At 65.3% G+C, this 111420-nt stretch carries 112 protein-coding genes, 1 tRNA gene and 6 pseudogenes (2 of these 119 only partly in view); 65 read left to right on the plus strand and 54 right to left on the minus strand.

From position 1 onward, the window contains the following. The 3 genes in view from CIHUM_RS02500 to CIHUM_RS02510 are tightly spaced (at most 10 nt apart) and all read right to left on the minus strand, a layout consistent with a single transcriptional unit that may run on beyond the window. A protein-coding gene (locus CIHUM_RS02500) for a hypothetical protein (RefSeq protein WP_034997414.1) crosses the window boundary here: on the minus strand, positions 1-629 show its 5' portion. Its footprint begins 610 nt before the window's first position; only the first 629 of its 1239 coding nucleotides appear in the window; its start codon is at positions 627-629; the stop codon falls past the left edge of the window. A 10-nt stretch (positions 630-639) separates the two neighbouring features. Further along, complete coding sequence (locus CIHUM_RS02505) at positions 640-1734, minus strand: C40 family peptidase (protein ID WP_243427118.1); 1095 nt, start codon at positions 1732-1734, stop codon at positions 640-642. Beyond that, positions 1731-2012, minus strand: a complete 282-nt coding sequence (locus CIHUM_RS02510; RefSeq protein ID WP_148363825.1) for a hypothetical protein — start codon at positions 2010-2012, stop codon at positions 1731-1733. Before CIHUM_RS02510 ends, CIHUM_RS02505 begins: the two co-directional genes overlap by 4 nt. 86 nt (positions 2013-2098) lie before the next feature. Here CIHUM_RS02510 and upp point away from each other — a divergent pair, with 86 nt between their 5' ends. The 4 genes from upp (at position 2099) to CIHUM_RS02530 (ending at position 6000) form a co-directional block, all read left to right on the plus strand. Beyond that, the gene (upp, locus tag CIHUM_RS02515; protein ID WP_034997922.1) at positions 2099-2734 is read left to right on the plus strand and encodes a uracil phosphoribosyltransferase; all 636 of its coding nucleotides are present in this window, start codon (positions 2099-2101) and stop codon (positions 2732-2734) included. Positions 2735-2839: 105 nt separating this feature from the next. Next, the gene (locus CIHUM_RS02520; RefSeq protein WP_034997417.1) at positions 2840-3241 is read left to right on the plus strand and encodes a helix-turn-helix domain-containing protein; all 402 of its coding nucleotides are present in this window, start codon (positions 2840-2842) and stop codon (positions 3239-3241) included. Positions 3242-3302: 61 nt separating this feature from the next. After that, positions 3303-4529 (plus strand): amidohydrolase, encoded by a 1227-nt coding sequence (locus tag CIHUM_RS02525; RefSeq protein ID WP_051106272.1) that lies wholly within the window; start codon positions 3303-3305, stop codon positions 4527-4529. 64 nt (positions 4530-4593) lie between these two features. Further along, on the plus strand, positions 4594-6000 hold the full coding sequence (locus CIHUM_RS02530; protein ID WP_034997419.1) for an NAD(P)H-quinone dehydrogenase: 1407 nt from the start codon (positions 4594-4596) through the stop codon (positions 5998-6000). A gap of 7 nt (positions 6001-6007) precedes the next feature. Here CIHUM_RS02530 and CIHUM_RS02535 read toward each other — a convergent pair whose 3' ends face one another. Then, entirely contained in the window at positions 6008-6088 is an 81-nt protein-coding gene (locus CIHUM_RS02535; RefSeq protein WP_262360358.1) for a DUF2083 domain-containing protein, read from the minus strand. A gap of 20 nt (positions 6089-6108) precedes the next feature. Between CIHUM_RS02535 and CIHUM_RS02540 the strand changes: the two are divergent. Then, positions 6109-6279 (plus strand): annotated as a pseudogene (locus tag CIHUM_RS02540) (citrate/2-methylcitrate synthase); the annotation flags it as partial. Between the two features lie 155 nt (positions 6280-6434). Further along, positions 6435-9863, plus strand: a complete 3429-nt coding sequence (locus tag CIHUM_RS02545; RefSeq protein WP_034997421.1) for a pyruvate carboxylase — start codon at positions 6435-6437, stop codon at positions 9861-9863. Positions 9864-10108: 245 nt separating this feature from the next. Here the strand turns inward: CIHUM_RS02545 and CIHUM_RS02550 are convergent, their stop codons facing one another. After that, positions 10109-10612 (minus strand): GNAT family N-acetyltransferase, encoded by a 504-nt coding sequence (locus CIHUM_RS02550; protein WP_034997423.1) that lies wholly within the window; start codon positions 10610-10612, stop codon positions 10109-10111. 23 nt (positions 10613-10635) lie between these two features. Here CIHUM_RS02550 and CIHUM_RS02555 point away from each other — a divergent pair, with 23 nt between their 5' ends. Continuing rightward, on the plus strand, positions 10636-11565 hold the full coding sequence (locus tag CIHUM_RS02555; protein ID WP_148363826.1) for a chymotrypsin family serine protease: 930 nt from the start codon (positions 10636-10638) through the stop codon (positions 11563-11565). Positions 11566-11573: 8 nt separating this feature from the next. On the opposite strand, the gene CIHUM_RS02560 is transcribed toward CIHUM_RS02555, so the two are convergent. Both CIHUM_RS02560 and CIHUM_RS02565 read right to left on the minus strand, forming a co-directional pair. Further along, positions 11574-13358 (minus strand): acetyl-CoA carboxylase biotin carboxylase subunit, encoded by a 1785-nt coding sequence (locus CIHUM_RS02560; protein WP_273680232.1) that lies wholly within the window; start codon positions 13356-13358, stop codon positions 11574-11576. A 92-nt stretch (positions 13359-13450) separates the two neighbouring features. Beyond that, positions 13451-14335 carry a sulfurtransferase gene (locus tag CIHUM_RS02565; RefSeq protein ID WP_034997426.1) on the minus strand — a complete coding sequence of 295 codons (885 nt, stop codon included), beginning with the start codon at positions 14333-14335 and terminating at the stop codon, positions 13451-13453. A gap of 295 nt (positions 14336-14630) precedes the next feature. Here CIHUM_RS02565 and CIHUM_RS02570 point away from each other — a divergent pair, with 295 nt between their 5' ends. After that, positions 14631-15692, plus strand: a complete 1062-nt coding sequence (locus tag CIHUM_RS02570; RefSeq protein ID WP_034997428.1) for a Cj0069 family protein — start codon at positions 14631-14633, stop codon at positions 15690-15692. Between the two features lie 345 nt (positions 15693-16037). On the opposite strand, the gene CIHUM_RS02575 is transcribed toward CIHUM_RS02570, so the two are convergent. The 3 genes and pseudogenes from CIHUM_RS02575 to CIHUM_RS02585 form a co-directional block, all read right to left on the minus strand. After that, entirely contained in the window at positions 16038-16781 is a 744-nt protein-coding gene (locus tag CIHUM_RS02575; protein WP_034997430.1) for a hypothetical protein, read from the minus strand. A 6-nt stretch (positions 16782-16787) separates the two neighbouring features. After that, positions 16788-17186 carry a DUF3151 domain-containing protein gene (locus CIHUM_RS02580; protein WP_034997431.1) on the minus strand — a complete coding sequence of 133 codons (399 nt, stop codon included), beginning with the start codon at positions 17184-17186 and terminating at the stop codon, positions 16788-16790. 172 nt (positions 17187-17358) lie between these two features. Then, positions 17359-17502, minus strand: a pseudogene (locus CIHUM_RS02585) (transposase); the annotation flags it as partial. A gap of 325 nt (positions 17503-17827) precedes the next feature. Between CIHUM_RS02585 and CIHUM_RS02590 the strand changes: the two are divergent. The 4 genes from CIHUM_RS02590 to CIHUM_RS02605 all read left to right on the plus strand — a co-directional run bounded on the left by CIHUM_RS02590 (position 17828) and on the right by CIHUM_RS02605 (position 20373). Continuing rightward, complete coding sequence (locus CIHUM_RS02590; protein WP_143313180.1) at positions 17828-18487, plus strand: hypothetical protein; 660 nt, start codon at positions 17828-17830, stop codon at positions 18485-18487. A 365-nt stretch (positions 18488-18852) separates the two neighbouring features. Further along, positions 18853-19524: a chymotrypsin family serine protease gene (locus CIHUM_RS02595; protein WP_126857686.1), complete on the plus strand. Its 672-nt coding sequence runs from the start codon at positions 18853-18855 to the stop codon at positions 19522-19524. Positions 19525-19594: 70 nt separating this feature from the next. Next, the gene (locus CIHUM_RS02600) at positions 19595-19837 is read left to right on the plus strand and encodes a hypothetical protein (RefSeq protein ID WP_034997434.1); all 243 of its coding nucleotides are present in this window, start codon (positions 19595-19597) and stop codon (positions 19835-19837) included. An 11-nt stretch (positions 19838-19848) separates the two neighbouring features. Continuing rightward, positions 19849-20373, plus strand: a complete 525-nt coding sequence (locus CIHUM_RS02605; protein WP_034997436.1) for an ankyrin repeat domain-containing protein — start codon at positions 19849-19851, stop codon at positions 20371-20373. On the opposite strand, the gene CIHUM_RS02610 is transcribed toward CIHUM_RS02605, so the two are convergent. The 5 genes from CIHUM_RS02610 to CIHUM_RS02630 form a co-directional block, all read right to left on the minus strand. Continuing rightward, positions 20370-20960 carry a Maf family protein gene (locus tag CIHUM_RS02610; protein ID WP_034997438.1) on the minus strand — a complete coding sequence of 197 codons (591 nt, stop codon included), beginning with the start codon at positions 20958-20960 and terminating at the stop codon, positions 20370-20372. The two genes, CIHUM_RS02605 and CIHUM_RS02610, sit on opposite strands and share 4 nt — an antisense overlap. Continuing rightward, positions 20960-21145, minus strand: coding sequence for an acyl-CoA carboxylase subunit epsilon (locus CIHUM_RS02615; protein WP_034997440.1), 186 nt, complete (start codon positions 21143-21145; stop codon positions 20960-20962). Before CIHUM_RS02615 ends, CIHUM_RS02610 begins: the two co-directional genes overlap by 1 nt. A gap of 19 nt (positions 21146-21164) precedes the next feature. Then, on the minus strand, positions 21165-22679 hold the full coding sequence (locus tag CIHUM_RS02620) for an acyl-CoA carboxylase subunit beta (RefSeq protein ID WP_034997443.1): 1515 nt from the start codon (positions 22677-22679) through the stop codon (positions 21165-21167). Positions 22680-22773: 94 nt separating this feature from the next. Then, entirely contained in the window at positions 22774-24021 is a 1248-nt protein-coding gene (locus CIHUM_RS02625) for an ATP-binding protein (protein ID WP_034997446.1), read from the minus strand. Positions 24022-24173: 152 nt separating this feature from the next. Beyond that, complete coding sequence (locus CIHUM_RS02630) at positions 24174-26354, minus strand: catalase (RefSeq protein ID WP_034997449.1); 2181 nt, start codon at positions 26352-26354, stop codon at positions 24174-24176. A 95-nt stretch (positions 26355-26449) separates the two neighbouring features. On the opposite strand from CIHUM_RS02630, the gene CIHUM_RS02635 reads away from it, so the two are divergent. After that, complete coding sequence (locus CIHUM_RS02635; protein ID WP_034997452.1) at positions 26450-27181, plus strand: biotin--[acetyl-CoA-carboxylase] ligase; 732 nt, start codon at positions 26450-26452, stop codon at positions 27179-27181. 22 nt (positions 27182-27203) lie between these two features. Continuing rightward, positions 27204-27665, plus strand: coding sequence for a hypothetical protein (locus CIHUM_RS02640; protein WP_034997453.1), 462 nt, complete (start codon positions 27204-27206; stop codon positions 27663-27665). Between the two features lie 9 nt (positions 27666-27674). Here CIHUM_RS02640 and budA read toward each other — a convergent pair whose 3' ends face one another. Next, entirely contained in the window at positions 27675-28409 is a 735-nt protein-coding gene (gene budA / locus CIHUM_RS02645) for an acetolactate decarboxylase (RefSeq protein ID WP_034997456.1), read from the minus strand. Between the two features lie 58 nt (positions 28410-28467). Between budA and CIHUM_RS02650 the strand changes: the two genes are divergently transcribed. The 4 genes from CIHUM_RS02650 to CIHUM_RS11025 all read left to right on the plus strand — a co-directional run bounded on the left by CIHUM_RS02650 (position 28468) and on the right by CIHUM_RS11025 (position 30859). After that, positions 28468-29631 carry a 5-(carboxyamino)imidazole ribonucleotide synthase gene (locus tag CIHUM_RS02650; RefSeq protein WP_243427127.1) on the plus strand — a complete coding sequence of 388 codons (1164 nt, stop codon included), beginning with the start codon at positions 28468-28470 and terminating at the stop codon, positions 29629-29631. 4 nt (positions 29632-29635) lie between these two features. Next, on the plus strand, positions 29636-30139 hold the full coding sequence (gene purE, locus CIHUM_RS02655; protein WP_034997460.1) for a 5-(carboxyamino)imidazole ribonucleotide mutase: 504 nt from the start codon (positions 29636-29638) through the stop codon (positions 30137-30139). After that, positions 30132-30599 (plus strand): YdcF family protein, encoded by a 468-nt coding sequence (locus tag CIHUM_RS02660; RefSeq protein WP_034997462.1) that lies wholly within the window; start codon positions 30132-30134, stop codon positions 30597-30599. Before purE ends, CIHUM_RS02660 begins: the two co-directional genes overlap by 8 nt. A gap of 134 nt (positions 30600-30733) precedes the next feature. After that, positions 30734-30859 carry a ribbon-helix-helix domain-containing protein gene (locus CIHUM_RS11025; RefSeq protein ID WP_392389855.1) on the plus strand — a complete coding sequence of 42 codons (126 nt, stop codon included), beginning with the start codon at positions 30734-30736 and terminating at the stop codon, positions 30857-30859. Positions 30860-30955: 96 nt separating this feature from the next. Here CIHUM_RS11025 and CIHUM_RS02670 read toward each other — a convergent pair whose 3' ends face one another. From CIHUM_RS02670 to CIHUM_RS02685, 4 genes are all read right to left on the minus strand, one after another. Beyond that, on the minus strand, positions 30956-31276 hold the full coding sequence (locus CIHUM_RS02670) for a hypothetical protein (RefSeq protein WP_034997465.1): 321 nt from the start codon (positions 31274-31276) through the stop codon (positions 30956-30958). A 106-nt stretch (positions 31277-31382) separates the two neighbouring features. Next, positions 31383-32042: a TIGR03089 family protein gene (locus CIHUM_RS02675; protein ID WP_034997467.1), complete on the minus strand. Its 660-nt coding sequence runs from the start codon at positions 32040-32042 to the stop codon at positions 31383-31385. Positions 32043-32069: 27 nt separating this feature from the next. Then, on the minus strand, positions 32070-32201 hold the full coding sequence (locus tag CIHUM_RS02680; RefSeq protein WP_286361204.1) for an AbgT family transporter: 132 nt from the start codon (positions 32199-32201) through the stop codon (positions 32070-32072). Between the two features lie 24 nt (positions 32202-32225). Continuing rightward, complete coding sequence (locus CIHUM_RS02685) at positions 32226-33833, minus strand: LCP family protein (RefSeq protein ID WP_034997470.1); 1608 nt, start codon at positions 33831-33833, stop codon at positions 32226-32228. A 96-nt stretch (positions 33834-33929) separates the two neighbouring features. Here CIHUM_RS02685 and CIHUM_RS02690 point away from each other — a divergent pair, with 96 nt between their 5' ends. From CIHUM_RS02690 to CIHUM_RS02700, 3 genes are all read left to right on the plus strand, one after another. Then, on the plus strand, positions 33930-34862 hold the full coding sequence (locus CIHUM_RS02690) for a glycosyltransferase family 2 protein (RefSeq protein ID WP_051106300.1): 933 nt from the start codon (positions 33930-33932) through the stop codon (positions 34860-34862). A gap of 36 nt (positions 34863-34898) precedes the next feature. After that, positions 34899-36017, plus strand: coding sequence for a mannose-1-phosphate guanylyltransferase (gene manB / locus CIHUM_RS02695; protein ID WP_034997472.1), 1119 nt, complete (start codon positions 34899-34901; stop codon positions 36015-36017). Positions 36018-36345: 328 nt separating this feature from the next. Continuing rightward, complete coding sequence (locus CIHUM_RS02700; RefSeq protein WP_172796738.1) at positions 36346-36594, plus strand: WhiB family transcriptional regulator; 249 nt, start codon at positions 36346-36348, stop codon at positions 36592-36594. A gap of 4 nt (positions 36595-36598) precedes the next feature. Here the strand turns inward: CIHUM_RS02700 and CIHUM_RS02705 are convergent, their stop codons facing one another. Continuing rightward, entirely contained in the window at positions 36599-37072 is a 474-nt protein-coding gene (locus tag CIHUM_RS02705) for a metallopeptidase family protein (protein ID WP_034997476.1), read from the minus strand. Positions 37073-37165: 93 nt separating this feature from the next. On the opposite strand from CIHUM_RS02705, the gene CIHUM_RS02710 reads away from it, so the two are divergent. The 4 genes from CIHUM_RS02710 to manA are packed head-to-tail and all read left to right on the plus strand — an operon-like array spanning position 37166 to position 41277. Next, complete coding sequence (locus CIHUM_RS02710) at positions 37166-37630, plus strand: DUF3499 domain-containing protein (RefSeq protein ID WP_074431968.1); 465 nt, start codon at positions 37166-37168, stop codon at positions 37628-37630. 60 nt (positions 37631-37690) lie between these two features. Further along, a complete protein-coding gene (locus CIHUM_RS02715) occupies positions 37691-39061 on the plus strand; it encodes a phosphomannomutase/phosphoglucomutase (protein ID WP_034997480.1) in 1371 nt (456 codons plus the stop codon). Between the two features lie 25 nt (positions 39062-39086). Further along, positions 39087-40085, plus strand: a complete 999-nt coding sequence (locus CIHUM_RS02720) for a hypothetical protein (protein WP_034997482.1) — start codon at positions 39087-39089, stop codon at positions 40083-40085. 10 nt (positions 40086-40095) lie between these two features. Continuing rightward, positions 40096-41277 carry a mannose-6-phosphate isomerase, class I gene (gene manA, locus CIHUM_RS02725; protein ID WP_034997487.1) on the plus strand — a complete coding sequence of 394 codons (1182 nt, stop codon included), beginning with the start codon at positions 40096-40098 and terminating at the stop codon, positions 41275-41277. A 29-nt stretch (positions 41278-41306) separates the two neighbouring features. On the opposite strand, the gene CIHUM_RS02730 is transcribed toward manA, so the two are convergent. Next, positions 41307-42419 carry a hypothetical protein gene (locus tag CIHUM_RS02730; protein WP_148363827.1) on the minus strand — a complete coding sequence of 371 codons (1113 nt, stop codon included), beginning with the start codon at positions 42417-42419 and terminating at the stop codon, positions 41307-41309. A gap of 224 nt (positions 42420-42643) precedes the next feature. Here CIHUM_RS02730 and CIHUM_RS02735 point away from each other — a divergent pair, with 224 nt between their 5' ends. The 8 genes from CIHUM_RS02735 (at position 42644) to secA (ending at position 51951) form a co-directional block, all read left to right on the plus strand. Continuing rightward, positions 42644-42994: a hypothetical protein gene (locus CIHUM_RS02735; protein ID WP_034997493.1), complete on the plus strand. Its 351-nt coding sequence runs from the start codon at positions 42644-42646 to the stop codon at positions 42992-42994. Between the two features lie 4 nt (positions 42995-42998). Further along, on the plus strand, positions 42999-43607 hold the full coding sequence (locus CIHUM_RS02740) for a dTMP kinase (protein WP_034997494.1): 609 nt from the start codon (positions 42999-43001) through the stop codon (positions 43605-43607). A 51-nt stretch (positions 43608-43658) separates the two neighbouring features. Then, on the plus strand, positions 43659-44342 hold the full coding sequence (gene mtrA / locus CIHUM_RS02745) for an MtrAB system response regulator MtrA (RefSeq protein WP_034997497.1): 684 nt from the start codon (positions 43659-43661) through the stop codon (positions 44340-44342). Between the two features lie 33 nt (positions 44343-44375). Beyond that, positions 44376-46013 carry an MtrAB system histidine kinase MtrB gene (mtrB, locus tag CIHUM_RS02750; RefSeq protein WP_207875242.1) on the plus strand — a complete coding sequence of 546 codons (1638 nt, stop codon included), beginning with the start codon at positions 44376-44378 and terminating at the stop codon, positions 46011-46013. Beyond that, the gene (gene lpqB, locus CIHUM_RS02755; RefSeq protein ID WP_034997500.1) at positions 46006-47709 is read left to right on the plus strand and encodes an MtrAB system accessory lipoprotein LpqB; all 1704 of its coding nucleotides are present in this window, start codon (positions 46006-46008) and stop codon (positions 47707-47709) included. The genes mtrB and lpqB overlap by 8 nt, the downstream gene beginning before the upstream one ends. Before the next feature lie 10 nt (positions 47710-47719). After that, a complete protein-coding gene (locus tag CIHUM_RS02760; protein ID WP_034997502.1) occupies positions 47720-48346 on the plus strand; it encodes a ComF family protein in 627 nt (208 codons plus the stop codon). Between the two features lie 142 nt (positions 48347-48488). Then, positions 48489-49181 carry a ribosome hibernation-promoting factor, HPF/YfiA family gene (gene hpf / locus CIHUM_RS02765; RefSeq protein ID WP_034997504.1) on the plus strand — a complete coding sequence of 231 codons (693 nt, stop codon included), beginning with the start codon at positions 48489-48491 and terminating at the stop codon, positions 49179-49181. A 202-nt stretch (positions 49182-49383) separates the two neighbouring features. Further along, positions 49384-51951 carry a preprotein translocase subunit SecA gene (gene secA / locus CIHUM_RS02770; protein WP_034997505.1) on the plus strand — a complete coding sequence of 856 codons (2568 nt, stop codon included), beginning with the start codon at positions 49384-49386 and terminating at the stop codon, positions 51949-51951. A 26-nt stretch (positions 51952-51977) separates the two neighbouring features. Here the strand turns inward: secA and CIHUM_RS02775 are convergent, their stop codons facing one another. Next, the gene (locus CIHUM_RS02775) at positions 51978-52265 is read right to left on the minus strand and encodes a hypothetical protein (RefSeq protein WP_273680233.1); all 288 of its coding nucleotides are present in this window, start codon (positions 52263-52265) and stop codon (positions 51978-51980) included. Positions 52266-52567: 302 nt separating this feature from the next. On the opposite strand from CIHUM_RS02775, the gene CIHUM_RS02780 reads away from it, so the two are divergent. Then, positions 52568-52981, plus strand: coding sequence for an HAD family hydrolase (locus CIHUM_RS02780; protein WP_034997508.1), 414 nt, complete (start codon positions 52568-52570; stop codon positions 52979-52981). After that, on the plus strand, positions 52981-53484 hold the full coding sequence (locus CIHUM_RS02785; protein WP_034997510.1) for a DUF6912 family protein: 504 nt from the start codon (positions 52981-52983) through the stop codon (positions 53482-53484). Before CIHUM_RS02780 ends, CIHUM_RS02785 begins: the two co-directional genes overlap by 1 nt. Here CIHUM_RS02785 and rsgA read toward each other — a convergent pair. Then, entirely contained in the window at positions 53458-54483 is a 1026-nt protein-coding gene (gene rsgA / locus CIHUM_RS02790) for a ribosome small subunit-dependent GTPase A (protein ID WP_034997519.1), read from the minus strand. The genes CIHUM_RS02785 and rsgA overlap by 27 nt on opposite strands. Continuing rightward, a complete protein-coding gene (gene aroA / locus CIHUM_RS02795; RefSeq protein ID WP_187370369.1) occupies positions 54483-55754 on the minus strand; it encodes a 3-phosphoshikimate 1-carboxyvinyltransferase in 1272 nt (423 codons plus the stop codon). Before aroA ends, rsgA begins: the two co-directional genes overlap by 1 nt. Before the next feature lie 22 nt (positions 55755-55776). Between aroA and CIHUM_RS02800 the strand changes: the two genes are divergently transcribed. After that, complete coding sequence (locus CIHUM_RS02800) at positions 55777-56439, plus strand: SOS response-associated peptidase (protein WP_034997935.1); 663 nt, start codon at positions 55777-55779, stop codon at positions 56437-56439. A gap of 15 nt (positions 56440-56454) precedes the next feature. On the opposite strand, the gene ybaK is transcribed toward CIHUM_RS02800, so the two are convergent. Beyond that, a complete protein-coding gene (gene ybaK / locus CIHUM_RS02805) occupies positions 56455-56919 on the minus strand; it encodes a Cys-tRNA(Pro) deacylase (RefSeq protein ID WP_034997521.1) in 465 nt (154 codons plus the stop codon). 45 nt (positions 56920-56964) lie between these two features. Between ybaK and CIHUM_RS02810 the strand changes: the two genes are divergently transcribed. The 3 genes from CIHUM_RS02810 to CIHUM_RS02820 all read left to right on the plus strand — a co-directional run bounded on the left by CIHUM_RS02810 (position 56965) and on the right by CIHUM_RS02820 (position 59750). Continuing rightward, the gene (locus tag CIHUM_RS02810; RefSeq protein ID WP_034997525.1) at positions 56965-57603 is read left to right on the plus strand and encodes a sigma-70 family RNA polymerase sigma factor; all 639 of its coding nucleotides are present in this window, start codon (positions 56965-56967) and stop codon (positions 57601-57603) included. After that, positions 57603-57881, plus strand: coding sequence for a hypothetical protein (locus tag CIHUM_RS02815; protein WP_034997528.1), 279 nt, complete (start codon positions 57603-57605; stop codon positions 57879-57881). Before CIHUM_RS02810 ends, CIHUM_RS02815 begins: the two co-directional genes overlap by 1 nt. A gap of 552 nt (positions 57882-58433) precedes the next feature. Then, on the plus strand, positions 58434-59750 hold the full coding sequence (locus CIHUM_RS02820) for a hypothetical protein (protein ID WP_034997531.1): 1317 nt from the start codon (positions 58434-58436) through the stop codon (positions 59748-59750). 94 nt (positions 59751-59844) lie between these two features. On the opposite strand, the gene CIHUM_RS11030 is transcribed toward CIHUM_RS02820, so the two are convergent. Both CIHUM_RS11030 and CIHUM_RS02825 read right to left on the minus strand, forming a co-directional pair. Continuing rightward, a complete protein-coding gene (locus CIHUM_RS11030) occupies positions 59845-59919 on the minus strand; it encodes a 50S ribosomal protein bL37 (protein ID WP_095066802.1) in 75 nt (24 codons plus the stop codon). Positions 59920-60012: 93 nt separating this feature from the next. Beyond that, entirely contained in the window at positions 60013-60276 is a 264-nt protein-coding gene (locus CIHUM_RS02825; RefSeq protein ID WP_034997533.1) for a WhiB family transcriptional regulator, read from the minus strand. 464 nt (positions 60277-60740) lie between these two features. Between CIHUM_RS02825 and CIHUM_RS02830 the strand changes: the two genes are divergently transcribed. Further along, a complete protein-coding gene (locus CIHUM_RS02830; RefSeq protein WP_081634387.1) occupies positions 60741-61217 on the plus strand; it encodes a hypothetical protein in 477 nt (158 codons plus the stop codon). Between the two features lie 33 nt (positions 61218-61250). Here the strand turns inward: CIHUM_RS02830 and CIHUM_RS02835 are convergent, their stop codons facing one another. Further along, positions 61251-62462 (minus strand): Rv3212 family protein, encoded by a 1212-nt coding sequence (locus CIHUM_RS02835; protein WP_034997534.1) that lies wholly within the window; start codon positions 62460-62462, stop codon positions 61251-61253. After that, a complete protein-coding gene (locus CIHUM_RS02840) occupies positions 62459-63784 on the minus strand; it encodes a DEAD/DEAH box helicase (RefSeq protein WP_081634367.1) in 1326 nt (441 codons plus the stop codon). The genes CIHUM_RS02835 and CIHUM_RS02840 overlap by 4 nt, the downstream gene beginning before the upstream one ends. A 36-nt stretch (positions 63785-63820) precedes the next feature. On the opposite strand from CIHUM_RS02840, the gene CIHUM_RS02845 reads away from it, so the two are divergent. The 8 genes from CIHUM_RS02845 to CIHUM_RS02880 are packed head-to-tail and all read left to right on the plus strand — an operon-like array spanning position 63821 to position 76314. Beyond that, entirely contained in the window at positions 63821-64045 is a 225-nt protein-coding gene (locus tag CIHUM_RS02845) for a DUF3107 domain-containing protein (RefSeq protein ID WP_034997535.1), read from the plus strand. Positions 64046-64056: 11 nt separating this feature from the next. After that, the gene (locus CIHUM_RS02850; RefSeq protein WP_081634368.1) at positions 64057-65235 is read left to right on the plus strand and encodes a DUF3152 domain-containing protein; all 1179 of its coding nucleotides are present in this window, start codon (positions 64057-64059) and stop codon (positions 65233-65235) included. 10 nt (positions 65236-65245) lie between these two features. Then, positions 65246-65977, plus strand: coding sequence for a hypothetical protein (locus tag CIHUM_RS02855; RefSeq protein WP_148363828.1), 732 nt, complete (start codon positions 65246-65248; stop codon positions 65975-65977). Positions 65978-65994: 17 nt separating this feature from the next. After that, the gene (locus CIHUM_RS02860; protein ID WP_034997942.1) at positions 65995-69117 is read left to right on the plus strand and encodes an ATP-dependent DNA helicase; all 3123 of its coding nucleotides are present in this window, start codon (positions 65995-65997) and stop codon (positions 69115-69117) included. Then, positions 69110-72421 carry an ATP-dependent helicase gene (locus tag CIHUM_RS02865; RefSeq protein WP_051106274.1) on the plus strand — a complete coding sequence of 1104 codons (3312 nt, stop codon included), beginning with the start codon at positions 69110-69112 and terminating at the stop codon, positions 72419-72421. The genes CIHUM_RS02860 and CIHUM_RS02865 overlap by 8 nt, the downstream gene beginning before the upstream one ends. Next, positions 72418-73494 carry a potassium channel family protein gene (locus tag CIHUM_RS02870; RefSeq protein WP_034997537.1) on the plus strand — a complete coding sequence of 359 codons (1077 nt, stop codon included), beginning with the start codon at positions 72418-72420 and terminating at the stop codon, positions 73492-73494. Before CIHUM_RS02865 ends, CIHUM_RS02870 begins: the two co-directional genes overlap by 4 nt. Positions 73495-73498: 4 nt before the next feature. Further along, positions 73499-74275 (plus strand): NAD(+) diphosphatase, encoded by a 777-nt coding sequence (locus tag CIHUM_RS02875; RefSeq protein ID WP_051106275.1) that lies wholly within the window; start codon positions 73499-73501, stop codon positions 74273-74275. Next, positions 74266-76314: an ATP-dependent DNA helicase UvrD2 gene (locus CIHUM_RS02880; protein ID WP_034997538.1), complete on the plus strand. Its 2049-nt coding sequence runs from the start codon at positions 74266-74268 to the stop codon at positions 76312-76314. The genes CIHUM_RS02875 and CIHUM_RS02880 overlap by 10 nt, the downstream gene beginning before the upstream one ends. A gap of 26 nt (positions 76315-76340) precedes the next feature. On the opposite strand, the gene CIHUM_RS02885 is transcribed toward CIHUM_RS02880, so the two are convergent. Next, on the minus strand, positions 76341-77171 hold the full coding sequence (locus CIHUM_RS02885) for a hypothetical protein (RefSeq protein WP_034997540.1): 831 nt from the start codon (positions 77169-77171) through the stop codon (positions 76341-76343). A gap of 42 nt (positions 77172-77213) precedes the next feature. On the opposite strand from CIHUM_RS02885, the gene CIHUM_RS02890 reads away from it, so the two are divergent. Further along, entirely contained in the window at positions 77214-77729 is a 516-nt protein-coding gene (locus CIHUM_RS02890; protein WP_034997542.1) for a M48 family metallopeptidase, read from the plus strand. Positions 77730-77738: 9 nt separating this feature from the next. Here the strand turns inward: CIHUM_RS02890 and CIHUM_RS02895 are convergent, their stop codons facing one another. After that, positions 77739-79190 (minus strand): zinc-dependent metalloprotease, encoded by a 1452-nt coding sequence (locus CIHUM_RS02895; RefSeq protein WP_034997544.1) that lies wholly within the window; start codon positions 79188-79190, stop codon positions 77739-77741. Between the two features lie 90 nt (positions 79191-79280). Between CIHUM_RS02895 and CIHUM_RS02900 the strand changes: the two genes are divergently transcribed. Then, entirely contained in the window at positions 79281-80354 is a 1074-nt protein-coding gene (locus CIHUM_RS02900; protein WP_034997546.1) for a YlbL family protein, read from the plus strand. Here CIHUM_RS02900 and CIHUM_RS02905 read toward each other — a convergent pair whose 3' ends face one another. Beyond that, complete coding sequence (locus tag CIHUM_RS02905) at positions 80355-81071, minus strand: hypothetical protein (protein ID WP_187370371.1); 717 nt, start codon at positions 81069-81071, stop codon at positions 80355-80357. A 10-nt stretch (positions 81072-81081) separates the two neighbouring features. Then, positions 81082-81570: a PPA1309 family protein gene (locus tag CIHUM_RS02910; protein ID WP_051106304.1), complete on the minus strand. Its 489-nt coding sequence runs from the start codon at positions 81568-81570 to the stop codon at positions 81082-81084. Between the two features lie 115 nt (positions 81571-81685). Here CIHUM_RS02910 and CIHUM_RS02915 point away from each other — a divergent pair, with 115 nt between their 5' ends. The 5 genes from CIHUM_RS02915 (at position 81686) to CIHUM_RS02935 (ending at position 87187) form a co-directional block, all read left to right on the plus strand. Continuing rightward, positions 81686-84649 carry a UPF0182 family protein gene (locus CIHUM_RS02915; RefSeq protein ID WP_074431970.1) on the plus strand — a complete coding sequence of 988 codons (2964 nt, stop codon included), beginning with the start codon at positions 81686-81688 and terminating at the stop codon, positions 84647-84649. 148 nt (positions 84650-84797) lie between these two features. Further along, positions 84798-84871 (plus strand) — tRNA-Met (locus CIHUM_RS02920). Positions 84872-85336: 465 nt separating this feature from the next. Next, a complete protein-coding gene (locus CIHUM_RS02925) occupies positions 85337-86359 on the plus strand; it encodes a DUF4192 domain-containing protein (protein ID WP_034997552.1) in 1023 nt (340 codons plus the stop codon). 162 nt (positions 86360-86521) lie between these two features. Next, positions 86522-86665 (plus strand): hypothetical protein, encoded by a 144-nt coding sequence (locus tag CIHUM_RS02930; RefSeq protein WP_016456431.1) that lies wholly within the window; start codon positions 86522-86524, stop codon positions 86663-86665. 90 nt (positions 86666-86755) lie between these two features. After that, entirely contained in the window at positions 86756-87187 is a 432-nt protein-coding gene (locus CIHUM_RS02935; RefSeq protein WP_034997554.1) for a single-stranded DNA-binding protein, read from the plus strand. Here CIHUM_RS02935 and CIHUM_RS02940 read toward each other — a convergent pair. Then, positions 87184-87612, minus strand: coding sequence for a recombinase family protein (locus tag CIHUM_RS02940; RefSeq protein WP_256008564.1), 429 nt, complete (start codon positions 87610-87612; stop codon positions 87184-87186). The two genes, CIHUM_RS02935 and CIHUM_RS02940, sit on opposite strands and share 4 nt — an antisense overlap. A 196-nt stretch (positions 87613-87808) precedes the next feature. Between CIHUM_RS02940 and CIHUM_RS02945 the strand changes: the two genes are divergently transcribed. The 4 genes from CIHUM_RS02945 to CIHUM_RS02960 all read left to right on the plus strand — a co-directional run bounded on the left by CIHUM_RS02945 (position 87809) and on the right by CIHUM_RS02960 (position 89456). Further along, positions 87809-88354, plus strand: coding sequence for a TetR/AcrR family transcriptional regulator (locus tag CIHUM_RS02945; RefSeq protein WP_034997557.1), 546 nt, complete (start codon positions 87809-87811; stop codon positions 88352-88354). After that, complete coding sequence (locus CIHUM_RS02950) at positions 88351-88710, plus strand: DMT family transporter (RefSeq protein WP_034997566.1); 360 nt, start codon at positions 88351-88353, stop codon at positions 88708-88710. Before CIHUM_RS02945 ends, CIHUM_RS02950 begins: the two co-directional genes overlap by 4 nt. Continuing rightward, entirely contained in the window at positions 88707-89036 is a 330-nt protein-coding gene (locus CIHUM_RS02955; protein ID WP_034997569.1) for a DMT family transporter, read from the plus strand. The genes CIHUM_RS02950 and CIHUM_RS02955 overlap by 4 nt, the downstream gene beginning before the upstream one ends. Positions 89037-89141: 105 nt before the next feature. Next, positions 89142-89456, plus strand: coding sequence for an NIPSNAP family protein (locus CIHUM_RS02960; RefSeq protein WP_230208643.1), 315 nt, complete (start codon positions 89142-89144; stop codon positions 89454-89456). 263 nt (positions 89457-89719) lie between these two features. Here CIHUM_RS02960 and CIHUM_RS02965 read toward each other — a convergent pair. The 4 genes and pseudogenes from CIHUM_RS02965 to merA all read right to left on the minus strand — a co-directional run. Beyond that, positions 89720-89870 (minus strand): annotated as a pseudogene (locus tag CIHUM_RS02965) (IS481 family transposase); the annotation flags it as partial. Positions 89871-90245: 375 nt separating this feature from the next. Beyond that, positions 90246-91202: a cytochrome c biogenesis CcdA family protein gene (locus CIHUM_RS02970; protein WP_034997572.1), complete on the minus strand. Its 957-nt coding sequence runs from the start codon at positions 91200-91202 to the stop codon at positions 90246-90248. Next, a complete protein-coding gene (locus CIHUM_RS02975; RefSeq protein ID WP_051106276.1) occupies positions 91199-91762 on the minus strand; it encodes a TlpA family protein disulfide reductase in 564 nt (187 codons plus the stop codon). Before CIHUM_RS02975 ends, CIHUM_RS02970 begins: the two co-directional genes overlap by 4 nt. Positions 91763-91909: 147 nt before the next feature. Next, positions 91910-93334: a mercury(II) reductase gene (gene merA / locus CIHUM_RS02980; RefSeq protein ID WP_034997576.1), complete on the minus strand. Its 1425-nt coding sequence runs from the start codon at positions 93332-93334 to the stop codon at positions 91910-91912. Positions 93335-93442: 108 nt separating this feature from the next. On the opposite strand from merA, the gene CIHUM_RS02985 reads away from it, so the two are divergent. Then, the gene (locus CIHUM_RS02985; protein ID WP_004601215.1) at positions 93443-93832 is read left to right on the plus strand and encodes a heavy metal-responsive transcriptional regulator; all 390 of its coding nucleotides are present in this window, start codon (positions 93443-93445) and stop codon (positions 93830-93832) included. Between the two features lie 289 nt (positions 93833-94121). Next, positions 94122-94783 (plus strand): annotated as a pseudogene (locus tag CIHUM_RS02990) (IS6 family transposase). A gap of 315 nt (positions 94784-95098) precedes the next feature. Here the strand turns inward: CIHUM_RS02990 and CIHUM_RS02995 are convergent. The 3 genes from CIHUM_RS02995 to CIHUM_RS03005 form a co-directional block, all read right to left on the minus strand. Beyond that, on the minus strand, positions 95099-95440 hold the full coding sequence (locus CIHUM_RS02995) for a metal-sensitive transcriptional regulator (RefSeq protein WP_034997578.1): 342 nt from the start codon (positions 95438-95440) through the stop codon (positions 95099-95101). Positions 95441-95731: 291 nt separating this feature from the next. Beyond that, positions 95732-98068 carry a heavy metal translocating P-type ATPase gene (locus tag CIHUM_RS03000; protein ID WP_034997581.1) on the minus strand — a complete coding sequence of 779 codons (2337 nt, stop codon included), beginning with the start codon at positions 98066-98068 and terminating at the stop codon, positions 95732-95734. Positions 98069-98238: 170 nt separating this feature from the next. Continuing rightward, a complete protein-coding gene (locus tag CIHUM_RS03005; protein WP_034997583.1) occupies positions 98239-98448 on the minus strand; it encodes a heavy-metal-associated domain-containing protein in 210 nt (69 codons plus the stop codon). A 163-nt stretch (positions 98449-98611) separates the two neighbouring features. On the opposite strand from CIHUM_RS03005, the pseudogene CIHUM_RS03010 reads away from it, so the two are divergent. Continuing rightward, positions 98612-98818: pseudogene (locus CIHUM_RS03010) on the plus strand (M23 family metallopeptidase); the annotation flags it as partial. A 229-nt stretch (positions 98819-99047) separates the two neighbouring features. Here CIHUM_RS03010 and lnt read toward each other — a convergent pair. The 4 genes and pseudogenes from lnt to CIHUM_RS03030 form a co-directional block, all read right to left on the minus strand. Beyond that, positions 99048-100517, minus strand: coding sequence for an apolipoprotein N-acyltransferase (gene lnt / locus CIHUM_RS03015; RefSeq protein ID WP_034997585.1), 1470 nt, complete (start codon positions 100515-100517; stop codon positions 99048-99050). Between the two features lie 230 nt (positions 100518-100747). Further along, positions 100748-100978, minus strand: a pseudogene (gene ccsA / locus CIHUM_RS03020) (cytochrome c biogenesis protein CcsA); the annotation flags it as partial. 165 nt (positions 100979-101143) lie between these two features. Then, positions 101144-102571 (minus strand): multicopper oxidase family protein, encoded by a 1428-nt coding sequence (locus CIHUM_RS03025; RefSeq protein WP_051106278.1) that lies wholly within the window; start codon positions 102569-102571, stop codon positions 101144-101146. A gap of 71 nt (positions 102572-102642) precedes the next feature. Beyond that, entirely contained in the window at positions 102643-103218 is a 576-nt protein-coding gene (locus CIHUM_RS03030) for a CueP family metal-binding protein (protein WP_034997953.1), read from the minus strand. A gap of 403 nt (positions 103219-103621) precedes the next feature. Between CIHUM_RS03030 and CIHUM_RS03035 the strand changes: the two genes are divergently transcribed. The 3 genes from CIHUM_RS03035 to CIHUM_RS03045 all read left to right on the plus strand — a co-directional run bounded on the left by CIHUM_RS03035 (position 103622) and on the right by CIHUM_RS03045 (position 105907). After that, positions 103622-104344 (plus strand): response regulator transcription factor, encoded by a 723-nt coding sequence (locus CIHUM_RS03035; protein WP_034997587.1) that lies wholly within the window; start codon positions 103622-103624, stop codon positions 104342-104344. Next, positions 104341-105468 carry a sensor histidine kinase gene (locus tag CIHUM_RS03040; protein ID WP_034997588.1) on the plus strand — a complete coding sequence of 376 codons (1128 nt, stop codon included), beginning with the start codon at positions 104341-104343 and terminating at the stop codon, positions 105466-105468. The genes CIHUM_RS03035 and CIHUM_RS03040 overlap by 4 nt, the downstream gene beginning before the upstream one ends. Before the next feature lie 142 nt (positions 105469-105610). Beyond that, positions 105611-105907, plus strand: a complete 297-nt coding sequence (locus CIHUM_RS03045) for a heavy-metal-associated domain-containing protein (RefSeq protein ID WP_034997590.1) — start codon at positions 105611-105613, stop codon at positions 105905-105907. Between the two features lie 6 nt (positions 105908-105913). Here the strand turns inward: CIHUM_RS03045 and CIHUM_RS03050 are convergent, their stop codons facing one another. From CIHUM_RS03050 to CIHUM_RS03085, 8 genes are all read right to left on the minus strand, one after another. Next, a complete protein-coding gene (locus CIHUM_RS03050; RefSeq protein WP_187370373.1) occupies positions 105914-106594 on the minus strand; it encodes a type 1 glutamine amidotransferase domain-containing protein in 681 nt (226 codons plus the stop codon). Between the two features lie 41 nt (positions 106595-106635). Then, positions 106636-106971 carry a hypothetical protein gene (locus CIHUM_RS03055; protein ID WP_034997593.1) on the minus strand — a complete coding sequence of 112 codons (336 nt, stop codon included), beginning with the start codon at positions 106969-106971 and terminating at the stop codon, positions 106636-106638. A gap of 222 nt (positions 106972-107193) precedes the next feature. Continuing rightward, positions 107194-107628 carry a hypothetical protein gene (locus tag CIHUM_RS03060; RefSeq protein ID WP_051106279.1) on the minus strand — a complete coding sequence of 145 codons (435 nt, stop codon included), beginning with the start codon at positions 107626-107628 and terminating at the stop codon, positions 107194-107196. Positions 107629-107645: 17 nt separating this feature from the next. Beyond that, complete coding sequence (locus tag CIHUM_RS03065) at positions 107646-108746, minus strand: ThiF family adenylyltransferase (protein WP_034997600.1); 1101 nt, start codon at positions 108744-108746, stop codon at positions 107646-107648. Further along, positions 108747-109529 carry a thiazole synthase gene (locus CIHUM_RS03070; protein WP_034997602.1) on the minus strand — a complete coding sequence of 261 codons (783 nt, stop codon included), beginning with the start codon at positions 109527-109529 and terminating at the stop codon, positions 108747-108749. 2 nt (positions 109530-109531) lie between these two features. Beyond that, positions 109532-109726, minus strand: a complete 195-nt coding sequence (gene thiS, locus CIHUM_RS03075; RefSeq protein ID WP_034997604.1) for a sulfur carrier protein ThiS — start codon at positions 109724-109726, stop codon at positions 109532-109534. Continuing rightward, positions 109723-110790: a glycine oxidase ThiO gene (thiO, locus tag CIHUM_RS03080; protein WP_034997607.1), complete on the minus strand. Its 1068-nt coding sequence runs from the start codon at positions 110788-110790 to the stop codon at positions 109723-109725. Before thiO ends, thiS begins: the two co-directional genes overlap by 4 nt. 119 nt (positions 110791-110909) lie before the next feature. Next, positions 110910-111420, minus strand: partial view of a thiamine phosphate synthase gene (locus tag CIHUM_RS03085; RefSeq protein ID WP_034997956.1) — the 3' portion only. Its footprint extends 182 nt past the window's final position; only the last 511 of its 693 coding nucleotides appear in the window; its start codon lies off the right edge, out of view; the stop codon is at positions 110910-110912.

Consider the following 111420-nt stretch of genomic DNA (forward strand, 5'->3'; position numbering starts at 1 on the left):
GCCGCGGCGCGGGCTTCGGTGGCGGCGGCGATGGCGGTGCCGGCGGCTGCGACGCGCTCGGCGTCGAGCTGATGCGTATCGACGACACGCACAGACTCATCCAACGACTTGACCACATTCTCCCAGTTCGCCAGTACAACACGTCCGACGCCGGACCACTCGGACAGGCCGTTTTCGCCCGCGTAGTGGTCGGAGCCGCGGTTGACGTTGCCCAGGATGGAGTGGGAGGCGAAGAAGATCTGCGCCTGCTCGGCGGAGGCAACGTCCGCCAGCGAGCGGGAGATCTGGAACACCCGCGACAGGCGCGAGACGTTTTCGTGGCTCGGGCGGCCGGCCAAAAACTCGGGCGCACCGATGATGTCGAAATACTGCTTGTCGTTCGGCACCACGCGGTCGTCGCCCTGGGCCTGGAACTGCTGCCACTTCGGGTGGTCCGCCAGGTCGTGGGCGTTGGTCGCTTCCAAGTAGGCCAAGAGTTCCTCGGGGGAGTGGAAGGCCAGCACGGCTTGGTCGTCGCCGAGGAAGGCCTGCCACTCGGCGCCCTTTTCCTTCCAGGTGGGTGCCCACAGGGTGTAGAAGTCGCCCTCGGTCAGGGAGATCTTGACGGGGAGAATCGCGCGCGTAGTCATGCGGGAAACTTTAGCCGGTCGGCCTCCAGAATCCGCGGAAGGTCATGCCCAGGTTCTCTGTGCGCACAGGGTTCATCTGCACGGGGCTGCCCGCCTCGATCATCATCCCGTCTCCCGCGTACATGGCGGCGTGGCCGGACCACAACACCAGATCCCCCGGCTGCAGCTCCTGGTACGACACCTGCCTGCCCACGGTCTGGTCCGCGGCGACGCGCGGGATTTCCAGCCCTGCCTGCCCGTACGCCCAGGAGGTCAGCCCGGAGCAGTCGAAGCCGCCCGGTGCGGCCCCGCCCCACACGTAGGGTGTGCCGATCTGGCTTTTCGCGGCTTCGACGGCGGCGGCGCCGACAGCGGATCCCTCCTCGTGCGCCGGAGCAGGCTCCGGCAGCGGGGCAGCCGCCGCGGCAGGTTCCGGTGGCGGTGGCGGGGCGACGGCGGAGGCTGGTTTCACTGCCGGTGGCGCGGGCTCAGGTGTCGATGGCGCAGCAGGTGCAACCAGGGAGGCCAGGCGTTGCAACTCCCCGTGGGCCTTCTCGGTCGCCGGGCCGGAGCCGGGCATGACGCGGTCCAACGCTGCAGAGGTGGCGGAGGTCAGCGTGTCCGCGATGGCCCGCAGATCCTCCTCCAAAGCACTGAGTACCTGCGTGGCCTCGTTGATTGCGTCGGCGATGATTCCGGCCACGTAGGCGGCGGCACCGAACAGGCCTGCCGGCGAGATGGCGATCGCCGGCGCCGCCATCGCCTTGTTGATGAGCCCTCCGGCGATGGTGACCAGATCAAATGCCGCGGTGCCGATCAACACACCGCCGCGCAGCACCCCGTCGCTGATTGTTGCGCGGTAGTCCGCAAGATCCGCTGCGGCGCCAACGCGTGATTCCCCGGACGTGTTGGCCACTGCGGCCAGAGGGTCGAAGTCTTTGAAGTCCGGCATGCCGAAGCCCGGCAGGGTGGGCAGATCGAAGGGTAACAGTCGCGCCAGCATGCTGGCGGTGCCGTGCACGTCCAGGCTGCCGCTAAGCATGCGGTTACCGCTTTCGCCTTGTCTGTCCGCAATGCGGTTTAACAGGTCGAATGCGTTGTCAAAACCTGTCTTCAGGGAGCTCATAGCGCGGCACCCAGCTTCCGGCAGGTGCAGGTGTCTACGGCTGCGGCGGCATCCACCGCAAGGTCCATCACGTCTGCGATGCGGTGGGCCTCGGCGCGCAGTGCTTCAGCGTCCGTGTTCGCTTTGGCGATGGACTCGGTCACCGCGGCACTGAATTCGCCGAGGGGCCAGGTACCGGGCACGGAGACGTCGTTAAGCAATTGCAATCGTGCTGCGTCGTCGCGCAGCGAATCGGTCATGGCGGATACGGCAGCGGAGTCAATGTGAAATACAGTCATGGCCATTGGACGCTGAAAACACCGTCCCGGTTCCCTCGAGGGGGAAAATATTTTCGCGGCCCGCCGAGTGAACTAGCATGGCCGGCATGGATATCACGGTTGTCAACCACCCCCTCGCCGCGTCCCGCCTGACCATCATGCGCGACAAACGCTCCAACAACGCAGCGTTCCGCGCGGCGCTGGCGGACCTGGGCGCGATGCTCATCTACGAAGCGGCGCGTGACCTTGAGGTGGAGGAGTTTGACACCGAAACCCCCGTCGCCACCGCCCGTGGCGCGCGCCTGGCCACCCCGCCGATTATCGTGCCGATCATCCGCGCGGGCCTGGGCATGGTGGACCCGTCGCTGTCCATGATCCCGGACGCGCAGGTGGGCTTCATCGGGCTTGCCCGCGACGAAAAGACGCACGAGCCGGTGCCCTACCTGGAGGCTCTGCCGCAGGACCTGTCCGGCCAGCCCGTGTTCCTGGTGGATCCGATGTTGGCCACCGGCGGTTCGCTGATTCACGCCATCGACCTGCTGGTGGAGCGCGGCGCGGACGACATCACCTGCATCTGCATGGTCTCGGCCCAGCCGGGCGTGGACAAGCTCGAGGCTCACGGCGGCCCGGTGCGCCTGGTCACCGCCACCATCGACCCGGCGCTCAACGAAGACGCCTACATCGTCCCCGGCCTGGGCGATGCCGGAGACCGCCTCTACGGCCCGCGCAACATCGAGCTTTAAGCTTGTCGACGTCCCACCGGTAGCGCGCCCGCACATTGCGCGCTACATTGCGTGGCATAGACAGTGGACCGCTTTAGGGGAGCGCCGACACACGGGGGAAAGACTATGGGGGAAGTACTGCCGCAATCGCACTGGGCGAGCTACGCACTCGGGCTGGGGGAGCGCGTGCGCGCCATCCGGCTCATGCGGGGGCTGAGCCAAACGCGCCTCGCGGAGCTGGCGGGCGTGTCGCGCTCGCTGATTTCGAACTTGGAGCGCAACGACTACAACTCCAAGGTGGCCGACCCCACCTTGAGCACCTGCTACCGGCTGGCTTCAGCGCTGCAGGTGCCGCCGGCGGCGCTTCTGCCCGGCGCGGCCGAAAACGTCGAGGGCCGTTTCCCAATGAGGGATTCGCAAGCACCTGCACCTATCAGGTTCCAGTGGCCGCGCAGCGCGCAGGACACCGCAAGGTTCCACGACACGTACCTGCGCCGCGGTGCTCCGCAGGGCACACCCGCGTTCTAGCGGTCCGCGTCAACCTCCACCGCACCGCTTTGTCTACTTTGTGGGAGGTGCGCGTACACTCATGTCAGCAAAAACTGATAACCGAAGCTGGATAAAGGGAGCGCACGTGGAAAACGCCGGAATCGCCGCCGCGGTGGACCGCTGGTTCACTGACAATCAGGAGCGCGTGATTGGCTGGCGCCGCCACATCCACTCCCACCCGGAGCTGTCCAACGAGGAAGTAGCCACCACCGACTTCCTCGTGGAAACACTGGAAAGTTACGGCCTGCATCCGGTGCGTTTCCCGGGCACTGGCTTGTACGTGGACTTGGGGCCCGCGGAAGGCAAGCGCCTGGCGTTTCGCGCGGACATCGATGCGCTTCGCGTGGCGGAGCAGACGGGCTTGAGCTTCGCGTCCTCCAATCCGGGCGTGTCCCACTCCTGCGGCCACGACATCCACACCACCGTCGCCCTGGCGCTCGCCTGTGCGCTGTCAACGGTGGAGTTGGAAAACCCGGTGCGGATCATCTTCCAGCCCGCTGAGGAAGTCATGGGCGGCGGCGCGCTGGACGTGATTAGGTGGGGCGCGCTCGAGGGCGTCGGGGCTATTTACGCCGTGCACGCCGAGCCGCACATCAAGGTCGGCGAGATCGGCGTGCGTGCGGGCGCGATCACCTCGGCGTCCGATGTGATCCGCATCGAGGTCCACGGCCCCGGCGGGCACACTTCGCGCCCGCAGCTGACCGCGGACGTGGTCTATGCCATGGGCGCGCTGATCACCCAGCTGCCCGGTCTGTTGTCGCGCCGGGTGGACCCGCGCACCGGAACTGTGCTGGTATTCGGCCACGCGGAGGCGGGGGATGCCGCCAACGCGATTCCGAAGCGCGGGTTGCTCGAAGGCACGCTGCGCACCGCCGACATCACTACCTGGCGCCAGAACGAGGACCTGCTAACTGACCTCATCGACCTCATCGTCGCGCCCACGGGCTGCACCTATCACCTGGACTACATCCGCGGGGTGCCGCCGGTACTTAACGACGACGCCGCGACCGCCCTCGCCGTCGAAGCCGCCCGTGCGGTGGACCCGCAGTCGGTGGTGGCCGCCCCGCAGTCCAGCGGCGGCGAGGATTTCTCCTGGTATCTCGAGCATGTGCCGGGTGCGATGATGCGCCTCGGCGCCTGGGGCGGGGAGGGTGAGTACCAGGACCTGCACCAGGGCAACCTGAACGTGGACGAGCGCGCGATCGGGGTTGGCGTGCGGCTGTTCGGCTCTATCGTGGAGGAGTACTTCCGCCCGGGCGAAGAATAGGAGTTATCTGGGTAGACTGTCTCCCAGTTTGGTTCCCGTCACCCGACCCATGAGGAGTGCTGTTTTGTCCAAGAAGATTGTCATCATCGGTGGAGGCCCGGGCGGCTACGAGGCTGCGCTGATGGCGTCCAAGTACGGTGCGGACATCACCATTGTCGAGGACAGCGGCGCGGGCGGCTCGGCGATCCGGAAGGACGTCGTGCCGTCGAAAAGCTTTATTGCTGGCGCGAACATCAAAAACGACCTGCGCCGCGCGGACGATATGGGCTTGAGCCACGCGCTGGGAGATTCGAAGCTGTCGCTGCTGGCGCTCAACGATCGTGTGAAGGTGCTTGCCGGCAAGCAGTCGGACGACATCCGTGCGCAGTTGGAGCAGGGCGGCGTGCGCTTCATCGAGGGCCGCGCACGGTTTGCGGACGAGCAGAAGGGCCACACCACCCACAACATCGAGGTCGAAACTTCCGACGGCTCGACGGAGACGCTCACCTGCAACATGGTGCTCGTGTCCGTCGGCGCGAGCCCGCGCCTGCTCAAGGGGGCTGAGCCGGACGGCGAGCGCATCCTGAACTGGCGCCAGATGTACGACCTGAAGGACCTGCCGACGCACCTGATCGTGGTCGGCTCCGGTGTTACCGGCGCGGAGTTCGTCTCCGCCTTTGCCGAGCTGGGGGTGAAGGTGACCATGGTGGCCTCGCGCGACCGCATCCTGCCTCACGACGACGCCGACGCCGCCGACGTGCTCGAGGACGTGCTGGCGGACCGCGGCGTGCAGCTGGAAAAGCACGCCCGCGTGGAGCGCGTGGAAAACACCGGCGAAGGCGTGGTCGTGCACACTACCGACGGCCGCGCCATCGAGGGCTCGCACGTGATGATGTCCATTGGCTCCATCCCGAACACCGTCGACCTCAACCTGGAGGCCGCCGGCGTGGAGGTCACCCCGTCCGGCCACATCCACGTGGACCGGGTTTCGCGCACCAACGTCGCCGGCATCTACGCCGCCGGCGACTGCACGGACCTGATGCCGCTGGCGTCCGTGGCCGCCCAGCAGGGCCGCATCGCGGTAGATCACGCACTTGGCGAGGGCGTCACCCCGATCCGTTTGAAGACGGTGGGTAACGCCGTGTTCACCCGCCCCGAGATCGCCGCGGTGGGCGTGACGGAGCAGCAGATCCGCGACGGCGAGGTCGACGCCGACATCTACAAGCTGCCGCTGGCAACCAACCCGCGCGCGAAGATGCGTTCGCTGCAGTACGGCTTTGTCAAGATCTTCGCCCGCAAGGGCTCGGGCCAGGTGCTCGGTGGCGTGATCGTCGCGCCGACCGCCTCCGAGCTGATTCTGTCGGTGACCATCGCGGTGGCCAACAACCTCACCGTGCGCCAGCTCGCCGGCTCCATGGCGGTGTACCCGTCGCTGTCGGGCTCCATCACGGAGGCCGCGCGCCGCCTGGTCACCAACACCGATCTGGACTAGTCCTGAACTAGTACTCCGGAAACGCCCGCTGCGGACACTTCGTGCGCGGGCAGGCGACGCACCCGGGCCCGATCGGGGTGGCGGACACCTGCCTGGACTTCCCGTTGGGGCCCGGCGTACCACATCCTCGGCTTTGGCATCGAGTTCTTCACCCCGTTGTTCGTGATGTCGCGCATCACCGGCTGGACTGCGCACATCATCGAGCAGTTCGAGAACAACTCGCTGATCCGTCCGCTGTCCGCCTACAACGGGCCGGAGGAGCGCCACATCGAGCGTTAAGTCGCACTACCCCCGAAACGCGGGCTGTCGCTTGTCGACGGCCCGCGTTTTTCCACCCCCACATTGTCCCTCAAAGTGCCCCGAAATTGATGTGATCTGTATTAAACTTGTCCTAGCCCTATGACCGCAAAAACTTCCACTGTGAAAGGCAACCGATGAACCCGGATAATCTCCCGCTTCACGACCTGCCCACCTTCAACAAGATCCTGGTGGCCAACCGTGGCGAAATTGCCGTGCGTGCCTTCCGTGCAGCGTTTGAGACCGGCGCGAAGACCGTCGCCGTCTACCCCCGCGAGGACCGCAACTCCTTCCACCGCCCGTTCGCGGACGAGGCCGTCCAGATTGGCGAGCCGGGCCAGCCGGTGAAGGCATACCTGGACATCGATGAAATCATCCGTGCCGCGAAGCAAACCGGCGCGGACGCGATTTACCCGGGCTACGGGTTCCTTTCCGAGCGCGCCGACCTGGCACGCGCCTGCCGCGAAAACGGCATTAAGTTCATCGGCCCCAGCCCCGAAACCCTGGACCTGACCGGCGATAAGTCCGCCGCCGTCCAGGCCGCGGAGCGCGCCGGCCTGCCGGTGCTGAAGGACTCCGAGCCGTCCGACGACCCGAAGCAGCTGGCTGAGTACGCCAAGGACTTCGAGTTCCCCGTCTTCGTCAAGGCGGTTGCGGGCGGTGGCGGTCGCGGTATGCGCTTTATTGAGCGACCGGAGGACGTCGAGAAGCTTGCTGCTGAAGCCTCCCGCGAAGCGGAGGCCGCGTTCGGCGACCCGAACGTCTACATCGAGCGCGCAGTGATCCGCCCGCAGCACATCGAGGTGCAGGTCATGGCCGACTCGCACGGCAACGTCGTGCACCTGTTTGAGCGCGACTGCTCCGTGCAGCGCCGCCACCAGAAGGTCGTGGAGATCGCGCCGGCGCAGCACATCACCGAAGAGCAGCGCCAGCGCATCTGCCAGGACGCGGTGAACTTCTGCAAGGAGATCAACTACGAAGGCGCCGGCACCGTCGAGTTCCTCGTGGACGAGGCGGGCAACCACGTGTTCATTGAGATGAACCCGCGTGTGCAGGTCGAGCACACCGTGACCGAAGAGGTCACCGGCATCGACATTGTGAAAAACCAGATGTACATCGCCGCTGGCGCGAAGCTGGAGCAGATCCACCTCACCCAGGACCTCATCGAGGTCAACGGCGCCGCCCTGCAGTGCCGCATCACCACCGAGGACCCGGCCAACGGCTTCCGCCCGGACTCCGGCGTGGTCACCGGCTACGCGTCCCCAGGCGGTGCGGGTGTGCGTCTCGACGGCAACGTGGCCGTCGGCACCACCATCACCCCGAACTTTGACTCGCTGCTGGTGAAGATGACCTGCCGCGGCCGCAACTTCCAGGTGGCGGTGGACCGCGCGCTGCGCGCCCTGAACGAGTTCACCATCAACGGCCTGTCCACCAACATCGGCTTCCTGCGCGCCCTGCTGTCCGAGCCGGAGTTCCGCAACGAGCGCATCAACACCGGCTTCATCGCGGACCACCCGAAACTGCTCGAGGCTCCGGCCGCCGCCGACGATGCCGGCAAGATCCTCAACTACCTGGCGTCGGTGACGGTGAACCAGCCCAACGGCCCGCGCCCGACCAATATCCGCCCGTCGAAGAAGCTGCCGGAGGCGAACTACGGCGACCTGCCGCGCGGCTCCCGCGACGAGCTGCTCGAGCTCGGCCCGAAAAAGTGGGCGGAGAAGCTGCGCAACCAGGCCGAGCTGGGTGTCACCGAGACCACCTTCCGCGACGCACACCAGTCGCTTCTGGCCACCCGCATCCGCACCAACACCCTGGTCGCTGCGGCGAAGCACGTCGGCCACCTCACCCCGCAGCTGACCTCCGTGGAGGCATGGGGCGGCGCCACCTACGACGTGGGCATGCGCTTTTTGCACGAGTCGCCCTGGATGCGCCTGGACGAGCTGCGCGAGGCAATGCCGAACGTGAACATCCAGATGCTGCTGCGCGGCCGCAACACCGTGGGCTACACCCCGTACCCGGACTCTGTGACCAAGGCATTCGTGCGTGAGGCAGCCACTTCCGGCATCGACATCTTCCGCATCTTCGACGCGCTCAACGATGTCTCACAGATGCGCCCGGCCATCGAGGCGGTGCTGGAGACCAACACCACCGTCGCTGAGGTGGCCATGGCCTACTCCGGCAACCTGATGGACCCGGCGGAAGACCTGTACACGCTGGACTACTACCTCAACCTCGCCGAGAAGATCGTCGAGGCGGGCGCCCACGTCCTGGCCATCAAGGACATGGCGGGCCTGATGCGCCCGGCAGCCGCCGCCAAGCTGGTCACCGCGCTGCGCGAGCGCTTCGACCTGCCGGTGCACGTGCACACCCACGACACCGCCGGCGGCCAGCTGGCCACCTACCTGGCGGCCGCAAACGCCGGCGCCGACGTGGTCGACGTGGCGTCTGCGCCGCTGGCGGGCACCACCTCCCAGCCGTCCATGTCCGCGCTCGTCGCCGCATTCGCCGAGACGGAGCGCGACACCGGCATTGACCTGCAGGCCGTCTTTGACATGGAGCCTTATTGGGAGGCCGTGCGCCAGGTCTACGCCCCGTTCGAGTCCGGCATCCCGGGCCCGACCGGCCGCGTGTACAAGCACGAGATCCCGGGCGGTCAGCTGTCCAACCTGCGCACGCAGGCTAAGGCGCTGGGCCTGGAGGACCGCTTCGAGCTCATCGAGGACTACTACGCCGGCGTCAACGAGATCCTCGGCCGCCCGACCAAGGTCACCCCGTCCTCCAAGGTCGTCGGCGACCTGGCACTGCAGCTGGTGGGCCAGGGTGTCAGCCCGCAGGAGTTCGCCGAGAACCCGCGCAAGTACGACATCCCGGAATCCGTCATCGGCTTCCTGCAGGGCGAGCTGGGCACGCCTCCGGGCGGCTGGCCGCTGCTGCGCGACCAGGCGCTTGAGAACCGCTCCGAGGTCGACCACACCGTCAAGGTGCCGGAGGAACTGGCCGTGGACCTTGCCTCCGAGGACCACGACACCCGCCGCGCCGCCCTGGACAAGCTGCTCTTCCCGAAGCAGTACGCGGAGTACCAGGAGCACCTGCGCACCTACGGCATCACTGACCAGCTCGGCGACAAGACGTTCTTCTACGGCCTCGAAGAGGGCGAGGAGACCATGATCTGGTACGGCGAGATCGACGAGAACCGCCCGCCGCTGGTGGTCAGCCTCGACGCCGTGGGCGAGCCCGACGAGAAGGGCATGCGCCAGGTCATCCTCACCGTCAACGGCCAGGTCCGCCCGATCACTGTGCGCGACGAGTCCGCCGAGTCCACCGTCGCCGAGGTGGAAAAGGCAGATTCCTCGAACCCGGGCCACGTGGCAGCCCCGTTCGCCGGTGCCGTCACCGTCACCGTCAAGGAGGGCGATGAGGTCAAGGCCGGCGATCCAGTGGCGTCCATCGAGGCGATGAAGATGGAGGCTGCGATCTCGGCCACCAAGGACGGCACGATCGAGCGCGTCGCGTTCACCCAGCCGACCAAGGTGGAAGGTGGCGACCTGGTGGTGGTTATCGCCTAGGCGGGCGTGCGTTGTCAGCACCGCGCGGACCGTTGAGCGGCCGCGCGGTGTTTGCTTTGCGGTCCGGGGTTTTGCGGATCTGCTAGTTCGCCCAAAAATGCAACTAGCAGATCAAGTGTCCAACTTTGTATTCTCGCAGGTGATATTGGAAACGAGTGGCAATACCAGCGTGATCTGCTAGTTCCGCGCCGACAAACCGCGGGGGAACTAGCCGATCAGGCGTCGCGCACGGTGGTGCCGACGCGTTACACCGTGAAGTCGTCCACGTCGACGACCATGACGTCGTCTTCGCCGTCGACGTTTGCGAAGCCGAACTTCTCGTAGCGGTGGCGCGCCCGGTCGTTGTCCGGGTCCACCCACAGCGCAACCTTGGGTGCGCCCTGGCGCTTGGCCAGTTCCACTGCGGCCTGCAAAAGCCGTACCGCGAGCCGATTTCCGGCGTAGCGGTTTTCCACCGCGATGGCGATTTCGGGGATGGTGGGGGCGAGGTTCGCGTGGCCGTCGTCAGGCGATTGCCAGTACCGCAACCACACGCCACCTGCAGGCACGTCGAATTGGTCGAATGCGACGATGCCGCTTTCGCGCTCCGGGTCCCACTGGCCCACATACGCCTCGGCGCCTTCGCGCTCGCTGTAGCCAACGTCGCCTTCCTCGTCGCCAAAGACGTCGGCGAGGTAATTTAGCCGCCGCAGATAGGTGCGGTCGGACTCCGTGGCCTCGCGCAGTTGGAACTCAGGTGTGTAATCCATGCGCTCCACGTTAATCTTTTGCCATGCTTCGACGCATTTGCCTATCGACGTCCACCGCCCTGGCCCTCGCCGCAACACCGGCATACGCCGTGGCAGTGCCCGTGGTGAACGATGCCGCGCCAACCACCGGGGCTGCATCGGGTGCCACCCCCGTAGTGGCCCAGGGCGACTTGGTTGACGTGGTGGGCAAAGGCCGCTGCACCATCGCGTTCAACGACCGGGGCCAAAACGTCAGCTACACCGCCGGGCACTGCGGAGAAGAGGGCGACCGCGCCATTGTGATGGGGAAGGGGTTCCGCGCCTCCGGCACGTTCCACCCATCGTCGGCGATGAACGCGGACGAGGGCACCGCCAACGACTGGGGTGTGATCCGCTGGGCCGACGGCGTGGAGCTGGGCGAAAACGGCATCACCGGCGACGAGGTGGTGGCGCCGTCGCTGATGCGCTCGGGCGACCCGGTGTGCGTGTACGGCGGCACCAGTAAAAAGGCCACGTGCGGCAGCTTCGCAGGCGCCATCGGCAACAACCTCTACTGGGACGGCCCGTCCGGCAAACCCGGCGATTCCGGCGGACCGGTGTGGGTGGAAGGCAAAGGTTTTCTGTCCATCTACACCGGCGTGAGCATGGCGGTGGGTAGCAAAGGGGAGGAAGGCCGGCTCAACCGCAGCTCTGTGCCCGACAACGGCCCGCAGGTGAGCCCTGAAGAGGAAATGGAGCTGCTGGCCCAGGCGAAGCGCATCACCACCCCGGTGGTGCACGAAACGGCGGTGCCCGGGGGCAAGTCAGAGCAGGTCAATAACGGCGGCAGCTCGGATATGAGCGCGGTGGGAATCACCGCGATCGTGCTCGTCGCTCTCGCCGGGGTGCTGTTCGCGTTGCCGCAAATTGTCGGCGCACTGCCGCCGCAGTACCGCGAGCCCGCGCTGCGGATCATGCAGGGTTGGGGTTCCTAACGGAAGGGCTACTTCAGCTCCATCAGCACGGCGCCCTTGTTCACCTGGCCGCCAACCTCGACGGCTAAGCCGGTCACGGCGCCGGCCTTGTGGGCCTTCACCGGGTTTTCCATCTTCATCGCTTCCAGCACGAGTAGCACGTCGCCCTCGGCGACCTCCTGGCCTTCCTCCACGTTGACCTTGATCACGCTGGCCTGCATGGGGGAGGCGACGGCGTCGCCGGAAACGGCTGCCTTGTTCGCGCGGCGCTTCTTCGGCTTGCGCTTGGCTGGGCCCGCCGCGACGAGTTCCTCGGGCAGGGCGACTTCGATGCGGCGGCCGTCGATCTCCACGGCGAAGGTGCGGCGGGCGGGGGCCCCGGTGTCCGCGTCTTCGTCCTCGTCGGTTGCCGGGGTGGACGGCAGCTCGCCGTCCCACTCCTCCTCGATCCAGCGGGTGTAGACGCTGAAGCCGTCCTCGTCGCCGACAAACGCCGGGTTGTTCAGCATGGCCTGGTGGAACGGGATCACGGTGGGGAAGCCGGCCACGACGTACTCGCCGAGGGCGCGGCGGGCGCGCTCGATCGCCTCCTGGCGGGTGCGGCCTGTGACGATCAGCTTGGCCAGCATCGAGTCGAACTGGCCGCCCACCACGGAGCCAGCGCGCACGCCGGAATCCACGCGCACGCCAGGGCCCGCCGGTTCAGCGTAGGCGGTGACCGTGCCCGGCGCCGGCATGAAGTTCGCGGCCGCGTCCTCGCCGTTGATGCGGAACTCGATGGCGTGGCCGTGGGCGGCGGGATCGCCGTCGAAAAGTAAAGGCTCCCCGCGGGCGATGCGGAACTGCTCACGCACCAGGTCGATGCCGGTGGTGGCCTCGGTGACGGGGTGCTCCACCTGCAGGCGGGTGTTGACCTCCAAAAAGGAGATCAGGCCGTCGGAGCCGACCAGGTACTCCACAGTGCCGGCGCCGAAGTACCCGGCCTCGCGGCAAATGGCTTTGGCGCTGGCGTGGATGCGCTCGCGCTGCTCGTCGGTGAGGAACGGCGCCGGGGCCTCCTCCACAAGTTTTTGAAAACGGCGCTGCAGGGAGCAATCGCGGGTGCCCACGACCACGACGTTGCCGTGCTGATCCGCCAGCACCTGGGCCTCCACGTGGCGGGCCTTATCCAGGTAGCGCTCCACGAAGCACTCGCCACGGCCGAACGCCGCGGTGGCCTCGCGGGTGGCGGACTCGTACAGCTCCGGGATCTCTTCGAGCGTGTAGGCGACTTTCATGCCGCGACCGCCGCCGCCGAACGCGGCCTTAATCGCCACCGGCAAGCCGTGCTCTTCGGCGAAGGAGACAACCTCGTCCGCGCCGGCGACCGGGTCCTTCGTGCCCGGCGCCATCGGGGCCTGCGCGGCCTCGGCGATGTGGCGGGCGGTGACCTTGTCGCCCAGCGCGGCGATCGCTTCGGGGGAGGGGCCGATCCAGGTCAGGCCAGCGTCGATAACCTTCTGCGCGAACTCCGCGTTTTCCGACAGGAAGCCGTAGCCCGGGTGGATCGCGTCCGCACCGGACTTCTCCGCCGCAGCGAGGACTTTGTCCATGTCCAGGTAGCTCTCAGCCGCGCTCGAACCGCCGAGCGCGAAGGCTTCGTCGGCAAGCTGCACAAACGGCGCGTCCGCGTCCGGCTCGGCGTACACGGCGACAGACGCGATGCCCTCGTCCACACACGCGCGGATGACACGCACGGCGATCTCGCCGCGGTTGGCCACCAGCACCTTGGTCACGCTGTTCGGCAGGTCTTTAGTCGCTGCAGTGGTAGGCACGAAGCAATCCCGTCCTTACAATCGGAAAAACAAACCGTTAGAAACGTCGGACAAACGTCGAACCATGTTACAGCGCCACCGCGCCGACGCGCTTATTCAGCAGCGTTTTCGGGCGCGTCGCCCTTGACAACCGGCATGCGCACCATGTTGCCCCATTCGGCCCAGGAGCCGTCGTAGAGCGCGACGTTGGTGAAGCCCAGGATGTGCTTGAGCACGTACCACGTGTGCGAGGAGCTCTCGCCGAGCTGGCAGTACACCACCGTCTCGGCGTCCTTGTCGAAGTCGGCGTAGATCGCCTGGATGTCCTCCAGAGAGCGGAAGCGCGCGTTGGGGAACACTGAGCGGCCCCACGGCGCGTTCACCGCGCCCGGGATGTGGCCCTGGCGCAGCGACGGCGCGGAGCAGGACTCAGGATCCGGGTCTTCGCCCAGGTAGAGGGGGGCGGGGCGGGCGTCGATAAGCTGTGTCGGCGTGTGCTCCAGCAACTCGGACGCGAACGCGCGGAAGGGCGCATCCTCGCGCTGAACCACCGGGTAGTCCGAGCGCGGGTACTCCGGCACCACGAAAGACGTGTCGCGCTCTTCACCCATCCAGGCGTCGCGTCCGCCGTCGAGAAGCCGCACGTCCGGGTGGCCGAACAGCTCGAACACCCACGCGGTGTAGGCGGCCCACCAGTTGGAGGAGTCGCCGTAGACCACCACAGTGTCGTCGCGGTTGATGCCGCGCGAGCGCATCAGTTCCGCAAACGCCTCGCCGTCGATGAAGTCGCGCACCAGCGGGTCGTTCAAATCCTGCTTCCAGTCGATGCGGACTGCGCCGGGGATGTGGCCGATGTCGTAGAGGAACGCGTCCTCGTCGCTTTCCACGACCTTCAACCCCGGCACGCCCAGGCGGGCGGACAGCCACGCCGCGGAAACGAACTTTTCGGGGTGCGCGTACTGCTGGAACTGCGGGGTGTCGTCGAGCTCGATGCCCATGGCGGCAACCTTTCTTCTCGCTCGTGTGCGGTGTGCAACATCTGCAACAACGGTGTGTAAAACCACCGTCAACGATACAGAAACGAATGCAGGGAGCTTGATGTGTTTGGCCGAGAAATACGGCGGTGTGAACTTGCACACTATCAAATCGCTCGTCCGGTGGAACTCACTGCCGCAGGTTAAAGTCGGAGGTAGGAACACACAGGTTACGGCCCGTTTGTTCTGGGTATCTGACCAGCCCCGGCGGCACCGGTATGTGTGTGGCGCGGGGCGTGAACCATGAAAGGGACCAACCGTGCACAAGGCGATTGTTGTCTTCGAGGTCGAAGGCGGCTCCGACAAGTCCTTCGACGGACACCGCAAGGACACCATGCCCATCGTTAACGCCATCAAGGAAAAGGGCTGGCACTCCGAGGTTGTCTACTTCCGCCCGGAGTGGGCAGACGACCTGTTCACCTACGTTTCCGAGAACTTCGACGCCTACATCTCCCGCGTGAACCCGGGCAACATCCCGGGCGGCGAGCAGGGCTACTTCGACCTTCTGACCCGCCTGTCCGAGGCCGGCCTGGTGGGCATGTCCACCCCGCAGGAGATGATCTCCTACGGCGCCAAGGACGCCCTGGTCAAGCTGAACAAGACCGACCTTGTGCCGGAAGATACCGCCGCGTACTACGACGTGGAGGAGTTCCACAACACCTTCCCGAAGTCCCTGTCCTACGGCGAGCGCGTGCTCAAGCAGAACCGCGGCTCCACCGGTTCCGGCATCTGGCGCGTGCGTCTTGCCGACGAGTCACTGGCCGAGTCCGTCGAGCCGGGCACCGCCCTGCCGCTGGACACCAAGCTCAAGTGCACCGAGGCCGTGGACAACCACACCGAGGACCGCGAGCTCGGCGAGTTCATGGACTTCTGCGACCAGTACATCGTCGGCGACAACGGCATGCTCGTGGACATGCGCTTCATGCCGCGCATTGTCGAGGGCGAGATCCGCATCCTGCTGGTCGGCCCGCACCCGGTCTTCGTCGTGCACAAGAAGCCGGCCGAGGGCGGCGACGCGTTCTCTGCAACCCTGTTCTCCGGCGCGAAGTACACCTACCAGAAGCCGGAGGAGTGGCAGGAGCTCGTGGACATGTTCGCTGAGGCCCGCCCGGTCATCGCCGAGAACCTCGGCGGCGACAACATCCCGTTGATCTGGACCGCAGACTTCATGCTCGCCGACGACGACGAGACCGGCGAGGACACCTACGTCCTCGGCGAGATCAACTGCTCCTGCGTCGGCTTCACCTCCGAGCTGGACATGGGCATCCAGGAGATGGTGGCCGACGAGGCCATCAAGCGCGTCGAGGAGAAGCACGCCTAAGGGCGTTTTGCTTATCGACGTCTCAAGCGCCCCACCGCCCCGGCCCGCAGCACGCGGGACCGGGGCGGTTTGTGCGTTGCGGGGCTATCCCCGGGTTTTGCGCCCCGGGTTTTGTGGTCGTTGGCGCGGCTGCCATGTGCGGCTGCCTTGTGCGGATGGTCCTTGTGTGGCTGCCTTGTGTGGATCGTCTAGCAGCCGGCGGCTCCCGCTAGACCATCTGTGTTTTATCGGCAACGGGTGTCATTACCACCTGGGGAAACGCTCAAGCTCGACTCTGATGGTCTAGCAGGCCGGGCGAGGCTGCTAGACCATCTGGTGAGCAAACGGCTCGGAGCCTGTGCCTTACTAGTCGTACGTGCCAAGCAAGTACCCGACGGGGTAGTGCCACCATTCGTAGAACTTCTCGGTGTCCCCCGAGATGGCTTCAATGCCGCCGTTCGCCGGACGGATGTCGGCGGAGTAGTGGTTGACAAAACCGTTGGCGGTGATTTCGCCGCGCTCCGACCACGCAACTGTGGCGCCGCCGTTTTCTAGCGGCGTGATTTGGTCGATCCGGCCGAAGAGTTTCGCCTCGCTCGCCGGTTCGCCGTTGACGTACAGCGCCAACCCGTCCGCGATCGATCCCGCGAGGCCCCGCGGCCCGTTCTCATCGCCGAGCGAGCCCTTGAAGGTGATCCAGCTCAGCGGTGCGCACGGGTCGTACTGATTGTCGATGTCTTCGATCCAGTAGTTGTAGTCAGACCCGTCATCCGCCGGCATGCGGCCCGGGGCGGTGCCGGTGGCGTACTGCTTTCGTGGGTCGGAGGGCAGGTTAGCGCAATTGTCGCCCTCGGGTGCTGCTGCGGCAGGAGGCGCGGCCTCGCCGGCTGGTGGCTGCGCGACAGTCTCGGTGACGGTCTTTTCCTGGGGGCGTTCCTGGGTCACCGTCTCTGCCCCGTCACCGCCTATGGATGCGGTGACGGTTGGCGCCATCCCGCCGGTATTGGCAGCTGTGTCCGCTGTCGTGTCTTCCGTGGCGCTGCACGACGCAATCGCGAGCGCCGCCGGAACTGCGAGAAGGAGCTTGGTGGCCTGGTTGATTCGCGTCATACCTCGTTAGGGTAGAAGCTTTGCCACGCTTTCCGGGTCCGCGTCGGAGAGCATCTGGCGGCAGCGGGCGTATTCTGCCTGGTCACCGATCTTCTGTGAGGTTACTGCCAACATCGCAATGGCCTTCAGCACGCCCTGATTCGGTTCGTGCGAGGCCGGGACCGGCCCCCAGCCTTTCCAACCGTTTGCGCGCAGGCGGTCCAGGGAGCGGTGGTAGCCGGTGCGGGCGTATGCGTAGGCGATGAGTGCGTCGCCGCCGTCGAGTTCACGCTCGGCGCGGGCAGCCCAGACTGCGGGGGAGTCGGGGTGGCCGAGCGCGGTGTCGTCTGCGAGCAGATCCTTGCCAGCGGCCGGGTCGGCGGGCAGCTCGATGGGCTTCGGGGCGAGCATGTCGTTGATTTCCATGGCCGCCAGGCTACTAGTTTGCTGGCAGCCCGTGCCCCGGGCTCGGCATTCGCGGATATTGTGGGGCGCAACCCTATGTGATCTACGTCCCACACCGAGGAGTTGCCATGGCAAGTGCAATGTATGCGGCAAAGAAAGGCACCCACACACAAACCATCAGGCACCCTCCGTCGACTAGCCGAATGATGGATTCGCGGTTCGGGAAGATACCCACAACATCGGTGCGCCGGCGGATCTCCCGGTTTAACCGCTCGGTGGGGTTGTTCGACCACACTTTTGTCCACACTGGTTTCGAGGCTGCGGTAAACGCCATCAGCAAGAGTTACACCACACTAAGGGACGCAACCCCCGTGTAATGGCCGAAAAGACTAGACGGTGCAACCTATCCGGAAATTCAGTACTAGCTACGCGGATTACCGGTACTACCTTCCCTAAAACTGCAGGATAACTGCGGGTTCAAAAGGTTGGTGCCTACGAGATCGAGTCGGGATAATATATGTTTTGGAGTGCTCTGACAATGATTTTGGGAAAAAATATACGTTCGTATACGTTTTTCTTTTTTCGCTTTTAAATTTGTCTACTGCATGCGATCTTAGGGGTGTCCGAATTTTCATCCATCTCCTCTCGAAAGGTTTAATAGCATGTATCGTCCCAAGAAATCTACGCTTTTGGCGGTGCTGACTACCGCAGCAACAGTTTTTGTTCCGGCTAATGCTAGTGCCGAGACTGTGACTGACCCCGATGTATCGTCTCAGAATAATGAGTCTCCGTCTTCTGTGTCCTCAGGATTGGCCGAAAAAGCAGATTCCTATGTTTCTCTACGAGGAGATCAATTCTCGGTTGATAGCGAGGCAGAAAGCGTTTTTTCCCAAAAAGATCTGCAGGAAATTGAAAACGAGGTAAAGGCTCAGAACAAAATGATCAACGAGGCCAAGGCTGATAGCAACCTCGAGATGAAGGTAGCGGGAGATTCGGTAACCTTCTGGGAAAAGGGACCGAAGATCTCGAGCTCCGATAATGATGACATTGATCCATACTTTCAAGAAGGCCGGAATGGAATTGAATTCCATGGCACTACTGTAAGGGTGTTGCTGTCCAAAACGACGATCAACCGTGTGGGTGCCGGTGTTGCAATCGGTGGAATTTGGGTTCCCGAACCAGTAATTTCCAAAATCCTAGCTACTGTAGGGGTTATTGCTGGCGTTGCACCTGGTGGCGTATATGCCGACTATGGTATTAGTTCGATTGTGTTTGGTGCTTTTGCGCTTACCGCAGTTCCTAAGCGGGTTGGTTTTCAATAAATTATTCCTGAACTAAGCGCTAAGGGATCGGCGGTAGCGTGATTGGGATGTTGCGATACGGATGTTGCTGTATTGTTTAGATGACACCTAACGAGAATCTTTCGACTAGGAAGATTCAAAATGGTTGGGAGAGGAAATTTTGTGGAAAAAGCTCTTGGCCACTGGGGGCGTTCTTCTGATGGCGTTTTCCGTTTACGCTAAGTGGCCGTATGCCGTGACGATTGCTCTAGCAATTTTGGTCATTCTCCTCCTATTTGTTCCCTATGGGAAGAAGTAAAACCTGAGCAGAGGTAGAGATTTAGATATACCTACCTCTGCTTTATTTTTATTATTTACTAATTAAGGAAAAAGAAACTACTGCAATAATGAGCCGTGTAGCCCTTTTCTCTTTGGCTAGTGTATTGATAGCGGCCCCGGCTTCATCAGCATCTATTGCGCAGCAGCAGAATTCCGATCCTCTTTCATACATAGAAAGTGGTGACGAGATACAGGTGGGCCCTCCTCAAGGGGCGGTGACGTGTTCTGTAACTATCATTTCCCAACGACGGGCCTTGACTGCAGGTCACTGCGGCGAAAAAGCGGATGAGGTGTATTCAAAAGGTAGGCGTATTGGAAGTATTGGAGAAAATTACTTGTTGAGTAGCCAAGGATCGGATGTTTCAGAAATCCTTCTTTATCCCCCTACCGATTACGATCTCCGGGTCGATAAAGTCAGTGATAAAGAAGTCGAAATCCCTTCCACTATTTTTACGAAAACGTTTCTTGGAGGGAGAATTGAGGGGACTATCGACGACAAGAACCTATATTGTGAGAGTTTTTCCCTAGCGGGGAGGAATTTCCAGGCGCGCACTCTTAAAGCTCAAATAGCTTCAAAACCTGGGGATTCGGGTGCTCCTGTCTATAATTCTTCAGGGGAATTGGTAGCCCTTATTGAAGGCGGCAATGGTAAAGGTGATACTACTATTACGCCAATTTCCTTTCTGGAGAGAAAAGGTCTTGAAGACTATCCGGCTAGTGATTGTAAAATGAATAAATAAATGTATCAATTTATTCTCTAGTCGATAACTTCGTTTTTGTTGATTCGTTGCTACTACTACACAAAAGGAGATGCGGACGACATCCCCAGGATTTCGTCCGCATCTCCTTTCACTGGCCATCGAGACCAAAGCGGATGACGATAAGCAGCGGCGTCCGCTGTACGAGGCCTTGTTCACGTCGGGGAAGTTAGATCTAGATCTTTCGTACAACTCCGAAGACCCGAAAATGAGCATCGGGGAGTGGTTGAGGATGAACACCGACCGCCGTCTCGACCAGCACTACGTTCTCGACGAGTTTTTGAAAGGCTATTGAGGAGGCCAACTATGTCAAGCAGCCCGCTGTATGTCGCCCGAAATGGCACCCACGAAGAGTTTTTGGAGGTCTATGACCCGGATGAGCATGGTGCCACCGAGATGCTTCTCGCTGGTCTGATCAATCGTGATCCGGACGCACGGGCCAGGATCAGCAACGACATGCTGGACCGGGGTGCGGACCCGACTGTGGTGGATCACGGGCAGAACACGTTGACGCTGTTGTTGAGTCACGATGATCTCGGTGAGGGCGATGCGGCACTTGTGCAGCGGCTTGTCGACGGCGGCGCCGACGTGGACTTCCGCGAAAGCCACGGCGATGTGCCGATCAAGCTCGCGGTGAAGACCGGCGCCGAAAGCGACGAGCAACGCCGACCCATTTACGAGGCGCTATTCGGCAAGAACGTGGATTTGGATGAGCCGTCGAGTGTGCGCAACCCCAAAAACACAATTGGCCGGTGGCTGCGCATGTGCGTGGACCGCCAGCCGGAAGACCTCAAAGTTTTGGACGAGTTTCTCACCGCCCGCGGCTTCTAGGCCCAGAAGTCGGACGCGTTCAGGCCGAAGCGGTACAGGCAGCGGCGCAGCAGCGGCATGGACAGGCCGATCACGCTGGTGGGGTCGCCGTCGATGGAGTCGATGAACCAGCTGCCCAGCGCCTCCAGGGTGAATGCGCCGGCGCATTCGAGCGGCTGGCCCGATTCGGCGTAGGCCTGGATGTCGGCGTCGGAGACGTCGCCGAAGCGGATGGTGGTGGCAACGGTGTCCACCACCCATTCGCCACCGAACCACACCGCGTGGCCCGTGAGCAGCTGCGCAACCTTGCCGCGCTGCGCTTTCCAGCGCTCGACGGTGGCCTCCACGGTATGGGGCTTGCCCAAAAGCTCGCCGTCGAGCAGCAGCATGGAGTCGCAGCCGACCACCACGTCGTCGGGGAATTCGGCGATGGCCGTCTCGGCCTTGGCGCGGGCGAGGGTGGAAACGGTGGTGGCCGCATCGACGCCGTGAAGCGATGCGATCACTGCGTCCTCGTCGATGTGCGCGGGACGCAGCACCGGGGTAACCCCGCCTTGCTCGAGCAGCATGCGCCGCGACGGCGACTGCGACGCCAGCACCAGCCGCATTAGAAGTACGCCGCCGAGTCGAAGGCGTGCGGGTTGAACGCGGCGGCGGGGTGCGAGGCGCCCCAGCCGTTCGCGTCTGGCTGCACCCCGGCCAGCTTGCGCTCGCGCTGCAGCTGCTCAAGCACCTGTGACAGCGCGGCGAGCTCCGCCTCGGTGGGGTTGCCCTTGAGTACCTGAATGTCCACGTCAGCCTCCTTTTCGTGGTTAGAGCGGGATGTTGCCGTGCTTCTTCTGCGCCGGGTAGGCCACCTTGCGCTCCAGCAGGCGCAGGCCCTCCAACACGCGGGCGCGGGTGGCGGACGGCTCGATCACCGCGTCCACCAGGCCGTGCTCCGTGGCCACGTACGGGTTGAGGTTCTCCTCGGCGTACTTCTCAGCGTCGGTGCCGATGGCTTCGGCGGCGGTGGTGGCGTCTGCAAGCGCGATCTGCGCGGTCGGCCACGCGAACACCAGGTCCGCGCCGAGGCCCTTAGAACCCAGCAGTGCATAGGAGGGGCCGAACGCCTTGCGGGTAACCACGGTGATCGTGCCCACCTGGGCCTCGGCGAACGCGTAGGCGAGAGCCGCTGCGGCGGCGGACGAGCCAGCGCGCTCCTCCTCCACGGCCGGCAAAAAGCCCGGCGAGTCCACGAACTGCACGACAGGCAGATTGAACGCGTCGCAGGTGCGGACGAAGCGCGCGGCCTTGCGGGCGGCGTCGCGGGTCAGGCAGCCGGCGAGCACGCTCGGCTGCGTAGCTGCGACACCAACGGCGCGCCCGCCGACATGGGCAAACCCGGTGACCACGGAGCCGGCGAAGCCCGCGGAAAGCTCGAAGAAGTCCCCGTCGGTGACGGCGTTGATCACGTCGGCGACGTCGTAGGGCTGGTTGTCGTCGTCCGGGATGAAGGTGTCCAAATCTTCGCCGGAGCCAAAACCTTCCGCACCCAGCGGGGAGGCGGCTTTGTTGTTCAGCGGCAGGTAGCCCACCACCGCACGCGCGAGCTCCACGGCCTCCACGTCGGTGGCGGCGTTCAGCTGCGCCAGGCCGGTCTCCGCGGCGTGGACGGCGCTGCCGCCGAGCTCCTCGGCAGTGGTTTCGGTCTCGGTCACCTTGCTCACGATGTCGGCGGTCGTCACGTGCATCGACGCGCCCTCGGCCATGATGGTGATGTCCGCCAGCGGTACGGTCGCCGCGGTCAATGCCGCCGCGTCGCCTGCCACGACTGCGATCTGTGGGATCAGCCCGGAGGCGCGGGTGGCGGCGCGCAGGATCTGCGCCTGCATGTGCGCGGTGACAATGCCTTCCTTCCAGCGCGGGCCGGTGGAGTCATAGATGCCGATCAGCGGCACGCCGGTCTTGGTGGCCAGGTCGTAGATCTTGAGCATCTTCTCGGCGTAGACCTCGCCGATCTGCCCGTCGAAGACGGTGGGGTCTTGGGAAAAGACGCAGACGCGGCGGCCGTCGATAAGCCCGTAGCCCGTGACCACGCCGTCGGTGGAGGGCTTGGACTTGTCCATCTTGTACGCCTCGACGCGGTGCTTCGCCAGCGCGTCGGTTTCCACGAACGTGCCTTCGTCCACAAGCTTCAGCACCCGCTCGCGGGCGGTGGCGGCCCCGGCTGCGTGCACTGCGTCGATCGCGTCCTGACCGACCGGGGCCTGCGCCTCATCCAGGCGGTTGCGCAGATCCTGGATGCGGCCCGCGGTGGTGGTCATGTCGGGTTTGGATGAACTCATAACGCCTCAGTCTAGATTCCTTATGTGCCGCCATGCTTATCGACGGCTCCGCCGCCCGCGTTTCACCCTCCACCAACGGGCAGTAGAGCGGAGCCTACGCGCCGAGAAGGGCGAGGGGCATGACGATGATTCCGTCGGGGCGGACGTATGCCTGTTTACCTGTGGTTACCACCATCAGGTTGGTTACCCGGTCCAGGATGCGCTCGCGCAGCCACAAAAGGTGTCGGACGTCGGTGTCCTCAACCCGCGGCTTGAGTTTGACCTCAACACCGACGACTTCTCGTTCCGGCCCTTCGACGATGAAGTCGACTTCCCGTTCTCCGGCGTTTGATCGGAGGTGGTACACCCGCGCTCTGGCTGCTTGAGCTAGCACACGGAGTGTGAGCGCAGTCAGGGATTCGAAGAGCGGACCAAACATGTGGGCTGCGCGGTTGCTTAACAGGGCGGACGGGGTGATGCCGAGAAGTCGTGCTGCCAGAGCGGGGTCGGCGAGATGGTGCTTCGGGCCTTGCTGGAGCCGTTTCAATTCGTTGTTTTCCGGAACCCACCCCGGGACAGGGTCGAGTAGCCAGATTTTCGCAAGATGCTCCCGGTACGCGAGTGTGGTCTTTTGGTTTGGTTGTTCGGTCTGTCCACCTGTCGTGGCGTCAAGCAATCTGGAGTAGGCCGTGGTGGTCGACGTCGCCGCAGCGTATGCGCGCAGCCAGCTCCGAAGTGACTCGGGGCGGCGGACTTCGTACCCGGCATCGGGAATGTCGCGGTCAATGATGCGTTCCAAGTAGGAGTCCAGCATCATCATCTGGATTGTGGGGTCGGCGGCAGCAATAGCAGGAAAACCGCTGCCGACAATGAGCTTGGCGTAGTCACCGACCTCCAGGCCGGTCATTCCGGAGAAATCTGTATCTCCATTCAAAACACTGGTGAAGCTGCACGTAGGTTCTGTCACCCCACGCTCGTGAATGGCCATCGGTCGCATCCTCAACGAGTAGATCCGACCGGCGCCCGAGTGCGACCCTTCCGCATTAACGGGAGTAGCTGATCCAGTCAGGAGGAACCGCCCTGGGGTAGCGCCGCGATCCACTTGCCGGCGGACGGAATCCCATATCTGGGGAAGGTGCTGCCATTCGTCGATAAGCAGCGTGCCCTGCGGCGCTGAAGAGAGAGAAAAGTCGGCTTCGGCGACGCTTCGCATCTCCGGGTCATCCAGATACCAGGCGGCGTTGGCACGTCGTCTTGCAGTGTCGGTCTTGCCTACGCCTTTGGGGCCGTCGATGGCGATGGCGGGGAGGTGGGGCATGAGCAGATCGAGTTCGTCGTCAAGCGTACGCCGAAGGTAGGTCATATGGGGCAGTGTACAGCATAAACAGTTCCTACTACCGTAAATTCAGAACGTCTACTACCCGATTTTCAGACGTCCTACTACCCGATTTTCAGAAGATGCCCCACGCCGGAAATCCGGTGTGGGGCATCGCATCGTCTTAAGAGAGGAAGAAATTAACGCTCCCAGACGCGGTGGGAAGCCAGCAGCTCCTTGACCGGATCGGCCGCGGCGTCGGCGGTGTCGACGGCGACAATGCCCTTCTGGTCCGCCGGCACGCGGGCGCCCCCGAGCGCCTCCTTGCCGGTAGCACCCACGGCGATGATGGCCTTCTTGTGGCGCTCGAGCTCGCCGAGCATCGTGTTCACGTCGGTGTTTGCCGGCGGGTTGACCACCACGGCGGCGTCGAACTCGATGGAGCTGGCGGTCAGGTACGTGCGCGAGATGGACACGTCCTTGCCGCCAATCTTCACGGCCCCGCCCTTTTCGGCGACGAGCAGTGGGGTGGTGCCGGCGGCGAAGAGGTCGTCGACAAGCTTGCCCACGGCATCCGCGGAATCGCCCAGGTCGGTGGAGATGAGCACGCCGACCTGGCGGCCGTCGATAGGCCAGGTGCCGCCCATCTGGGACAGCGCCTCGGACGGTGTCACGTCCGCGACATCCTGCTTCTCCGGGTGCGGCAGGCCGAGGTTGTCGGCCACGGCCTCCGCGAGGGCCTGGTCCACGTGCGCGAGCACATCGAGGTAGCGCACCTTGACGGTCTCCTCGTAGCACTTGCCCAGCTCGAAGGACAGGGCCTGGGTGAGGTGGTCCTGCTCGATATCGGTCAGCGAGATGTAGAACTGGCGCGCCTGGGAGAAGTGGTCGTCGAAGGACGCGGGCTGTTCACGGGTGATCTTGCCTTCCACGGCGACGGGAACGTCGATAAATGCGCCCTCGTCCACGGTGGCCTCGGCCGGGTTGTTCTCGTCCAGCGAGTTCGGCTTGTAGGGCGCCACGCCGGTGTGGGAGCCGACCTGGTGCATGCCATCGCGCAAGTTGTCGTTCACCGGCGCCTGCGGGCGGTTGATCGGCAGCTGCGCAAAGTTCGGCCCACCCAGACGGGAAATCTGGGTGTCCAGGTAGGAAAACAGGCGGCCCTGCAGCAGCGGGTCGGCGGTGACGTCGATGCCCGGGGGCAGGTGCGACGGGCAGAACGCGACCTGCTCAACCTCTTCGAAGTAGTTGCGCGGGTTCTTGTTCAGCGTCATCGTGCCGATGATCTCCACCGGCGCCAGCTCCTCGGGCACGAGCTTGGTCGGGTCCAGCAGGTCGATGCCCTCGAACATCTGGTCCTCCGTGTCCGGGAAGACCTGCACGCCCAAGTCCCACTGCGGGTAGGCGCCGGCCTCGATGGCGTCGTAAAGATCGCGGCGGTGGAAATCCGGGTCCATGCCGCCGGTGATCTGCGCTTCTTCCCACACCTGGGAGTGCACGCCGAACTTCGGCTTCCAGTGGAACTTGACCAGGGTAGTCTCGCCCGCGTCGTTAATGAAGCGGAACGTGTGGATGCCAAAGCCTTCCATCATGCGCAGCGAGCGCGGAATACCGCGGTCCGACATGTTCCACAGCGTGTGGTGGGTCGCCTCGGTGTGCAGACCGACGAAGTCCCAGAACGTGTCGTGCGCCGACTGCGCCTGCGGGATCTCGCGGTCCGGGTGCGGCTTACCCGCGTGGATGACGTCAGGGAACTTGATGGCGTCCTGGATGAAAAACACCGGGATGTTGTTGCCCACCAGGTCCCAGTTGCCCTCTTCGGTGTAGAACTTTGTCGCCCAGCCGCGGGTATCGCGCACGGAGTCGGCGGAGCCGCGGGAGCCCAGTACGGTGGAAAAACGCACGAAGACCGGAGTCTCAGCGTCCTTCTTAAACACCTTGGCCTTGGAGATCTTCGACGCGTTGCCGTTGGCCACGAACGTGCCGTGGGCACCCACACCGCGCGCGTGGACGGCGCGCTCCGGGATGCGCTCGTGGTCGAAGTGGGTGATCTTCTCACGGAAGTGGTGGTCCTGCATCAGCAGCGGGCCACGCTCGCCGGCGCGCAGCGACTTCGAGGTCTCGGACAGGCGCGCACCCTGAGCGGTGGTGAGGTACTCGCCTTGCTGCGTGCGCGGATCCGGGGAATCCGAACCGGCACCGAAGTGGAACGGGCAACCGGTGGCAGAAACTGCGGCCGGCGGCTGCTGCGCGTCGGTGTCCTGCGGCGGGGTGGTCTTGCCGTCGGGCTGCGAAACGCCCGGTGTTGCGGCACCCGGCTTACCGGGGGCGTTATCGCCTGCCGGCGATGCTGCGTTAGTGGATGGGGTCTTGTTGCTCATTGCAGTTCAACCTCTCAAGGTATGGCAGTAGGTGCCCGTTCGAGCGTAGTGATGCGCGCGCCGTGGGGCCGTGAAAAATTACTACGCTCGTCCACATGAGTGTGCGAAACGTGCAGCGAATCCAGGACGAAGTAGCCGAGTACTGGCCGAACGTGCGGTGGGTGGAATCCACCGGCTCCACCAACGCCGACCTGCTCAACGACAACGCCGCGCCGGGCACGGTGCTCATCGCCGACGAGCAGACCGCCGGCAAGGGGCGGCTGGGGCGGCAGTGGGTCACGCCGAAAGGCTCCCAGTTGGCCATGAGCATGGTGGTGGAAGTGCCGGAGACGCCGCCGCCGTTCGGCCTGCTGTCCATCGCGCCGGGCGTGGCGGTGACTGACGTGGTGCCGCAGGCGCGGCTGAAGTGGCCCAACGACGTGCAGATCGGCGGCAAGAAAATCGCCGGGATCCTCTCCGCGCTGGACATGCCGCGCGTGATCGTGGGCATCGGCATCAACGTGGTCATGCGGCCCGAGGACCTGCCCGTAGAGACCGCAACGGCGCTCAACCTCGAGGGGCTGGACGTGGATTTCGACGATTTCACCGCCGACGTCCTGCGCGCGATGGGCAAGCGGCTGACCCAGTGGCGCGAGGGCGACCCGCAGCTTTTGGAGGACTACCGCGCGGTGTGTTCCACCATCGGCCAGAGCGTGCGCCTGGAGATGCGCGAGGGCGAGGAGACCGTCACCGGCACCGTCACCGGGGTCAACGACGAGGGCGAGGTGCTTATCGACGGCTCCGCTTTCTCCGTCGGCGACGTCCACCATCTGCGGCCGACGTCCTAGGCGTGCAGTACCCTGCCTGTTTATGGCTGGCAAAGCACCGTTTCGCGTCGGCGGGGACGAAGTCGTCCTCGCCGACGTGTGCGCGCCGCTTTCCGCGCTGACCATCCCGCTGCTCGAGCTGGTGGCCGTCACCGGTGTGGCCTGGATGGCCGTCGGCTGGATGGACGTGACCCCGCACGTGGACCCGGGCCTGCGCAACATCGTGGTGTTGATCTGGGCGCTGATCGTGCTGTGGCGGTTCATCGTCCCGCTGGTGGCGTCCAGGCGCCGGCGCTTCATCGTCACCGACAAGCGCATCCTGGCCCGCGGCAGGCGCGGTGCGGTGGATTCCATCCCGCTGCGCCAGATCCACTCCGTGCGCCGCGAGCGCGGCGGCATCAACGTGGCGGTGTACGGCTACGCGCAGCCGATCGTGTTCGAGCGGGTGGGCAAGACGCGCGCGGTGGAGAAAGTGCTGCAGCGCGCGCTCGACGCGGCGCGCTAAACCCAAGCGCTACTTGTACCCCTTGATCTCTGTGGTGTGCAGCTGCTCGTCCAAGTCCTCGGGGGAGAGCTTGCCGCCCAAGAACTCCGCGGTGACCGGCAGGTGCAGCTCCATGTCGGTGCCGGGGCACAGCTCGATCACGGCCTCGTCCACCGTGTAGTCCAGCACGTGGCCGCCGCGCGAGTGCTCGTTATCGATGAAGTGCACGTGGCAGCCCGGCACGCCGATGCCCTTGGCGTACATAGGGGTGCGGAAACCCCCGATGACGCCCTCGACGTCGGTGAAGACGTGCTCCGCGTCGTCGGAAACCGCCTCCGACATCGGCGGGTACGGCTTTTCCTGCTTGGTCACCGTGCGCACCACCACTTCCTTGAACCGCCCGGTGATTTTCACGGCGGTGAAGAAGTTGTGGCTCGGCTCGGTGTCGTCGATGAATTTGGCCAGCTCGGAGCGGACCATGCCTGCGGGGGCGTCGAAACGCATCCGCGGCACGAAGTTGGTCACCACGGTAAACGGGGTGCGTTGGTCCAAATCGGCCACGCGCGCTTTGCCGTCGGAGGTGAGCTGGTGGCACACCCCGTCCAGGATGAGCATCTCGCCGTCGAGGGCGTCGAAGGTGCCCAGGCCGAAGTTGCCTTTGCTCAAGATGTCGCCGATGGTCAGCTCGCCGTCGTAGATGCCGTCGAGAAGCGCGGTCATCAGCGAGTTCTGGAAGATTGTGTGGCGGGCGATCGTTTCAGACATGGCTGCGATGCTAGTCGGAGCGGCGACTACAGTGTGCAGAGTGAGTAACGCCTATGGGATGCCCGTCGTCGCCGTCATCGGCGACGGCCAATTGGCACGGATGATGCAGACGGAAGCGATCGAGCTCGGCGTGGAGACCCGCGTGCTGGCCGCAAGCGAGGACGCCTCGGCCGCGCAGGTTTTCCGCGACGTGCGGCTCGGCGACTACACCACCTTCGAGGACCTGCGCGCGATCGTGGACGGCGCGGATGCGGCCACCTTCGACCACGAGCATGTGCCCAATGAGTACGCACAGTTGCTTATCGACGAAGGCGTAGCCGTCGAACCCCGCCCCGATGCCTTGATCTACGCCCAGGACAAACTCGAGCAGCGCCGCCGCCTGTCCGAGGCCGGCCTGCCGGTGCCGGCGTTCGCGGCGATCGAGTCGGCCGCGGACGCCGAGGCGTTCTGGGACGAGACCGGCGGCCAGGTGTGTCTGAAGGCCACCCGTGGCGGCTATGACGGACACGGGGTGTGGTTCCCGTCGTCGCGCGCAGAGTGCGCCGAGCTGGTTGAGGAACTTCTGGGCCGCGATCTGCCGCTGATGGCGGAGAAGAAGGTCGCGTTCACCCGCGAACTGTCCGCGATGGTAGCGCGCAACCGCTCCGGCGACGTGCGTGCCTGGCCGGTGGTGGAGTCCCGCCAGGACGGCGGGATCTGCCGCGTGGCCATCGCTCCCGCGCCGGGCATGTCCGCGGAGCTGGCGGCGAGCTGCGAGGAGCTCGCCGTGCGCGTTGCCGAGGGCTTGGGCGTAACCGGTGTTCTGGCCGTGGAGCTGTTCGAGTACGTCGGCGACAACGGCCCCGAGGTCTCCGTCAACGAGTTGGCCATGCGCCCGCACAACACCGGCCACTGGACCCAGGACGGGTGCGTGACCTCCCAGTTCGAGCAGCATGTTCGGGCGGTACTGGATTGGCCGTTAGGTGCCGTCGATAAGCTTTCGCCCGCAACCGTCATGGTTAACACCCTCGGCGGCGACGAAGACCCCGCCGTACCGATGGCCGAGCGCGTCGTCGAAGTGATGCGCAAGTACCCGCAGGCCAAGGTGCACCTCTACGGCAAAGACCACCGCCCCGGGCGCAAGATGGGGCACATCAATGTGTGTGCGGACAGCGTCGACGACGCGCTCGCCGTGGCGGAGGACGCCGCGCACTACATCATCCACGCAACCTGGAAGGACTAGACACATGGCACAGCCAGTCGTTGGCATCATCATGGGCTCCGACTCGGACTGGGACACCGTCGCCCCAGCCGCCGAGGTGCTCGCCGAATTCGGCATCCCCTTCGAGGTAGGGGTGGTCTCCGCGCACCGCACGCCCGAGAAGATGCTGGCGTACGCCAAGGAAGCGCACACGCGCGACCTGCAGGTGATCATCGCCTGCGCAGGCGGTGCCGCGCACCTGCCGGGCATGGTGGCCGCGGCGACCCCGCTGCCGGTGATCGGCATCCCGCGCGCCCTGGACACCCTCGACGGGCTGGACTCGCTGCTGTCCATCGTGCAGATGCCGGGTGGGGTGCCGGTGGCCACCGTCTCCATCGGCGGCGCGAAGAACGCAGGTTTGCTCGCCGCGCGCATCCTGGGTGCGGCCGACCCGTCAGTGCAGCGCAAGATGGTGGACTACCAGGTGCGCATGGCTGCGCAGGTGGAGCGTAAGGACGAGGCGCTGCGTCAGCGCCTGATGGGTGAGTAACCCAATCGTCGTGCTGGGCGCCCGCATCGTCGACGGGCGGCCTTCGCGCATGCTCGAGTTCCGCCTGCGCCGTGCGCTCGAGGTGTGGAGTGCCGCTCCCGCGCCGCTGGTGGTCTCCGGATTTGGGGAGGCGGAGGTGATGGCCGACTGGTTGCTAGTCCACGGGGCGCCGGAGGCGTCGATCGTGCTGGAGCCTCAGGCGCGCTCCACCAACGAGAACATGGAGCGCTCCCGGGAGCTGTTCCCGGACGCTGCCTATCTCACCGTGGTGACCAGCGGTTTCCACGTTCTGCGCACCCGCGTGTGGGCGTGGCACTTGGGCATCCCGGTGCGCCTGGTGGCGGCGTCGACCCCGGAGACCTCTCGAGCGAAGAACTACGCGCGGGAGGTGGTGGCGCTGCCGCACTCCGTGGCGCGGGTGGCGTGGCGGCGCTTCGTGCGGCGCGTCTTCGGGCGGTAGGGGAGCGGAGTTTCTATACGAAATTTGCATGGAAAAGGGATGATGAGGCTGAAGCGGGGTACGACCTTTCGAAGCTGCCCGCTCCGCGCCGAGGTCGTCCACCAGTAGGTAGAGGTACAGGTACGGTCGTACCGGTGCGTCTCGACGACGAAACGATCGCCGCCCTCATGGCCCGCGCCGAAGCGGAGGGTCTGACCACCCGGTCGGATGCGATCCGTGAGGCTATCCGGCAATGGACTGGGGCGGACCTACGGAGCTAAACCCCGAGTAAGGGATCCAGAGTAAGGCCGATTTTGGGCCATGCTCTGGATCCCTTACTCGGGGTTTGTGGAATGGGGGTCGCGCGGCCGGAAGCGCTACTTCGGCAGGCCCGGCAGGTTCAGCCCCAGGTGCGGGCCAGCGAAATACAGGCCCGCGGCGCCGATGGTGGCCACAATGGCGATGATGCCGGCGAGCAGGCCGGCGAAACGCTCGGCGTTGTCGATCTCGTCCTGGGTGTACTCGGAGCTGCCCGGGCCGCTGGACTGCTTGCCCTGGTCGGTGGCTGCTTCGGTGTCCTTCGCCGGGGTGGCCGGGGCAGAAGCGTCCGCGGCGGTGGCCACCGGGGCGCCGCCTGCGACGAGGGCGACGGCGAGCGCGGGGGCGATGGCGCGGCGGGAGATGGAGCTGGTGAGCATGGGCGGTCCCTTCATGGGCGTGAGCACGGGTATATCCGCCACAGAATAACCGACTGAGTCGGTTGGACCCGCGACGACCCCGCGAGGGCTCGCGCCTACCCGGGCGTTACTGCCCGTCGATGAAGCGGGTGACCTTCTCCGCCTCGGCGATCTCCTGCAGCCGCTCGGCGGAGACCAGCCCGGTGACCACCACGACGGAGCCGCCGGCGGCGATGGGGCCGAGCACGTTCGCGGCGAACTCGCCGGTGGTGTGCCAGTCCTGCACCAGGTAGCGCTGCGCATCGAGGCCGGGCACCGCGAACGAGCTCAGCGCAGGGGATTGGCCGAAGTAGTCGTCGCCGTAGAAGCGCACGGTGGGTCCGAAGTCCACGGCGCCCACGGGAAGCTCGCCGCCGGCTTCCACCACTCCGCGGCCGAACGGGTCGTCGGAGACCACCACGCAATCGGGCACCTCGTTCCACCGCGCGGCACCGTCCAGGGTGGTGAAGATGAGGTCGGGGGCGGGGGCACCGGAGGCGTCGATAAGCGGGGTGCGCGAGGAGTTGTACGCGCCGATCGCGATGACCGCCGCTTGCCACGACACCGGCAGATCGATGGCGACCTCGTCGCCGGCGTCGAACTCCTCGTCGAGCATGTTGGCGACCTTGCTGGCCCAGTTGTCCAGCGTCTGCGCCGAAAAATCCATGCGCACGCCGCGCGAGTCGTCGTAGACGGTCAGGCGCGGCGTCGAGGGGTCGGTCTGCATCAGCGGTGCGAACATGCTCATGCCCGCCCATCGTAAGGGGCAATTGCTTTACGACGCCAACATGATCGACGCGCCCGGCCCCAACGGCAAGTCGAATTGGTACCAGATAAACAGCAGTACCACCCAGAACAGCCAGAACACCACGGTGAACACGATCAGGCGCGACATCAGGGTGCCGATGCCGGACTAGGTGTCGGGGTGGTGCTAGTTTACGCAGCGCGGGCTGTCGCCGTCGGCGGTGATCTCGGGGGCGATCTCGGTGGCACCGAAGTCCTCGCCTGGGGTGCCCACCGGCGCCTCCTGCTGTGCTTCCTCCGCGGTCATCACACCCGGTCCGGCGTAATCCTCGGCCACGACGGCCACTATCGTGCCCGGTTCGAGCGAGGCGTTGGCCACCACCGGCACACCGCCGAGGATGCGGGCGAGCTCCTGCGCGGCGGGATCGTTGGTGTCGGGCGCCACCACCTGGCTCTGGTAGTACAGGCCCTCCATGGCGTTTGCCACCTCGGAGACCTGGATGCCCTGGTTGGAAAGCTCCTCGCCGACGCGGCCGGCCTGGCCCGGCACGGCTCCGGCGTTGAGCACGATGACGTCCTGGGCGCCGAGCACCGTGGAATCTGCGGCGGGGGAGTTTGAAGTGTCGGTGTCGTTTTCCAGGCTGTCTTCCTGGTCGTCTTCCTGCGCGGGCTTCACCGAGTCCTCCATGAACTGGTGCACCTGGGACACGTCGACGGTGATGATGGACTCGCCGTAGTCGCCGATGCCGTTGACGGACGTGACCGGGATCGTGGTGAACGTGACATTGTCGCCGGCCAGGCCGGAGAGCTGCTGTGCGAAGCGGACCACGTCCCAGTCCTTGTCCAGCGTGACGGAGCGCTCCGCGGCGTTGGCGAGTTCGCGCAGGCGCGCCGGGTTGGTCAAGGTGCCCGCGGAGAGCATGTTGCGGACCAGCGACGCCATGAAGGTCTGCTGGCGGACAATGCGGTCGAGGTCGCCGCGGGGCAGGTCGTGGCGCTGACGCACAAAGGACAACGCCTGGGTTCCATTGAGCGTTTGAACACCGGCGGGGAAGTGGGCGCCGGACAGTGGCTCGTCCACCGCATTGTTCAGGCATACGGTCACGCCGCCCACGGCATCCGTGAGTAGGACGAAACCGAGCAGACCCACCTGCGCGAAGTGGTCGACCTCTACGCCGGTGAGGTTGGCCACTGCATCAATGAGCCCCTCTTGGCCGGCGCGGGCAACCTGCTGCTCCAGCTCCGGGCCCTCGGACATGCCGTCCTCTTCGACCAGCTCTTCGCGCTTGTCAGCGGCGTAGGCGCCGTAGGCACCGTTGATCTTAAGGTTGCCGTAGGTGGCGTCGTGGATGTAGGTGTCGCGGGGAATCGACACGGCCGTCGCCTTGGAGCCGTCCTCCGGGATACGGATCACCATGATGGTGTCGGTGTTGATCTCACCGTCGGCGATGCCGGCGTTGAGGCGGGCGAGCTCGTCCTCGCTTAAGGGGTTGCCCTGGGCGTCCGTGCGTGAGTCGGAGCCGACGAGCAGGATGTCCACTGCGCCGTCGAGCGCTGCGTCGTCCTTATTGCCTTTGCCCTTGGATTTGCTTTGGGAGCTGACATCGAGCTCCGAGGCGGAAAGCTGCCCGCCCAAGCGGCCGACGGCGAAGTAGCCGACGCCGGACAGGGTGATCGCCAGGGCAGAGACCACTGCTAGGACCCCTTTGACCACGGGGTGTCCGGATTGGGACACGTCTCGCGCTCGCGATGGTGCCGCCTGAATGTCGCGGGCACGCCGGTTGGGGTCAGTCACGCGGGGAAGTATACGACATCCCCTCTCGAATCCCTGCTGCAGTGCCTGTGCCGTACACCAATTTCGGCCCCACCGGTGGGTATGATTCCAGCCATTGTGAATGCAGACTTTCTCCACACACCTGAGGCAGCGGCGGGCGATCCGCCGCTTGCGGTGATTACGGTGACGTACTCGCCGGGCGAGCATCTGTCGCACCTGATTGACTCGCTCGACGCGGCGACGCGCGGCAAGGTGCACTTGGTCTGCGCGGATAACGGCTCCACCGACGGCTCGCCGCAGCGCGCGGCCGCCGAGCACGAGCACGTGGAGTTTCTGCCCACCGGGGGAAACATCGGGTACGGGGCGGCGATTAATGTCGCGGCCGCGGCGCTGAGGAAACGTCGAGAAGCAAATGTAATCCGAAGCGACTACTTCCTCATCGTCAACCCTGACGTTGAGTTCGGCCCGGGCAGCATCGACGAGCTGATCCGCTGCATCGACGCCGCGCCCGAAGCAGGTGCGGCGGGCCCACGCATCGAGGAAGCGGACGGCTCCGCGTACCCCAGCGCGCGCGAGGTGCCAGGACTTGCAACGGGTATCGGGCATGCATTGCTTTACGACGTCTGGCCGCGCAACCCCTTTTCCTGCGCATACAAAGCAGACGCGAACATGCACGTCCAGCGCACCGCAGGGTGGCTCTCCGGCGCGTGCCTGCTGGTGCGGTGGGAAGCCTTCGACGCCATCGGCGGCTTCGACGAGCGCTACTTCATGTACCTAGAAGACATCGACTTCGGCGACAGGCTTTCGCGCGCCGGGTGGGATAACTTGTACTGCCCGTCGTCGGTGATCTTGCACGATCAGGGCCATGTGGCGGGCAAGTTCCGTAAGGTCACGGTGCCCGCGCACCACGGCTCGGCCTACCGCTTCCAGCGCGACAGGCACCCGCACCCGTGGCAGGCCCCGCTGCGTTGGGCGCTGTGGCTCGGGCTGAAAGTCCGCGGGGCGTTCCAGCTTGGGCTTCGCAAGCCGAGCCGGTGCAACAAAACTTAAAGAGAACTCCAGTAGGCAGGAAGAAAAGGACGAGCAATGGCAACTTCGGAGCACATCGGCGCCGCACAGGCGACCGACGGGGCAGTGGCAGAGATGGATGCGGTGATCCTGGTGGGCGGGCGCGGCACGCGCCTGCGCCCGCTGACGGTGTCGACACCGAAGCCGATGCTGCCCACCGCGGGGTACCCATTCCTGGCGCACCTGCTGGCCCGAATCAAGGCCGCCGGCATGCACCACGTCGTGCTGGGCACGTCCTACAAGGCTGAGGTGTTCGAGGAGTACTTCGGCGACGGCTCCGAATTCGGCCTGCAGATCGAGTACGTGGTGGAGGAGGAAGCCCTCGGCACCGGCGGCGGCATCCGCAACGTTTTGGACAAGCTGCGCTACGACAACGCCATGGTGTTCAACGGCGATGTCCTCTCCGGCGCGGACCTGTCCGCCATCGCCTCCACCCACGTTGACAAGGACGCGGACGTCACGCTGCACCTGGTGCGCGTGCCGGATCCGCGCGCGTTCGGCTCGGTGCCGACGGACGAGGACGGCAACGTGCTTGCGTTTTTGGAGAAGACGGAGGACCCGCCGACCGACCAGATCAACGCCGGCTGCTACGTGTTCAAGCGCTCCGTGATCGAGCAGATCCCGGCCGACCGCGTGGTCTCGGTGGAGCGCGAGACCTTCCCGGGCCTGCTGTCTTCCGGCGCGAAGGTGGTCGGGCACGTGGATTCTTCCTACTGGCGCGACATGGGCCGCCCAGACGATTTCGTCCAGGGGTCCTCGGATGTGGTGCGAGGCATCGCATACTCGCCGTTGCTGGAGGGGCGCACGGGCGAGTCGCTTGTGGACGACTCCGCTGGCATCGCGCACGGCGTCATCCTCATGGGCGGCACCGCTGTGGGCCGCGGCTGCGAGATCGGCGCCGGCTCGCGCGTGGACGATTCCGTGATCTTCGACGGCGTCACCATCGAGCCCGGTGCGATGGTGCGCAACTCCATTATCGCGGCAGGTGCGACGATCGGCGCGAACGCGCGTGTCACGGACTGCGTGATTGGCGACGGCGCTCGGATCGGGGCGCGTTGCGAGCTGCAGGCGGGCATGCGCGTGTGGCCGGGCGTGGAAATTCCGGATTCGGGAGTGCGTTTCTCTCCGGACGCGTAAGCGACACGCCAAAACCGGCAAATAGTTGCTCAAATCCCCGGCGCTACTAGATGTAGTACCCCCTATGTCCACCCCCATCTTCCCTCGTATGTGACTGATGTGACTCGTGTGACGAGCGACGTGGGAATTGGGGAGCGCAGGCCGGAAACTGCGGAATTCTGGTTGCGGCTATTTAGTGTCGCGGTGTGTAATCACAACAGTGTTATCCGCAGAACCCATCAGCCGGGAACTGCGGTCACCACTCTTATACGACCGACAAGCAACTAAGGAAGGTAATGGCGTGGAAAACCAGGCAGACGCCACCCTCCGCGGCGCAGCCGCAGGAGGGATGACCCTCGACGAGTTGTTCGGCGCCGTCGAGCAGGAGTGGCAGGATCAGGCACTGTGTGCCCAGACCGACCCGGAGGCGTTCTTCCCTGAGAAGGGCGGCTCGACTCGCGAGGCAAAGCGAATCTGCAAGGCGTGCGCCGTGCGCGACGAGTGCTTGGAATACGCGCTCGAGCACGACGAACGTTTCGGGATTTGGGGCGGACTCTCCGACCGTGAGCGCCGCCGCCTGAAAAAGCAGATCAGCTAGGGCCCTACCAGGGGAAGTCTGGGGAGATAGTCCTCGGATCCAAGTTGAGGTAATTGGCCACAAGAGCGGTCAGAACCCAAGTAAGGAGTTCTGACCGCTCTTGTGTTGTCGAGGTGCGGTGCTCGATAGGCATGCGAAACACCACGAAGCGCGCCCGTGTGGGGTTGCCCTGCCTGTCCACGCCCGCCTGCAAGACGCGACCGAGCGGCACCGGGCCGTCGGCGATGATCTCGTCCGGCAGCACCGTCATGTCAGGGCTCAACCGCATCCGCGGAATGGTGTCGACGGCGAGGTCGACGCCGGCCAGCTCGCTGAAGTACTGGTTATGAAGCGGCGCGTATGCGTCGATGACCAGTTGGTCGAATGCATTGGCGCGGGTGCGATACCGCGGCACACCGACCGGCAGGATGGGCCCGCGCACGCCCCGGCCGTGGCGGTTGCGGGCCGGTTGCACGTGGGAAGGGCGAGTGGCGCTCATAGCTGGCAATGCTATTTCGCGGCGCAGCAAAGGTGGCGTGGGCGCGCCGCGTTGCACTATCGAAATCTCAATGTGGGGTTTAGACTTGGCGCCGTGAATATCTACCGCCGTTGTTGCCGCCCAGGGTGCGGTCGGCCCGCCGTGGCCACGCTGATCTACGCGTACGCGGATTCGACGGCAGTGGTCGGACCGCTCGCGCCCGCCCCGGACCCGCACGCCTGGGATCTTTGCGAACACCATTCCGCGCACATCACCGCACCGGTGGGCTGGGAGCTGGTCCGCGTCGAGCACGTCGAGCTCGACGACGATTTGGACGACGAAAGCACCGACATCACCGCGCTCGCGGAGGCAGTGCGCGAAGCGGGGCGTGTGACCACCGGGCTGGTGGAAACAGGCCAGGACCCGATCGAGTATTCGGCGGACAAGGACTTCAACAACCCGGACACCTCCAACCACCCGGTGCACCGCACGAAGCGGGTGGAAGAGCAGATAGCTGCGGCCAAGGCGGCGCGGCGCTCCCACCTGCGCATCGTGCCAGACCCGGAGGCTGAGCAGTAGCAGCGGTGACCAAAGCGGTCTGCGCAGGATCGCGTCGGGGAGCGCGATAAGATACCGCGCATGGCTATTAAGCACACGAACGAGACGCTGAAGAGCGTTATCAAGGCGTACGACGTTCGCGGCGTCGTTGGCGAGACCATCGACGAGGACTTCGTCCGCACCGCGGGCGCGGCGTTCGCGCACATCCTGCGCGGGGAGGGGGAGACCCGCATTGCGGTCGGCCACGACATGCGCCCGTCCTCGCCCGCGCTTGCAAACGCCTTCGCGGAAGGCGCCGCCAGCCAGGGCCTCAACGTGACCCTGCTGGGACTGACGTCTACCGACGAGCTGTATTTCGTCGCTGGCACGATGCGCTGCGCCGGCGCGATGTTTACCGCTTCGCACAACCCGGCGCAGTACAACGGCATCAAGCTCTGCCGCGCGGGTGCGACCCCGGTGTCCACGGAAACGGGCCTGGGCGAGATCGCCCGCATGATCCTCGAGGGTGTGCCGGGGTATGAGGGGGAACCTGGGGACGTCGATAAGCATGACGCCCTGGATGAGTACGCCTCCTACCTGCGCGAGCTTGTGCCGGTTCCTGCGCGCCGCAAGCTTGTTGTGGCGGTGGACGCGGCTAACGGCATGGGCGGCATGACGGTGCCGGCGGTGCTGGGGGATATGGACATCCGCCCGCTGTACTTCGAGCTCGACGGCACCTTCCCCAACCACGAGGCGAACCCGCTGGACCCGAAGAACCTGGTTGACCTGCAGAAGTTCACCGTGGAGCAGGGGGCCGACATCGGTCTCGCCTTCGACGGGGACGCGGACCGCTGCTTCGTGGTAGACGAGCGCGGCGAGGCCGTCTCCCCGTCCGCGATCACCGCGCTGATCGCCATCCGCACGCTCAAGCAGCACCCGGGCGCGACGATCATCCACAACCTGATCACCTCCCGCGCCGTGCCGGAGCTGATTGAAGAGCACGGCGGCAACGCGGTGCGCACGCGTGTGGGGCACTCCTACATCAAGGCGCAGATGGCGGAGCATTCCGCGCTGTTCGGCGGCGAGCACTCCGCGCACTACTACTTCTCGGAGTTCTTCAACGCCGACTCCGGGCTCGTCGCCGCGCTGCACGTGCTGGCCGCGCTGGCGGAGCAGGACGCGCCGCTGAGCGAGATGATGGGCGCCTACGAGCGCTACACCGCCTCCGGCGAGATCAACTCCGAGGTCGCCGACCAGGCCGCCGCCACGCAGCGCGTGGTGGACGCATTTGCGGACCGCACGGAATCCGTGGACACCCTCGACGGCGTCACCGTGCAGCTCAAAGACTCCAAGGCCTGGTTCAACGTGCGCGCCTCCAACACCGAGCCGCTGCTCCGCCTCAACGCCGAGGCGCCGACCCGCGACGAAGTGGACGCGCTGACCGAGGAAATCCTCGGCATCATCCGCGCTTGAGGTTCCCCGCGTACGCTCGCGGGGTATGAGCGGATTTTCCAGGGAAGACGCCCTGTTTTTCGACATCGCCCACGAGGGCGCCCAGCTCCGTGCCGTGGGCCAGGCGACGCACCTGCTCGAAGGCTTGCGCGGGCTGCAGCCCCGCAGCGTGGTTGTGCTGGCCACCGACCAGGTCGCGGCGGCCGCGGCGCGTGCGGTGGCAACCTTTGCCGCCCCGCTCGAGGTGCCGGTGGTGGTTGTGGACGTGCTGCCGGCGTACGTCGGGGCGCTCGATGTCGTGGTGGTTGTGGGCGACAACGCCGGACGCGAGACGGACCTGCGCGGTTTGCTCACCGCGGTGGACCGCGGCGCAGAGACCATCCTCGCCGGTCCGAATCAGGGGCCCTTGCTTGAAGACGCACCACAGGCCACCACCGTCATTCCCGCCCTGCCCGACACTGCTGGCGCCTCCCCGCTGCGCACGTGCGCCGTCGTGGGTGCGGTGCTGCTTGCGCTGCGCCAGCCGGCCGAGGTGGTGGCGGAGCGCTTCGAGCTGCTGGCGTCTGAAGTGGACGCGGAGCTCGAGTCTGTCTCGCCGCGGCGCGACGTGGCGGTCAACGCCGCGCGCAAACTGCGCGCCCAGCTTGACGGCGCTCGGGTGCTGCACACCGGATTCGGTCCGGCAGGCAGTGCGGTGGCGGAGCTTGTCGCGGCGCTGTGGTCCACACACGGCATCCCCGCGTCCTTTGTGGACCACCACGAGCTTCCCTTTGCCGTCGAGCGTGCTCAGGAGGGTAATTCCGCCTCCTCCGCGGACGATATCTTCCACGACCCCTACCTCGACGGCCCCGCGAAGCTGGTAGGTTTAACAACCGTTGTTTGGACGTGCGAGGCCACCGATCCGGTGGCCCCGGCAGGCAGCCAGATGGAATCTGTGGAGACTGAAGCGGATGATCTGGCGGCCCGCGCGGCACGCCTGGTTGCCCGGGCCTACGCGGTAACGGCGCTTGCTGCCGACGCCGATGCCGCCGCCACGAAGGAGTAGAAGGAGAACCATGGAGCACCTCGAAGGAGCTCTGCGCCCCTACCCCTGGGGCTCTCACACGTTGATCGCCCAGCTGCGCGGCGAGCCTTCGCCGAGCCCGCAGCCGCAGGCGGAACTCTGGTTTGGTGCCCACCCGGCCGCCCCGGCGACGGTGAACGGGCAAGGCTTGGACGAAGCCATTGCCGCCGACCCGGCCGCCGCGCTGGGCAAAAGGGTCACAGAAGCGCACGACGACCAATTGCCGTTTCTGGTCAAGCTGCTCGCTGCGGCCGCGCCCTTGAGCATCCAGGCCCACCCCTCGCTGGAGCAGGCACAGGAAGGCTTTGCGCGCGAAAACACCGAGGGCATCGCGTTGAACAGCCCGAACCGCAACTACAAGGATCCGAACCACAAGCCCGAGCTCATTGTCGCGCTGACCGAGTTCCGCGCGTTGGCCGGGTTCCGTCCGGTTCCGGACACCGCCGCGTTTTTTGCCGAGCTCGGCAGCGCGGAGCTGGACCGCTACGCCACCTTGCTGCCCACGGACGGCGAGGGCGATCTGCGCGCATTGTTTACCACCCTGATTTCGCTGCCGCACCAGCCGCGGGTGGAGTTGATCGAATCGGTGCAGCGCGCGGCGGAAGAGCTCGTCGACCAGCACTCAGCCCCTGCATGGATGGTAGACGCGGCCGAGGTCTACCTCGAGCTCAACCGGGCCTACCCGGGCGATGTGGGCGTGTTGGCGGCGTTGCTGCTGAACGTGCTCACGCTCGCGCCCGGCGAGGCGGCGTTTTTGCGTGCCGGCCAGCTTCACGCCTACCTGTCGGGGCTGGGCGTGGAGGTCATGGCTAACTCCGACAACGTGCTGCGAGGTGGGCTGACCACCAAGCATGTGGACGTGCCGGAGCTGGTGAAGGTGCTGGACTTCAGCACCTTGGAAAACCCGCGGGCAGAGGCGGCCCCGTCGCACGGCGGCGTGGAGTTCCAGCTTCCGGTGGACAGTTTCGCGGTGCGCGTGCATTCGCTTGCCCACGGCGAGACGCTGGTCATCGACGAAGACGGCCCCGCGATTGTGCTGTGCACCTCCGGCGAGGTGCGCGGCGCCGACGGGTTTGTGCTGTCCCAGGGCAACGCAGCTTGGGCGCCGGCGAGCGAAAGGGAAGTGCAGCTGACCGCCGAGGGCGCGGCCCAGGTGTTTGTGGCTACGGCCTAACGGCTACGCGGCCCTCAACGCTGCGTGGTTTAGCGGCCGGTGATCTTGTCCAACACGCCGCGGGCCGTCATGCCTTCATCTTCCTTCGGGTAGCCCGCAACGTCTTCCTTGCCCGCCACACGGGTCGGCGCCGAGGGCTCCTCCGCAGCGGTGGCCTCCGGGGTCACCTGCGATGCGGGAGCGGAGTCGGCGTCGCCGGTGATTTCGGCGCCCGCGGACGGCTGTGCCGCCTCGCCTGCGCCTTCAAGCCGCGTCTTTGGCGCCGGGCTCTGCGGCGCCTCCTGTGCGTGAGAAGACTCTTGCTCCGACGATTCTCCCACCTGGACGCCGGCCGCGCCGCCCGTGTCGCCCGAGTCGCCCATGTCATCGGGGCCGTGCGATGGGCCCGAGCCGTTGCCCGGCTGCGGCGTCTGCTCTGACTCGTCGGACGCTTCAGTGGTCTGCGGCTGTTCCGGCTGCTTCGACGGCTCCTGTGCCGGGGTGCGCGTCGGCTCGGTGGCCTCCGACGGCTGTGCTTCGGACCCACCAGGTGCCGGCGTAGCAGGGGTGCTCGGCTGCGCTGCGCTGCTCTCACCCGGCTCGCGCGGCGGGGTGCTGCCCGGCGTCTGCTGGGAGGAAGTGCGCGTGCTGGTTTGTGCGCCCGCCGGGGTTGGCTCTGCCGCCGGGTTGGCGCCCTGCGGCGCTGACTGCGGACGGGCAGGGGAGGGCACGATGTTGGACGGGCGGTACACGCGGGACGGCTGCCCCGACTCCGGTGCCGGAGCAACCACAGCGTGCGGCGGCAGGTACGGGTCCTGCGCCGCGTTGTAGCCGGTGGGCACGGCAGCGCCGGCGCGTCCTTCGTCGGAGCTGGCTCGACCGGCATCGCCCGCGCCGCGGTTGGCGTTGCGTCCGTTGTCGGCGGCGCTTGCAGGGCTGCGCACGGTCCGGGTGTGTGTCTGGTTCTCCGTCACCGTTTCCGTTGTCGGGCTCGATGTGGTGGGCGTGGCGCTGGCGTCGGTGGTTCCAGCGGCTTCCGCGGTGAAACCGGCGCGGTTGTTCTGCCCGGCCGAGGAGGTGGCCCACACGGTGAACCCGACGAGGGTGGCAAGGAGCGCACCAGCGCCGATGAACACGGCTACCCGGCGTGCTGTCCCTTCCACGGTGGCTCCTCCCACGGGGCGTTTCGACCCCGCGTAGTAGTTACAAATTGATAACGTTTTGCGTTGTAGCACTGTTTATAGCACGCGGATGGTAAATGCGGAACCCCCGCGCGGCGAGTCGATGCGCGTTCTGCTGCCCCGGGGGCGCGTTTTGCCGTATACAGATGGGTGTAACGCAACGCGCGGGCGCCCGCTCGCGCACTATCTATGGAAGGAGCGCCGCAGTGAGCACTTGGGACGAGCAGATTTTCACGGTCGATGCCAACACCGACTTCCTGGACGAGCTGGTCGATCTTGATTTCGACGAGGTTTTCGAGGCGGTCCGTGATGCGGTCCTCCTCGCTGCCAAGCAGGATCCGAGCGAAGATGAGCTCCTTAACGGCCAGGCTGCGGCCACGATCGCCGCGATTTGGGCGGGTGCGCCGTTTTCTGCCGGCGAGATCGCTGAGACCTACCCGTTTATCCGTATGCGTCCGGACGAGATGGACGAGCAGCTAGTTGAGTCCGCGGCCGCCGTGCTCGAGGAGGCGGACACCGAGCAGGATCTGGAGCAGTTCCTCGAGGCGTTGGCGTAACTGCATGATTGTCGCTGTTGAAGGCATAGATGGTGCCGGCAAAAACACGCTTGTCACCGCGCTCAAAGAGCGCTTCGGTGCCGAGACCTTGGCGTTTCCTCGCTATGAGACGTCCGTCCACGCCCAGCTGGCGCAAGACGCCCTGCACGGGCGCATGGGCGATCTGACAGATTCCGCGTTCGGCATGGCCACCATGTTCGCGTTGGACAGGCATGGGGCGAAGCAGCTTCTCGACGGCTTCGCTGGCCGACGAGACCGCATTATCATCCTGGACCGCTACGTGGCGTCCAACGCGGCGTACACCAGCGCCCGCACGGGTGATACCGCCGCGGTGAAGTGGGTGCACGACTTGGAGTTTGAGAAGTTGGGGCTGCCCAAGCCGGATCTGCAGGTTCTGGTGGACACCACCCCGGATGTTGCCCGCGAGCGCGCGGAGGCGCGCGAGGAGCAGGACGCAACGCGCACCCGCGACCGCTACGAGCGCGACGTGGCTCTGCAGGTGGCGACCTTCCAGGCATATTCGGAGCTGGCGGAGCACAACTGGGTGAGCCGGTGGCTTCGCACCGCAGATCCGGCGGTTATCATGCAGGCAGTGAGCGAGCTGACGGAGTAGAAGAGCAGTTCAAGCTCAGCGGCTCAGCGCGAAAAGGATGGAGGAGGACGCATGGCACCGAAGATCCTTGTGGTGGACGACGACCCGGCGATCAACGAGATGCTGACAATCGTGTTGGAGGCCGAAGGTTTCCAAACCAGCTCCGTGACGGACGGTGTTGAGGCGGTGCCTGCCTTCCGCTCGTTCGACCCGGACCTGATCCTTTTGGATCTGATGCTGCCGGGCATGAACGGCATCGACATCTGCCGCGAGATCCGCAAGGAGTCCGCGGTGCCAGTGGTTATGCTCACCGCCAAAACGGACACGGTGGACGTGGTGCTGGGTTTGGAGTCCGGCGCGGACGACTACATCACCAAACCGTTCAAGCCGAAAGAGCTCGTTGCCCGCATCCGCGCGCGCCTGCGCCGCACCGACGAGACCCCGGCAGACGTGTTCGAGGTCGGCGACCTGACTGTGGACGTGCCGCAGCACACCGTCACCCGCGGCGACGAGGAAATCCAGCTCACACCCCTGGAGTTCGACCTCTTGGTGGAGATGGCGCGCAAGCCCAACCAGGTGCACTCGCGCGAGGAACTGCTGGAGTCCGTGTGGGGCTACCGCAACGCCTCCGACACCCGCCTGGTCAACGTGCACGTGCAGCGTCTGCGCTCCAAGATCGAGCACGACCAGGAGAACCCGGAGATTATCCTCACCGTGCGCGGTGTGGGCTACAAAACCGGTAAGTCGGAGGTGTAGCACCTGGACGCCATACGTCGTGCTAGCGACCGAGTGCGGCACGCCTGGTCCACGAAGCTGCAGGTCCGCTTCGTGGGCACGGTGCTGCTGGTGTCCACGGTCGTGATGTCTGTGCTTGGCTTCGCGCTGGCGTCCGTTGTCACGGACCGCATTACCGCGGCCAAGGTTGAAACCGCCAGTGTGGAAATTGAGCGTGCCCGCTCGACCGTGGATTACCAGCTGGCCAACTCTGGGTCTTCTGCATCCTTGCAGGCGCGGCTGAATTCGGCGCGCGCCGGGTTGACGCAGCGCGTGCAGGAAAGCGGCGACTCCGCCAGCTTCTACGAGCCGGTGTTGGTGGTCGAAGCCCCGAACGGCTCCGTGACCTCCTCGCCGGAGGCATACCAGATTCCGAAGCGGCTGGGCGACTATGTCAGGGACGGCAACGTGGCGTACCAGTTCGCCACCGTGGAGCGCCCGGACGGTTCGGCCTACGACGCGCTGATTGTGGGAACCCCGACCAACGCGGACATCCCCAACCTTCGCCTCTATCTGGTGATGAACATGGAAAGCGAAGCCTCCACCGTGGCGCTCATGCGCGGCATTTTGGCGTCTGCCGCGGTGATCGTCGTGGTGCTGTTGATGGGCATCTCTTGGCTCGCGTCCCAGCAGATTGTGGCGCCGGTGCGCTCCGCCTCGCGCACCGCGCAACGTTTCGCATCCGGGCACTTGCGGGAGCGAATGCCTGTCGACGGCGAGGACGAGATGGCCGTGCTAGCCATGTCCTTCAACGACATGGCGGACACCCTAAGCAAGCAGATTGCCAACCTGGAGGAGTACGGCTCGCTGCAGCGCCAGTTCACCTCTGACGTCTCACACGAGCTGCGCACCCCGCTAACCACGGTCCGTATGGCGGCGGATTTGATCGCCGCGAATGAGGATTCGCTGGAGCCGGCGACCAAGCGTGCCTCGCAGCTGATGATCAGCGAGCTGGACCGCTTCGAGGCGTTGCTCAACGACCTGTTGGAGATCTCCCGCCACGACGCCGGCGTGGCCGAGTTGTCCTCCGCGAACGTGGATGCCCGCCAGCCGGTGGAATCCGCCTGGCAGCAAACCCAGCACCTAGCCGAAGAGCTGGACGTGGACGTCATCTTCGACATTCCTGACGAGCCGCAGACTTTGGAAGGCGATGCCCGCCGCATCGAGCGTGTCGTGCGAAACCTCATCGCGAACGCCATCGACCATTCCGAAGGCAACCCGGTCACCGTGCGCATGCGTTCCAACGACGAGGCAGTGGCTATCACCGTCACCGACGGTGGTGTGGGCCTGAAGTCGGGCGAAGAAGACTTGGTGTTCAACCGGTTTTGGCGCGCCGATAAGTCCCGCAAGCGCCACTCCGGCGGCACGGGCTTGGGTCTGGCCATCGCCCGGGAGGATGCGCAGCTGCACGGCGGCACGCTCGACGCGGTCGGCGAATTCGGTGTGGGCTCGCAGTTCCGCCTGGTGCTGCCGCGCCACCTAGAAGCCGGGTTCACCGAGGCCCCGCTTCCGCTCGAGGCGCCGCGCGCTACCGCACCAGAGTCTGCAGAACCACTTGACGGCGCAGAAAACCCTGCCGACAGCGCTGAAGGATTTGGCGGGGAAGGCGGAGCCGTCGATAAGCGAGAGCCCCAGGAGGACACCAATGCGTAAAACCCTTGCCTGCCTCATGGTTGCGCTGACGGCGCTGACCACTAGCTGCGCCTCGCTGCCCACGAACTCGGCGCCGCACGTCATCCGCTCCTTCACGCCCGATGAGACCGAAACGCAGGACGCCGGTCCGAAGGACGGACAAGAGCCGGACCTTTTGCTCCGCGATTTTTACCACGCATCCGCGACACCCGACGGCGACTACGAGGCAGCGCGCGCCTACCTCACCGAGGGTGCCTCCACGGCGTGGGACCCGACCGGCCAACAGCTCGTCGTGGACAGCATCGGCATGACCACGCTGCCGGGTTCCTCAGTGGGGCAGCGCAGCTTCGCGGTGCACGGCCAGGTTGTCGGCACGGTGCGCCCCGGCGGTTCCTACTCGCCGGAGCGGGGAGACTACGAGGCCACCATCGACATGGAGATGGTCGACGGGCAGTGGCGCATCTCCTCGCTGCCGGAAGGCGTGGTCTTTGAGCGCACGGAGTTGCGCAACCAGTACCAGCCGTACAACCTGTACTTCTTCGACCAGGACGACCAGGAGCTTGTCACGGACCGTCGCTGGGTGCATTCGCGCCGCGAAACCCTGGCCAGCGACCTTATCGGCCTGCTCATGGAGGGCCCCTCCGAGCGTCTGCGCCCCGCATTGACCGGCTCGCTGCCATCGAGAGTGACGTACACGGGCGAGCGCGACGGCATCTACACCTTCAGCGGTTTTTCCGGAGTGAGTGAGGATGAGCGCGCCCGTTTCGCGGCCCAGGTTGTGTGGACGCTCGCGTCTGCGGGGGTGACCGGCCCGTACATGCTGGAGGCTGACGGGCAATCGCTTATCGACGGCACCGCCGCCCTGGACACCGATGACTTCATCGCCGCGAGCCCCCTGGTGGAGACGGTGGGGGAGACCAAGCTCTACGCCCTGTCCAGCGGCAATGTTGTGCAGGTGGACGAGCGCTCCACGCACCCGGTGGAGGGCAGCCTCGGCGCAGCCGGCGATGTGTCCTCGGTGGACATCGCCGGCGGCGGTGAGTGGGCCGCCATCTTTGGCAAACCCGGCGACGATGAGGACGATATCTTCCGCGTGGGAACCTTCGAGGGTGCTGAAGCGGAAGTCATGCGCGCGGGCACGTTTACCCGCCCCGCGTTCGAACCCGACGCGGCCGCGGTGTGGACGGTGGTCGACGGCAAGCAGATCCTGCGCACGGTGAGATCCGCGGCCACCGGCAATCTGACCACCGGCGAGGTCAAAGTCGAACTGCCCAAGGGAGTGGACGGCAACATTTCCGTGCTGCGCCTGTCCCGCAGCGGCACCCGGGTAGTGATGGTCATCGACGGCAGCCTCTACACCGGGATTGTGCGCCGCCAGGCATCAGGCGAGCGCTCCATTGTCAACGTCTACGAGTACGCCCAAGAACTGGCCGGCAGCGTGATCGCCGCCGACTGGCGCCCGGACGGATCCCTGCTCGTTGGCACGACCTCCACCACGCCGGTGATGCGCGTGGAACAGGACGGCTCCTCCATGACTGCGATGTCCGCAGGCAACATCTCGGCGCCCGTGGTGGCGGTGGCGGCGTCGCCGAGCACCCTGTACGTCACCGACGCCAACGCGCTGCTGCAGATGCCGGCCTCCGGCGCAGACAACCCGATCTGGCGCGAGGTTCCCGGCCTGGAAGGCGTGCGCGCGCTGCCGATCATTTCGCGCTAGCCTTTCCCACATGGGGGAGATGTTCGGGCAGATCGGCGAGCTGCTGCTGCCGCGCAGATGCGCGGGCTGCCGCGCGCCGGGGCCGCTGCTGTGCCCTTCGTGCCGTAAGGGCCTGGCGACGCCACCGCAGCGGGTGTTTCCCAACACCACCCCGCACGCGCCGGTGTTCGCGCTCGGGCCGTACGCGGACCCGCACCGCGGGGTGATCCTGGCCATGAAGGAGCGAAACCACCTGGCGGTACGCCGCCACGTCGGCGCGGTGCTTGCGGCTGCGTTGGATTACTTGGAGGCGCGCGGCGAGATCCCCACCGGCGCGGTTTTAGTGCCGGCACCTACGCGCACTCGTTCCGCGCGGGCTCGCGGCGGCGACCCGGTGGAGCAGGTCTGCCGAGCCACCGGAAGGCAGGTCGCGCCCGTGCTGCGGTTGGACCCGCGGACGGCGGACCAGTCCGGCCTCGACGAAGCAGGCCGGCGGGCCAACCTGGCGGGGCGCGTGCAGATTTCCGGGGTGCCCGCCGGGCAGGTCGTGCTGGTGGACGACGTGGTCACCACCGGCGCAACGCTGCAGGCTAGCGCAGCTATTTTGATCTCGCGCGGGGCGGACGTCGCCGCGTGTGTGGCGCTGTGCGCGGCCTAGCCGGCGCCGGCGGGGTCGCTGCAGCCGGTGGCCCGCCGCAGGTTCACTCTCAGCGAGCGTTGTATAAAACCGGCTGAATTGGTCATAACCAGTTGTATAGTGGTGGTGGACACAGTTCCTACTACCGCAAGGGAGGACGCAGATGACGTCTGCAGACCGCAACCCGATCCAAGAGACGCTGAGCCCGGAAGCCCAGGTCACCATCACCGGTCGAAACGTCGAGGTCCCAGAGCATTTCCAGGAACGAGTAAACGGCAAGCTGGCCAAGATTGAAAAGCTTGATCCGACGCTCAAGTCGTTCCATGTGGAGCTGAAGCACGAGAAGAACCCGCGCCGCGAGGCAGAGGCGGAGCGCATCCAGATCACCGCCACCGGCTCGGGCCACCTGGCCCGCGCTGAGGCGAAGGAGGAGAACTTCTACGCCGCGCTCGAGACCGCGGTGGACAAGCTGGAGCGCTCGCTGCGCAAGGTCAAGGCACGTCGCAACATCTCAATGTCCGGCCACCGCGCACCGAAGAGCACCGGTGTGTTGGCCGCGGAGATGGAGGCGGACGCGAAGGCTAAGCAGGAGAGCGCGGCGCAGGAGGCCGGCAAGTACGACGTGGACCCGTACGCCGACCAGGTCGAAGACGTTGTCCCGGGCCAGATCGTGCGCTCCAAGGTGCACTCCAACGCCCCGCGCAGCGTGGACGATGCGCTCAGCGAGATGGAGCTGGTGGGCCACGACTTCTACCTCTTCGTCAATGAGGAGACCAACCGTCCGGCTGTGGTCTACCGCCGCCACGCGTTCGATTACGGTCTGATTGAGCTTGCCCCGGAGGCAGACGCCGAGTAGCGCGCATTCCCGCAGCTCAAGCTAGCAAGCCCAGCCTCGGCCCGGTTCTGTTTCAGGATCTGGGCCGGGGCGGTTGTCGTCGATAGGCGATGGCTCGGCTGTGGAGCGCCTATGGGGTTGTCTATACCCCGGGAGGCGTGCGTACAATGGCCGGTTGTATCACCTTGGCCCTGTCAACCCATCAGTAAAGGACTTTGCACACGTGTTTGGACTGTCAAAGCTGCTCCGTGCCGGTGAGGGGCGCACCGTAAAGCGCCTTGCCAAGATCGCCGATCAGGTCATGGCGCTCGACGACGAGTACTCCGCGCTGGCCGACGAGGAGCTCAAGGCTAAGACCGTCGAGTTCAAGGACAAGATCGCCGACGGCGCGAGCCTGGACGATATCCTGCTCGACGCGTTCGCCACCGCCCGCGAAGCCTCCTGGCGCGTGCTCGGCCAGAAGCACTTCAAGGTGCAGATCATGGGCGGCGCCGCCCTGCACTTCGGCAACGTCGCCGAGATGAAGACCGGTGAAGGCAAGACCCTGACCTCGGTGCTGCCGGCGTACCTGAACGCTCTGTCCGGCAAGGGCGTGCACATTGTCACGGTGAACGACTACCTTGCCAAGCGTGACGCCGAGATGATGGGCCGTGTCCACCACTTCCTGGGCCTTGAGGTGGGCGTGATCCTGTCCGACATGCGCCCGGCCGAGCGCAAGAATGCCTACGATGCCGATATCACCTACGGCACCAACAACGAGCTCGGCTTCGACTACCTGCGCGACAACATGACGCGCTCTGTCAACGACATTGTCCAGCGTGGCCACAACTACGCCATCGTGGATGAGGTGGACTCCATCCTCATCGACGAGGCGCGTACCCCGCTGATCATCTCCGGCCCGGTGGACGGCTCCAGCCAGTTCTACAACGTGTTCGCGCAGCTCGCTCCGCGCATGCGCGAGGGCATCCACTACGAGGTGGACCAGCGCAAGCGCACCGTGGGCATCTCCGAGGAGGGCGTGGAGTTCGTCGAGGACCAGCTGGGCATTGACAACCTCTACGCCCCGGAACACTCGCAGCTGGTCAGCTACCTCAACAACGCCATCAAGGCGAAGGAGCTGTTCGAGCGCGACAAGGACTACATCATCCGCCAGGGTGAGGTGATGATCGTGGACGGATTCACCGGCCGCGTGTTGGCGGGCCGCCGCTACAACGAGGGCATGCACCAGGCCATTGAGGCCAAGGAGCAGGTGGAGATCAAAAACGAGAACCAGACCCTGGCCACGGTGACCCTGCAGAACTACTTCCGTCTTTACGACAAGCTGTCCGGCATGACCGGTACCGCTGAGACTGAGGCGGCGGAGCTGCACCAGATTTACAAGATGGACGTCGTGCAGATTCCGCCGAACCGTCCGAACCAGCGCGCGGACCGCGACGACCTGATCTACAAGACCCAGGAGGCGAAGTTCGCCGCCGTGGCGGAGGACATCGCGGAGCACGCGGCGAAGGGGCAGCCGGTGCTGGTGGGCACCACCTCTGTGGAGCGTTCCGAGTACCTGTCGCAGCTGCTCACCCGCAAGGGCGTGAAGCACAATGTGCTCAACGCGAAGTACCACGAGGAAGAGGGCCGCATCATCGCCGAGGCCGGTCTGCCCGGCAAGGTGACCGTGTCCACCAACATGGCTGGCCGCGGTACCGACATCGTGCTTGGCGGTAACCCGGAGATTCTCCTGGACGCGAAGCTGCAGGCCCAGGGCTTGGACCCGCTGGAGGATTCGGAGCGCTACCAGGAGGCGTGGGACGCACAGCTGCCGGCGGCCAAGGAGCGTTCGCAGCAGCTTGGCGACGAGGTGCGCGAGGCCGGCGGCCTCTACGTCATTGGCACCGAGCGCCACGAGTCGCGCCGCATTGACAACCAGCTGCGCGGCCGCTCCGGCCGCCAGGGTGATCCGGGCGAGACCCGCTTCTACCTGTCCATGCGCGACGAGCTCATGGTGCGGTTCGTGGGCCAGTCCATGGAGAACATGATGAACCGCCTCAACGTGCCGGACGATGTGCCGATTGAGGCGAAGATGGTTTCCAACGCGATTAAGGGCGCGCAGTCTCAGGTGGAGAACCAGAACTTTGAGATGCGCAAGAACGTGCTCAAGTACGACGAGGTGCTCAACGAGCAGCGCAAGGTGGTCTACCGCGAGCGCCAGGAGATCCTGGGTTCGAAGGACATCGCGGGCCAGGTGCGCCGCATGATCGATTCCACCATTGGCGCGTACGTCGACGGCGCGACCGCGGAGGGCTACGTGGAGGACTGGGACCTCGACGGCCTGTGGAATGCGCTGGATTCACTGTACGGCCCGACGGTCAGCGCGCAGGAGCTCATCGACGGCGACGAGTACGGCCGCGCCGGCGAGCTCACCTCGGAGCAGCTGCGCCAGGCGCTCGTCGACGACGCGAACGCCCAATACGACACGCTGGAGGAAAACGTCGCGGCGATTGGCGGCGAGGAGCAGATGCGCAACTTGGAGCGCATGGTGATCCTGCCGATCATCGACACGAAGTGGCGCGAGCACCTCTACGAGATGGACTACCTCAAGGAAGGCATCGGCCTGCGCGCGATGGCGCAGCGCGACCCGCTGGTGGAGTACCAGAAGGAAGGCGGCGACATGTTCAACGCGATGAACGAGGGTGTCCAGGAGGAGACCGTGCGGCAGCTGTTCACCATGCGCAAGCAGTTTGAGACGCAGGAGACGCAGCAGGCTGAGCAGGCTGATGCGGGCGGCTCCACCGTCGTCTAGGCAGTCGCTTATCGACGTGCTGTCGCCTACAGCACCTTGAAGGCAACGAGCTTGCCGTCGCGGATTTTCGCGGCGTAAGCCCGCCTGGTGCCGTCAGTGGTTTCGACGGTGCCGAAGAATTCCCCGCCCTCGCGGGCGTGGCAGGTGACCACTTGGGGCCTGCCCGCCGCGGGGGCGGTACTTGTTGGCGCGTTTATCAGCGCCGCGGAGTGCTGCCGGGCGCGGATGTGGGCGCGCACAGCGGGGGCGAAGCGCCACGCCATCATGGATGTGGCCCGGTGTTTGCTCATGGCGGCGCTGAGCGCTTCCGCCACGACGGGCTCCACCGCCACTGGGGCGCCGGGCGGCGCAACAGCGGGCCGTTTCGTGCCAAGGGGCCGGCTGAGTGCGGTGGGTGTCTGGTTTCGCCGGGGCACGAGCACTTGCACGTGCCTGTGCCCTGGGGCTGTGTAGTACATGGCGGGCATCCTCCCTCATTTTTCACGCGGGAATGCGTGGTGGAGGGGGACGGGCACTGGGCGGGGTAGGTAGTATTGTCCACGTTCGCAGCCGCCCGTGTAAAGGGTGTGCTCACTACAGTAGGCATCCGCGACGCAACCAACGAAAGAGGGATCCCGTGCAGGGCTTGATCATCGACTACGCAGGAGTGCTGGACACCGGTGCAGAGGACGAGCAGCGCTGGAAAACCCTCATCGAGGCGGTGAAAGCGAAGGACATCGCCGTGGGCATTCTCTCCAACGAGGAAGGCGACGGCGAGATGGCGGAAAAGATCCGCGAATGGGAGTTCGGCGGCCTGGTCGATGCCGTGGTGCTCTCCGGAGAGGTTGGGGCGGAAAAGCCGGAGCGCGCTGCGTTCCAGGCCGCCGCCGACGCGATCGGCGTGGACCTGAACGACTGCGTGATGATCGACGACGACATCATGAACGTCCGCGCCGCGGTCGAGTACAACATGATCGGCATCCTGCACACCGCCATCGACCGCACCGCGGTGGAGATCCAGTCCCTGTTCGACGTCGAGGGCGAGTTCTAGTGCGCGTTTACATCCCCGCGACCTTCGGCATGCTCGCGGCGCTGGAGGACAACCGCCTGATCCACGCCCGCAACGGCTGGGCGTTCGCCGCCACCGAGGCGCTGCACGAATTTTTCACCTCCGGCGACCAGGAGGAAATCGAGGCCGTGGCGTTCGACGACGCGGCCATGGCGTCCATCCGCCTGTTGGCCATCGGCGACGAGGAGCGCCACCCGCACCGCCGCGTAGTGGTCTCCGCGGACGTGCCGGATTCCCAGGCCACCCCGGATCCGGAGATGGGCGAGTCCGTGGTGAAGCTGTCCGCGCCGGTGCAGATCGAGGACATCGCCGCGATCCATGTGGATGTCGCGGATGCCGAGGAGGCGACCGCGAAGGCGATTGAGGTCATCGATGCCGCCGATCTGGGCGACGAGGACGCCGAGCTGGCCGTGGGTGACGCCCAGGACAACTACCTGGCGTTCTACGACCCGAGCGAGTTACCGGTCCTCGTCGAGCTGCTTTAGCTCCCAGTCATTGTTTGAGTGCAGGGCCGAAAGCAGACCCCGCACTGCCGCGGCCCGGCGGCCGACGGGGGACGCCGGATCCAGCTCGTCCCAGGCGCACTCTGGATCCGCCGGGGGGCCCAAATGTGTGCAGCCACGGGGGCAGCGCTGCGCCGCTTCCTCCAGGTCCGGGAAGACGTCCACGATTTCTTCGGGGGAGACGTGCGCCAGGCCGAATGACCGGATGCCCGGGGTATCGATCATCCACCCGCCGCCGGGCACCTCCAGCGCCACGGACTGGGTGGAGGTGTGCCGGCCCTTGCCCACCCCGGAGACCTCGCCGGTTTCACGGTCCGCGTCGGGCACGATGCGGTTGACCAGGGTGGACTTGCCCACGCCGGAGTGGCCGATGAGGGCAGAGACGTGGCCGCGGATAAGCTCACGCAGCTGCTCCACGCCGTCCTCCACGCCGGTGCGCAACACCTCCACGCCCATGGCCTCGAGCTCGCGCTCGAAGTCGGTGGGATCCGCCAGGTCGGTCTTGGTCACGCACACCACCGGGGTCACGCCGCCGACAAAGGCGGCGATGAGGGCGCGCTCGACAAAGCCGGTGCGTGGCGGCGGGTCGGCGGCCGCGACCACGATGAGCAGCAGCTGCGCGTTGGCCACGATGATGCGTTCGTAGGGGTCGGTGTCGTCTGCCGTGCGGCGCAGCACCGAGGAGCGATCTTCACGTTTGACGATGCGGGCGAGGGTGTCTTTCGCCCCCGAGGTGTCGCCGACCACGCCGACGCGGTCGCCCACCTCGATGGAAGTGCGCTTCAGCTCGCGGGCGCGGGTGCACTGCAGGCGGGTGCCGGTGGTATCGAGCACCACACCCCAGCGGCCCCGGTCTTTGGCCACGACGAGTCCGAACTCGGCGTCGTCGTGGGTGGGACGTTTCTTCGAGCGCGGGCGCGAGCCTTTGCCGGGGCGCACGCGCACATCGGACTCGTCGTAATCGGCGAAGCTGCGGCCCATTACTGCGCCACCACCTCCGCCCACATGTCGGCGAAGCCGGGCAGTGTCTTGGAGGTGGTGTCGATGTTTTCCACCTCGACGCCGTTCACCATCAGGCCGATGATTGCCCCGGCGGTGGCCATGCGGTGGTCGTCGTAGGTGTGCCAGGCCCCGCCGCGCATCCGGGTCGGGGTGATGCGCAAGCCGTCGCCGAGCTCCTCGCAGTTGCCACCGAGACCGTTGATTTCGCGCGAGAGCGCAGCCAGGCGGTCGGTTTCGTGGCCGCGCAGGTGGGCAATGCCGGTCAGCTCACTCGTCGTGGTGGCGCAGGCGGCGATGGCGGCGACAGTGGGGGCGAGCTCGCCGATGTCGCTCATGTCGATGCGGATGCCTCGCAAACTTCCGGCCTCCGGGCCCCGCACGCGCAGGGTGTGGCCGGCGCCAGCGGCTTCCAGCTCCACCTCGCAGCCCATGCGCTCCAGGATGGACTGCATGGTCGCGCCCGGCTGGGTGGTGGCAACCGGCCAGTGGGGGATGCGCACTTCGCCGCCGGCGACCGCTGCGGCGGCCAAAAACGGCGCGGCGTTGGACAGGTCAGGCTCGATCTCCCAGTGGGAGCCGCGGATCGGCTGCGGTGCAACGGACCAGGAGTTGGCGGTGGCCTGCACCTGCACGCCAGCGTGCTGCAGCATGGCCACCGTCATCTCGATGTGGGGCATCGACGGCAGGGTGCCGCCGGTGTGGCGGATCTGCACGCCGCGCTCGAACCGGGGCGCGGCGAGCAGCACGCCGGAGACGAACTGGGAGGAACCGGATGCGTCGATCTCCACCGGGCCGCCCTCGGCGCGGCCGGTGCCGTGCACGGTAAACGGCAGGGTGTCGCCTGCCACGGAGACTCCCAGGGTGCGAAGGGCTTCCAGGATGGTGGCCATGGGGCGTTTGCGGGCGTGGGCGTCGCCGTCGAAAAGCACGGGCCCATCCGCGAACGCCGCAACTGGCGGCACGAACCGCATCACCGTGCCCGCCAGGCCGCAATCGACCTCGGCGGAGCGCAGCTTGCCAGGGGAGATGCGAATGGTCTCGCCGTCGTGGTCGATGGCGGTGCCCATGGCGCGCAACGCAGCTTCCATCAGGTCCGTGTCGCGGGAGCGCAGCGCGCCGACGATGGTGGAGGGGCCAGACGCAAGCGCCGACAGAACGTAGGCGCGGTTGGTCATGGATTTGGACCCGGGCACCCGCTGGGTGTGGGTGATCGGGCTGGGGTGAAACGGCGCAGGCCACATCTTGGTCATGAAAGTCATGATAATGGAGCGCATGTGCGGACGATTCGTTCTTTTCACGTCAGGCGACGACCTTGTAGGCGAAGTAGCCGGTCTTCCCGGCATCGCGGAAGTTCAGGCCCCGGACGGCACCCCGCCGCCGCGCTACAACATCGCGCCCACGCAGCAGGTGCCGCTGATTAGGGTTGCGGATGCTACCGCGCGTATCGACGCCGCCCGGTGGGGCCTGCTGCCCACTTGGAAGAAGGACGAGACCGGCCCTCCGTTATTTAACGCCCGGGGCGAGACGGTGGCTGAGAAGCCTTCCTTCCGCAGCGCGTTCAAGGCGCGCCGCGGGCTGATGGTGCTGGACGGCTACTACGAATGGAAGCCCACCGAAAACGGCAAGCAGCCGTACTTTGTGCGGCCGAAAGAAGGCATGCTGTACGCTGCCGCGCTGTGGGAGACGGGGCTGGACCGCCTGTCTACGACCATGGTCACCACCGAGGCCGCCGAGAGTATGGCGTGGCTGCACCACCGCCTGCCACTGTTTCTGCGCGAGGACGAGATACGCACCTGGGTCAACGGCTCCCCGGAGGAGGCCCTTGAGCTGGTGCACCCCTCGCGTGTGGCGGACACTCTGGTGTGGAACGAAGCGGCCCAGGAAGTGGGCAACATCAGGAATGACTACCCGGAGCTTGTGGGCAAAGCCGACTGAAGCTACAGACTACGGCTAGGGCGCGCTGATCGGCGCAAACGTCGCCCCGGTCAGCTCAGCCAGGTCGCGCGGGCTCAGTTGCGCGGACAGGCCGCGTTGGCCGGCGGAGACGTTGATGGCGGGAAGGTCGGCCACGGAGGCGTCGATAAGCGTTGCCAGCTTTTGCTTCGTGCCCAGCGGCGAGATGCCGCCGACGACGTAGCCGGTCGCGCGCTGCGCCTTGGCCGGATCCGCCATCTCCGCGCGCTTCCAGCCGAGGGCTTTCGCCGCGGCTTTTAAGGACAGGTGGCCGTCCACGGGCACGCAGCAGATGGCCAGCTCGCGTTCGTGGGTGAGCACCAGCGTTTTCAGTACCGACGCCGGATCCAGTTCGAGCTCCTCGGCCGCGTGTGCGCCGAAGTGGTCCTGGCTGGGGGAGTAGGTCAGCACCTTGTGTTCAGTGCCTTGCAGTGCAGTCAGTGCGTGCGTCTTCTCTGCCATGGGCACAGGGTAGCGATTGCAAATACTGGCCCTACAATGGCTCACATGCCCGAAACCGAGCCAGACGCAGGCGTGAGCGATGACCTGAAGGCGCGCTTTAACGAGGAAGCGATGCCGCTTTTGGACCAGCTGTACGGCGGCGCGCTGCGCATGACGCGCAACCCGCAGGATGCCGAGGACCTGGTGCAGGAGACCTATTTAAAGGCCTACAAAAACTTCGGCAGTTTCACCCCCGGCACCAACCTCAAGGCTTGGCTGTACCGGATTATGACGAACACGTACATCAACTCCTACCGCAAGAAGCAGCGCCGCCCGCTGGAAACTTCGGCGGACGAGGTGACGGACAACCAGCTCTACACCTCAAGCTCGCACGACTCCACCGGCTTGGAGTCCGCGGAGGTGGAGGCGCTGAAATCCATGCCAAACTCCCGGATTTCGGAGGCGCTCAACGCGTTGAGCGAGGACTACCGCATGGTGGTCTACTACGCGGATGTGGAGGGGATGGCGTACAAGGAGATCGCGGAAGTGATGGAGATTCCTATCGGCACTGTGATGAGCCGGCTGCACCGGGGAAGAAAACAGCTTCGCGGGATGTTGAAGGACGTGGCGAAGGAACGCGGTATCGGTCTCGACCATGCTGACATGACAGATGCCGCCGGTAAGAAGGACGCGAAGGAGAAGTAATGTCCACTGGACACACCCACACCGACGCTCACGGCTGCGAGGCCACTTACCGCTTGCTGTGCGAGCTCTTCGACGAAGACACCGCGCCCGAGCGACGCGAGGAGATCAAAAACGACCTGGCGGCTTGCCCGGAGTGTTTGGCCGTCGCGCAGTCTGAGCGCGACGTGCGCACGATGGTGCGCGAGTGCTGCGGCCCTGTGAAGGCCCCGGAGCCGTTGCGCCAGCGCATTATCGCTTCCATCACCACGGTGAGCTATACCGAAGTTCGCTATAGATAGGATCCGTGTTCCTCGCCCGCAGCCCGTTGGTTGCGGGCTTTTCGTTGTTTGAGGGGGCTTTTTGCTTTGCGACGGGTCCTTGTCCCCGCGGCGGGGGTAAAAAACGGGGGTAGCAGGGTTTTTCGGATTGCTGACCAATCCGCGGATCTTTGAACAATCCAGGGGGTTTCGGGGGTTCCTGAGGAAAACCCGTCGAAACTAAGAACACACGAATTGTGTAGTCAATCAGAATATGCAGGTAAACGGGAAATCGGCCTAAACCATGCAGAAATACACCTTAATGGGCATAAAATGCAGTGATGGCGGATTGTTGAACCATCTACGACCATTGCCGGATTGATCGTTGAACAATGCTGACGAAACCCCGGGTCGCGCGCCCGGATTGATGAACAATCCGCAGGCCAAAGCGGGTGGAAACGTTGAACAAACTAGGAAGAATGTTCAACGATTTAACGGTTTCTTCAGGCTTTCCCCGAGCGTTTTACCAGCGCATATTCGGTGCATAAACTCATGGATGTAACAAAGAGAAAAACACACCAAGGAGTCACCGAGATGCGAGCAGCATTCCGAAACACCATCGCCGCAGCAGTTGCCGCCGCCATCGCGGTTTCCGGCGCGAACGTCGCACACGCCGCCGACGAGGTTCAACTGGCACCAGTGCGCACCAACACTGCAACGCTGACCGACTCCGATAAAGACGGCCTGCCCGACATCTGGGAAGAAGAAGGCGTCGTGTTAGCCGACGGCACGGAAATCCCCCTGCCGGACTGGGGTGCGGACCCCAACCGCCCGGATCTGTTCCTCCAGCTGAACTGGATGGCCTCCGAATACGACACCCTGGGCTGCAACACGTCCGCCGCCCGCGAGTGCGCAAACGCCAACCGCACCTCGTACGCCCCGTCGACGCAGAGCCTGGATGAGTTAGTGGACCTGTTTGCAACCCACGGCATTGCCCTGCACATCGACGCCGGCGAGCACTACACCAACATCGCCAACTACACCGACGCTCACGGCGGCGAGAGCCTGGACTACCGCGACGTGTACTTCGATCCGAGCCAGCACGAGGCATTCCAGCTCATCGACACCATCAACGAGCTCGGCGAGCGCGCGAACATCTTCCGCCCCGGCGTTCTCGGTGACCGGATGCGTGCAGGTTCCAACGCCACGGGCCTGTCGCTGGTGGGCGATAACTCCTTCTACGTTGCCAACCCCGGCGGGCGCGCGAACGAGGAGCAGGTGCGCAACTCCATCCTCCACGAGTTCGGCCACACCCTGGGGCTGCGCCACTGGGGTGCCGCCAAGTACGTTAAGGACATCGTTGAAGGCTCGCCGATGCAGGACGGCTACCACTCGGTGATGAACTACAACCACCAGTTCAACTACTTCAACTACTCCGAGCAGCCGTACTTCGCCAACACCCCGAACGGCAGGGTGCTTATCCCGGCCGACTGGGACTCCCTGGTGCTCAACAGCCCGCGCATCGGCGCCTACGCCGAATCCATCGGCGCCCGCGCAGACATCGCCGAGGTTGAGGTTGAAGCAATCGAGCAGCCCGAGGAAATCGTCGAGACCACCCAGCCTGAACCCGTCGAGGTCGCCGAAGAACACGAAATGGTCGAGCTGGCCCCGGCCGAGGAAATCGACGCCGCAGACGTCAAAGCCCAGCCAGGTGAAGTTCCCGCCGAGCAGCCCAAGGCAGAGTCGAAGGCAGAAGCCAAGGTCGAAGACGTCAAGCCCGCCAAGGCCGAAGCCCCGCAGCAGGCCAACAACCAGCCCAGCAACCAGGTCAACATCGCAGCCATCATCGGCGGCGTCAGCGCAGCCCTGGCAGCCCTCGGCATCGGCGCAGCATTCGTCGCAATGCACTAAGACGTAAAGGCTACGGCTGGCCGGTAGGTAAAAGCCAAAACGCGGGCCCTTCCCGAAATAGGAAGGGCCCGCGTTTAACTTCGTTTACCGCGTTTTAAGAGTTGGGGCGCTTACCGCGGTTAGCGCTCTTTTTGCGACGGTCCTTGCGCTTGCGACCACGCTTGCTCATGGGGGCCTCCTTTGAATTATGGGTACCGGTTACAGATGTTCCACTGTATCGCCCTGCACTGCTGGCAAGGTAATCCGGCGGAGTTTTATGGCCTTATGCCGACAAGCGAGCGCGGTTGCGGGCGCGAGCCTTGTTGCGGCGCTTGAGTGCGCGACGCTCCTCCTCGGACAGGCCGCCCCAGACGCCGGCGTCCTGGCCGGTCTCGAGTGCCCACTTCAGGCACTGAGAGGTGACGGGGCAGCGGTGGCACACCAGCTTGGCCTGGGCGATCTGGCTCAGGGCCGGGCCGGAGTTACCGACGGGGAAGAACAGTTCCGGGTCCTCGTCGCGGCAAATTGCTTCGTGGCGCCAATCCATGATGACTCTCCTTTTGGGTCGTGTGTGTTGAAACCTGTGTTCAATCCATGTGCAATTACGTGCGCACCACAAACACCCGCATTGTGGCGGATGCGTTGCAAACGAAGTTTGATTCCTGGCTTCGGGCGGAGCTTCCCGTTGGATGCGGGACCCGTCTTCCGGTTTACCGGGCGTTAACCCTGTGGTGGCTTAGGGTTAAGGGCTGTTTAACCAGCCCGTTGTTTTTGCTACCCGGAAATAATGGCACGTTCACCTACACCGCGCTAGGGGTGTAGGCCAAATTGTGACAGGAATCATAGAATCTAACCCTGTTTTCGTTCGTCCGGGTTGGGGGCGGGGTGCGTTCGGAGGTCGTCGATAGGCAATGTGACCTGCACAATCATGATTCCGATGCGAGGTGGGTCACCGTCAAATCGTGCCACACGAATGGGAGCATGGGGCTGCGGGGCCTAGACTGCTTTGTTGTGGAAACCAACAAAAAACCCGCCCAAAGTAGGTCCGAAGTTGCGCTAGGAACCGTGCCCGCAGTGATGCGGTTCAGCGCGGTGGTGGTGCTTGTGCAGTGCGCCGCGATGTTTATTTACGCGGCCTCGCTAATCGTCTCACAGTTCACTGAGCACACCTCGACGTTGGAGTCGCAGTCCCCGGCAGCGAACTACGTCAACATCGGCACCGCGGCGTTTCTTGTGATCATCTTCGGCTACATCGCCTACGCCGCGGTGAGCACACTGAAGGGCAACCCGCGCGCCACCGGCGCGATCGTGCTGGTGGAAGCGATCTTGGCGGGCGTGGCGGTATACATGTTCCGTGGCGGTGTGCCGCTGTTGGGAGCCGCGACGCTGGCCTCAGCCGTGCTCACACTTATCGGTATCTTCCACCCGGCTACGCGCGAGTACAACGAGGCGCGCTACGCGCAACGCAAAGCGCGGCGCTCGCAGTAAAGCGCCGCGCTTAAAGGTGGTATGGCCGATACGTTAGGTGTTGGCGTTCATCACAACTACTTCGTCGCCGCGCTTTTCCACGACGGAGGCGCCGGCAGAGGAGATGTGCACCGGGCCTGAGTAGCCGCCGCGGTCGACCGGGATGATCCTGTCCACAGCGTTTTTATCCCAATCCACTACCGCAATGCCACTGTCGGAGGCGTAGAGCAGCTTCTCGCCGGCGGAGAAACCCGTGCCCAGCGCGCCCTGGAAAACGCCCGTGACGGCGAGCGCTGCTGGCTCCATAAGCAGCAGCGAATTGTTCTCCCAGTACGTCATGTGGTGCGGCAAGTCAGCCACAGGCAGGTTCTTCACTATGCCGTCCGGGCCGTGCTCGGGGCTATCCATTTGCGGCACCGATGAGGAGCTGATGTTGGTGCCCTCCGTGTTGTAGCCACGCACCTCGGAAGTGGTCGGATCATAGACCGCGGCCGCGTCCTGGGAGATAGACACCAGGTACGCGTCCGGGCTGATTTTCACGTCGGCGAGGACCTCGGGCTTGCGTGAATCTTCCGGCGTAGCCTCTTGCAGGCGCAAAAACGCGCCGTCGTCGCAAATTTCAGTGACGGCAACAAGCTCCGTGCGAGTCAGTGCGGACGTGATGGTGCACTCGTTGGGTTGCATGTCGGGCTCTTGCTTCGCCCCCACATGCCCGTACTCCACGGTGCGCACCAGATCGGAGCGCCACACTTCGGCGCGCTCGGAACTGGCGTAGCCCACACGGTCATTTGAGGCCAAACGCACCACCTCGTCCGGCGCTATGGCCGAGCGTGTGCCGGCGTACTTGCCGGTCTTCGCGTCGATGGCCACCACGTCGCCACAGCCCGCGTTGTCGCGGTAGGTTGCCACAACCTTGCCCCAGGCCTGGTCCACCAGGCACAGGTCGTTGGGCCGCTCGTACGTCCACACGGTTTCACCCTCTGGCGTGGTGGCGGAGAGGGTGTTGTCGTTGTAAGTGATCACCATGCCGCTGGCCACCAACGGCTGGTCGCGGCCAGATGTGTCTGACAGGGAAAACTCCTCGCTAAACGACTTCGGCACTACGGCGAGCTGGCCGTAGTCCTCCTGCTCTTCTTCGGCAGCAATCAAGTGTGCGTCCCGTGCGGGTGCGGTGAAAAAGGCGGTGCCCAGCAGCAGCGCTGAGACACCTGCGATCACTCCGGTAGCGATCAGGTCGCCGCGGGTGCGACGCAGAGGAGAATTCATCGCTGGTTCCTTCCTGAGGCTCGTGCTGGGCGTGCTCCGAGCACTTTACGCGGGCGCCCCACTCGTGCAGTAGCCGAGTCCGGGATATTCAGCGCCTCGTACAGCTCCGGGGAGGTGGAAAACCACTCGGGCAGCTCGCGGGCATCTAGCGAAAGCTCGTCGTTAATCGCCTCCCACTTGCGCACCTCGTCGTAGCCCACCAACGTCACGGCCGTGCCCTTCTTGCCAGCGCGGCCGGTGCGGCCGATGCGGTGCACGTATGTCATTGGATCATCCGGTGTTTGGAAGTTGATTACGTGGGTGACGTCTTCGACGTCGATGCCGCGGGCGGCGACGTCGGTGGCGACGAGAATGTCGGCGGAACTGCGGCGAAAAGCATCGAGCGCCGCCTCACGCGCGCGCTGGCCGAGATCACCGTGGACCGCCGCCACGGTAAAGCCGCGCTGCGCGAGATCCTCCGCTAACGACGCGGCGGAGCGCTTCGTGCGGGCGAAAATGATGGTGCGGCCGCGGCCATGGGCCTGGAGGATGCGTGTAACCACCTCGGGCTTGTCCATGCGGTGGGATTTCAGGGCGACCTGGCGGGTGGTGACGTGAGTTCGCGGCGCGTCGGCGGACTCGGCGCGGATGTGCACCGGCTTGTTCATCTTCGCCCGCGCAAGCGTCAGAATCGGGCCCGGCATGGTGGCGGAAAACAGCATCGTTTGCGCGTCATCGCGCACCGCCGCCCAGAGCCTTTCAATGTCGGGCAGAAAGCCCATGTCCAGCATCTCGTCAGCCTCGTCGAGCACCAAAATCGCCACGGCGGAAAGGGTGAGGTCCCCACGCTCGTGCAGGTCAATCAGACGCCCGGGCGTGCCGACGATAACGTCCACGCCCGCTTCCAGCGCCGCAATCTGGTCCTCGTAGGGCCGGCCGCCGTAGATAGTGGTCACGCGCACCGGCGTCTGGGAGGCGGCGAAGGTGAGGTCGTCGCCCACTTGCACGGCAAGCTCGCGGGTGGGCACCAGCACCAGCGCGCGTGGGGTGCCGTCGAGCTCGTCGATGTCCGCGTCGTCAAAAACACGGTCTAAAAGCGGCACGCCGAAGCCGAAAGTCTTGCCCATGCCGGTGCGGGCCTGGCCGATGATGTCCCGGCCTGCAAGTGCGCGGGGCAGCGTCAACTCCTGGATGGAGAAGGGGCGAGTAATGCCGCGCTGCGCCAGCGCATCGGTGATTTCGGCGGCGACACCCAGCTGAGCAAACGTCGGCGGCTGCGATTTCTCGCCGGCCGGGGCGCCAGTTGAGGCGCGGTTGCGTTCACTCTCAGCTGAATAGGGCACGCGTTCATCTTAGCTACAGGCCGTTACAATGGCGCCATGGATATCAAGATCGGTCTTGCAGACAGCCCCCGCGAACTGACGATCAAGCTGCCGGAGGGGCAGGACGACATCATCGCCACCGTCGAGCAGGCCGTTGACAGCGGCCAGGCCACCTTGAAGGTGGAGGACGACAAGGGCCGCGTTTACCTCATCCGCACCGACCGCATCGTGTACGTGGAGCAGGGTACTGCCGCAGCCCGATCCGTCGGGTTCATGCGCTAAATTACGCATTTATGGCACAACGGCACGGCGCACATGAGCGGGACGCTCGCGGCGACTCCATCGAGGGTGGCCGCGGAGCGCACCGCCGCCCCAGCGACGGCGAATTCGGCGCCCGTGACACCGACGACGATGATTTCGGCGACTGGTTTGATAGCTGGGAACTCGAATCTGAGAGCGCTGATCCTGCTCACACGCCCCGCCGTTCTGGGAAACGCTCGCAAAAGCGCGGCAAGCTTTTCGACGCCTCACGGCGGCCCACGTCCCGCGCCGCGCACGCCGAAGCAGGCGATAGCAAGCTCGTTGCGTTTGCGCAGGAGTACGGCTGGCGTGCCTACGCCATCCCCGTGCTGGCCGTGATCACCGTTTTTGTGCTGATCAACATGTTTCAAAACCCGGAGGACCTCGCGGTGGGGGCTACCGGTTCTCCCGCTGAGTTGGAAGATTCCGCAGCCGCCTCGCCCGCGCCGGGCGAGGAAGACCCGGAGGGCGGCGCGAAGCCGTTGGAACCGGCGAAGATCGCGGAAGGGGAGTTTGATCCCCACGATCTGCCGCCGGGTGGGCCGTACACCACTTCCGGTGCTGGCACTTACCGCGAGGTGGGCGCACCGGGCATGAGCGTCGGCGAGGGCACCGAAATCGTGGTGCGCTTCGCTGTGGAGGTCGAGGACGGTATCGACACCTCCGGCTACGGCGGGGATGATGCGTTTGCGCACATGGTCGACGCGACGCTGAGCGATCCACGCGGTTGGACCAACGACCCGCGTTTCCGCTTCGAACACGTCAGTGTCAACGATAATCCGTCGCTGAAGATCCGTCTGACCTCGCTGGAGACGACCGCGGAGCTGTGCGGTGTGCAGATCGGCACCGAAACTAGCTGCCGCACCCGCATCACCGGCGAGGATACGGTGTTGCTGAACGAGTCGCGCTGGGTGCGCGGCGCCGTGCCGTTCCAGGGCGATCTAGGCAGCTACCGCCAGTACCTGATCAACCACGAGGTGGGCCACGCCGTGGGCTTTGCGGAGCACGTCCCGTGCCCGGAGCCGAACGCGCTGGCGCCGATCATGATGCAGCAGACCCTGAGCCTGAACAATGCGCAGCTGCATGAGATGAGCCCGGAAGACAACTACCCGGACAACCCGGACACGTGCCGGCCGAACCCGTGGCCCTACCCGCGTCCAGCGGTGCTGTAGGAGGCAGGCGGTGGCGCAGCGCACAGCACAGCACATCCCCGGGCATGTTTTGTCGGCGTTCCAGCTCGACAGCCGGGCAGGCATACCTGTAGGTCCGGAGTGGGACAACGGTGTCCGTTTCGGCCGGGTCGTGGTCTCCGAGGCGAGCGACACGGCCGCTTGGTCCGGCAAGGCCCGCGATCATGCCGGCGAGTTCGGCGCAGGCATCGCGGTGTCCCGCCCGGTGCGCGCCACCGACGGCCGCCTGGTCGTCGGCGGTTTCAAAGCCAGCGAGTTCGTTGAGGGGCGGGTGCTCGCGCGTATCGACGAAGCCGTGTCCGCCGCCCTGCGTTACGACGAGGCGATGGCCGGCGTCGACGCGCCGACGGCGGATCGCGGCGACGCCTTCGCGACAGCAGAGCGAGCGGTGTGGCGCGACTACATCCCGCAGCCGGGCGACGTTGTGGCGCACATGGACTTTGCGTCCTGCCTGCTCTTTTCTGGGGATACGGTGCCGACGTTGACGGACCTTGTGCCGTCTTCAAGCAAGCGCCCCCGCGGTTTTACCGCGGCGCTGGTGATTGTGGACGGGCTGTTGGCTCAGGCCTGCAATGTGGCAGTGCTCGACAGGTGGGCGCACGTGCCCGGTCTGCGGGAGCTCGCAGGCTATGCGCTGGAGTACCGCGTGGCCTGCGCGAGAGCTGCAGGTTCGGACATACGTTCGATAGCTGAGGGGATTGATCAGGCGCTCGTGTCGGAGTGAGTGACACAATCAACGGCATGACTTTCACCAGACCCTCTCCCGTGCCCCCGGCGGTACTCGAGCCGAATGCCTACCTCGTGCCACGCACGCGCCCGGACACGCAGCGCGAATGGCCGGTTGAGCTGCCCCAGCAAGGCCTGTACAAGGTGACCGGAGAGCCGGGCTCGGGAGTGTCGAGCTTCCTGCTGAACACCGCCGCGGCTGCGATGCGCAGGCACGCAGGCAGCGAGGCGGAACAGGGCCCGGGCGGGGTGCTGGTGCTCACGGATTCCAAGGAGACCGGCGCGCGGCTGCGCGCGGAGCTAGCGGACACGCTTGCCGCCTCCGGGTTTGTCTCCGACGAGCCGGTGGTGCGCTCCGTGCACTCGCTCGCGTTCGCGCTGGTGCGCCAGCAGATGGACGAAGCGCTGCGGTTGATCTCCGGCGCGGAGCAGGACGCGGTGATCCGCCAGCTGCTGCAGGGCCACGCTGAAGACGGCGGCGGCACCTGGCCTGAGGAGCTGCGCCCGGCGCTGCCCATGGTGGGTTTTGCGCGGCAGTTGAGGGACTTTTTGTTGCGCGCCATTGAGCGCGGCCAGGGCCCGGAGGATCTGGTGGAGCTGGGCCAGCGCCACGACATTGGCATCTGGTCCGCCTCGGGCGATTTCTTGCGCGAATACCAGCAGGTGATGGCGCTGTCCGGCGCGCACCGCCTGTCGGCGTCGGAGTTGATCGCGGCCGCGCTTGAGGTGGAGCTGCCGCGGACGTGGCATACCGTGATAGTGGACGACGCGCAGCACCTGGCGCCGGCATCCGCGGCACTGGTGCAAAAGTTGTTGGAGCAGGCGGACCTCGGGGTCGTCGGCGGGGATCTGGAGCAATCCGTGTTCCGCTTCCGCGGTGCCTCTCCGGCATTCTTCCAGGACTTAGGCGGGCTAGACCACGAGGTGATCAACCTCGGGGCCACCCGCAGGACGCCAGTGCGGTCAGCGGCAATCGCAGAGTCCAGCGCGGCGGAGCTTTCCCTGGTGGCGGACACGCTGCGCCGCGCCCACCTGGAAGAGGGCGTGGCGTACCGCGACATGGCGGTGGTGGTGCGCTCCACGCCGCTGCTTGAGCCGATGCGGCGCGCGCTGCTGCGCGCGGGGGTGCCGGTCGCGCTCAACCCCACCGACCTGGTGCTGGGGGAGCAGCGCATTGTTTCGGCGCTGCTGCTCGGCGTGCGCGCGCTGTATGAGGAACTTCAACCCACCGAGTGGCGCGACCTGCTGCTGAGCCCCGTCGGCGGTGCTGACCCGGTGACGCTGCGCAGGTTACTGCGCGGCCTGCGTCGCTGGTCGCCGGAGGTTCGCGCGGAGGAAAGCCTGCGCGAGCTGCTTCTCACTCCGGACGGGCTGCCGGATTTCGGCACCGTGCTCACGGACCGCGAGCTGGACATCTTGCACCGCGTGCGCGACGTGCTCGATGCCGGGCGCGATGTGCTTGCTCACGGCGGCACGGTAGAGGAAGTGCTGTGGGCACTCTGGCACGCCACGGGCTTGGCTAACCGTCTGCTGGCGTCTGCGCTGCGGGGAGGCGCGACTGGTTCGCAGGCGGACAGGGATCTCGACGCCGTGATGGCGCTGTTCGACGCGGCTGGCGACCACACGGAGCGCAGGCCCAGCGCGGGCATCGAATCCTTCGTCGCCTCGATTACCGAGCAGGAGCTGCCCACCGGCGTGCGCGACCGCCGAAGCGCCACCCCGGACGCCGCCGCACTGCTTACCGCCCACGGTGCGGTGGGCCGCGAGTTCCGCCGCGTGGTCGTGGCCGGCGTGCAGGAACTGACCTGGCCGAGCCTGGGGGAGACCGGGTCGCTGTTCCGCCAGGAAGACCTGGTGGACCTCATCGACAACGACGTCGACCCCGGCGTGCCCGTCTCCCACATCAACGAGCGGTTGGTGGAGGAGCGCCGCCTGTTTACCGTGGCAACCAGCCGCGCCACAGATGAGCTCCTGGTCACCGCCGTGGAAAGCGATGACGGCGAAGAAATGGAGCAGCGATCCAGGTTCGTGGAGGAATTCTGCCGGGACTATGGCGTGCAACCGCGCCCGGTGCGCATCGCGGGCTCGTCCGCGGACGCCTTCCGGATCTCCGGGCAAACCACTGACACTGCTGCTGACGCCGAGGACGCCAGCGCGGTGGTGCGCGTGCTCGCGCACGACGACCTGATCGCCGAGTTCCGCCGCGTGCTGGTGGACCCTGCATCCACCGAAGCAGAGCGCAGCCAGGCGGCGCGCCAACTCGCACGATTGGCGGACGCAGGCGTGCTGGGCGCGGACCCTGCGCAGTGGTGGACGACCACGGAGCCTTCCACAAGCGAACCGCTCGACGTCTCGCCGGCGCTGTCGCCGTCGCGGGTGGAAAAGCTGCTCGCATGCCCCATGCAGGCCGTGCTGGAGCGGATGTCCGGCCTGGACGAATCGCTGGACATGATCTACGGCGCTATGGCCCACGCCTACTTCGAAGCGCTGGGCAACGGCATGGACGACACCGAGGCGCTGGATGCGACCGTGGCGGCGCGGCGGGCCGCGGATAACGCCCCGGAGTGGAAGGTCGAGCGAGACATCGCGGACTTCCGGGCCATGCTCGAGCGCGCCCACGGCTGGCTGCAGGCCAGCCGCGGGGCGTTTGAGCAGGTCGCCGTGGAAGCGGATGTGAACGTCCAGGTCAGCGACAACGTGCGCATCCGCGGCAGGCTGGACCGCCTTGAGCGAGATAGCAGCGGTGCGGTTCACATTGTGGACCTGAAAACGGGCGCGTACCCGCCGACCGTCGACGCCACCGCGGACAACCCCCAACTGGCCACCTACCAGCTGGCGCTTGCGCACGGCGAGTTCGACGGCGGCAAGGTTGTCACCGCTCGCGACGGCGCAAATGCGCTTTCCGTGGGCGGGGCGGTGCTGGTGTACCCAAACGCCAACAAGACCACGCTGAGCACCCGCGAGCAGGCGAAGAAAACCGCCGACGAGCTGGACGCGCTCGCCGCCGCACTCGACGGGCTGCCCGAGGAGACCGCTGGACCGACGTTGCTCGCCGTGGTCGGCCCGCAGTGCGACCGCTGCGCGGTGCGAGCGCTGTGCCCAGTCCAGCCGGAAGGAGCGACGATCCACCATGTCTAACCCCACCCCGATGTCTCCCGTGCTGCTGTCGCGCTACCTGGGTCAGCAGTACCCGCCGACAGACCAGCAAGCCGCCGTGATCGGCGCAGAGCCCGGCCCGCTACTGGTGGTCGCCGGTGCCGGCGCCGGCAAAACCGAAACCATGGCCGCGCGCGTGGTGTGGCTGGTGGCCAACGGCTACGCCCGGCCGGACGAAGTGTTGGGCCTGACGTTTACCCGCAAGGCCGCCCAGGAGATGGGCAAGCGCATTCGGGACCGTTTGGGCTCGCTCGCGGCCAACACCGATCTGGTGCACCGCCTGGACCCGTCCGGCGAGCTAGCGGACAACCTGCAGGTGATCGCGCCTTCGGTGTCCACCTACGACTCGTACGCCGGCGAGCTGATCCGCGAATACGGCCTGTTGGTTCCGGTGGAGCCGGACGCCCGGCTGATCACCGACGCGGAGCTGCACGCCATCGCCACCGACGTGGTGGTCAACTACTCCGGCGGGCTGATCACGGAGATGGGTTCCAACCCGTCGCTGTCCACGGTGGTGGAGGACCTGCTGGCGCTGACCACGGCAATGGGCAACGAGCTGGCTTCGCCCGAGTGGGTGCGCGGGCACGCGCACGACTTCCTCGCAGAAACCGAGTCCTATCCCATGGCCCCGCGTGCCCGCGTGGAGTTCACCAAGGTGCTCACGAATTGGCGCTCCAAGCAGGAAATGCGCGTGAACATGCTGCCGCTGGTGGAGGAGCTGGCGGCGGAGCTGCGCCGCCGTGGCGTGGTCACGTTCAACGAGCAGATGTCCGTGGCAGCAAAGCTGGCGCGGGACCACAAGACGGTGGGGGCATCGCAGCGCTCCCGCTACCGCGTGGTCATGCTGGATGAGTACCAGGACACCTCGCACGCGCAGCGTGTGCTGCTGCGCAGCCTGTTCGGTGAGGGTGCGGACCCGCCGCTGACGGTGACCGCAGTGGGCGATCCGATGCAGGCGATCTACGGCTGGCGAGGCGCCACCGCGGCCAACCTGGCCGCGTTCGTGGAGGATTTCCCCTCGACTGAAGGGCCGGCTCCGAAAAAGCAGCTGACCACCTCCTGGCGCAACCCGCCCGAGGTGCTGCACCTGGCCAACGGCGTGTCCGACGCGGTGCTGGGCACCGCCGAAAACCGGGCGGTGGCTGCGCTTCAGGCGCGACCGGCCGCAGAGGCCGGAGACGTCACCCTGGGCTTCTTCCCGAACCAGGACACGGAGATCGCCTACGTGGCTGACGCGCTCGCGCAGGAATACCAGGCGGCAGTACAGGAAGGACGAGCGCTTTCCGCAGCCGCGCTGGTGCGCAAGAACCGGCACTCGCCGCTTTTGGCAGCGGCGCTGGAGGAGCGCGGCGTGCCCTACGAGATCGTGGGCCTAGCCGGGCTTCTCGACGTCCCGGAGGTCGCCGACACCGTCGCCATCGCCACGATGCTGGTGCGCCCGGACGACACCGCGGCCGCGTTGCGCCTCCTCGGCGGCCCGGCCGTCGGCCTGGGCCTGGCAGACCTGCAGGCGCTGGCGTCGCGCGCGAACAACCTGCACGGCTCGGCGCTGGACACCCCGCCGGAGGCCGCCCCGGCGGACGCGGCGGAGCATCTGCACGCCCAGCTGGATGAGCTCGTGTCCCGCGCCGCGGAAATCTCCGCCAGCTCGGACAAACCCGAAGGGCTTACGGATGCCCTGGCAGACCTTGGCGAGCCGGAACGCTACAGCGAGGAAGGCCTTGCGCGCATGCGGGACACCGCGGCGAAGCTGCGCTGGCTGCGCACCCATAGCCTAGGCAAGCGCCTAAGCGACCTGTTCGCCGACATCATCCACGTTTTCGGCATCCGCACCGAAGTGCTCGCCCGCGGCTCCGCCACCGGGGCAGTGCACCTGGACCGGTTGCTCGAGGAGGTCGCTGCATACCCGGGCGCGAGCCTTGACGGGTTGCTGCACTTTTTCGAACTCGCCCGCAGCTTCGAGGACGGTTTGGCCCCGGGGTCGGTGGCGGTGAAGGAGGACCGGGTACAGATCCTCACCGCGCACAAGGCCAAGGGGCTGGAGTGGGACACCGTGGCGGTGCTGCACGCGGACGCGGCAACGTACAAGTCCAAGACGGAAACCTTCCTCACCTTCCCTCGCTTCCTTCCGACGGAAACGTTCGGCGACCCGGATGTCTACCCGGTATTCGCGGACGTGGAGAACCGCTCGGACTTTGAAAAAGCCGGCAAGGCCTGGCTCAAGGAGGTCGCCGGGGATCTGGCCGAGGAGGCTGCCCGGTTGTTCTACGTGGCGGTGACCCGCTCCGGGAAGAAACTCCTCGTCACCGGCTCGCGCCGCCGCGAAGGTGTCGCGCGGGAGGCGGAGCCGTATGAGCACTTCGCCGCCATGCGCGAGCGGGTGCCCGAAGAGTGCGTGGTGGTCTGGGACGACGGCACCGAGCCTGACATCGCAGAGGAAGCGAGCGACAAGGAGGCGGCCGCACCGGAGTCCGGACGCTGGCCCCACTACCTGCCTGCGGCACGCGACCTCGCGGCCGCTCAAGCGGTCCGTGCCGCCATGGACTCGCTGCCGGACTACACCGAAGGCGAGCTGTACTCGCTGTGGGAGCGCGACGCCACAGCCTTGATCGAGGAGCACGACGCCGCTCAAGCCGCAGACGTGCCGGTGGTCATGCCGGGCGAACTCACCGCCTCCGACGTGGTGGCGCTGAAGGCGGACCCGGAGCAGTTCGCCCGCCGCGCCCGCCGCCCCGTGCCGTTTAAACCGAACACCTACGCCAAGCGCGGCACCGCGTTCCACGAGTGGCTGGAGCAGTTCTACGGTGCGCGCCCGCTGCTCACGGAAGACGAGCTGCCGGGCAACGATGAGGCCGAAGTGGACCGCGCCGTCCTGGAGCGGCTCAAACGCAACTTCGAGGCCAGCGAGTGGGCCGGGCGCACGCCCGAGTACGTCGAGCACCCCTTCGAGCTGGCACTGGGCGATTCGGTCGTTCGCGGGCGCATGGACGCCGTGTTCGCCGACGATGACGGCTGGGTCGTGGTGGACTGGAAGACCGGCGAGAAGCCAGGTCGCGACGCGATGGAATCGGCTCAGCTGCAGCTTGCGGTCTACCGTGAGGCGTGGCGCTGGATCGCACGTGACGGCAAGCCGGTGCGGGCGGTATTTTTCTACGTGCGCACCGGCGAGACGTTCGCGCCCCGCGCCTTGCCGGATCTCGACCAGCTCGAGACAATGCTCGGAGGCGCAAGAGCCGGTACGCCCGGTGAAGAAATAGCAAGAGAAAGCGAGGAGCGGCAGGGATGAAGCTTCGGAGCCTGTTGTCGCTGCGCGCAGACGCGACCAACCTCACCGAGATCCCGGTGCACAGCTTGTTGGATGTGGTGAATATCCCCACCGCGGAGCGCGCGACTCCGTGGTCGCTGATCGCGCGCCGCTTCGGCTACGCCTTGCTGCTCATGGTCGCCATCGCGTTCGTGGCCTACCTTGACCGCGACGGATACTCCGAGCCGCTGACGTTCATCGACGCGCTGTACTACTCCGCGGTGACGCTGTCCACCACGGGCTACGGCGACATCACGCCGGTGACGCAGACGGCCCGCCTCATCAACATCTTCCTCATCACCCCGGCCCGCGTGGCCTTCCTGATGCTCCTGGTCGGCACCACGTTGTCGGTGCTGACGGAGGATTCCCGCAAGACGCTCCAGATCCAACAGTGGAGGAATAGCGTGCGCAACCACACTATTGTCATCGGCTACGGCACCAAGGGCCGTTCCGCAATCGACGCCCTTATCGCCGGCGGTGCGTCGCCGTCGTCGATCGTGGTCATCGACCCGGACCCAGCCGCCCTCTCCGTGGCGGAGCAGCGCGGCCTGATCACCGTGCACGGTAACGGCACCAAGTCGGGCGTGCTGCGCGTGGCCGCGGTCAGCCGCGCCAGGTCCGTCATCGTCGCGCCGTCGTCGGACGACACGGCCGTGCTGATCACCCTATCGGTGCGCGAGATGGCGCCGAGCGCGATGATCGTGGCCAGCGTCCGCGAAAGCGAGAACCAGCACCTGCTCATGCAGTCGGGTGCGGATTCGGTGATCGTCTCCTCCGAAACCGCGGGCCGTCTGCTCGGTATCGCCACCGTCACCCCGCCGGTGGTGGAGATGATGGAGGACCTGCTCAGCCCGGACGAAGGCTTCGCCGTGGCGGAGCGCCAGATCGCGGACGACGAGGTCGGCGCAAACCCCCGCCACCTTGCGGACATCGTGCTGGGTGTGGTGCGCTCCGGTGAGCTCTACCGCATCGATTCTCCCGAGGCGGAGACGGTGGAGCCGGGCGACCGGTTGCTGTACGTGCGCATGAACGGCGCAATTACCAACCGGGATTAGCTGGATGTTCCTGCTCATCGATGCTGACGGGCGTTTCCCGCTCGGCGACGACGGGGAGCCGAAGCTTTTTCACACACCTCCGGCCACTACCGACATCACCTCCCACGTGCACGTCAGCCCGAACGTCACCGCGGCACGGGTGCACGGCGTCGATGCGGCAGACCTCGCCGGGCCGGCCGGGGCGACCGGGGACGCGCGCACCCACGCCAGCCACCCGCTCGCCGCCCGGGCGGTCGGTTTGGTCAACGCGCGCGAGCGCACCCGCTTCGACCCGGCGGACGGCTCCGAGGTGCTCTGGGGCGAAGGCGGCATCGTCGCGCGCGGCGCTACCGGCCGGCCGATCTTCCCGCGGCTGGACCCGTGCGTGATCGGCCTGGTGGAGGACCCGGCGGGCGAGCGGATCCTGCTGGTGGAAAACTCCCGCCGCCCCGGCTACCTCACCCTGGTGGCGGGCTACGTGGACGTCGGTGAGACGCTTGAGGCCGCGTTTGCCCGCGAGGTGTGGGAGGAAACCGGCCGCCGGGTAAGCGACGTGCGCTATGTGCGCTCCCAGCCGTGGCCGCTCTCCGGCGCGCTCATGCTCGGCATGGCGGCGCGCACGGCGGATACCGATGCGCAAGCGCCCACCGACGGAGAGCTGACCCGCACCGTGTGGGCCAGCCGCTACGAGCTGGATTCCCTCACGCTCGCCGCGGAGGGCACCATCGCCCGCGCGCTCATCGACTACTGGGCGGGCATCCCGAACACACCCACCCCGGAAGGAGCACACCCATGGCGATAGACCTCAGCGTGCTGGATGAAGACCAGCGTGTGGCGGCGGAAGCGCCGCGCGGGCCGGTGTGCATCCTCGCCGGCGCGGGTACGGGCAAAACCCGCACGATCACCTACCGCATAGCTAACTTGATCGACCGCGGCCAGGTCGCACCGAACCGGGTGCTGGCGGTGACGTTTACCAAACGCGCCGCCGGCGAGATGCGCGACCGCCTCACCTCCATGGGCATCGGCGGGGTACAGGCGCGCACTTTCCACTCCGCGGCGATGCGCCAGCTGCAGTACTTCTGGCCCCAGATTGCAGGCGATCTGCCGTGGCGGGTGCTGGACAACAAGTTCCCCATCGTCGCCCGCGCAACCCGCGCCGCAGGCCTGGACACCGGCAAGGAAATGGTGCGCGATTTGCTCAGCGAGATCGAGTGGGCGAAATCCTCGGTCATCGGCCCGGAGGACTACGTGCAGCGCATCGCCGATTCCCCGCGCACACCACCAGCGGACGCGCAGAAGGTCGCCCAGGTCTACCGCTTCTACGAGGAGGCGAAGACCAGCCCGGAAGGCATGCTGATCGATTACGACGACCTGCTCATCCACGTCGCCGGCGCACTTGAGAACGCGCCCGCGGTGGCGGAGGAGTTTCGCGCGCAGTACCAGTCGTTCGTGGTGGACGAGTACCAGGACGTCACCCCGTTGCAGCAGCGGGTGCTGGAGGCATGGTTGGGCACCCGCGACGACCTGACGGTGGTCGGCGACGCCAACCAGACCATCTACTCCTTTACCGGCGCGACCCCGGACTACCTTTTGAACTTCTCGCGCACGTACGAGCACGCGACCGTCGTGAAGCTGCAGCGCGACTACCGCTCGACCGTGGAGATCACGGAGCTGGCCAACACCGTCATCGGCAAAGCCACCGGCCGCATCGCGGGCACCCGCCTGCAGCTTGAAGGCATGCGCGGCCACGGCCCGGAGCCGCAGTTCAACGGCTACGACGACGAGCCCGCGGAGGCGCGGGCGGTGGCGCAGAAGGTGCGCAAGCTGCTTAACGACGGCGTCGCTGCCCGCGAAATCGCCATTTTGTACCGCATCAACGCGCAGTCCGCCGCGTTTGAAGCCGCACTTGCGGACGAGGGGATTGTCTACCAGGTCCGCGGCGGCGAGGGGTTTTTCCAGCGCGCGGAAATCCGGGAGGCGTTCGCGCAGCTGTTGCGCGCCTCGAAGCGCACGGACCTGCCGGATGATCCGGTGCGCATTGCGCGTGCCGCGCTCGCCCCGCTGGGGCTGACCCCGGAGGAACCGGAGGGCGCGAAGGCCCGCGAGCGCTGGCAGTCCTTGAGCGCGCTGGTGGATCTGATCGAGGAGATCGTGCGCACCCGCGAGGCATCAACCATGGGGGAGGTGCTGGGGTCGCTGCGCCGCCGCGCCGAGGCGAAGCAGCCCCCGGCCGTGGACGGGGTAACTCTGGCCAGCCTTCACGCCGCGAAGGGCCTGGAGTGGGACGCGGTGTTTTTGGTGGGGTTGGTGGAAAAGACGCTGCCGATCTCGCACGCGCTCAAGGCGGGCGACGAGCAGATCGAGGAGGAGCGCCGCCTGTTCTACGTCGGCGTGACCCGCGCGCGCGAGCACCTGCACATGTCGTGGTCGCTGGCGCGCCAGGAGGGCGGGCACAAAAACCGCACCCGCTCGCGCTTCTTGGACGGGCTGGTGCCGGAGCTGAAGGTGGAGCAATCCCCGCAGCGGCTCAAGCGCGCGAAGCGCTGCCGGGTGTGCGGCAACCAGCTGGGCACGCCCGCGGAGAAGTCCCTGGGCCGCCACGAGGAGTGCGAGCCGAGTTTCGACGAGGCCGTCTACGCTGCGCTGAAGCGCTGGCGCCTGGACGTCTCGCGTGCAGCGGGCCAGCCGGCGTTCGTGGTGTTCACCGACGCGACGCTGATGTCTATCGCGGAGGCCATGCCCGCCGACGAGCGCGAGCTGCTCGGAGTCTCCGGCGTGGGCCCGGTGAAGGTGGACAACTACGGCGCCGGCGTGCTCGAGGTGCTGGGGCAGTTCCGGTAAGGGGGCGTCCGGAGGCGTCCTGAAGCTTAGAAGCACATGGCGCAGTCCGGGTGGGGCGGCAGCGTCGCCGTGGACACGGGTGTCGGCGCGAACGGGTCGACCACCGTGAGCACCCCGGCACCAGGCTTCGGCGCGGAGACCCCGGGCGGGTCCGGCACGCCCGCCAAACGCCGCAGCGCCACCGCGGCAAAAGCAGCGCCGGCCGCGGCTGGGACGGGATCGCCCTGCACGCTCAGCGGCGCACGCTGCTCCACCACGGGCCAGTTCGGGTCCCGGTCCAGAAGGTAGAGGCGCACGCACAAAGGGCACGGGCCAGGGCGGGCGCACACGGGGCCCACCACCACGCGCGCGTCCACCTGCGTCACCGGCAGCACCGCGCCTTGGCGCTGCCGGGTCAGCGCGGCGAGCTCGCCGAGTTGGGCGGTGGTGTTCACCGCCGCCACCGGCACCCACTTCTCGCTGTGCAGGAGGAACTTCGACAGAGCCTCGTTGCGCGCTTGCGTGCGCACATCTAACCCGCATTCACGCAGTCTGGCAGTCACCGCCGCCGCCAGCCGTCCATGGCCGACGAGCAGCACCTCGGGCTTGGCGGCTGGCACGAGCACCCGGTAGCTGAGCAAGTCGTCCGTAAGGCTCCGGGCTGCCTCGGCGCCGATGAGCGAGGCGAGCTGCTCCACCACCCAGCCCAGCCTCCGCGGCCGCATGAGCACCCCCAACAGCGCCGCGACGTCCTTGGCGTGCTCGGTGGTTACCAGGCCCGTGCGCGTGGCGTCGGCGCCGAATTGCATGACGTTGTCTGCGCGCAGAAACGGGTGCGCGCCGTGGGCGAGTTTCACCCGCGTGTTGTCGTTGATCATCCCTGTATCCACCCCCGATGCGGGATCCTACAATGCATTGCCATGGCTGGCAGGCAAACACAGAACAATTCGACGCCGTACCGCGTGATCCGCTCGGCGCGCAGGACGCGCTCGGTGCAGGCGCGGCTGGTGGGCGGTGTAGCGGAGATCCGCATCCCCGCGCACTTCACTAACGTGCAAGAGCGCGAGGCGGTGGCCGAGATGCTGGCCAAGCTCGAGCGCAAGACAAAGGCGCGCCCGCGTGACGACGTCTCCTTGCGCACGCGCGCCGATTCCCTGAATAAGCACGTCCTGGACGGCCAGGCGCGCCTCGGCTCAATCAGGTGGGTGTCCAACCAGCGATCGAGGTGGGGTTCCTGCACGGTGTCCACCGGCGACATTCGGATCAGCGACCGGTTAAAGCAGGTGCCGGATTACGTGTTGGACGCGGTGATCGTGCACGAGCTGACGCACACGTTCATCCCGAACCACAGCAAAGAGTTCTACGAGTGGGCGGACAAGGTGCCGTACGCGGAGCGCGCACGCGGCTACCTGGAGGCATACCAGCGCTTCGGGTGAGGACCGCCCTTAAAGTTCCGTGCCGTCCTCGCGACCGTCGTCCTTGCCGTCGCCGTCTTCGCGCTTGAGCTCCGGGTTGTCGCGCAGCTCCTGCTCGAGCTTGGCAAACTCGTCGTCGAAGTCGGTGTCCGGCGCGTCGTCAAGCAGCGTGTCGATGAACGCGGCCGGGTTGTCCAGGTGTTCCGCGGACGGCAGGAAGTCCGGGTGGTTCCACACCTGGTCGCGGCGCTTGGTGCCCACGGCGGTGTCGATGCGGCGCCACAGCTCGGCGGCGTCGCGGGTGCGCGGCGCGCCCAGCTCGATGCCTACGATGTTGGCGAATGCCTGCTCGGCGGAGCCGCCGGTGGCGCGGCGGCGCGCCCACGCCTCCGCCAGCTGCGGGGTGGACGGGATGCGCTCGCCGAGAGCCTCGGCCACCACGACGTCGACCCAACCTTCCACCAAGGCGATCAGCGTCTCCAGGCGGGAGGTGGCGCCGGCGTTGCGGGTGCCCACGCGCGGGGAGAGATCCTCGCCCTGCAGGTTCTGCAGCGCCTCCTGGATCTGCTGCGGGTCGCCGCCTTCCAGGTTGAGGTTGCGGGCGATGTCCTCGATGTGGGAGGTGTCGATCTCCAAACCGGCGGCGTATTCCTCCACGGAGGAGACGATGCGCTCCACCAGCCACGGCACGTGGCGGAACAGGCGCTGGCGCGCGGCCTCGCGGGCGGCGATGTAGACCATCACTTCCTGGCCGGCCAGGTCCAGTCCCTTGGAAATCTGGGTGACGTTGCGCGGCAGTATCGCGGCGGTGCCGGCGGGGGCGACGGGCAGGCCGAAGTCGGAGCCGGTCAGCGCCTGCTGCGCCAGATCCCCCAGCGCGTGGCCGAGCTTCATGCCGAACTGCATGGAGTTCATCTGGTTCATCATCCCGGCCATCGGGCCCATCATCTCCCGGGCCTGCTCCGGCATGGAGTCCAGCTGGGCGCGGTTCATGTGCTCCGCAACGGGGTTGACCAGTCGCTTCCACATCGGCATGGTCTGGTTCAGCCACTGCTCGGCGTTCCACGCCTGCGCCTTCGCGCCGCTTGCGGGCAGGTCCGTGGCCTCGTCTAACCACAGCTCCACTAAGCGCAGGGATTCTTCCGCCGCGCGGGTGTCCGCCTCGGAGACCGGGCTTGCACCGGCGATGCGCTGGCGTGCCATGCGCGCGGCGAGTTCAAAGTTCACCGCGTCGCCCGACGCTTGGGCGTTCATGGACGAGCCCATGCCGGAGAGCATCTGGCCCAGCTGGTTAAACACGTCGCCTAAGCCGCCTCCGCCGGGCTGGCCCCCGCCGAAGCCGAATGCGGCAAACGGGTTGTTCGCGTCACCGCGACCGTTATCGTTGCCGCGGCCGTTTCCGTCGCCGCCCCGATTGTTGCCGTCGCCTTCGCCGTCATCGTTCGAGTCGTTAGGAAAGGAAAAGCCGAATCCGTTAGTCATGCCAGCCAGAATACAGTCAGGCACAACGCTCATGGGTTCGCTGAGAGCCAGCAACAGTGTCAAGCGCCTCCTGCGCTAGAATCTGCGCCCATGTCCAAAGCGCGTGAAGCACGGAACCGGCGGTGGTCGACCCTGGTCTGGGGGTCCATCCCCGTCGTGCTGTTGGCAGGTGCACTGACCGCGGACCACATCCCGGGCACCGATATCCGCCTGACAGTGCCGTACGCGGCGGAAGGGCCGGGGCCCACCTTTGACACGCTCGGCGAGGTCGGCGGCGAGCCCGTCGTGGACATCGAGGGCGCGGAGACGCTGGACACCGGCGGCAAGTTGAACATGACCACCGTGTCCGTGCGCACGAACATGACGCTCGGCCAGGCGCTGGGGCGTTGGGTTGCCACGGACGACACGATCGTGCCGGTGGAGCAGATCATGCCGCCGGATTTGGACGAGGATCAGGTGCGTGAGGTCAACCAGCAGGCGTTTGTCGCCTCCGAGGCGTCTGCGACGGTGGCGGCCATGCATTACCTGAACCGTCCCACCACGGTGGTGGTGCACGACGTGATGGAAGGCAGCGCCTCCGAGGGGGTGCTGCAGCCGGAGGACCTGATCACCGCTATTGCTGGTGAAAACGTGGAAACGCCGCAGGAAGTCCAGGATGCTGTGCGCGCCAAGACCCCCGGCGAGACGATCGAGATTACCGTCGAGCGCAACGGCGAAGAACGCACCGAGGCGGTGGAGCTGGGGGAGAACCCGCACGAGAAGGGCCAGCCCATGCTGGGCATCCTCATGACTTCCGAGCCGGCCGGCGGCATCAGCGTGAACTACAACCTCAACGACATCGGCGGGCCGAGCGCGGGCATGATGTTCTCGCTCGCCGTCATTGACAAGCTCACCCCGGGCGCGCTCAACGGCGGCAAGTATGTCGCAGGCACCGGCACGATCAACGAGGACGGCAAGGTCGGCCCCATCGGCGGCATCACCCACAAGATCCGTGCCGCAGAGGACGACGGCGCTGAGCTCTTCCTAGCGCCCGCCGGCAACTGCGACGCCGTCAAACGCGTGGCCACGGAGCACATGACGGTGGCGAAGGTGGACAACCTCGCCGAGGCCGTCGAGGCGATGGAGGATTTCGCCGCGGGTGCTGATGTGCCCGCCTGCGAGTAGTTACTGCTTGGCCAGCCCCAAGTCGTAGATACGCTGGCGCGGATCATCCTGCTCGGTGGAGATCAGCTGCTGCATCACCTGACCGGCCTCGTTGTCCACCACGGTGATGATCGCGGAGGTGCCGAGCGTGGACCAGCCCACCACGCGGTCGCCGTTGTCTTCCACCACGCGCGAGGAGCGCAGCTCGGTGAGAAGCTGCGTTGTCGAGGCGGCCTTGGAGTCGGAGTCGAAGAATTGGAACTGGCCGATGCCCTCGCCGGAGCAGTCGAAGGAGCCGCTCAAACCGCCCGCCGCGCAGTCGTCGAACTGGTCGAAGAACTCTTCCGGGGCCAACGTGGAGAAGCGTTCGCGCACTTCCGCCAGCGCGTCAGCTTCCTGCTTCTTTCCGCTTGTCGACGTCGCATCCGCCGTGCCCGCAGCAGTCTTCTTCGACGAGGACACAGACGACGCTGCGGACGTAGCCGAAGGGGCCGACGTGGCAGGGGTAGAGCGCTGCGTCGATGTCACCGTCGCCGAGCCAGTCTCGGTGCCCGCGCCGGTTTCGGTGTCAGTGCGCTCCGGCTCGCTCGGCGGCGTCTCCGTGGAGGTGATCTCCGGCGCGCGGGTATCGGGATCCTCGGAGTCGGAATCGTTGGAGCACGCCGTAAGCGTGAGCGCTGCGGCGGTGGCGGCGGCGATGATGGAGACGGAGCGGGACCAGGGGCGGGAAGTAGACACAACTGACATACTAAACCAGCTCGTCCGGGTCCTGCTCGAGGCCGTAGCGCAGCGCCGCCACTACACCCGGGGCCACGCCGGGCCCGCCGCGTAGCTCGATGTCGTCCTGGGCGAACGCGCCGCGCTCCTCCAACTCATCCTCGGTCAGGCGCAGCTGCAGCAGCGTCTGGTCGATGTCTTCTTCCCGCAGCACGCCGGAGAACAGGCGCGCCGGGCGCGGCTCGGCGGCCTCGCCGGCGGAAGCGTCCTTGAACACGATCTCCTGCGCCAAGATCACGCCTTGGACTTCGCGCGGCCAGGCGATGCGGGAGACGTACTCGCCCAGTTCCTCGGAGCCGGGCAGGATGTGCTCTGGGAGGTCTTGGACCACCAGTGTTAACGGGGAAGAGTCGTCGAGGTGGCCCAGCTCGTCGACAAGCAACTGCGTGGGTACCAGGCCGAACAGTGTCGGGGGAGCGTCCCACCCCTCCGCGTGGACGAACTCGACGGCCTCCATCATGGCCTTATTTAACGCTTGCTGTTCGCGCACGGGAACCCTCCGGGCAAGTTTGACGTTGGATTATTTAAGCTTGAAGATTAACTGCGTTGCACACACTAATTCCTAAGGAGCAGGCTTGGCTACCCGCCTCAATCGGCCACAACCACGCGCCAAGAAACCGAACACGGGGTTAATGACCACCATCGGTGTCTTGGGCCTCATTCTTTTCCTCCTGCCAATGGCAGTCGGGCTGTACACCGACTTCCTGTGGTTCGGGGAGGTGGACTTTAGGGGCGTGTTTAACCGCGTGATCCTGGTCCGCGTGGTGCTGTTTATCATCTTTGCGCTGCTCGGCGGCGCGATCACCTGGATTGCCGCCCGACTGGCGTGGCGCGGCAGACCCCAGGAGCAGGCCGCGCCGTTCGACCAGGCCGCGCAGTACCGCCAGCAGGTGCAGCAGTCCGTTCGCGGCATGCTGGTGTGGGTGCCGGTTGTCGTGGCCATCCTGTCCGGCCTGGCCGGCCAGCGCATGTGGCGCGTGTTCATGCTCTGGTTCAACGGCGGCGAGTTCGGCTCCACCGACGCGCAGTTTGGCAAGGACCTGGGCTTCTACGCGTTTACCCTGCCCGGCATTTCCGCGGTGGTGGACACGCTTTCCATGCTGCTTCTGGTGGCGTTTTTGGTCGCGGCGGTAGGCCACTACCTGCTGGGCGGCATCCGCATTGGCAACAAGGTCTCCGGCATCTCCGGTCACATCAGCAAAAACGCGCGCATCCAGCTCGCCGTCACCGCTGGCCTGTGGATGCTGCTGAAGGCTGTGAGCTACTGGCTGGAGCGCTACTACCTGCTCTACAGCGAAAACGACATCTTCACCGGTGCGTCCTACACCACCGTCAACGCCATGCTGCCGGCGAAGATCATCCTCACCGTCATTGCAGTTTTGGTGGCCGCGGCGTTTTTCGCCTCCATCGTCTACCGTGACTTCCGCGTGCCGGTCATGGCCACCGTGCTGATGCTGTTGTCGTCTCTGGTGGTGGGCAACGTCTGGCCGGCGCTGATGGAGCAGTTCTCCGTCAAACCCAACCGCCAGGCCAAGGAGTACGAGTACATCGGCCGCAATATCGAGGCCACCCGTGAGGCGTACGGGCTTACGGACGACAACGTGACCTACCTGGATAACTGGGGCGCTGGCAACACCTCCAACTCCGACGTCGCCTCTGACGCGGCCACGATTTCCAACCTGCGCCTTTTGGACCCGGAGATCATCTCTCCGACCTTTACCCAGAACCAGCAGCTGCGTAACTTCTACGGCTTCCCGGACCAGCTGGCCATGGACCGCTACCAGGTGGACGGCGAGATGCGCGACTACGTGGTGGCCGCGCGTGAGATGAACCCGAACGCGCTGAGTGAAAACCAGCTCGACTGGATTAACCGCCACACCGTGTACACCCACGGCAACGGCTTTGTGGCCGCGCAGGCCAACACCGTGGACGAGGCGGCGCAGGACGCCGGCTCCACCCGCGGCGGCCTGCCGATCTTCACCGTGTCCGACCTACAGTCCAACGCCGCCGCCAAGGCCTCCGAGGACGCGGAGGAGCTGGGCATCAAGGTCGACGAGCCGCGCATCTACTACGGCCCGGTGATCGCCTCTGCCGAGGACGGCTTGGACTACGCCATTGTGGGCGAGACCGGCCAGGGCCCGGTGGAGTACGACACGGACAACTCCACCTACACCTACGACGGCAAGGGTGGCGTGGACATCGGCAACATCTTCAACCGTCTCGCCTACACGGTGAAATACCAGGAGCTGAACTTCCTGCTGTCCGACCGCGTCGGCGGCGACTCGAAGGTGCTCTACGACCGCGATCCGCGCACCCGCGTGGAGAAGGTCGCCCCGTGGCTGACCACGGACTCCAAGACCTACCCGGCCGTGGTGGACGGCCGCGTGAAGTGGATCGTGGACGGCTACACCACGCTTTCCCAGCTGCCGTACTCCACGCGCAACTCCCTGCAGGACACCACGCAGGATGCGCTGAACCCGGACGGCACCACCCAGCGTCTGATCACCGACAACGTCGGCTACATCCGCAACTCCGTCAAGGCCACCGTGGACGCCTACGACGGCTCCGTGGAGCTCTACGCCTTCGACGAAACCGACCCGGTGCTCAAGGCGTGGCAGGGCATCTTCCCGGACACGGTGCGCCCGGAGTCTGACATCTCGGATTCTCTGCGCGAGCACCTGCGCTACCCGGAGGACCTGTTCAAGGTCCAGCGTGACCTTTTGGCGCGCTACCACGTGGACGACCCGGGCGTGTTCTTCAACAACGACGCCTTCTGGTCCGTGCCGAACGACCCGACCGCGCCTGAGGGCCGCGGACAGCTGAACCAGCCGCCGTACTACGTCGTGGCAGCAGACCCGGAGACCGACAAGCCGTCGTTCCAGCTGATCACCCCGTTCCGCGGCCTGAACCGCGAGTTCCTGTCCGCGCACATGGCGGTGTCCTCCGACCCGGAGACCTACGGCGACATCACCGTGCGCGTGCTGCCGACGAACAAGCAGACCCAGGGCCCGAAGCAGGCGCAGGACGCCCTGATGTCCTCCGACCAGGTTGCCCGCGACCGCACGCTGTGGGAGGGCACCAACGACCTGAAGAACGGCAACCTGCTCACCCTGCCGGTGGGTGGCGGCGAGATCCTCTACATCGAGCCGATCTACTCGCAGCGCAAGGACCAGGCATCCGCCTTCCCGAAGCTGCTGCGCGTGCTGGTGTTCTACCGCGGCCAGGTGGGCTACGCTCCGACGATCTCCCAGGCGCTAGACCAGGTTGGCATCCACTCGGAGGCCGCCCAGGACATCGACGTTGTGGACGAGAACAAGGACACCAAGCAGGAAGGTGAGAACCAGGAGGCGAAGCCGGAAGGCGAGACCCAGCCGGAGGATGGCCAGGACGCTCCGCAGGTGAACAAGGACGAGGCGATGAACAACGTCAACGACGCCCTGCGCAACCTGGAGAGCGCACGCGACGGCTCCTTCGAGGAGTACGGCCGCGCCCTGGACCAGCTGGACCGCGCCGTGGCCCAGTACCAGCGGGCCCAGTAAGCACGATCCGCGCACGCGCGCCACTCGAGCACAAAACGATAGCGCCAAACCTCCTTTGAGCAGGAGGTTTGGCGCTATTAGTTGGTGTATGTATAGTAACTCCACGTTGCCGGTTACGGCGACAGGCGATAATCACATAAACGCCCGACGCGGGGTGGAGCAGCTCGGTAGCTCGCTGGGCTCATAACCCAGAGGTCGTTGGTTCGAATCCAGCCCCCGCTACTAAGATAAGGCCCCTACCAGTGGAAACGCTGGTAGGGGCCTTCTTCATTTTGTGATCGGATCGCCATTTGGTGCACTAGCTGGTGCACTAGGGTCAAAATCCTGCACCAAACGGAACTGCGACGCTCCAACGACGCGGCGCAGGTTTTCGGTGCATTGCTTAGTGATTGCTAGGACGGCAGCAACGAAGGAACGCCACGGGAGTCGGCAGTTCGAGGAAAGCAACTGCGAACTGCTGTGCAAGTCTCACAACCGCGCCAAAGGTAACGCTTAACCAGCGGCGACGCGGGGATCTAACAATGCTGCGTCGCTAGCGCTCGCACCCAGCGAGCGAGCATCAGGCTGCGCTAGCGACGCCGAGCGCACAAAGGCACTGCACTGCGGGGATACGCCTGCGACCGGCAGAGCCGGACTGAATACGGGATTGACCACGTTCACCCCGTATTCGTGCAAAGGAGCACTGCCATGTCCACTCATTCCCACACGCTTGCATCTCACGGCGAGATCCTCGCGAACCTCCCCGGCATCCTCGGCTTCTACCCGAACAACTCGCTGATCCTCGCGTTCTTCGTCGACGACGAGGGCGTCGACACCGTCCGCCTCGGCCCGGTCGCGCGGTTCGATCTGGACGAGGCCGTGGAGAAGCTCACCGAGAGTCGCGAGCGGTTCGCAGCGTGGGTCCACCACCTCGAACTCGACGCTGTTATCGCGTACATGATCAGCGATGACATTGCGCAGCCGGTCTTTGACGAGACGGCCACGTATCTCACTAGTGGGGCAGTGCACCTACCGCCGCTGCTCGGGGTGGTGCAAGTGCCCGAGATCGTCACCGGGGCTGCGTGGTGGTCTGTGTACCAGCATCCGCTCATCGACGAGCCGCGCCACGGCGTTGTCGGCGAGGTCGCCGCATCGGCGGCGCTGCGGCAGATGCTAGAGCACACCGGCGAGCTGCCGGAGCCGAGCAAAGACGACATCGAGGCACGCCTGAACAGCACCGATCACGGCATCGACGCTGCCGAGCACGCCGACATCATCGAAGACGCGCTGGCGTATATCCCGCCCATGTTCTCCGACGTGCTGCAGCGTGAATACGAGCAGGCGGCGGCAGGAATAACCCAGCCGAGCACGCGCGCTGTTCGATCGGCGCTGAAATGCTTCACCACGCCGCGCTTGCGAGACGCGCTGCTCGCGGCGCTGCTCGATGACCCGCAGGCGGGCCTACGGTTCGCGGAGCAGGTTATGCGTGCTGTCCCGACCAGCTGGCCAGGGATGCGCGCGCAGCTCACCACCACGGTTGCCGTGCTTGCGCACGCCACAGGCCAGCCGGGACTAGCTGGCGTGGCCGCGCACCGAGCCACCGAGATCGGGCCAGACGAGAACTTCCCGTCGTTGGTGGCGAAGCTGACCGACATCGGCCAAGGCGAGCGGATGGTCGAACTCGTCCGCGAGGGCGCCGAGAAGACCCGCACGATCTTGTTCACCGAGTAGCACCACACACCCCGTTGCAGCGATGCAACGGGGTTTCTTTTCTTTCTCGTCGGCCGTGGCTTGCGACAGCAGACACTTCAACGAGGCAGGGGAGCGACCCCTAGACAGCAGAGCTGTCTCCAACAGACGGATTGACCACCAATCCGAACAAGGAGGCACGTGATGCGCGACATCACCCACACCGACCTGGAACTGCTCTACCAGCTCGCCGACGGCATCGACGGCGAGGACGCCGATCCGGGTGCAGCACAAGAACTGCGCGACCTAGAGGCGGCAGGCACGCCGCTGCCCTGGGCAGTGCTGTAACGACAGCGCAACCCCCCGCAGCAGCAAAGCAGCTGCTTCAACACCCACATTGCACGGCAATTCACACCCACCCACATAAGGAGAACCATCATGTCCAACCCCTTCAACAACGGCACCATCGTCGGCAACGCAGCTCGCGCACCGAAGCTGTTCGAGCACGCAAACGGCGGTGCGACGGTGAAGCTCAGCGTCTATGCGCGCAACACCTTCAAGAACAAGGCCACCGGCAAGGTGGAAAGCGAGATCGTGGAGCTGACCGGCTACGTCCAGGACGCGAAGAACCCCGGCGTGTTCGGCTGCATCGGGTCCGGCGACCGTGTCGCAGTGAGCTACTCGCTGAAGACCGACGTCTACACCGACAAGGACGGTGTGAAGCACTACCCGCTGGTCGCCCGTATCGACACCGTGCAGCTGATCGACTCCAAGAAAGAGTCCGCTGCGCGCGCAGCCCGTCGCGGAGGCGAGGCGGCGAACGCCGCCCTGGCTGGCGCTGACGCCGACAACGACGAAGCACCGTTCTAACAACGACACCCCGCAGGGAAACCTGCGGGGTTATTTTTTTCAACTATTTCACGGTGTTGATCCAGCTCTTTCACGGCCTTACCCAACTGAACAAAACCCAACAGCCCTAGCATCAGCTTGGCGATCGGGGTGGAGTCTTTTGAGTAGGTCTGTCCCTCCTTGAGGAACTTCACCGACACTCCTTTGCTGACTAGCTCGTCAACAATGGCGTACAGATCCGTCAGTGAACGCGCGCACCGATCCATCGACGTGACGACAAGCTGATCTCCTGCACGGACATATCGCATTGCTTCATCAAGTCCAGGGCGCTCACGCGATCCACCACTGGCCTTATCCGTGTAATAGGTGAAGACCTTCTCTGCCTTGAGTTGTTCAATCTGACGATCAAGGTTCTGATCTTTCGAACTCACCCGGGCATAGCCCACCTTTTGTCCTGAGATCGCCCCCAACTGTTCAGTGATCTCCAGAGGCAGTGACGGTTCTGTTCCGTTAGTCTTGGAACTAACCCTAGCGAACAGGAAGTTTTTTCATTCACAAATTGTTCGCTTGGGGTGTACCCCAGGTGCCCCTACCAGCGCCCGCAGTTGAAGGCTTCACCTACCAAATGGTAAAGTTAGCTATATGCGAACCAGTCAGCGCTCCGAGATCCTGGAAGCTGCCCTCCGCGTCATGAACGCAGCGGAGGGTGGCGACATTACCCTTGACGCAGTGACCCACGAGGCCGGGCTCACCAAACCGGGATTGCTATATCACTTCCGCAACCGCGACGTACTGCTCGCCGCGATCGTCGACCACGCTGCGGCCAACGTCGAGAACGACATGACTGCCACCCTTGGCAAGCCCCTCGAGAACGCCAACGCCACCGAGCGGCTCCTGAGCTACGTTCACGTCGCCGCCCACGGGGCCGCCAAGCGCGCCGAGTTCATCATCTGGGGCCAAGCGACGTATCGGCCCGAACTCACCGAACCGTGGACTACGCGGATGGGCCGCTGGCTCGAACTCCCGGACGATCTCGACGCCGCCACCCGAGCCAGGCTGACCACCGCCCGACTCGCCGCCGACGGACTCTGGGGCGCCCAGGCCACAGGTGTGTCCACCCTCCACGGCGCGGATCTCGAAGCCGTCGTCTCCAGCATTCGCTCCCTGATCGAAGGAACAACCCCATGAAGCAGTGGTTCCTGCTCGCTGGCTCCATCACTACCGAAGTGGCGGCGACGCTGTCTCTCAAGGCGGCGCTCAATCACCCATCCTGGTACATCGTGGTTGCTGCCGGATACATCGGCACTTTCGTCTTCCTCACCTTCTGCCTGCGCGAAGGAATGCAGATCGGCGTCGCCTATGGCATCTGGGGAGCCAGCGGGGTCGTGCTCACCGCCGTGCTATCCGCCGCGATTTTCGGTGAACCTCTGACCGCTGTGATGGGTCTTGGAATGGTTCTGATCATCAGCGGTGTCCTCACCGTCGAACTCGGCTCCCAGAAAGCTCAGCAAACCGCAGCCCAGGAAGCAGGAGTCAACTCATGACATGGATCTTCCTCGCAGGCGCCATCTTGTCCGAAGTCGTCGCGACCATGTCGCTACGAGCCTCCGACGGTGGCCGGGTGAAGAAATGGTTCATCGGCGTCATCGCGGGGTATCTCGTGGCGTTCGTCGCCTTAAGTCTCGCCTTGGCCGACGGCATGGCCCTTGGCGTCGCCTACGGCATCTGGGCAGCATCCGGCATAGCTCTCACCGCGATCCTCGCCCGGGTCATCTTCCACGAACCCCTCACCCGAACCATGGCCCTCGGCATCCTCTTCATCGCCGTCGGAGTTCTCACCGTTGAAATCGGCGCCAACTTGGCGAACTGACGCATTTCCGCAGGTAAACCAGGCAGATTGGTGTGCCCCAGGTGCACCACGAGGCGCACAGACAAAGGCTCCCCAATGAGCGCCTGTGGGCCTAGCGTTGTGGATGTGATCACCTGTGTCGTCCACTACACCATCGACCCCGACCAGATCGCGGCCTTTGAACAGTTCGCCCGCGCTTGGATGCGGCATGTCGACGAACACGGCGGCACCCACCACGGGTACTACCTACCCGCGGAAGGTGTGAGTGACCGTGCGGAATCCCTGTTCAGCTTCCCCAGCCTGGCTGCCTACGAGCAGTACCGCACCTTGTTCGGCACCCACCCGGACTTCATCGCCGCTGACCGGATTCGAGACGAGTCCGGGTGCGTCCTGCGGTACGAGCGCACCTTCATGCGGCCGCTCCTACCCCAGGGACACTGAAAGGGACTCCGGCAGCACGCTCGGCACAACCCACAACGCCGCAGGTCAGCGCGTACAGATGGGTGTGCCCCAAAAGCCTCATGTCTCGATTATGCCTCACAAACCCCTACCGAGCACCACCCTGCGACAACTTAGGGCGAGACGCTTTAGTGAGACGGGGAGGAGGCCAATTGCCCCATGAAACGGTCTCACATTCCAGTTCCTGCCGGGTGTCTCATAAAACTTTAGGTTTTCAGGACGCTCCGCGACCGCTAGTGGGCCATATAAGCGAGTCGGGTGTGGTCATCGACAGCGGCATGGACGTGGTCGAACCCGATCGGGTCTTCCGGTCGCGGATCGGTCGTGGACTCGCCAACCGCCGCTGTCGGGGATGCGGCTGAGTTTCTTCACATCGATATGGATGAGCTTGCCTGGCCACCAGCAACGCTCTCGCATGCGTGGTCAAGCGGGCGTTACCGTTGGGCATAGAGGCCTCCGGCAGTGAAGAACTAGACAGCTCCACTAAGCCAGGAGGCCTAACTATTTCACAAGACCGAAAGTGCCACCAACGTCACGGTCGAGTACAACTAGTGGGTGTCACTGTGGCTTTCCGAAGTCCACCACACTGACGTTCCCGTCATTGCGGGGGCGGTACAGAGGGCTCCTGACGGATTGCCCGAAGTCCTCTGCACGAATTGACTTCCGGCCTGATGCCGCTGTACCAACCTGTCCTGATAGGCGGGCGCCTCGTTTGCCAGAAGATGGGGCACGGTTCCCTCTCCCCCTTGCTTTTTGGGAGTCCTCGGCCAGCTACGGGATCGTGCCTGGCCGGTCCTCGGTCGAGTTGTTGTCCGGAGTTGGTGCGCAGCAGTCGGGTTCCCCGCTTTGCCCGGGGCCCTCGCCTGTGGGCGGCGTTCCCTGTCTGATGCGCAGTCTCCTGCGCCGGTTGAGGGCGGCCAATGCCGATGCGAGCACCACGGCTGCGGCGAGGGCTGCGATCAGGGTGCTGTTGTCGCTGATCCAGGCGCTGGCGGCGGCTGACCATACGGCGAGGCTGTTGGCCTGTGCGGTTCCGCCGGTGGCGGCGGGATACCAATACCAGCTGAGGTAGGCGCCGGTTATGGTGAGGATGAAGGCGGCGATGCGGTTGCTGTGCTTGGCCAGGCCGGTGATTCTTCGCCCGAGGGCGGCCCCGGCGATGGCCGTGCCTGCCGAAACGAGCATCAGGACAGTGGCCGAGCCTGCGGTGTAGGCGGCGAAGACCGCGAGCAGCCCGGCGTAGCTGGCGACGGCCTGGGCTTGGGCGATCACGGCCAGGAACACCCCGAGGGTGCAGCCGAGGGATGCTGCGGCGTATCCGACCCCGAAGGCCACCATGCGCCCGGTTTTGTGACCTGCCCCTGCGGCTCCTTGTGTGCGGGGTTTCGTGGCCCAGGCCGGCAGACGGAGCCGTGGTGTGAGTCCGGTGAGCATGGCCAGGCCCAGCAGGAGAAGGATCACCCCGGTGCCCATTCCCAGCCAGGGCGCTGCGCTGATCAGGGTCCTGGCGCCCGCGCTGACGATCAGCCCGAAGGCTGCCAGGGTCCCGGCGAAGCCGAGGCTGAGCGCGAGCCCGGCCCGGAGCCCGTGGGCCAGACGCAGCGCGAGCGGGCGCGTCCGGGCGTCCCCGATGGTCTGGGCTATCCAGGCGGGCAGGAGGGCGAAACCGCAGGGATTGACCGGGGCAATCATTCCAGCGGCGAAGGCCAGGGCAAGCAGGGCTGTCATTGGGCACCGGCCTTGGTGAGTTCTTCTTGGATCTTTTCCGCAGACGGGTCGGTGGCCCGGAAGGTAACGTCGCCCTTCGCGTCGACCACCACCAGGGTGCTTATGGAGGTGACCTTGTACCGGGTGGTCAGTGTGGCCCCGGTGTCGATGACGGCAGGGAGCTCAGGGGCCTTGATGTAATCGCGGAATCCGTTGATGGTCTCCTTCGGTTCTCGGGGGTCCACGTCCACCAGGAGGTAGTCGGCCGAGCTTCCCAGGGCCGTGGAGGCCTTGTTCAGGGAATCGGCCCCTTCCACACACTCACCGCATCCGACAGAGAAGAAGAACAGTGCTGCGGGCTTACCGTCCGGGATGGTCCGGGTAGTGCCGTCAATGTCGGAGACCGTAACAGCAACGGCACCGGCCGCGTCGGGCGACGAACCGCCTGGCGCGGCCGACGGGCCGCTCGGTGAGCTGGCGCAGGCGGTTGTCAGTGCCATGACCGCTGCCAGAAACAGGGCGGAGGCGAGGTGCCTGGGCCGGGGAATGGACAGAGAACGGCGGGATCTCGGGTATGTCATGGTGTCTGGTGGTTCCTTCCAGGAATGGGGATGGGGACTCAGGCGGTGCCGTGGGCGGTGCGGTGGTGCTCGGGGGACAACAGATAGGTGAGGGCCTGGTCGGTGGCGGTCATGGCATTCCTTTGCTTCGGTAGTGGGGGCTGCAGCTCAGGCGCAGCAGGAGAGCTTGGAGACGTCGGTGGTGAAGGCCTTGGCGGCGCTCCTGATGCCCTCGGCCATCGTCAGGTAGGGGCTCCAGGCGGCGGCGACCTGCGCGGTGGTCATGCCCGCTTCGAGGATGTAGACGCCGGCGGCGGCGATTTCCCCGGCGTCCTTGGCCACCGCGGAGAGGCCCAGGATCCGTCCGGTGTCGCGGTCCGCGACAACCTTGATGAAGCCGCGGGTGTCGCGGTTGACCACGGCTCGCGGCACGTACTCCAGGGGGAGGACCCGGCACTCGCAGCTGATCCCGGCGGCGACAGCTTCCTTTTCCGTCATCCCGACCGCCCCGATGGCGGGACTGGTGAAGGTGACCCGGGGCAGGTGCCGGTAGTCGACCTCGGCCAGGGCATCGGTGAACGCATTGTCCACGGCCAGGGCGCCGTGGGCCGCTGCGACGTAAACGAACTCCCGATGACCGGTCGCGTCCCCGGCGGCCCAAACCCGCGGGTTGGACGTGGCCAGGCGGGAATCGACCACGATCTCGCCGGATGCGCCGGTCTTCACCCCGACGGCGTCAAGATCCAGTCCCTCGGTCACCGGGCGGCGGCCCAGTGCCACGAGGATGCGGGAAGCGCGGAACACCTCCTCGCCCCCGGCCACGTTTGCCGTCACCGAGACCCCGTCCGGGCCGGAGGCCACGGAGTCGGCCATGGCCCGCCGGACCACCCGGATCCCCTCGTCGGCGAACACCCCCGCCAACGCCTTGGATGCCTCCGGTTCCTCCTGCGAGGCCAACCGGGAACGGACCAGCATGGTCACCCGGGAGCCCAGCCGGGAGAAAAGCTGTGCCATCTCCAGGGCAACATAGCCTCCGCCCAGGATCAGCATTGATTCGGGCACCTCGTCCAGTTCCATCGCCGTCGTCGAGGTCAGGTACCCGGCCTCGGCCAGTCCGGGAACGGGCGGTACGTAGGGTGCGGAGCCAGTGGCCACGAGGTAGTGCCCGGCCTCGACCGTTCTCACTGCACCATCCGGGGAGATCACCCGGAGCAGCGGTGCGTCCTGGGTTCCGGTGAACGACGCGTCCCCCGAGATCATCGTCCACCCGTAGTCCGCGGCCAGATCGACGTACTTCTCCGTGCGCATGCTTTCAACCAGCGCGGCCGTGCCCTGAATCAGGGCCGGCATGTCCACCGGGCCCGCCGAGGCCGCCACCCCAGGGAAGCGGGCCGAATCCAACGCCACGTGGCGGGCCTCCGCGGCAGCCAGGAGCGCCTTCGACGGGACGCAGCCCGTGTTCACGCATGTCCCGCCCACGGTGCCGCGCTCCACCATCACGACGCGCTTGCCCAGTCCGGTGGCCCGGATCGCGGCCGCAAACGCTCCGCCGCCGGAACCAATAATCGCCAGATCGAACTTTTCGTTTGTCATTCCAGATGTCTCTTCCCTGTGGTTCAAAAGTTCCTATGGAACCATTGTGAACCTTCCAGTACAATGGAAGGTCAAGTGTGGTGGCCATTGGAAGGGGAATTGGCGAACATGAGGATCGGACAGCTTGCGGAAGCAACCGGAACCACGACCAAGACCCTGCGGTTCTACGAGGAGTCGGGGCTGCTCCCTCCGGCCGAGCGATTGGCCTCCGGCTATCGGGACTACGCCGAGGATGCCGTGGGTCGGGTCGGGTTCATCCACCGGGGCCAGGCCGCCGGGCTGACCCTCGCCCAGATCCGCCAGATCCTCGACATCCGCGACGGCGGCCAGGCGCCCTGCGAGCACGTGCGCGACCTGCTTGACGTGCGCCTCGCTGAGATCGAGCAGCAGATCGCGCAGCTCTCCGTGCTGCGCGACACTATCGCGGACCTCAGACAGGACGCCGCACACCCGGACCCTGAAACGTGCAGCACCGATCAAGTGTGTAGGTACTTGTAATCCAATTGGGCACACCTCCTTAGCAACCACGCTATGCGAGAGTTGCAGCTCGACGAGAGCCAGGATGACAGGATTAACCGCCAGGAGCTATCTATAAATAGGGACTATTTCTTACCTGGAAGTAACATTTTGGCGGTTGAGGATAATACCTTTGGTGCATTTTGAGCCAAAAGCTTCTTGGCCTCTGGACTGACAGTTGCCACCACAGCACTCGCAACCAAAACTGAGCCTATAAGGTGCTGTTGCAAAGTTGGGGCAGTAGGAAGAGTGACGTGAAATAGTCACAGCCATGGGTATCTTCTCTGGTCGTCATTTCCCCCGTGACATCATTCTGTGGGCAATGCGGTGGTACTGCCGCTACGGGGTGAGCTACCGCGACCTCGAAGAAATGATGACCGAGCGGGGTGTGCCAGTCGATCACACCACGATCTACCGCTGGTCCAGAAATACGCCCCTGAGTTGGATAAGCAAACACGGTGGTACCGGCAGGTACCTGACTGGCAGGCCAGTTCCTGGCGGGTGGATGAGACCTACATCCGGGTCGGCGGCAGGTGGTGCTACCTCTATCGGGCGATCACCGCCGGTGGCCAGACCCTGGACTTTTACCTCTCTCCAAAACGGAACGTGGCCGCAGCGAAGCGTTTCCTGGCCAAGGCCCTCAGATCCAATGCTTCAGCCGGGTATCCCAGAGTGATCAACACCGATAAAGCACCCTCTCTAGCCAGGGCAATCGTCGAGTTGAAGTCAGAGGGAATCTGCCCGCCAACAGTGGAACACCGGCAGGTGAAATACCTCAACAACATCCTGGAAGACGACCATGGTCGGCTGAAGCGGATCCTCGGGCCGAAACGCGCGTTTAAGAACCGGACATCTGCATATCGGACGTTGAAAGGGATGGAGGCGATGCACTCATTGCGGAAAGGGCAAGGCACGATGTTTACCTACGGGTAACCGAACCCGGACGCGGTGATCGTCAACCGGGTCTTCGAGACGGCCTGACAACGCCCACACGCAACGGCCATCAGGGAATGAGAAACTGAGTTTTTGCGACTCTCCCCAACTTTGCAACAGCACCGGTTGATGTTGCAGGTGGGGATGTGGTCAAGGTTGTTCAGTGGCGCGATCTTTTCGACCAGCAGCAACAGTGGCCATCAACCCGATCATGCCGCAGCAGCAGGACTCCGAAGCCTCCAGCCGGCAACAGGGGCGGTCAGAGTGGCCTGGCCGCCGTTCTCGACGGGGGTGTGGTGGTCGGGTCCCGGCCTGTCACCGTGCGAAACAGGCGATAGCGTCGGTGACTTCCTGGAACTTGGCGTCGGCCTCCTCTCCTCCTAACTTGGCGGCGTCACGGACGCAGTGTTTCATGTGGTCATCGAGTAGTCCCAGGGCAACGCTGCGTAGGGCAGCATTGACCGCGGAGATCTGGGTAAGGATGTCGATGCAGTAACGTTCCTCGTCGACCATGCTGTGCAGGCCCCGGGCCTGGCCCTCGATGCGCTTGAGGCGGGCGAGACAGCGATCCTTGTCGTTGATGTAGCCATGGGTGGTGTGACAGGTGTCGGCCCCACCCGAAGAGCAAACGGTCTGATCAGGGGTGCGAGTATCCACAATGGTCTCCTTGCTGAAAAAGGGGGGCAGGTATGTCCTGAGCCAGTTGCGGGTCGATCAGGATGGAAAGCCCGAGGGTATGGAATGAGGCGTGAGGACCTCATGGTTCCCACGCCCTGTGGCGTTATTCGGATAAGTAGTCGGCAAATTGTCAGCCCGGAGGGGCCTGCCGGGTGGGGCCGGGGGAGAGGTCAGGAGCAGGTACTTGGGGACGGAGGTTTGAGTGTTATTGGAGGGACTCAGCCGCAGGAGGAGGACACGGGGTTCCTTACCGCTAGCAAAGGATGCGGATTAGGCGGTGACCGGCTGCCGCACGGAGGGGCGAGCGGGCTGCGGTGAGGAACTTGTGTTGTCGTGGGAGGACTTGAATCTACGCAGCGTGAGGGAGTTGGAGACCACGAACACCGAGGAGAAGCCCATCGCAATGCCCGCCAACCCCGGGTTGAGGAAACCGATCGCGGCGACCGGGATCAGCACGACGTTGTAGGCGAACGCCCAGAACAGGTTGCCCTTGATGGTGCCCAGCGTGCGACGTGACAGACGGATGGCATCGCCCGCGGAGCGCAGGTCGTTGTTCATTAAGGTGATATCGGAGGCCTCGATGGCGACATCCGTGCCCGCCCCCATGGCCAGACCCAGATCGGCCTGGGCCAGGGCGGCCGCGTCATTGACGCCGTCGCCGACCATGGCGACCTTCTTGCCCTCATGTTGTAGCTTCTCGATGACCGCGACCTTGTCCTGCGGCATGACCTCGGCACTCACGTTGGCCGCATCGATGCCCACCTCTTGGGCGACGGCGGCCGCGGCCTTCGCGTTATCGCCGGTGAGCAGGTACGGCCTCAACCCCAGCCTGCGGAACTGGGCGACCGCTTCCGCTGAGGAGTCTTTGATGACATCGCGCACCACGACCACACCGGCGGGCTGGTCATCGACGTAGACAGCCACCGGGGTCGCGCCCTGCGACTGTGCGTGGTCGAAGGCGGTGGTGAGGTCACGGGGCAGCTGGCCGGCGGGGCGGCCGACGGTGACGACGTGACCCTTGACGGTGGCCGTGACGCCCCGGCCGGCGGTGCTGTCGAAGTCGGTGGCCTCCTGGATGTTCCCGGAGCGCTCGGCCTCGGTGACAATCGCCTTGGCGATGGGGTGCTCGGAGCCTGCTTCGACGGCCGCCGACAAGGCGAGGACCTCGTTGTTGGTGTAGCCGTCGGTGGCGTAGACGCCGGTGACCGACATGACCCCGGAGGTGACGGTGCCGGTCTTGTCCATGACGATGGTGTCGACCTGGCGGGTAGATTCAAGGACCTCCGGGCCCCTGATCAACAAGCCAAGCTGTGCGCCCCGGGAGGTGCCCACCAGCAGGGCGGTCGGGGTGGCCAGTCCCAGGGCGCATGGGCAAGCGATGATCAGCACCGCGACTGCGGCGGAAAAGGCCCAGTTCGCCCCGCTGCCGGCGGCGAGGTGGACGATCAGGGTGATGATGGAGACGACAATGACCGTCGGGACGAAGACCGAGGAAATCTTATCCACCAGGCGCTGGACCGGGGCTTTTTTCGCCTGGGCGTCAGTGACCAGCTTGGCCATCTGGGACAGCGTGGTCTCCGAACCTGTGCGGGTGACTTCGACCAGCAGTCGACCGGAGGTGTTGATCGTCGCGCCCGTGACCGGGGTGTCGGGGGCGGCCTCGACGGGAACGGACTCGCCGGTCAGCATCGACTCGTCGATGGCCGAGGTGCCCTCGATGACACGACCGTCGGTGGCGATCTTCTCACCCGGGCGGACGACGAAGACGTCACCGACTGTCAGCTGGGAGACCGGGACGCGGACTTCCTCACCGTCGCGGATCACCGCGGCGTCTTTCGCACCCATGTCCAGCAGGGACTTCAGCGCCGCGGAGGACTGGCCCTTGGCGCGGACCTCAAACCACCGGCCGAGCAACAGGAAGGTGATGACTACGGCGATGGTCTCGAGGTAGATGTGGTCCATGCCGTCATCGCGGGGCAGCAGGCTCATCTCCATGACCATGCCGGGGTGCCCGGCGTTGCCGAAAAACAAGGCCCACAGCGACCACAGATACGCAGCAGTAGTGCCCAGAGACACGAGTGTGTCCATCGTGGTCGAGCCGTGACGCAGGTTGGTTAAGGTCGCCCGGTGGAACGGGGCGCCACCGTAGAAGTAGATCAGGGTGGACATGACGAGTAGGGCCCACTGCCAATTCATGAACTGCAGGGACGGGATCATCGAGATCGCGACCACCGGAACGGAGAGGATCGTCGACCCGATCAGACGCGACTTCAGGTCTGTGGCCTCGGCCTCGCGGGCCTGTTCGTGGCGGTCACCGACCACCTCGGTGTCCTCCTCCGGGCCGCTGTCCACGGCGGAGGCGTGTTGATCCCCCATGGTGAACGCGTCGTAGCCGGCACCCCGCACGGTTTCGATCAGCCGATCGGCGTCGACTTTGGTGGGGTCGTAACTGACGGAGGCGGATTCGGTGGCGAAGTTGACGGTGGCCTCCACGCCATCGAGCTTGTTGAGCTTGCGCTCCACCCGCCCTGAGCACGACGTACAGGTCATGCCGGTGACGCCGAGATCGACCTGGAGTAGGTCAACCGACGGTTGAGTCTGAATCATCAGTGATCAGTCCTTCAGCAAACAGTGGTGAGGTGTATCTCCGAGGTCCCAAAAGGCCCGCCCACAGATGCACCGTCGGGGATATCGAACCGGCATGGCTGGGCCTGATGGGCATATCCAGCAGGGTTGGCCCGGCCGTGTCTACCCGAGGCGGGGACCGGGCCCAGGGATTAGGGCTTGACGGTGTAGCCGGCTGTCGTGACAGCGGCGACAACATCGTCGTCGGTGAAGTTTTCACCCGTGACGGTCACCTGCCCGGTATCCACGGTGGCCTCCACCATGGTCACACCGGCGACCTCGCCGATCTCCTCCTCCACGGAGGACTTGCAGTGTCCGCAGGTCATGCCTTCGATGATGTACTTCTTTGTTACGGCGCTCATCAGATGATCCTTTCCTTGATGTCCTGAAGGGCAGGAGTGGAGATGCCCAACAACCTTCAACCTATACCCATGGGGGGTATCAGTCAAGGAGGTGTCTGCCCCTAATCGTCCCGTTCGGCGGGCAGGACTTCCGGAACGGCCGCGATCGTTGCTGCACTTCTTGTACGATGATGGCTCGATTGCCGTCTACGGTCATATGGAGACTCTCGACGTGACCGTTGGAAAACGCGTCACCGCTGGTCAGAGGATCGCTGGCATGGGCAACCGGGGGTTTTCCACCGGCTCTCACCTGCACCTCGAGCGTTACCCGACTGGCAGCGGGGCGGTCGACCCGTTGCCCTGGTTCGCCGAGCACGGTGTCACCTTCTAACCTTCCCGCACTCACCAGGACCGGCCCGACACCGGAACCGGCGGCAGTGACTGGGCGTGAGGCACCCGCCTCAGACCGCAGAGACGCTTCTCACTCATCGCCGACACAGCCCGGACTTGATAGCTTATCCAGGCAGGGCAGACCGGGGCACAGGGGAGGCAGTCCGTGCTCGTCGTATATGGGGGCGGCGAGCGTCCCGCCAACGAGGAGCAGGTGCCGTAATCCACGTTTAGTGGGATACTTCCGTAACCTGCCTTCTCCTGCGCCAGCTGACGAGGCCGGTAACCGCGGGCCATGCAAGAGCCAGCATCGCGAGAACCAACAGGGGCGTATCCCCCATGCGCGCATACGGCGTCAAACCAGTATGAAGGGGAACGGTTGCCGTCAGCAGTTCGTTCGTGCCCAGGCCACTGAGTAGTGAGACTGTGCCGTCGGGCTGGATAACTGCGGAGTATCCGGTGGGGGCAGCCTGAAGAACGGTGCGGCCAAACTCGCGGGCACGCATCCGGGATGCGGCCACTTCAATTGCAGGTACTTCCTCGGTCACAAAAGACGCGGCGTTGGTCGGTGCGAGGAGTAGCTGCCCACCATTGCGAACGGCATCGGCGACCCGGTCGGCGAAGAAGACCTCATAAGAAATGACGATCCCCAATCGTGGTGTCCCGCTGGGATCGAGCACCGCCGGTCCCTCTCCGGCAATGGCGTCGCGGGGGATGAACCGTGCGTCCTCGCTGAGTCGTTCAATCAGATTGCGCATAGGGATGTACTCGCCGAACGGCACACGGTGATGCTTCTCATAGCGTCCTAACCGGGTCCCGTCCCGTCCCCACACTATGGATGCGTTCCGGAAATGTTGATCGTCGGATTCGGTAATTCCGACAACGATGTTCGTGTCGAGTTGCCTAGCCAGTTCAGCGAAAGCTGCATCAACGCGCGTCCCGTCGATTGAGCCGTCGATATTGACGACGTTTTCGGGCAGCAGAACCAGATCAGGGTCCCCGGTGATATCTTCGGCAGCCTGTAAGTGCCGGCGGGTCGTATCAAACGGATCGGTATTGACCGCGCGAAGCCCGCGGGGGCCTCCACCCTGCACGAGCACGACGTCAAGGCTGCCTTCTGCCGTATCATCTACGATCGTTGGCGCGAACGCCGGTACCGCGAGTACCACGACCACTGCGACCACGGATGCTGGACGGGCTGGTCTCGGCCCGAAGATGACAGCGGTAACAACGGCCCCCGCAACTGCGGCCAACGCGGTCACCAGGAGAGTCCCACCCAGAGGCGCTGCCGCCATGAAAGGACCATCGGTCTGGCTGTATCCGAAAGCGGACAGCGGGAAACCGCCGAACGGGAACCGGTGCTGCACAGCCTCCAATAACACCAGGGCAGCAGGGGTGAGCAGCCACCAGCCCGACCAGCGGCTGCGAAAAGCCGCCTCGTTAGGCGATACCGCGGCAACCAGCATTAACAGTAGCGCCTGAACGGCAACAACAGCAGCGTATCCGGCAGTGTTGAAGTCGGTGAGCCAGCGCAGAGCAAGAGCGTAGTGCGCCACCCCGCCCAACCCACCGAGCCACAAACGGTTGCGTAGTGGTTGACCCGCCAAAGCCAGCATGAACATAGTCACGCCCACCGGGAACAGCACCCACCAACCGCGTGGCGGCAGCGCCAGCCACCAGACCACCGCAGCTCCCATCATGAGCGCGGTGGGACCGGCCAATCTGCGCCAGTTATCGCCGGCTATCCCCCGGGAAAGACGTGAGACTGTCACGTCTGCTGCAGTACTAGCCTTCACCGGAGATCACGGCCTTCTTCGGGTTGCTGCTCAGTTGTGAATATATGCCTAATCCTTCGAATCATGTGACAGCAACTTTCTGTACTTTCCCAGTGGATCTGGGGGTGTCCGACAAAGCGTTGACGAATCCGGATTTAGTTCAGGCCGGCGTAGGAGTGCAGGCCGGAGACGACCAGGTTGATGAAAAACAGGTTGAAGATTATCGTGGCCGGGGCCAGGATATTGATCTACGCGGCATTGTGATCGCGCCACCCGGCCGTGGCACGGGCATGCAGGTAGGCGGCATAGAGCACCCAGGAGATAAAGGATGCGGTCTCCTTCGGATCCCATCTTCAAAACCGGCCCCACGAGGCCTCCGCACAGATCGGGTGTGCTCGGCATGGATTAGATCTCCTTATTCCGGGGCGGTGGGGAAGAAGACGGTGTTCTGTTTGTCCCGGAAGACCACAACACCGAGAAGGTCATCGTGCTGCCCGGTGGGTGGTCTGCAGCGACTCTGCTCACCTCGGCACTCAACCCTGCTGTGGGGGTTACTCGTAGCGAAGCGAGCTGAACATCCCGGTTTCCATGTGATAGGCGTTATGGCAGTGAAATGCCCACTCACCGGGGTTGTCAGCGATCAGGTCGGCGATCATGGTTTCACCGTGGCGGAGAAGGACGGTGTCCTTGCGTAGCCCGTCGCTGCCGGGAAGAGCCCAGGTATGCCCGTGCAGGTGCATCGGATGGGGCATGGCCGTGGGGTTGTGCATCCGCATCCGCAGGCGTTGGCCTTCTTGGACTGTGCCCGGGGAATCAGCACCGTCGATGCGCAGTCCCCACTGGTAGGGCACCATCTGGCCGGTTAATTCGACCTCGGTTTCCTTATCCACGTCACCGGCCGGGAGCAGGGCTCGTTCCGCCGGCTCAAAGGACGTCAAGAAGGTACCGGGGGCGGTGAGTTCGGGGAAGGTAGTCTCTGGTGCGGGGGTCTGGCTCGCGGCGGTCCGGATGACGGCAAACGCCCGGTCGTCCTTGCCGGCGGCCAGGGCGGTCAGGGGAAAGACACCATCACCGAGTACCACCTCCACGTCGACGCGTTCACCCATCGAGAGGTAGAACGACTCGATGTCGTGGGGGCGGACCGGGAAACCGTCGACGTGGGTGACGGTCATACGGTGGCCACCGAGGGCCACCTTGAAGATGGTGTCACCGCCGGCGTTGATGAACCGCAGGCGGGCTTTATCCCCCGGTCGGGCATTAAACGTTCGGTGCGCCCGGGGAATGCGTCCGTTGATGAGGTAGTGCGGATACATGACATCACCGGCATCTCCGCCCAGAGCCAGATCGGGCGTGCCGTGGGCCATCATGCCCCCCTCACCACCCATGTCCATGTTTCCGTGTCCGCCCATGTCCATCCCCGTCAACATGGTCAGCTGATCTTCGGGACTGCTGCCGTCGATGCCGTCCAGCCAGTCGTCGAGCACGATGGTCCACTCGACGTCCTGGTCCTCAGCGTCTTGCGGGTCACGGATGATCAGTGGGGCGTGGAGGCCGCGATCAAGCTGCAGGCCGGTGTGGGAATGGTAGAAGTAGGTGCCACCGTGGGGGACTTCAAAAACATAGGAGAAAGACTCGCCAGGTTCAATGGGGTCCTGGGTCATGCCGGGCACACCGTCGGCTGCGTTGTGGAGTGCGATGCCATGCCAGTGGATGGAGGTGCTCTCAGGCAGTTCATTGGTGATATCGACCTGGAGGACGTCGCCGGCGGTGGCCTCAATGGCCGCATCCCCGGTGTCAGAGACGTATCCCCACGTCTTGGCTTCGATGCCGCCGATATCCAGGGAGAGGGGCCGCGCGGTCAGCGTCTTGCGGACGGAAGGCGCGGGAAGATTCGGGGGAGTCGGGTAGGAGGATGATGACGAGGAGGACGCGGCAGGGGCCGAGGTGCTGTTGCCGGCGAGGCCGAACGCGTTCTTCATGATTTAACCTTCCTTGGTGCAAGATTTCAGTGGCACGGGAGACAGTCGCAGGTGAGGATCCTGCTGAGCCATCACGTCAGGCGCAGGTCTGTGACACAGGTGGCACCGTCGTCGGTGGTGGAAAACTCCGTGGTGCCGGTACGCCCCTGGTAGCTGACCTCAATCAGGCCGGTGACATCATCGGGAAGCCAGAAGCCAATAAACCCGTTGTCGAAGGTTGTTGTCGCCTCGTCCACCAGCACCTCACCGGTCGCCTCATCGGTGATCGTGACCTGGATATCCTCATTGTCGAGTTCCCCCTGGCAGGTCGTGAGGCTGTGGTAGAAGCAGTCGTGGGTGGAGGTGAGATAGGGTGCGATCGAGACATACGTCTGATTGTCGGGAAGATCGACCACGACTTCCTGGTCATCGCTCGAGAGCAGCAGTTCATCGTTACGCACTGAGGCGATCAGATCCGTGGGACGCTCAGTGACCTTCTGCCGGTCGAGGTGATCAATGATCTCCACCGCGTCCATGTCGGCCAGGCCATGGGTAGTCAGGAATGCATCCTGGGACACCGTCCCGTCGGCGGTGGGTTCCGGGTCGGCGGCCGAACACCCCGTGAGGGCGAGGGCAAGGGCGGCGGCTGCGATCGCTGCTCGTTTCACGTCAATCTCCTTGGATCGTGGTAGGGCCATGAGAAGACACCGCCTCAAGGTCGATGCCATACCTTTATCTAGCACGGGTGCCTAACGGACTAGAACTCAAAAACCCTGCTCAAAGTCTTATAACAGGGCGAAAAGAGGGTGAATTCGGTGGGCTGGATCACCACCGGAACACCACCCCACAGCCGTGGGCGATGTCCTTCCACCCGCCCCGGGTATGCGGTGCAGGCAGTGAAATCCCTGGTGGCGCCTGCTGAACCGACCAGGGGAGGCGATGCCGCCGGCCCGGGGTGGGGCACAGGGGTGACGACGGTCGAAGGGTGATGTTTGAAGATTTGATGAAGATTTCCCCGCCGGGCACTGAGCGAGGGTGGTATTCCCCCTGCCCGGAGCGATACTGGGGTCTATGGCTGACCACACACCGACCACCGCCACGCCCCCGGGGCGGGTGCTGGTCGTCGATGATGAACAACCCCTGGCTCAGATGGTGGCCTCCTACCTCATCCGGGCCGGCTTCGATACCCGCCAGGCGCACACCGGCACCCAGGCCGTGGACGAGGCCCGTCGCTTCTCCCCCGATGTTGTGGTGCTGGATCTGGGGCTGCCCGAACTCGACGGCCTGGAGGTGTGCCGACGGATCCGCACCTTCTCGGACTGCTACATCCTCATGCTCACCGCGCGTGGCAGCGAGGACGACAAGATCAGCGGTTTGACCCTGGGGGCGGATGACTACATCACCAAACCTTTTAGCATCCGGGAACTGGTGACCCGGGTGCATGCGGTGCTGCGCCGCCCGCGCACCAGCACCACCCCACCGCAGGTGACCACCCCCTTGATCGTTGGTGACCTCATCCTTGACCCCGTCGCCCATCAGGTGCAGGTGGGGGAGACGACCGTGGAGCTCACCCGCACGGAGTTCGAGCTGCTGGTTGCCCTGGCCCTGCGCCCCGGCCAGGTGCTGACCCGCCACGACCTGGTCACCGAGGTCTGGGACACCACCTGGGTCGGTGATGAACGCATCGTCGATGTCCACATCGGCAACTTGCGTCGCAAGCTCGGCACCGACACCCGGGGCCGGGGGTTTATCGACACCGTGCGTGGCGTGGGCTACCGGGTGGAGCAGCCATGAATCACGGACCCGGCCTGACCTTCCGCTTCCTGGCCGCCCAGGTGTTGGTCGTGGTGATTAGCCTGCTGGTGGCCGCGGCCGTGGCCACGATGGTGGGCCCGACCCTGTTCCATGATCATATGTTGATGACCGGCCGGGAGGACCCCTCGCTGGAGCTGTTCCATGCCGAGCAGGCCTACCGGGACGCCAACCTGATCACCCTGGTCGTCGCCCTGCCCACCGCCTTGATCAGCGCTCTGCTGGCCAGCCTGTGGTTATCGCGTCGTCTGCGCACCCCCCTGCAGGATCTCACCCGCGCCGCTACCAGCCTGACGGCCGGCAACTCCCATATCCGCGTGCCCGCCGGAGAAGCAGGCCCCGAGGTCACCACCCTGGCGCATGCTTTCAACACCATGGCCGACCGGCTGGAACACACCGAACAGGTCCGCCGCCAGATGCTCTCTGATCTGGCCCACGAAATGGGCACCCCCTTATCGGTGCTCACGGTCTACCTCGATGGTCTCCAGGACGGGGTCGTGGACTGGGATAATGCCACCCACGCGATCATGGCTGACCAACTCACCCGCCTGACCCGGTTGATGGAAGACATTGACGATGTCTCCCGGGCCCAGGAACACCGGATCGATTTGGACCTAGCGGAGGAGAGGCTCGGGGATCTGCTCCATACCGCCGCTGCTGCCGCGGGGGAAGCTTATGCCGACAAAGGCGTCGATTTACAGGTCGAGACCATTACGGACGCCGCCCGGGTGCTCGTGGACCGGCAACGCTTCGGCCAGGTGATGAGCAATCTCCTGTCGAACGCGCTACGGCACACCCCGGCCGGCGGGCAGGTTCGGATCAGCGTCCACCGACAGGGGGCGTCCACCGCGCTCATCCACGTCGCCGATGACGGCGAGGGCATCCCACCTGGCCAGCTCGGACACATCTTCGAACGCTTCTACCGGGGGGATGCCGCCCGCAGCCGGGATAACGGCGGGGCCGGTATCGGTCTGACCATCTCCAAGGCATTGATCGAGGCCCACGGCGGCACTCTCACCGCCACCTCCCCCGGACCCGGTCGCGGAGCAGTGTTTGCCCTCCGCCTCCCGCTGTCCCCTCCCGACAGTGAGGAGGCTGCTCGGTGACCACACCCTGCCCCGCGTGAGGGCCGTGCCCTCCACCCCTTGAAAATGTACCCCGGGGGGGGTATATGCTACGAGCGTTACCGCATCCCACCGACCCATAGGAGCTTTCCCATGACCAACCCCCCCGCCCCGCCTCTTGCCAATGGCCTCCCATGGCTGCAGCTGTTGTGGACCTGCCTCACATGTCGACACCGCCTCCATCCCTGCCGCCAGCGACTCGTCAGCAGGAGGGTCCTCCCCTAGCTACCAGGTCACCGGTCTGACCTGCGGGCACTGCGCGAAAAGCGTGACCCAGGCCCTTCAGGCCCTCCCCCAGGTCGACGACGTCCAGATTGATCTCGTTGCTGGTGGTGTTTCCACCGTCACGGTCACCGGTGTCGTACCTCCGGAGATGGTTCGCCGGGCCATCGAGGAGGCCGGCTACACCGTCTTATCCTGATTAGTTTTACCCAACCACCTTCAGCACCGCTTCGCCGACGCCGGCGGCGCTCATGGGGTTCTGGCCAGTGATGAGGTTGCCGTCGACAACCACGTGCTTGGTCATCGGGATCTTGGCGGTGGTGTACTCGCTGGCCTGCTCGCGCAGTCTGTCCTCCAGACTGAACGGGACCTCGTCGGTGCGGTTGGCTAGCTTTTCTTCGGTCCAGGAGTAGCCGGTGACGGTGCGGTCGTCGAGAAGCTTTGTCCCGTTGGCCAGCGTGACGTCGAGAAGACCGCAAGGGCCGTGGCACACCGCGGAGACGATCTTGTCGTTGTCGGCGAAGTAAGCGACGGCCTTTTTCACCTCGTCGTTGGAAAAGTCGAACATGGTGCCGTGGCCGCCGATGAGGAAGATGCCGGCGTAGTCGTCGAGGGTGACGTCCGCGATGGCCGGGGTGTCGTCGAGAAGCGACATGAACTCCGGGTCCTCGTAACGCTTGTTCGTCCCGCCCATCTGGATGACCGGGGTTTTCAGGCTCACCGGGTCGATGGGTACGGCGCCGCCGTCGACGCTGGCGAGGGTGACCTCGTGGCCGGCGGCGGTGAGTACGTCGTAGAAGTGGGTGAATTCGCCGAGCCACATGCCGGTGTGGATGCCGGAGCTCTCGTAACGGTGGACGCTGGTGGACAGTGCAAGAAATTTCATGCGTCCCATTGAACCACCAGTGGGTGGGTGGGGAAGCGGGCCTACATGGCCGGGTTGTGGACCAGCAGGCGGTCCACCTGGTCCGCCAGTTCCGGGGCTTGCGCGTCAAAGTCGCCGGGCAGCTCCCGGTCCGCTTCGGCGATGGTGTCCGCGTCTGGCTCACCGGTGGCCATCGCTGCCTCAGCCGCGTCGAGCAGCCGCTGCAGGCGAGGCACGTTGAGCTGGTATGCGCCGTCGTGCTCCGGGCCGTCCACGGGTTGGATCCAGCCCGTGGCAGTGAAGATGAACATGCGGGTTTCCAGCATGTTCGCCTTCAGCCCGAGCTTGTCTTTCGGATCTCCCAGGCCTCGCAGGTAACCCCTGCGGGCCTCGCGCACGGTGCCGTCGGTGTCCAGAACAGGTCCTGAGTGATCGTCAGCGTTCCGCGCGATGCAGTTCTCGGGGGAAGAGCGACGGCGCTTTTGCGCAGTACACGGCGGCTCTTAGTATCTCGCCCAAGGGCGCCTCCTTTATGCGGTTGTGGGGGAACAAGCGGACATTATAAAAACCCGCTCGACACGGAAACCTCCTGAGTCGAACGGGCGTTCGTGTATTTGGGTTTAGAGCTTGAACAGCACCTGGTTGGTGGCGCCGGCGCGGATGATCGCGCGGGTGGCAATGTCCGCCACGTACAGGTTGCCCGAGAAATCAGGGGCGATGTAGGCGGAGCCGAGCTGCTTGACCTGCAGCGGGTTCAACTTCTGGGGCGGGTTGGTAAAGCCCTGGTTCCAGCAGTGGACAGCGGTGGATCCGTCACCGACGCTCACGGCCGGGGCGAGCTGCTCCGGCGGGTTGCACTCCGGCTGAGCCTTGCGTGCGGGGTCGGACACGCAGATGGTTTTCGTGGTGCCCTGGACCTGGTAGATCTCACAGCGAACGTCGCCTGCGGTGTTGGAGTAGGCGGCGCTGTTGGCGGATGCGGCCGGTGCGAGCGTGGCAGCGGCGGCGATGAAAGTGGCGGTGGCAACAATGGGGGCGGTCTTTGTGATCTGCATGACAAAAGTATTGCAGTTTATGTCCAGCGTTGCACGCCTCCGGGCAAAGATTTCAAAGAAATCCCCAAAGTTTCCGCCAGGGCGCCATGCCTATCGACGAATCCTTCGGAGCGCACACCACCAGCGCAATACACAACAACCTCGTCGCCGGGCGAGAACTGCGCAAGCGCCCTCGATACCGCCTCCGGATCCCGCTCCACCTCGCTGAGCGGGAGGTTCATCCCCGGCACGGGCAGATCCGCGATCGCTTTCTCGTGCGGTTCGCGTACATCGAGGGAGGGCAGGTGGTGGGCCGTGAGGGCGTCGAAAAGCGATTGCCCTTCGGTGCTTGCCGAACACGCCTCGGTGTAGGTGCCCAAGTGCGTGGCGAGTTCGCGCGCCGGGTCGCGGGTGACGGTGAAGCGGCGCATCGTGGCGGAAAGCGCGTCGTACATGTGCAGCCTGCCCGCCTGAACCTCGCCGATGCCGGCGAGGAACTTCACCGCCTCAGTGGACATGAGCGAGCCGACCACCGAGGTGGTCACGCCGAGCACGCCGGCGGTGGCGCAATCCGGCACGGAATCCGCGTCCGGCTGGGTGGGGTAGAGGTCACGAAGACCGACCCCGTCCGCGGGCGCGCCGGGGCCGGAGTGCCACAGGGCGATGTCGCCGCGGTAGCGCAGCACTGAGCCCCACAGCAGCGGCGTGCCGGTGACCTCGGCGGCATCGGCGGCGAGGAATTTGGTGGCGAAGGTGTCGGAGCCGTCGATGACCAGGTCGATGCCCTCGAGCGCCTCGATGAAGTTGTCGGGGCTGAGTCGGTCGTTTACGGCCGTGACCTGGATGTCCGGCTGCAGGGCGCGCAACCTTTCGGCGGCCACGTCGACCTTGCTGCGGCCCACATCAGAAGCGCCGAAGAGGATCTGGCGGTGGATGTTGGTCAGATCCACCGTGTCGTCGTCCCACACCGTGATGCGGCCGACACCTGTGGCGGCCAGCGTTTGCATGATGGGGCAGCCCAACCCGCCCGCGCCGATGACCAGCACGTGGGCGTCGTAAAGCCGCTGCTGCTGTTCCGGGCCGAAGCCGCGCAGGTTCATCTGGCGCGCGGTGCGCTTGAGTTCTCGCTCGGGCAGCACTTACAAAACCTCGTCTGCCCAGCTGGCCAGCCCGTCGAAGGTGGAGGACGCCACGGCGTGCTCGCGCTTCGGAATCCGCCCGGCGGCGCGCGCCAGTCTGCCGGCCTCCACCGCGTGCCGCATGGCCTGGGACATGGCCACCGGGTCCTGGCAGCGGTTCACCGCGCTCGCCAGCAGCACGCCCGAGCAGCCCAGCTCCATAGCGAGCGATGCGTCAGAGGCGGTGCCCACGCCGGCGTCGATAAGCACTGGCACTTCCGCGCGCGAGCAGATCAACTCGATGTTGTGCGGGTTGAGGATTCCAAGCCCAGTGCCGATCGGCGAGCCCAGCGGCATCACCGCCGCCGCCCCCAAATCCTCTAAGCGCTTGGCGGCCACCGGGTCGTCGGAGGTGTAGGCCAGCACGGTAAAGCCCTCGTCCACGAGCATCTCGCAGGCGTCCACGGTCTCCACCACATCGGGAAGCAGCGTGCGGTCGTCCGCAATGACCTCCAGTTTCACCCAGTCTGTGCCCAGTGCCTCGCGCGCCAGCTTCGCCGTGATCACCGCGTCGCGCGCGGTGCGGCAGCCGGCGGTGTTCGGCAGCGGCGCGATTTTTAAGCGCTTGAGCAGGTCGAACACGCTCTCACCGCCGTCAGTTTTGGCGGAGTGGCGGCGCATCGCCACCGTGGTCAGCTCCGTGCCGGAGGCTTCAAGCGCCTGCTCCAGCATGTCAAAGGAGCTTGCCCCGCCCGTTCCCATGATCAGGTGCGAGCCAAACTGCTTTCCGGCAATCTCCAGCACGTTTAGCCTCCTTGCACTGCGGTGAGGATGTCGGCGGCGCAGCCGTCGTGAAGCTTGCGCCCCCACTGCGAGCGCGGCACGACCTCACCGTCGATGGCCACCGCGGTGCCGTCGGCGGGCGCGCCGACCTCCGCCACGAGTTCCTCTACCGTCGTGGCGGCGGTGGTGGCCGCTTCTCCGTTGAGCGTGATGTTCATGAATGCCTCCTCGGGTCGCACGCGGACAAGTCTATTGAGGGCCCCTGCCTATCGACGAGCTCCGCCCCAACCCTCGCCCCCAACCCCGCCAACAAAATCCCGTGCCGGAAGTAACCGGTGGACACGACCGTGCGCTCGTCGATGCGGCCGAGGTAAGGCAGGTCATCCGGCGTGCCGGGGCGCGCGCCCGCGGTGGCCTCGACGAAGTCGCACTCCTCCAGCGCCGGGACGAGCTCGATGGCATCGCGCAACAGCTGGTGGATGCCCTGGACCTGGGGCTTACCGCGGCCATCCTCGCGGGTGGTCGCGCCGATGGTCAACGTGCCGTCCTTTCTGGGGATGAGGTAGACGGGGCGGTCCTCCACAAACCCGCGGACCACCCGCGTAAGCAGCGGGTACTGGTGCTGCGGCACCCGCACGTGCAGCACGTCGCCGTACACCGGGCGCAGGTCCAGGCCTTCCACGAGCTGGCTTGCGCCGAGGCCGTTGGCGACGACGACCTGGTCGGCGTTGCCGAGCTGGTCGAGGCTGTCAATGCGGTCGGTGGTGAAGGTGACGCCCGCGGACCGGCAGGCGCGGATAAGCGCACGCGTAAACAGACGGGGCTGCACCTGGTGGTCGCCGTCGATGCTGACAGCGCCGTTGATGGCGGGGGAGAGCGCCGGCTCGAGCTTCCGGGCCTGACGCACGGTGAGCTTGTCCACCGCCATGCCGTGCCGGGACTGGTACTCGCGCAGCTCGTTCAGGTGGGTCTTGTCCGCGATGTCGCGGGCGACCACGAGGGTGCCGTCCGTGCGGTAACCCGTGGGCAGGTCCGTGTACTTCGCGGTGAGTTCGATCAGGTCCGGGTACCACTCCGCGGACGCGCGCATCAGCGGGAAGAGGGGATCCTGCTTGTACACCACCTCCGCAGTCGGGGCGAGCATGCCACCCGCGTGATGGGAGGCCCCGGAGGCGGGCTCAGGGTCGTGGACCGTGACCGTGTGGCCGCGGTCCGCGAGGGTAAGCGCGGTGGCCAGGCCGATAATTCCTGCGCCGACGACCGAAACATTCACGCTTGACAGGGTAGCGCGTTCGTGTCGGTGTGGAAGCGAGTTTCGTGTGGTTCAGCCAGACCTCAGCGACGCCCGTGCGCACAGCCCCTGAGGAACAAAGCACGAGTTTGCCCTAATTTCGGCCTTACTCAGGGGTGCTTCCTCTGGGTTTGTGCGTGTGGCTGGCTCGTGGCAGCGCGGGCCTGGGCACCTCGCTCGAACTCGGCGATCACACGCTCGCAGTACGCCTTCGCGTCGTCGGCGTGCATGATGCCGCGCACGATGGCCAGCCCATCCACGCCCGCCCGAGCCAGGTCGTAGGCGTCGTCGGCGGTGACGTCGCCGATGGCCACCAGCGGCAGCTTAGAGGCGGCCACCAAATCCGGGTAGCCGTCCAGCCCGATCGGGGCGCGGCCGGAATCCTTCGTCGGGGTGGCACGAAACGGCCCGCAGCCGATGTAGTCGATGACGCCCTTGTGCTCGTTGGCGGCCTGGACCAGCTCCAAGGTGCCGGTGGTCAGGCCGATGATCGCGCCCGGGCCAAGCAGCTCGCGTACCACCCGCACGTCCAGGTCATCCTGGCCGATGTGGACGCCGGAGATGCCCTGGTTGCGGAGGGCAGCGGCGACGTCGGCGCGGTCGTCGATAAGCACATGTGTC

It is taken from the genome of Corynebacterium ihumii (genome assembly GCF_028609825.1).
Classification (GTDB): domain Bacteria; phylum Actinomycetota; class Actinomycetes; order Mycobacteriales; family Mycobacteriaceae; genus Corynebacterium; species Corynebacterium afermentans.

Excerpts from the sequence above, each read along its gene's own strand:
- CIHUM_RS02670 (WP_034997465.1), bottom strand. The coding sequence starts at position 31,276 with ATGCTCACCAGCTCCATCTCCCGCCGCGCCATCGCCCCCGCGCTCGCC.
- hpf (WP_034997504.1), top strand. The coding sequence starts at position 48,489 with ATGACGTCTGCAGACCGCAACCCGATCCAAGAGACGCTGAGCCCGGAA.
- CIHUM_RS02590 (WP_143313180.1), top strand. The coding sequence starts at position 17,828 with ATGTATCGTCCCAAGAAATCTACGCTTTTGGCGGTGCTGACTACCGCA.
- purE (WP_034997460.1), top strand. The coding sequence starts at position 29,636 with ATGGCACAGCCAGTCGTTGGCATCATCATGGGCTCCGACTCGGACTGG.
- CIHUM_RS02985 (WP_004601215.1), top strand. The coding sequence starts at position 93,443 with ATGAGGATCGGACAGCTTGCGGAAGCAACCGGAACCACGACCAAGACC.
- CIHUM_RS02880 (WP_034997538.1), top strand. The coding sequence starts at position 74,266 with ATGGCGATAGACCTCAGCGTGCTGGATGAAGACCAGCGTGTGGCGGCG.
- mtrA (WP_034997497.1), top strand. The coding sequence starts at position 43,659 with ATGGCACCGAAGATCCTTGTGGTGGACGACGACCCGGCGATCAACGAG.
- CIHUM_RS02825 (WP_034997533.1), bottom strand. The coding sequence starts at position 60,276 with ATGGATTGGCGCCACGAAGCAATTTGCCGCGACGAGGACCCGGAACTG.
- CIHUM_RS02720 (WP_034997482.1), top strand. The coding sequence starts at position 39,087 with ATGAGCGGATTTTCCAGGGAAGACGCCCTGTTTTTCGACATCGCCCAC.
- merA (WP_034997576.1), bottom strand. The coding sequence starts at position 93,334 with ATGACAAACGAAAAGTTCGATCTGGCGATTATTGGTTCCGGCGGCGGA.
- CIHUM_RS02975 (WP_051106276.1), bottom strand. The coding sequence starts at position 91,762 with ATGACATACCCGAGATCCCGCCGTTCTCTGTCCATTCCCCGGCCCAGG.
- CIHUM_RS02900 (WP_034997546.1), top strand. The coding sequence starts at position 79,281 with ATGTCCAAAGCGCGTGAAGCACGGAACCGGCGGTGGTCGACCCTGGTC.
- CIHUM_RS02635 (WP_034997452.1), top strand. The coding sequence starts at position 26,450 with ATGAGTGTGCGAAACGTGCAGCGAATCCAGGACGAAGTAGCCGAGTAC.
- CIHUM_RS02550 (WP_034997423.1), bottom strand. The coding sequence starts at position 10,612 with ATGGATTACACACCTGAGTTCCAACTGCGCGAGGCCACGGAGTCCGAC.
- budA (WP_034997456.1), bottom strand. The coding sequence starts at position 28,409 with ATGTCTGAAACGATCGCCCGCCACACAATCTTCCAGAACTCGCTGATG.
- CIHUM_RS02595 (WP_126857686.1), top strand. The coding sequence starts at position 18,853 with ATGAGCCGTGTAGCCCTTTTCTCTTTGGCTAGTGTATTGATAGCGGCC.
- CIHUM_RS02810 (WP_034997525.1), top strand. The coding sequence starts at position 56,965 with ATGCCCGAAACCGAGCCAGACGCAGGCGTGAGCGATGACCTGAAGGCG.
- CIHUM_RS02575 (WP_034997430.1), bottom strand. The coding sequence starts at position 16,781 with ATGACGCGAATCAACCAGGCCACCAAGCTCCTTCTCGCAGTTCCGGCG.
- CIHUM_RS02630 (WP_034997449.1), bottom strand. The coding sequence starts at position 26,354 with ATGAGCAACAAGACCCCATCCACTAACGCAGCATCGCCGGCAGGCGAT.
- CIHUM_RS02555 (WP_148363826.1), top strand. The coding sequence starts at position 10,636 with ATGCTTCGACGCATTTGCCTATCGACGTCCACCGCCCTGGCCCTCGCC.
- ybaK (WP_034997521.1), bottom strand. The coding sequence starts at position 56,919 with ATGGCAGAGAAGACGCACGCACTGACTGCACTGCAAGGCACTGAACAC.
- CIHUM_RS03000 (WP_034997581.1), bottom strand. The coding sequence starts at position 98,068 with ATGATTCAGACTCAACCGTCGGTTGACCTACTCCAGGTCGATCTCGGC.
- CIHUM_RS02955 (WP_034997569.1), top strand. The coding sequence starts at position 88,707 with ATGACATGGATCTTCCTCGCAGGCGCCATCTTGTCCGAAGTCGTCGCG.
- CIHUM_RS02865 (WP_051106274.1), top strand. The coding sequence starts at position 69,110 with ATGTCTAACCCCACCCCGATGTCTCCCGTGCTGCTGTCGCGCTACCTG.
- aroA (WP_187370369.1), bottom strand. The coding sequence starts at position 55,754 with ATGACCAAGATGTGGCCTGCGCCGTTTCACCCCAGCCCGATCACCCAC.
- CIHUM_RS02845 (WP_034997535.1), top strand. The coding sequence starts at position 63,821 with ATGGATATCAAGATCGGTCTTGCAGACAGCCCCCGCGAACTGACGATC.
- CIHUM_RS02705 (WP_034997476.1), bottom strand. The coding sequence starts at position 37,072 with ATGAGCGCCACTCGCCCTTCCCACGTGCAACCGGCCCGCAACCGCCAC.
- CIHUM_RS02945 (WP_034997557.1), top strand. The coding sequence starts at position 87,809 with ATGCGAACCAGTCAGCGCTCCGAGATCCTGGAAGCTGCCCTCCGCGTC.
- CIHUM_RS02545 (WP_034997421.1), top strand. The coding sequence starts at position 6,435 with ATGAACCCGGATAATCTCCCGCTTCACGACCTGCCCACCTTCAACAAG.
- CIHUM_RS02650 (WP_243427127.1), top strand. The coding sequence starts at position 28,468 with ATGCCCGTCGTCGCCGTCATCGGCGACGGCCAATTGGCACGGATGATG.
- CIHUM_RS02565 (WP_034997426.1), bottom strand. The coding sequence starts at position 14,335 with ATGGGCATCGAGCTCGACGACACCCCGCAGTTCCAGCAGTACGCGCAC.
- CIHUM_RS02715 (WP_034997480.1), top strand. The coding sequence starts at position 37,691 with ATGGCTATTAAGCACACGAACGAGACGCTGAAGAGCGTTATCAAGGCG.
- CIHUM_RS03050 (WP_187370373.1), bottom strand. The coding sequence starts at position 106,594 with ATGAAATTTCTTGCACTGTCCACCAGCGTCCACCGTTACGAGAGCTCC.
- CIHUM_RS02610 (WP_034997438.1), bottom strand. The coding sequence starts at position 20,960 with ATGCGGCTGGTGCTGGCGTCGCAGTCGCCGTCGCGGCGCATGCTGCTC.
- CIHUM_RS02640 (WP_034997453.1), top strand. The coding sequence starts at position 27,204 with ATGGCTGGCAAAGCACCGTTTCGCGTCGGCGGGGACGAAGTCGTCCTC.
- CIHUM_RS02895 (WP_034997544.1), bottom strand. The coding sequence starts at position 79,190 with ATGACTAACGGATTCGGCTTTTCCTTTCCTAACGACTCGAACGATGAC.
- CIHUM_RS02835 (WP_034997534.1), bottom strand. The coding sequence starts at position 62,462 with ATGAATTCTCCTCTGCGTCGCACCCGCGGCGACCTGATCGCTACCGGA.
- CIHUM_RS02935 (WP_034997554.1), top strand. The coding sequence starts at position 86,756 with ATGTCCAACCCCTTCAACAACGGCACCATCGTCGGCAACGCAGCTCGC.
- lpqB (WP_034997500.1), top strand. The coding sequence starts at position 46,006 with ATGCGTAAAACCCTTGCCTGCCTCATGGTTGCGCTGACGGCGCTGACC.
- CIHUM_RS02925 (WP_034997552.1), top strand. The coding sequence starts at position 85,337 with ATGTCCACTCATTCCCACACGCTTGCATCTCACGGCGAGATCCTCGCG.
- CIHUM_RS02800 (WP_034997935.1), top strand. The coding sequence starts at position 55,777 with ATGTGCGGACGATTCGTTCTTTTCACGTCAGGCGACGACCTTGTAGGC.
- CIHUM_RS02740 (WP_034997494.1), top strand. The coding sequence starts at position 42,999 with ATGATTGTCGCTGTTGAAGGCATAGATGGTGCCGGCAAAAACACGCTT.
- CIHUM_RS02885 (WP_034997540.1), bottom strand. The coding sequence starts at position 77,171 with ATGATCAACGACAACACGCGGGTGAAACTCGCCCACGGCGCGCACCCG.
- CIHUM_RS02675 (WP_034997467.1), bottom strand. The coding sequence starts at position 32,042 with ATGAGCATGTTCGCACCGCTGATGCAGACCGACCCCTCGACGCCGCGC.
- CIHUM_RS02970 (WP_034997572.1), bottom strand. The coding sequence starts at position 91,202 with ATGACAGCCCTGCTTGCCCTGGCCTTCGCCGCTGGAATGATTGCCCCG.
- CIHUM_RS02950 (WP_034997566.1), top strand. The coding sequence starts at position 88,351 with ATGAAGCAGTGGTTCCTGCTCGCTGGCTCCATCACTACCGAAGTGGCG.
- CIHUM_RS02510 (WP_148363825.1), bottom strand. The coding sequence starts at position 2,012 with ATGACTGTATTTCACATTGACTCCGCTGCCGTATCCGCCATGACCGAT.
- CIHUM_RS03025 (WP_051106278.1), bottom strand. The coding sequence starts at position 102,571 with ATGAAGAACGCGTTCGGCCTCGCCGGCAACAGCACCTCGGCCCCTGCC.
- CIHUM_RS02600 (WP_034997434.1), top strand. The coding sequence starts at position 19,595 with ATGCGGACGACATCCCCAGGATTTCGTCCGCATCTCCTTTCACTGGCC.
- CIHUM_RS02700 (WP_172796738.1), top strand. The coding sequence starts at position 36,346 with ATGACCCTCGACGAGTTGTTCGGCGCCGTCGAGCAGGAGTGGCAGGAT.
- CIHUM_RS03040 (WP_034997588.1), top strand. The coding sequence starts at position 104,341 with ATGAATCACGGACCCGGCCTGACCTTCCGCTTCCTGGCCGCCCAGGTG.
- CIHUM_RS02525 (WP_051106272.1), top strand. The coding sequence starts at position 3,303 with ATGTCAGCAAAAACTGATAACCGAAGCTGGATAAAGGGAGCGCACGTG.
- CIHUM_RS02890 (WP_034997542.1), top strand. The coding sequence starts at position 77,214 with ATGGCTGGCAGGCAAACACAGAACAATTCGACGCCGTACCGCGTGATC.
- CIHUM_RS02910 (WP_051106304.1), bottom strand. The coding sequence starts at position 81,570 with ATGATGGAGGCCGTCGAGTTCGTCCACGCGGAGGGGTGGGACGCTCCC.
- CIHUM_RS02620 (WP_034997443.1), bottom strand. The coding sequence starts at position 22,679 with ATGAGTTCATCCAAACCCGACATGACCACCACCGCGGGCCGCATCCAG.
- CIHUM_RS02520 (WP_034997417.1), top strand. The coding sequence starts at position 2,840 with ATGGGGGAAGTACTGCCGCAATCGCACTGGGCGAGCTACGCACTCGGG.
- CIHUM_RS03045 (WP_034997590.1), top strand. The coding sequence starts at position 105,611 with ATGGCCTCCCATGGCTGCAGCTGTTGTGGACCTGCCTCACATGTCGAC.
- CIHUM_RS03005 (WP_034997583.1), bottom strand. The coding sequence starts at position 98,448 with ATGAGCGCCGTAACAAAGAAGTACATCATCGAAGGCATGACCTGCGGA.
- upp (WP_034997922.1), top strand. The coding sequence starts at position 2,099 with ATGGATATCACGGTTGTCAACCACCCCCTCGCCGCGTCCCGCCTGACC.
- rsgA (WP_034997519.1), bottom strand. The coding sequence starts at position 54,483 with ATGGGCCGCAGCTTCGCCGATTACGACGAGTCCGATGTGCGCGTGCGC.
- manA (WP_034997487.1), top strand. The coding sequence starts at position 40,096 with ATGGAGCACCTCGAAGGAGCTCTGCGCCCCTACCCCTGGGGCTCTCAC.
- CIHUM_RS02625 (WP_034997446.1), bottom strand. The coding sequence starts at position 24,021 with ATGACCTACCTTCGGCGTACGCTTGACGACGAACTCGATCTGCTCATG.
- CIHUM_RS02505 (WP_243427118.1), bottom strand. The coding sequence starts at position 1,734 with ATGAGCTCCCTGAAGACAGGTTTTGACAACGCATTCGACCTGTTAAAC.
- CIHUM_RS03060 (WP_051106279.1), bottom strand. The coding sequence starts at position 107,628 with ATGCAGATCACAAAGACCGCCCCCATTGTTGCCACCGCCACTTTCATC.
- CIHUM_RS02605 (WP_034997436.1), top strand. The coding sequence starts at position 19,849 with ATGTCAAGCAGCCCGCTGTATGTCGCCCGAAATGGCACCCACGAAGAG.
- CIHUM_RS02870 (WP_034997537.1), top strand. The coding sequence starts at position 72,418 with ATGAAGCTTCGGAGCCTGTTGTCGCTGCGCGCAGACGCGACCAACCTC.
- lnt (WP_034997585.1), bottom strand. The coding sequence starts at position 100,517 with ATGATGGGAGCTGCGGTGGTCTGGTGGCTGGCGCTGCCGCCACGCGGT.
- CIHUM_RS02850 (WP_081634368.1), top strand. The coding sequence starts at position 64,057 with ATGGCACAACGGCACGGCGCACATGAGCGGGACGCTCGCGGCGACTCC.
- thiS (WP_034997604.1), bottom strand. The coding sequence starts at position 109,726 with ATGAACATCACGCTCAACGGAGAAGCGGCCACCACCGCCGCCACGACG.
- CIHUM_RS02875 (WP_051106275.1), top strand. The coding sequence starts at position 73,499 with ATGTTCCTGCTCATCGATGCTGACGGGCGTTTCCCGCTCGGCGACGAC.
- CIHUM_RS02860 (WP_034997942.1), top strand. The coding sequence starts at position 65,995 with ATGACTTTCACCAGACCCTCTCCCGTGCCCCCGGCGGTACTCGAGCCG.
- CIHUM_RS02930 (WP_016456431.1), top strand. The coding sequence starts at position 86,522 with ATGCGCGACATCACCCACACCGACCTGGAACTGCTCTACCAGCTCGCC.
- CIHUM_RS03035 (WP_034997587.1), top strand. The coding sequence starts at position 103,622 with ATGGCTGACCACACACCGACCACCGCCACGCCCCCGGGGCGGGTGCTG.
- CIHUM_RS02760 (WP_034997502.1), top strand. The coding sequence starts at position 47,720 with ATGGGGGAGATGTTCGGGCAGATCGGCGAGCTGCTGCTGCCGCGCAGA.
- CIHUM_RS02815 (WP_034997528.1), top strand. The coding sequence starts at position 57,603 with ATGTCCACTGGACACACCCACACCGACGCTCACGGCTGCGAGGCCACT.
- CIHUM_RS02820 (WP_034997531.1), top strand. The coding sequence starts at position 58,434 with ATGCGAGCAGCATTCCGAAACACCATCGCCGCAGCAGTTGCCGCCGCC.
- CIHUM_RS02580 (WP_034997431.1), bottom strand. The coding sequence starts at position 17,186 with ATGGAAATCAACGACATGCTCGCCCCGAAGCCCATCGAGCTGCCCGCC.
- manB (WP_034997472.1), top strand. The coding sequence starts at position 34,899 with ATGGCAACTTCGGAGCACATCGGCGCCGCACAGGCGACCGACGGGGCA.